This window comes from Filobacillus milosensis, assembly GCF_004402015.1.
GTDB classification, from domain to species: domain Bacteria; phylum Bacillota; class Bacilli; order Bacillales; family Alkalibacillaceae; genus Filobacillus; species Filobacillus milosensis.
Map to the genome: position 1 here is coordinate 1 of NZ_SOPW01000012.1, position 91,291 is coordinate 91,291.

The following is a 91,291-nucleotide window of genomic DNA, read 5'->3' on the forward strand; positions in this document are numbered from 1 at the left end:
TTACATGTATTATTACAATTATATACGACCTTTTTCAAAATTAAATTGCCACAGCCCTGTTGAATACAGGACCGTGGCAGCATAGGTGTTTTTTCTTGTCTCATTTCCCTGGGTCAGTTCAGGAACTCACCTTGGATTTATATTGGGGGAATTATTTAAAGGAAGCAGCTTGATAACGTGTGCTGGCTACAGCATATTCACCACGAGAGACATTCTGTTTGGGGGAGAACGTCGCAGTGATTTCAGGTTCCAAATCATAAGGTCCTTGGTTGACTTCAAAGTTGGCATTCAAAATATTTAAGTCAAGTGCAAGTTGAACATAACCTTTTAAATGTTCAGGAATTTCATCTTGGTCATCTAAAACAATTCGCTCACCTTTATACTGAACGGTTACGTCACCTGTAAAGTCATTAGCATCTTCCCCTAATCCTAACGCTTGAACAAATGAGTAGGCTAATTCAGCTCGACTAACTGAGCCGTTTTCATTAAATGCACCGTTATCTAATAACATAACGCCATCTTGATGTTGCTTGTCGTCACGTAAAGCAGCTCCTTGAGCAATTACTGCGGATGCGTAAGGCTGTAAATCAGATGACAAATCTGAAACCTTATCTAATTGATTTAAATTCTGCCTTATATTCGCACCCATTAACAAGTATTTGGCTAATTCACCACGATTTAATTGTTTTTGTGGTTTATACTTACCACTTGAATAACCATCAACTAATCTTTCACTAACAGCTAGCTTGATTGCATCTTCCGCTGGGTCTCCTTCAATATCATTCAATCCTGAATATCCACTAATACTAGTTTGTTTGATTGTACCGTGTATTTCTTCAGGTAAAGCAGTACCTTGAGGGTTTTCTTCAGCACCTCTTAGTCCAACGAGTTTAGCTTCCCATTCACCAGGCATTGGGTTATTAACTATGACAGTTCTGTCAAAGTATAATGTAAATAATACTGAAATACCTGAGCTATATTCATTACCTTTAGGATCAACTAATACAAGATTAACAGGATTACCTGTTGCCCCTATTACACCTTCAGCATCAACTTTAGCGTTGATTGAATTCATACCTTCTTCAACTGTAAACGTATGTGTGTTATCTGATACATAAGTGACCGGGTTATAATCGACTGTGAAAGCTTCAGTTTCTGCGTTAACATTTACTGAACTATTAAATTCCCGATTAGCATTTATTGTCTGGCCATATGCCTTATTAAACACGACTTGATCAAGAGCAGCATAAGCGTTTACGTAGCCTGAACCGACTTCCCATGATTCATGGCCAGACATGTTCGTTGCAGTTTGCTTAAGAATTTCTTTTATTTCATCTGGTGTTAAAGTAGGATCAGCTTCTAGCATTAATGCTGTAATACCTGCTACATGTGGCGTCGCCATAGATGTTCCACTCATAACCGTGTAATAAGGCAAATATGCTGTTTCGATCATTTCAGCATCTGTTTCAGCACTTAATACCGCTAATGGAGAAGTGGTTTTTGCAGAGATGATATCCACACCTGGTGCGACTACTGTTGGTTCATCTTTCCAAGTCCAAGTTTGACCATCCATTTCAAAAGTGCCACCAACACCTTTTGTTCCACGAGAAGAGAAATCAGCTAACGTACCATCCTTTTCACCTGCTCCAACAGAGATGACCCATGGCGCTTTAGCATATGGGTTATGTGTATTTTCGCCTGGTCCATCATTTCCTGCAGCAAAAAGTACTGTGATACCACGCTCATATGCTTTTTTACTTGCTACATTGACTGGGTTTAATGGATCGAAATCACCTGAAGACCCCCAAGAGTTCGTTATAACGCGAATATTAAATTCAGATTGATGAGTGACTGCGTAATCAAATCCACCAATTGCATCTAGGATAAATAGTGCAGCACCTGAACCGTATCCGACTAAATCAGCTCCAGGGGCGACCCCTGCATATTTCCCTCCTGAGTGAGCACCTGTTCCACCAACTGTACCTGCAACGTGCGTTCCGTGTCCGGAGTTGGTATCCGTATTAACGATACCTTCTTGATAAGTTATTGGTAATAACTCTGGTTCCAGTGCATTTAAGTTTGTAGTGGCTAGGACGTTTTCAACAAGGTGTGATCCGTATTCAAGATCTTTATGAAGCCCATCGACACCACTATCATTGACGACGACTCCGATTCCTTTTCCTGTAAACGGTAAACCATTGTTTTCTTTATGGAATTTAGTATCAGTTTGTAATCGGCTAACGCCTGTTATGTCATTGGATTCAGCATTGTAATATTCTAATTCTTTATTTAAGAAAATGGATAGTACTTCTTCGTTTTGTTGTAGCTTCTCTATATGACTTTTAGTAGCTAGAACCCCCGCAATCGGTAAGGATTCCATGTATAATCCAGTATCAATGCCTAACCCTTCTAAGAAAGACTTCTGACTGGTTGTAACTGGTCCGTCCTGTTTGTAAGTAATTACAACTTCAACTAACTCTCCATCATCAACGGTTGAAAGTTTCGCCTCTAAGCTGTCTCCTAAATGAGCTAACGAGCCTGCCTGTGATGTTTGAGGAGATAAAGGTAAAAATAAAGCCATGACCATTACAAAAATCGTCAATAAACTAATAAGTTTTTTATGTTTCATAAGTTACCCCTTTCTAAATGTATATAAATTTATTTAGACGCTTTTTTTACAGCTTCATAAGCATTGACATAGCCTGCTCCAACCTCGAATGTCTCGTAGTCATCCATAGGTGTAGCTGTATTCATCAGTATTTCTTTTACTTCTAATGGTGTAAGTGTTGGGTCTGTTTCAAATAATAATGCAGCAATTCCTGCGACATGTGGTGCAGCCATTGATGTCCCACTCATTGTTGTGTAATAAGGGACATAAGCAGGATCAATGAGCTCAAGGTCATCAGCAGTTGCTAGTAAAGGTAACGGTGAAATAACTCTTGTTGAAATAATCTTATACCCAGGAGCCGTGACCGTCGGTTGATCTTGCCAATTCCAAGTTTCACCATCCACAATGACAGTTCCGCCTTGATTTTCTATTCCCCTAGATGAGAAATCGGTTAATTCGCCAGTTTTAGTACCAGCTGCAACGGTGACAACCCATGGAGCTTTTTTGTAATTACCGGAAATTGTTCCTTCCTCTGGGCCTGAATTCCCTGCTGAAAAGACCGTTAGAATACCACGATCATATAATGCTTTTGTTGCAACATTAACTGGGTGGTCTGGATCAAATGGTGTTCCAGCATCACTTGTATCACCCCAAGAGTTAGTAATCACCCGGATGTTATAATCGTGTTGATTAACTAGGGCATACTCAAAAGCACCTAAGATGTCCAAAATGGCAACCCCAGCTCCTGAACCATAACCGATTAAATCGGCTCCAGGTGCAACACCTTCATGTTTACCGCCTGATTTCTCTCCAGTCGCCCCGACAATTCCAGCAACATGTGTACCATGTCCCGAGTTATTATCGGTTGCAGGAACATCTTCTATATAGGTAACAGGCAGAAGTTCTGATACAGCGTTAAGGTTCGTAGCTCCCAGAACATTCTGAACTAGGTGAGAGTCATATTCAAGATCAGCGTGCGTTCCATCTACACCACTATCGTTGATGACAACACCGACCCCTTTTCCTGTAATAGGAAGGCCATTGTTATATTCTTGTAAGTTCGAATCTGTTCTTACATCGTTCACGCCTGTAAATTCAGTAGCTTCTGTATTTTCATATTCCAAAGTCTTGTTATATACAATTGATCGAACTTGATCATCTTCATTTAATGACTCAATTTGTTCTGGTGTAGCTATGAGCCCTGCTAAAGGAAATTCGTGGAATATAATGCCATTGCTAAATAGATATTCTTCTAGCAAACTTTCGCGTTCTTTGTAGGTAGTTTCATGAAAACTAACTATGACCTGTAAGCTTGCCTCGGTTTCTTGAAGAATCTCTTGCAAATGAGGGCCTAACTTACTTTCTTGTGAGGCAGATATTTGGCTGACATTTTGAAAACCTAAAGAAAGTAGTAAAACTAATATTGTTGCTGTTGAAAGTATTTTTTTCATCAACAATCCTCCTCTTTATAGAAAAGTATATATTTTCTGAAAAATTAAAGATATTATGCATCGGTCTAAAGATTCTAATACTTTTATCTATAAAAAATAATACTTTAGTATTATTAAAGAGCATAAAAAAACAACCATCTAATGCAGATGATTGTTAATCTAACGAATCTAATGTTGGCGGAATGCTAACTAATCTATTTTTCACAGCATGTATGATGAGTTGAGAACGACTTTTAACTTTCATTTTTTTGAAAATATGACTGACATGAATTTTTACAGTAGTTTCAGAGATAAATAAACTTTCAGCAATTTCTTTATTAGATAACCCTTCAACAACTAGTTGAAGCACTTCTTTTTCTCTACTAGTTAATTCATTTGCGTGCGGTTTTTCGTTCTTTCTTTGATGTAAATCTAAGAGTTTTTTAGTCATCATAGGGTGGATGTAGGATTCACCACGATCAATAGCATAAATAGCCTCGATAACTTGGTTCGTTGGTGCATCTTTAAGCAAATAGCCTTCTGCACCTAATTCGATGGCTTGATAAAAATAATCTTCTTGACTGAACATCGTAAGAATCAAAACTTTGGTTTCAGGTGATACGACCTTAATCTCATCTAATAGTTGTAAACCATTTTTATTCGGCATATTGATATCAAGCAAGATAATGTCAGGTTGATATTTTTGTGTGCCAGTTTTAGCATCAAATTCTGATGAAGAACCACCAATGACATTTATGTCTTTCTCCATATTAAGGATATTCTTTAACCCATCTCTAAGAACAGTGTGGTCATCAATTAAATAAACATTAATCATCTTCATCACCCTTCGCTTCAAGTTGTGGGATGGATAAATGAATAGTAGTACCCTCCCCGGGTTTACTGTTAATATCAAGTGAGGCATTAATCTTTTCAGCGATTTCATTCATTTGTAAGATACCAAAATGTGGCTCCTTTTCTACTTTAATCATTTCATGAAATAGCGAGAATCCTTTTCCATCGTCAAAAATATTCAAATGAATCTGTTTCTGATCATAAGTTAATTTTATGATAATTTGTGAGGCTTCACTATGTTTAATGCTATTTCTAACACTTTCCTGAAAAATATCAAAAACTGTTCGCTCTACCATAGAACTAACAGGGTAAGGTTTACCTTTTAACTGAAAATCGATAGGTAAATTAGTGTGTTGATTAAATTCACTAAGTCGCTTATGAATGGCAGGGATGAGTCCTGTTTGATTATGTTTTGGAGGTCGTAAAGTATAGATTGAGTTACGAACTTCCCATAAACTGGAGCGCAAATTCTCAATACACTGATTTATATAATGCTCACTGTCTTTAGGCTTCTGACCTAAGTATCGTTTGGCAGATTCAAGTTGTAAGACTGCTGCAGCTAGATTCTGTGCAATTCCATCGTGAATGTTTCTGGCAATTCGGTTTCTTTCTTCTAATAAATGGTTTTCTTGTTGTTCGTGTACTAAAATCCGAGTTTTTAAAGTGGCGGCTAGTTGGTTAGCTAAAGTAGCTATTATATTTTTTTCTTCTTCTATAAAACTATTATGTCTAGATTTAGCTAGAACTATGAAGCCTAGAGTTTCTTCATCAAGACGAAGTGGTGCATAGATGTAAGACCTCATATCTTTGGAAAAGATTTGGGACAAAGGTCCGCTACCTTCATTTTTTCGGTTTTCAAAACTAGTAATGGACGATATTTCATGTAGAAGTTGCAAAGCATTATTATCTAAATCATTTTTCAAATCTGGGAATACGATTTCCCAAACACCATCCTCTAGGGTTATTAAGCAAATTTCGTCACAATTTATAAATCTCTTTAATTCATTCATGGAATGTGGAAAACCATTTTCTTTTATCATATAGGTGTTTAGGTTCCTGGTTAGCTTAAACATTTTTTTAAGTCGATTTTTTTCCGTGTTTAATCGTACAAAACTCGCTCCAATGATAGACAAAGCAACTAATGGAGAGAAAAAGAAAAAATAAGCGACCGCATCAATGTTTCCCCGATTTTGATTTCCTATTATATAAAATAATAATCCGTACAATATTGAAAATAGAGCGCTACTTGATTCGGACACTAGTTTGTTTTTCCAATGTTTAAAAGTATAAGGTTGGGGTCTTAAAATCAAAACCAAATCTACCATTAAATTATTAATAATGTAAAAGGTGATAAGAAACGTCAAAAATGTTAATGTACCAGTCCAAACACTTGTACTAAATGTAATTTCGTTTAATGATAGTAACTCTGTAATCAACTCATGAGTAAGAAATAGACTTATTGCAAGCTGTGCAGGATTGAAAAAGATGGATCGAGCTGGTCGCTCGTGTAAGAGGTTGACAGAGAAGACAGTCAAACTATAAACAATCATTGCAGTTGGCAATTCATAAATTAGAACCATTACAAAAATTAATGGGAAATTAATGGTTGTGAAACCTTTCCAAACAGGAAATGGATAATACTCAGTAATTCCTATAAACAGAATAAATAGAACTAAAATTAAAGAGGAGCTGGGATTTATGTCAACAAAATAAAATGAACCAAAAATTATACTCCATCCAATGATTGTAGTGAAGTACATATAGAGTTTTGCGAAATGTTCTCTTTGTTGGTGTTGCACATTGTCATCTCCTTAATCCTCTACTAACATATTAGGTTCGATTAGAAAGGTTATAATCCTGCATCCTAAGTGATTATTTTTAAACCAATCGTTGATGAAATAATCATGAGGATGAATAAAATTCTAAGAAGTGATGTACGTTCATTAAACCATAGAATTCCTACAACCGCACTTCCAGCCGCTCCAATACCAGTCCAAATCGCATAAGCTGTGCTCATTGGAAGTTTTTCCATTGCTATGGCTAAAAATATAAAGCTTAAAGAAAACGCAACTATTAAAAGTAGAATTGATTGCCAATTCTTTTTTTGATGAACATAGTTAATAGATAATACGCCAGTCATTTCAAACAACCCGGCTAAGATCAGCGAGAACCAATACATTATTCAACACCTCGCTCGTCAGTTACTAATTTTAGCCCAATCACACCAAATAAAAGTAAGGCAATAAGTAAAATTTTTATTACATTAAAAGGGTCATCAAAAAAGAGAATATCTGATAGCACAGTACCAGCTGTACCGAGTCCTACAAAGACAGCGTAAGCCGTACCGACAGGGATTCTCTCGCCAGCTATAATCAACAAATAAAAGCTAATAAATATGGCTATAACGGTTGTGCTCCATTCAATTAAACTACCTGCGTGCTTTAAGCCAATAACCCAAATGACTTCGAAAAAAGCACCAATAACTACTTGTAACCAAGCTTTTTGCATTAGAACACCTCATATATAGGAAGCCCGAGAGAATCTAATGTCTCCCGGGCTTTACGTTTTGAATTAATTTGTAACTATTTTATCACGACTTAACGTCGAATTCTATTGAAACAGTTGTTTAGAAAAAAGTATAATTTATGTTAGGTGTTTTAAAGAAGGAGAGTTTATTTATGCAATCTTGGAGTCAATTCATTGTTGAGAAAAAAGCATTTCAGAATTTTATCATTCTATTAATTTTGGCCAATGCGGTTTTAATAGGGATGGAAACATACCCAAGCATTTATAATCAATATGGAAGTATATTAAATGTATTAGATATAATCATTCTAGCCATATTTACTATTGAGATCGGACTTAAATTAATTGCTTCAGAACCATCAAGTAAATTTTTTAGAGACGGTTGGAATGTGTTTGACTTTTTAATCGTGGCATTCAGTTACATATTTGTGGGGTCATCATTTGTCACGGTCTTACGTATTTTACGTGTACTGAGGTTATTTCGCACCATTTCAGTTGTTCCATCGTTACGAAAGTTGGTAAATGCATTATTAATGACACTCCCTTCTCTTGGTACAATTATGTTGTTATTAGGAATCGTGTTTTATATATTTAGTGTTATCGGAACGGTTTTATATAGTGAGGTTAGCACTGAATATTTCGGTACAATTCAACATACAGCCCTCACATTATTCCAAATGATCACACTTGAGTCATGGGCGAGTGGAGTTATGCGACCTGTAATGGAAGAAGCGCCGTATTCTTGGATTTATTTTGTAACATTTATATTAGCGGGTTCATTTGTTGTCCTTAATCTATTCGTGGGAGTTATAGTGAACAATTTTGAAAAAGTTGAAAAAATGGAACTGGGCCAAGACAATGGTGAAGAAGAGCTAAAACAGGAAATCTCACATTTAAGGACAGAAATTAAAGAGTTAAAAGAATTAGTTAAAAATTAAATTAAGGACAGAGAAAATAATTCAGAAAAGTGTCGAAATTTATTGCGGAATTTGTGATTTAATGGTACTTTTAAAGTAGTATATTTTACGTTCGTGTTACAAATGTTTCGTTTTATTTAAGAGTTCAATGATTCACATGGAGTGAGTATATGGATATTCGTCAATTTTTCAAAAATGTATGGGATAGTTTTTCGGTGAAAAGGGAAGAGCCAGCTTTTGCAACAGGACATGCTGTTGTAGAAGAGGAGAAGAAAAAGGAGAGTTATCAACAGTTCCAAGCTGCTAAGCTGTTTGATCGTGATAAAAACGATGATGAACCTAAACAGAAGCAGGAACAACAACAGGATGTCTCACCTTCTAATTTTGAGCCAACACCTGAACCGAAAGACTACCGAAAAAAAGATAAAATTGCGTTAGACTTATTAGTAGCGGTTGATCAAATGATGAGCGACCGTGATTTAGTCAAGCAAAATTTAGACGATGTGAGAGATCGTTTAAAGCACAGTGATGATTATGTGAATAAGTTAACGCAAGAAAAGGCACAATTAGAACAAACGGTTTCTGATAAAGATACTGAAATTGGTCGTTTAGAAGATCAAATCGCAAATCGCAATATGAAGTACGACCAATTGATGGAAGATTATCAAGATATGCAAATGCGCTTAACTCGAGAAATTGAAGAGCTTAAAAATAATATCAATATCGAAGAAGAGCGTTATGCTAAGTTGAATGAAACTTATGAACGTTATCAAATTGAATCAATGTCTAACGTTCAAAAACTTGAAGATAAAATTCGTGAACTCGAAGCTAAGAATGAAAACTTACAAAAGAAATATTACAAGATTCGCGAGGAAAATTCATACTTACTTGGTATGTTCAAGGACTTCAATAATCGCATGAGTTCATCATTCCAAGCTTATGATTTAGATGATGATTTAGAAACGAAAGCGAATGAGACAGAGCACGAAGACAAAGAAAAGCAGTCTGTCAAAACCTTCGAGCCGGAAAACAAATAATTTTGGATGATGAAGTCGCTTTGCCGGCTTCATTATTTATATATAGAGCTTCTTGTTGAGAAATGAGGCTAAGATATGTCATATACTTTTAAGTTAATAGAACTAATCGAATTGAATAATGGACATGCTAAAATTCGTATTTCAATTAATCAAGAGGAGAAGTTATTCTGGTTGAAGCTTGATACATTGACTTATAAGTCTTTAAATCAAGTGTATAACCAACTAAATGGATCGTTGACGCGCCTATCATTTATGTCGAAACGGAATCCGTTTACGGATAGTTTTTCTAGCACTTTGACAGCTGTAAAAGGGTATGAACAGCGCAAGTTAGATTTTAATTGTTCGGAGTTATACACTCATAAACTTAATCAAATTAAGGAAGCTAGTACTTTTAAGCAAATAGAAGAGCTTTCTTTTATTGAGTTGCCAGAAAATATGGCTCAAGCTAAAAAAGCTAAGGAAACCAACAAGAAAGAAAAACAGGGCGAGACGAACAAAGCTAAAGGGTTTGCTTCTTTTAAAGTTGATGATGTTGTAAAGCAAACTGAAACGACTTCGAATAAAAAAGAAGATGTCGTAGAACAGAATAACTCTACTTCTTTAAAAGAGGATCAAGCTGAAGAACAAGTCGACGAGGACATTATTTTTGATAAAGAGCAATCTGAATCGGATTCGTACAAGGAAAGTCCTAGCCTAAATCAATCACCTTCAATTAACGAACTTGACCTTATAGATCAAGATGAATCAGCACGCTGGTTGGGGTCCGTTTCTTTTGTGAAAGTTTTTCAAAAAGGTTTAATGGCCGCAGCAGCTTTAGCGTTAGTATTAGCTTTTTCTAATGAGCATTTCTTTGCTACAGAGTCAGAGACATCGGAATTTAATGAAGATAAATATTTAGTCAGTTCTAGTGTAAATTTGTCTGAAAAAGATGTGAGTATTGGTAAGAAGGCTCAGGAAGAAGCAAGTGTTCAAGGTGTTCAGGTTATTCAAAGTGAAAAAGAATTTCCTATGTATGAAGTCAAACAGGATTTATTCTATGGCTTACCTGAAGGGTATGTGGCTTTAACCTTTGATGATGGTCCATCATATTTCACAAAAGAAATTGTCGATGTATTATCACAGCATGGAGTAGCTGGTACGTTTTTCTTTGTCGGAACGCAAATAGAAAAGTATCCTGAATATGTTTCTTATACGGAAGATGAAGGACAAGTGGTTGGAAGCCATTCTCATCAACACGCTAATTTAAATAATTTAACGCCGAGCTTATTAAAAAATGATATTTTGGAATCTATAACTGGCCTTGAAGGGCTTGTAGGAAAACAAGTAGAATTATTCCGCCCGCCATATGGTGCAGCAGATTCTGAAGTGGTAGAAGTATTGAAACACCAAAACTTAAAAACAGTCATGTGGAACCGCGACCCAAGAGATTGGGAAGCCAATAGTAAAAATGATATTGTAGAATATTTTAAAAATGTTAACCCTTCTGGAGGAATTTATATTCTTCATGAAAATCAATATACTTTAGAAGCCTTGCCCGAGATATTGGACTATCTAGAGTCTAAAGGGTTAAAAGTAGTAGGCTTACAATAAATATTTTAAAAGGTACTTGAGCGCGATGCTCAAGTACCTTTTTATTAGTGCGCTTGTTGCTGCGTGTGAGTAAAAGAGTTTAATAATTGGTTTTGTGTCTGTTGATCAAATTGTGCCACTTGATAATAACCATTATCATTTTGATAAAGGAAAATTTCATATGCCATTTCACAAATATTTGGCACACTATCTTGAAGCACACGACGAACAACTGGGTTAGTCGCTTCTAATGCAGCCATTGTACAACCTGATGCAGCGGCTTTTAAATGCCCAAGCATGAAGCTAGAATAACATTCATCATTTAATTCTTCAGGGTTCATTTTTGGTTGCTTAGGCTGTCCTGGAGTAAGACCGTATGTGACATCGTTACTTAACTCCATGTTATAAGTTGTCGTAGGCTGGGGAGGGCGCTGTCCTGTTTGGAAAGCATCTACAACTGTGTTATATAGTTGCGTCATATATTGATGTTGTTTGTTTAAAATATCTTTTAGTTGTTGGTCTTGGATTCCTTGTTCATACAACTTATAGTGTTCCATTGCTCCAATTATGCCACCAACGACTTCTTTTACGTCATATAATTCATGTGCTGAGTGGCTTTGCTGAGCTGGCATTTGGTTAGAATTTTTCATCTGACTATTTGGATTTTGTTGTTGATCCATGGTTGTTATCCTCCTTTAAAACAGTGGTACAACTATTAAGATGTTTCAAATGACCTAATTTATACATGAGTCATTTTTATATCTATAAATAAATATAATTTACTACCTTGCATTATTCAGTACTACGTGGTAAATTATAGTTATCACTATTGAATTATATTCAGTACCGAGAAAAGAGGTATAGTTATGAACACCCAATTTAAAAAAGGCATCTTAGAACTTTGTGTTTTGGTTCTAATTTATAAAAAAGATCAATATGGTTATGAGTTGGCACAGAACATTTCAAAAAACATTGATTTGGCAGAAGGTTCACTTTACCCTTTGTTAAGGCGTTTAACAAAAGAGGAGTACTGTACGACTTATTTAGCTGAATCAAAAGAAGGACCGCCACGCAAATATTACCAATTAACAGACAAAGGAAAGTCATATATGGACTTTTTGATTAAGGAATGGGAAATGTTTTCGGTAAATGTGAATGAATTAATCAAGGAGGCTTTGAAGGATGAATAAGGAACAGTATTTAAAAGAATTAAAACAATTACTTTCTCCTTTAACAAAAGAGGAAAGAGATGAAATTTTATACGATTATCGTGAGCACTTTGATAATGGGATGCGAGATGGAAAAACAGAGCTTGAAATTATTAATGAATTGGGTTTGCCTAATGAAGTAGCAGAAAATATGCTGGAAGAACTTCCAGATGCCGAACAACAACCTAAAAAATCCAATACAGATTATGCGCGTATGATTGTTTTAGCCATAGTATTAATTTTCGTTAATTGTATTTTTGTATTAGCTCCAGTTGTTGCAATTATAGGTGCTTATATAAGCCTTTATAGCGTTGTATTTACTTTTATTTTTAGTCCATTTGTATTTTTGTATCATTCACTAGTTAATGATGTAGGAAGTGTAATCGCTAGTCTCTTTACACTTGGTATGGGTATTTCTGCTGGTGTATTGGTTTTTTTAGCTCTTTTATGGATTGGAAAATGGATTTATCGAATTATTCGTATGTACATTAATTTCAACATTAAATTGGTGAGGGGGTATTAGCGTGAAAAAAATTGCGATTATTGCAGCGATTGTATTGGTAGTTAGTTTTATTGGGTTGGCTATTACAGTTTCGGTCAGTGGGGAATCCTTAAAAGAAACATTCATGGGTCAAACAGAGACGGTTGAAGATAGTAAAACTTTTAATGGTGATGAGATTAAACATATTGAAGTGGATATAAGCAGTGCAGAGGTTAATGTTATGCGTACTGAAGAATCAAATATTACAGTCGAATATTATGGGAAGTTTAACAAAATTTATCAAAATCAATTTAAAGTCGAGAAAAATGGTGATGAACTTCAGGTTGAAAAAAAATTTAGCCCTTCCTTTTTTATATTTAACTTTGGTACAGAAGCGAAAATTGACATTTTTTTACCTGATCAAGAATTTCAATCTTTTGAGGTAGATGTTTCAGCTGGGAAATTAGATTTACAGGATCTAAAAGTTAAGGATTTAGAAATAGATACGAGTGCTGGAAAAGTGGAATTAGCTTCTGCTGAAACTGAACAAACATCGATTGATACGTCAGCAGGAGAAGTCATTGTTGATGGTATTACTGGTGATTTAGATATTGATACAAGTGCAGGGAGAGTTGAAGTTAATCTTGAGCAACTTGCACAGCATATCAACGTCGATACGTCAGCAGGAGAAGTAATAATTAATACGTCTGAAAAGCCAACAGACTTGACATTAGACTATTCAGCAAGTGCTGGTAGTGGTAAAATTGATTTTCCGTTAGACAGTTATCAAGAGAATTCACATAATCGAATACGAGGAATTGTCGGGGATGGGACTTACCGTGTTGATGTAAGTACTAGTGCAGGTTCGTTTGAGTTTAATGTGGATTAGAACCTTTTTATAACCAGTTGTGATTATTAAATCATGGCTGGTTTGTTTTTTATTAATGCGGCAGTTCTTTTCACTCTTGAAACCCACTTGTTAAACCTCTAAGCAGCTAAAATTCTAATAAAATGTAATGTAACTTCATTAATAGATATGGCAACTACATTAATATACAAACAAACTCCATTAATCGAAGGCATAACTCCATTATTACGCCATGTAACTCCATTAATAACTCAGTTAACTTCATTTATACAAAAAAGTCAGACTCTCACTTATGTGAAAGTCTGACTTAATATCAATTTAATGCCTGACTTAGGTCTTCTAATAAGTCGTCAACATCTTCAATGCCTACTGAAATACGGATTAATCCATCAGTAATACCTAATTCTAATCGTCGTTCTCTTGGAATTGAAGCATGTGTCATTTTAGCTGGTACTGAGATGAGGCTTTCAACTGCTCCTAAACTCTCAGCTAGTGTAAAATAACGTAATTTAGCTAAAACTTCATCGGTTTTTGCCTCAGATCCAACATCAAAAGAAACCATTGCGCCAAATCCAGTTGCTTGTTTTTTAGCTGTATGATGCCCAGGGTGGGTGGGCAGACCTGGATAGAACACACTGTCAACGTTTGGATGTGGTTCTAAGAAGTCCACAATTTTTCTCGTGTTTTGTTCATGTTCTTCCATACGAATGCCTAACGTTTTTATCCCGCGCATGAGTAACCAGGAATCTTGAGGTCCTAAAACGGCACCAGTTGAGTTTTGGATAAAGTGTAAGTCTTCACCTAATTGTTCATCGTTCACAACAACTAAGCCAGCCACTACATCACTATGTCCACCTAAATATTTTGTGGCACTATGAAGAACAATATCAGCGCCAAGGTTTAATGGATTTTGAAAATAAGGTGTGATAAACGTGTTATCAACAATTGTTAAAAGATTATGTTTTCTAGCAACATTTGAAGCTTTTTCAATATCGGTAATCTTTAGCAGTGGATTGGTTGGCGTTTCAATGAAAATGGCTTTAGTATTTTCTTGGATAGCCGATTGAATATTTTCGGTTTCACTCGTATCTACAAATGTCGAATCAATACCTAAGCGATTTAAGACACTTGTCATCACACGATAGGTACCTCCATATACATCATCCGTAAATACCACATGATCGCCACTATTAAAAAGTATCATGACTGATGTGATGGCTGCCATTCCTGAGCCAAAAGCAAAGCCTCTTTTACCACCTTCAACATCTTTTATTAATTCCTCAAGTGCATGTCTTGTTGGGTTACCAGTTCTAGAATACTCAAAGCCTTTGTGATTACCAACTGAATCCTGCTTGTAAGTACTAACTTGATAAATTGGAGTAGACACAGCACCTGTTGTTTCATCGCCGAATATTCCACCGTGTATAAGCTGTGTTTTCTTACGCATTTAATCCCATCCTTCATAAATTTGTTTGCTTAAATAACGTTCGCTACTATCCGGAAAAACAGTAACGATGTGACTACCTTCTTGTGCAGTTTCTGCTTCTTTAAGTGCTGCAACAAAAGCAGCTCCAGAAGATGAAGCGACTAAAAGGCCTTCTTTTTGAGAAAGTTGTTTAACCTGCCTAAAAGCATCTTGATCTGAAATGGTATGAATGGCGTCAAAATACCTGTTATCCATGTATTTAGGTAAAAACTCCATGCCGATTCCTTCTGTCTCATGGGGACCTGGTGCACCACCATTCAATATGGAGCCTTCAGGTTCAACGATGACAGTTTTGATGGAGTCATTTTGTTCTTTTAAATAACGTGAGACTCCCATGAATGTACCGCCTGTTCCAGCTCCAGCAACAAAAACATTAATATTTCCATCAAGGTCATGATAAATCTCAGGGCCTAATGTATTGTAATAAGCCTTTGGATTGGCCGGATTGGAAAATTGAGAAGGGGAGAAAGAGTGATCTATTTGAGCTTCTAATTCTTTCGCTCGATCAATAGCTCCTTTCATTCCTAACTCAGTTTTGGTATGAACAATTTCCGCTCCTAACGCTTTCATCAAAGCTTGTTTTTCGATGCTGAATTTTTCTGGAACCACGTAAATAATCCTAAAACCCTGATTGATGGCTGCTAATGCTAGACCAATACCAGTGTTACCAGCTGTCGGTTCAATGATAGTACCTCCTGGTTTTAGGAGGTTTCTTTCTAATGCATCATTTATTAATTCAACACCCAGACGGTCTTTCACGCTGCCGCCTGGGTTAAAATATTCTAGCTTTGAGAAAATTCGGCAGTTATTTGGAATATCAATTTGAGTAATTTCAAATAAAGGCGTTCTGCCAATCAAATCTTGAATATTTGAAACATAATTCATGACGTTATTCCTCTCCGAAAACATCTTTCCATTCAGCTTGGTGATCGAGCATTTCTTGTGCGAGTTCCTTTGCACCATCTAGGCTATGATTGGCTGCCCAACCACATTGAACTTCGTTACATGCTGGAACTTCATCTGCTTTTAATACATCATGGAATGTTTTTTCTAATGCTTCAATGATTTCGTCGTAGTCGTCATGGTTCAAAACGGCAAGGTAGAAACCGGTTTGGCATCCCATAGGTCCGATATCAATTACATTTTCTAAGTGGTTACGAATGTTCTCTGCCATTAAATGTTCGATTGAGTGTAGTGCGTCCATTTTCATGTGAGCTTTATTGGGTTGCTTGAATCGAATATCGTATTTGTGAATCGAATCCCCATTTTGTCCTTTCGTCACCCCTACTAAGCGTACATAAGGTGCCTTAACTTTTGTGTGGTCTAGGTTGAAACTTTCTACGTTCATTTTCTTAGTCATTTGAATTCTCCTCTCAAATATTAGTAACAAATTTATAGTTTTCTTGCATGGATGAGCCAGACGAAGTTGTTCAGCTGTTTAAACCTGACTGTGAAACCTGCTTGTTTAATGATATGTTCTAACTTCGGAATGGTTGTATAATATTCTCTTAACAAATCTTTAGCTAAGTTACTATACCCTTTCTCTTCGGCATCTCTAATTACCTTCTGGTGACTTTCTTCATCTTGAAAAATTGTATCTGCAAAAATGACCTGCCCCTGATGAGACAAAACATCGTAATACAATTCAAATGCTTCTTGTTTTTCATTATCAGTTAAATGGTGAAAAGTATAGCTGCTTACGATGCTGTCAATCTGATCGGACTTTGGAAAATTGATCAGATCACCATCTAAAATTTGTTCATCGGGAAATCTATGTTTAGCAATTTGAAGCATCTTTTCATTAGGTTCAACACCTATGACATCTAGGTTATAGTTAATTAATTTATCAAATAGATTACCTGTACCTACGCCGAATTCAATGGTTTTACCTTTAGCTTTGGAAGCTACCTCGTCAAGAATTTCCTCGTAATGCTCAAAAACTTCTTTATACTCTATATTTTGACCTGAAACTGCATCATTGTAAGAATCAGCCCATTCGTCAAATATATTCATGAACTCTCTGCCCATGTATGTTCACCTCAATAAATAGTATTCCTACCTGTTTAATAGGAATTATATTCATAAGTAGTATAACATGTGATTAAGTGAATAAGCAAAAGTGAAAGATAGGCAATGAATAGAAGGGGAAAAGTCCGGGATTCCCTTTCAAAAGTCCGGAAACAGGAGTTTTTTAAGCGTTTTCGACAAGATTCGACCAGTTAAGTTACCAAAAAGGCTCCGGAAATTAGAAAAATAGATCCGGAAACAGAAGAGTAGGATCCGGAATCTGATTTAATTTAAAAAAACTGAGGCAAGGGCCTCAGTTTTAGACATAATAGTGTATTTTGCGGTTCGCATATTGATTCACTGAACCAACGTAATCATTTAAGCGCGGTGCATCTTGAATGGCATTTGTAATAAATGATTTAGCAGATCTAATTGCTTCTAAAGGTTCTTGACCTTTTGCAATAAAAGCAGTGATTGCTGAAGCAAAGGTACAACCTGCACCATGAGTGTAAGTTGTGTCAATGATATCTGTTTCAATTAAAATAAATTCTTCGCCGGCATAATAGACATCAATTGCTTTCTCACTATCGACATCAGATCCACCTTTGACAATAACGTGCTTAGCGCCTAACTCATAAATGCGTTTGGCAGCTTCTTTCATTTCATCTACAGTGGTAATGTTGTCCATCTGTGCCAACTGTCCAGCTTCAAAAAGGTTAGGCGTTGTTACTAGAGCTTTTGGAACTAAAACATTGCGAAGTGCTTCAGCATTCTCCGGGTGTAGTGCTTCATCCTGACCTTTACATACAAGAACAGGATCAATAACAGCATCTAAGCTCTGCTTTTCAATGACCTCAGCAGCTAATTCAATAACTTCAGCTGTAGGCAGCATTCCAGTCTTCATGATGTCAACACCAACACCGTCAAGAATGGTGTGAAGCTGTGCCTTAACTGTATTTAACTCTATAGGATAAACATCGTGAGCCCAGTTTGATGATGGGTTTTGGGCTACAATGGTTGTTAAAGCTGTCATCGGATAAATACCGATTTCTTGAGACGTTTTAATGTCCGCTTGAATTCCAGCTCCACCACTAGTGTCGGAACCAGCTAATACAAGAGCTTTTTTCATAAAAGTATTCCTCACTTTCAGTACTGTTTTTTGGGCTACCTAAATGGTTAACTGCGCCTCCAACTTACCTTAAGGGTCGCCCCTCGGCAAGTTTTCTCACAATATTTATTGTAAGGCAATTTGTGAGGTGATACAAATAAGTTATTTTAATAAAACATTATGAAGTTGTTTTTGAAGCTGCACCTGCACCAGCTTGCTCTTCACGCCATTTCATAAAGAGTAAGATTAACCCGCAAGAAAATAGCATAAAACTTGTCATTAAAAACACAGCTGAAATACTATACCACCCAGCAACAATACCACCTACAACAGGTCCAATCATATTTCCTAAAAAGCGAAGACTGGTGTTATAGCCCATGACTTCACCTTGAATCTGTATTGGTGCCACTTGCCTAATGTAAGCCATTCTAACTGGAATAATACCACCTAATGTGACGCCCAATAGGAAACGTACGATTACGAGCTGCCATACTTCATTAACGAATGCACCAGGTAAGTAGACGATCCCGGCAGCAATGAGTAAACCAATCAAGATTTTTTCATACCCTACCTTATCTGCAATTCGTCCCCAGCGTCTAGTCATCAATAAGTTACCTAAACCGGTGATTGAGAAGGCGATACCTGATATAAAGGCTAGGTTGGCCGGCCCATTTAGCTCACTGACATAAAGGGCTAATATAGGCTGAACCGCAAAGTGTGCGATTTGCACAAACATAGACAAAATAATCACTGAAATTAACATAGGCTGCCTTAGAATGAACTGTACAACTTCTTTTCTAGAATAATTTTCTTTCGCGTTTTCTTCATCTTTGACTCGGAACTCTTTTACACCAATTAGGACTAAAACTCCAGCTAGAAAAATAGTTCCTGAAGTGAATTGAAACGCTTGAGCATAACCAATCGTATCGGCTAGAAATCCGCCAAGCATTGGACCCATTAATGTACCTGTAACTGTGCCTGTTTGAAGCGTTCCTAACACACGTCCTGAGATTCCTTTTTCAGTTTGTGTTGAAATTAATGCCTGTGCCATAGGGATGAACCCTGTGAAAACACCCATGACAAAACGAAGGAGGAACAATTGGAATACAGATTGCACTTCTCCCATTAAAAAGACACTGGTTCCTAAACCAAATGCCGCAATAATAAGGATGGGTTTTCTGCCAAATTTATCTCCAAATCTACCCCATATAGGTGAAACTAAAAATGCAGTTAAAAAAGTTACTCCAAATGTATATCCCGCCCAAGTCTGAACGTAATCATCTGAGAAATTGCCGAACGTCTCGATATATAAAGATAGAAATGGCATAACCATTGTCATACTACCTGCAATAAAAAAACTGGCGAACCACATGATCGCCAAATTACGTTTACCTCTTGCTTGTTGATCCAAGATTGACCCTTCTTTCTAATACTTCGGTAACCGATTATTTCGTTAGGCTAAATATTATCACAATTTACCGAAGTTGTCGAATGGACTGTTTGTTTAGTAATGTACCTCAAATCAAGGGTTATAAAGCATTTTTAGTTAAAAAGGATTATTTTTTTTAACCACCAAAAAACTCCTGCCACATGAGCAGGAGTTCGATATCAAGTTCTGGATAACACCCTTGGTTTTACGGCGATACGATCTGAAATATCACAATCCGTACCAAAAATTTCTTCTGGTGTGCCATTTTGAGATACTTCACCACCTCTTAAAATAACGATACGATCAGCTAATGCTTGAGCATCTTCTTGATCATGTGTCACGAATATTGAGGTAACGCCAGTTGTTTTTAATATTTTACGAAGCTCTTCACGAATTTTAATTTGTAAATCTGCATCCAAGTTACTAAACGGTTCATCGAAAAGGAGCAATTTAGGTTTGGGTGCTAAGGCTCGCGCTAATGCTACACGTTGTTGCTGTCCGCCACTTAGTTCATATGGGTAGCGTTTTTCGTAACCTTCTAAATTCACTAACTCTAAAACCTCTTGAAGGCGAGCTTTTTTATCTTTACGAGACCATTTCACTAAACCAAATTTAATATTTTCAGAAACTGTCATATGAGGGAATAAAGCATAATCTTGAAAAACCATTCCAATACCACGGCGTTCTGGTTGAACGAATTTAGATTGACTGCACATGCAATCATCTCCAACCATAATATTACCTTTTGAAGGCATCTCTAACCCCGCAATTAAACGCAATAAGGTACTTTTCCCACTACCGGATTCTCCTAGAATTGTAGTGATTTCTCCCTTGTTTATTGTTAAATTAAATTTATTTATCGTTAAATGATCAGAGTTTGAGTAGCGGTATTGTAAGTCTCGGATATGCACAAACATATGATTACTCCCTTTCTAAAACATGATGGAAAAAGTAAATTGCAATTGCACTAATGATAATGATTAATATTGAAGGCACAGCAGCTTCATGAATCATTTCATTAGAGGCGTATTGAAATGCATTAGTTGCTAATGTTTCAAAGTTAAATGGTCGTAAAATCAGAGTCAATGGAAGTTCTTTTAATATATCGATGAAAGCTAAAATAAACCCTCCAAAAATTGCGCCACGGATTAATTTTAAATCTACTTTAAAGAACGATTTTGTAATGTTTTGGCCTAATATTCTTGATGCCTCTGTAAAAGAAGTTCCAATTCGTTCAAAGCCAGATTCTATTGAGTTATATGCTACTGCTAAATAGCGAACGACATAAGCAAAGACAAGCATGAAAATACTCGTACTTAATACGTAAGAAGAAACTAAAGTATTTTGGTACATGAATTTATCTATGCCAATAAATAACGTTACTATTCCTACAGCAATAACTGCACCAGGAATAGAATAACCTAATATCGTTACTTTAGGGAAGAGTTTTGCTGTTAAACCACGGTGTAACCTGGAAAAATTACTAATCACAATAGCCATAATAGTTATTAATGTAGCTGCGATTAAAGCAACCATTATTGTATTACCAATCACACTTAGTAAATCCTCTGAGAAAAATTGTTCATATGTTAGGGTTGCCCAGTAAATCAGTTGTATGAATGGAATAATAAATGCGACCGCAAATACTGTCGTTGCATAGCTAAATGCCACCCACTTACTGACTCCTTTTAGTTGCACTGGTTTTAGTAATTTAACTTTTGTTGTTGTGAAACTGAATCGTTTTCTTCCTCTAAGGACTCTCTCAGCAATTAATAACCCTAAAATAATAAGCATTAAGGTACCTGATAGTTTAATGGCTGAAGCTAAATCGCCAAGCCCAAACCATGTTTGGAATATAGCGGTTGTAAATGTTTGAATCCCGTAGTATTTTACAACGCCATAATCATTTAACACTTCAAGAATAACTAAGCTTACTCCAGCAACAATAGATGTCCGCGCTAATGGTAGAACGATCTTGAAATAAATTTTCCAAGGATTACTTCCCAGTAGTCGCGCATTTTCTATTAGAGATGTTGATTGTCTTGCTAAAAATGCTTTAGTAATTGTAAAAACATATGGGAACAGGAAAATCACAAATATAAAAATAGTACCTGGCATATTCATAATATCGAAATATTGTTGGTCCACTGTCACGCCAAACTGATTACGTAAAGTGGTTTGAATGACACCTGTATAATTAATAATTCCGTGATATGTGTAAGCGCCAATGTAAGGTGGAATAGCTAATGGTAAAATTAGCCCCCATTGAAAAAAGTTCCGCAGCGGGAATTGATAGGCGGAAATAATCCAGGCCAGACTAGAACCCACTATGGCACTTAGAACTCCAACAGCAACCACTAATATAAGTGAATTTTTAATATATGTGTTCAACATGTATTCTCGAATGTGTGCCCAATTCTCATTTGGTTCACTGAAAAATTGAAAAATGATGGATAAGTTGGGGAGTAGAATGAGTATGATAAATACAATGCTCAAGATTGCCCAACTATTCATATTGCTTTTAATATTTCTAATCCAATTCAAAGAGTTCACGCCCTTAATTCTAATACACCTTATCCATCATACAAAATAATTAATCGTTTAGTAAGTCTCTCAGCTGAAGTATTTAAAAACGGACATAATAAAGACTTAAAAACCAAAACAGGCTGCTGAAAATTCAACAACCTGACTTAATTTTGCTATTACTTCCAATTTACTTCATTGAAAATTTTAACTGCTTCTGCATTGTTTTCACCTAAGATTGACAGGTTAATATCCTGTTCTTTGAAGTCTCCCCACTGTTTTAATGTTTCAGCTGGTTCAACATTCGGGTTAACTGGATATTCGTAGTTCGCGCTTGCGAATTGTTTCTGAACATCTTTAGATGATAAAAATTCGATTAACTTAACTGCGTTTTCTTTATTTTTTGCGTGTTTTGTAACTGCGATTCCACTAACGTTGACATGTGTACCTGTTGTTTCCTGATTAGGGAAGATGACTCCCAGCTGTTCAGCTACTTTAACTTCCTCTTCATCAGCAGAATTTAGCATACCACCAAGGTAATAAGTGTTCATAACGGCTAGATCACCTTCGCCAGCAACAACACCTTTAGCTTGATCACGGTCTCCACCTTGTGGATCACGAGCCATGTTATTTACAACACCTTCAGCCCAAGCTTTAGCTTCTTCGCGTCCTTTTAACTCAATAAACGATGCTAATAATGACTGGTTATAAATGTTCTCTGATGAACGAATTAATACTTTGTCTTCCCATTTTGATTCAGTTAGATCTTCGTAAGTTTTGACTTCACTCGGGTCAACACGGTCTTTATGATAAACAATTACACGCGCACGTTTAGTAAGGCCAAACCATTTATTGTCTTTATCACGTAAATTTTCAGGGATGTTTTCATTAATCGTGTCATTGTCAATGCTTTGTAGTAATCCAGCGTCTTTTGCACGGAATAAACGACCAGCATCTGATGTGTAGAATAAGTCAGCAGTTTGTTCACCTTCACGCTTCATACGTTCAATTAATTCATCTTCGTCACCTTTAATGACATTAACTTTAATTCCAGTTTCATCTGTAAATTCTTTATAAAGCTCATCATCAATGTCGTAATGACGGCTAGTGTATAAATTAATTTCCTCTTCACTTGATTCATTGCTGTCACCATCTGAAGTACTATCGTCTCCACATGCTGCAAGGAAGATAACCGAGAGGATGATTGATGTTAATAAGAAATACTTGATTTTCATAACTATTTAACTCCTTTTCTTAGTTTGGTATTGAGAATAATTATCATTTTCATTTACTATTGTTATTGAAAATCATTCTCAAGTCAATAGATTTTTAAAAAAAATATAAAAAACCTGCTCCCTTATTATGGAAGCAGGTTCATTGTCTTATGAATTAAAGATCAAATAGGTCACCTGATAGATAACGTTCACCAGTGTCAGGTGCGACAGCGATGACCACTTCACCAGGTTGTTTACGCTTAGCAACTTCAATAGCTGCATAAGTTGTTGCACCGCCTGAAGGACCAACTAAAATACCTTCTTCGCGTGCTAATCGACGCGTAATATCATAAGCTTGATCGTCTTCAATTTTTAAAATCTCATCGCAAACATCCAAATTTAACGTGTCCGGTACAAAGCCAGGACTTGTTCCGACAAGTTTGTGCTTACCTGGCTGACCTCCAGATAAAACAGGCGATCCTGCAGGTTCCACAACGTGTACGGTTAGATCTTTATATACCTTTTTCAATTCCTCACCAGTTCCTGTCACCGTACCGCCCGTACCTGAACTCGCAACAAACGCTGACAACGGCTTGCCAAGTTGTTTCATCGCTTCTTGAATTTCTAGTGCAGTCGATTTACGGTGTGCATCCGGGTTGGCCTGGTTTTCAAACTGCATCGGCATAAAACTATTTGGAATTTCATTAAGTAATTCTTTAGCTTTTTCAATCGCTCCAGGCATTTTTTTATCCCCAGGAGTCAAGACCACTTCGGCACCATAAGCTTTTAGCATATTAATGCGCTCTTTAGTCATCGTGTCAGGCATCACAAGGATTGCCTTATAACCACGAGCGGCCGCATTCATCGCAAGACCGATTCCTGTGTTACCGCTTGTCGGTTCAATAATCGTCGAGCCCTCTTTAAGATGACCTTGTTTTTCAGCCTCTAAAATCATGTTATAAGCTGCACGGTCTTTCACACTTCCACTAGGGTTGAACATTTCAAGTTTTAGATAAATATCAGCACCGTTTGCTGGATTAAGTCGATTTAATTTTACTAGTGGCGTATCACCAATTAATTCTGCAATATTATTTACAACACGCATGCTCTTCACATCCTTTAATATCAATCTCAATAACCTCAGTTTACCAATAGGGATTAAACGAATTCAACTATCTCGATTTACTTTTATCATACCACAGCCTCTTATATTCTATGGCTAAATATGTGTTAAGATAAAAGAAAAAAGGTGAGTGACAAAACCAAATGACTTATAAAGATGAAAAAGGGATACATACAGATTTTAAAGAGCGTATGACTTATGGTGATTATCTCGATTTAGACTCCATATTGAACGCCCAACATCGTTTATCTGATCACCATGATGAAATGTTATTTATTATCATTCACCAAGTCAGTGAACTGTGGATGAAACTAACCTTACACGAAATTCGCGCTGCCATTACATCCATCAAAGACGAAAACTTCGACAGCGCATTTAAACAGCTAGCACGCGTATCAAAAATTCAAAACCAGATTATCCAAGCATGGGACGTGCTCGCAACCATGACGCCAGCAGAGTACTTAGAGTTCCGCGACCATCTAGGCCAAGCATCAGGATTCCAATCGTATCAATATCGAATGGTCGAATTTGCCCTAGGTTATAAAACGCCACATGTGTTAAAGATTTATGAAAAAGACGAAGCGCTCCATCAACAATTACAAGAAGCCTATGAAGCACCTGGCCTATATGATGTAGCGATTGAAACACTAGCGAAATCAGATTTTGACATCGACTCCAGTGTTCTGCAGCGAGACCTGACGAAGACTTACGAGGCCAACGAAAGCGTTGAGAAGGCTTGGATAGAAGTGTACCGCAATGTCGACAAGTATTGGGATCTATATGAACTGGCAGAGAAGTTAGTGGACATTGAAGACTGGATGCAGCAATGGCGTTTCAGGCATATGAAAACCGTTGAACGAATTATCGGCCATAAGAAGGGGACAGGCGGCTCCTCAGGTGTCGGTTATTTAAAGAGTGTGCTCGATCACTATTTCTTCCCTGAGCTGTGGAATGTCAGAAGTAAATTATAAGTAGGACAGGCTCGCTTAGTTGCGAGCCTTTTTTTACTTTTTAGGGAAAAGCCTGTGGTGATAGGACCAAGTTTTCTCATAAATAGTTGCAAGGTTCGCATATGAAAGTTGCTATGTTCTTATAGAAGGGAGGATCTTTCTTGTAGACGGTGACCAATTCCTGCTATAGCCACAAAAAACACCCAAGCCTTAAGCTTGAGTGTCATCTTCTAAAATTGCCCGAACTGGACTGCCGTCAGCACCTTCAATATTAAGGGGGAGCGCAGTTAGTCGATATTCGCCAGGCGCAACATTAGATAAGCGCAGCCCTTCCAAAATATGAACGCCACTTTTTAATAAAGAATGGTGCGTATCTAAGGTCTTGCTGTCTAATGGGTCAACTGAAGGTAAATCAACGCCCAACAGTTCAATGCCATTTTCTAATAAGAACGGACCGAGTTCAGGGTCGATGATCGGAATCTGAGTTGGGAATTCATCACCAGTCCATGTTTCGGTTTTTAATAACACGCGACGAACGTTTGTAAAGTCGATGTCTTCAAAATCATTGACGGTGATCTCGCCTTTTGTTGAAACGTCTACAACGAGTGCCGGCCCCACAAAAATATCAAGTGGGAGTTGTTCAATGGTCATCCCGTTTGACTTAAAATGAAAAGGTGCATCAACATGCGTTGCCGTGTGACAGCTAGTCGTGATTTGACCTACATTAACAGATCCTGTTTCTTCCTGCGACCAGGTCAGGTCATAAGAAAAAGGTGTGTCTCCAGGCCAAGTCGGTGTATTCGCGTTAAGTAATCTGGAAATATCATAAATCATATGATCAACTCCTTATGCAATAATGCCACGCTCGTTTTTGTATGTTTTATAGGATTCATCATCCATAATCTTTTTAATCGTTAAAACGGTTTGATAAACATCCTGGAATGAAACATAGAATGCAACAGGTGCCAGCCTTATAACATTCGGTGAACGGAAGTCAGGAATAATTCCATGATCCTTTAAAGCTTTACAAATACTTGCTGCTTCTTTATGTTCAAGACATACGTGCCCACCACGATGAGCATCCTCTCGTGGGTTCCCAATCGTGAAGTTATAGTCTGATAACAGCTCCTCTACTAAATACATTAAGTAAGCTGTTGCCTTTAATGATTTTTCGCGTAAACGATCCATGCCTGCTTCTTCAAATAATTCAAGCGAACCAATTAATGGTGCAACGCTCAATACATGAGGAGTTCCAATTTGGAATGCACCGGCAGTATCAGCTGGTGTAAAATCATGCTCCATATCGAACTGTTTTTGTTTATCTGAACCGAACCATCCTGAGAGACCAGGTTCAACACCGAAGTGCTTTTCGTGCACAAACAAACCAGCGACTCCCCCAGGTCCGTTATTCATGTATTTATAGTGGCACCAATAGGCGAAGTCAGCCCCAATTTTATGAAAATCATGTGGGATTGCACCGACTGAGTGACAACCGTCCCACCCAATAGGGATGCCTTTTTCATTGGCAGCTTGGGTCACACGCTTTAAGTCCAATAACTGACCACTACGGTACAACACAGTAGGTAAAACAATTAGGGCTACTTCGTCGGTCATTGCCTCAATAATGTCATCCTCATGGATCGTTCTTCCGTCTCGACTTTTTACACGGATTAAATGTTCATCCGGGTCTAAGCCGTGTAATTTTAACTGACTTTTCAAAGCATAAATATCTGATGGAAAATTAAGTTCATCAGCTAAAATTTTTGTGCGTTTTCCTTCTGGTTTAAAAAAGGTAGCAACTAGCTGGTGTAAGTTTGTAGTAGTGGAGCCCGTAACAACGACTTCCTCAGGTTTTGCTCCAACTAATTTGGCGACTTTTTCACCTAAGTTCTCAGATAGATAGAACCAAGGGTGATCGCCACTCGTCCAGCCATCAATCCCAAACTCTTTCCAAGCGTTCATGACGTTGAGAAGTTTTTCCTCAGCTCGCTTAGACATCAATCCGAGTGAGTTTCCGTCCATATAAATCTGATTATCTTTTATGTAAAATTCATTTTTAAATTTTGATAGTGAATCTTGCTCATCCAGTTTTTTAGCGAAAGTTTCTGTTGCTTCAAACATACAATCCCTCCTAACCTCAATATATCATAAAAATAAAGAAGGGTGAGAAGATTAATCCCCTCACCCGAGCATAAATTCTTTAAATGTCTCTAAATCACAAGGCTTTGAAAAATAATAGCCTTGGAAATAAGCACAATTTAGTTTTTGTAAAAATTCAAGTTCTTCAGCTGTCTCAATGCCTTCAGCAATCATTGGGATATTAAGTTCACTTGTAAAGTTAGTAATCCCTTTTAATATCGCTTGATTTCGTTTGTTTAAATGGATGTCCTGGATGAATTGACGGTCAATTTTAAGGAAATCAATATTAAACATACTGACATGAGAAATGGATGAATACCCTGTACCAAAATCATCAAGCGCAAACCGAATCCCTAATTTTCTAAAGTCATTAATGGTTTTGTGAACAATTTCCGGGTCATGAATTAACGTTGTTTCTGTAATTTCAAAAATGATATTCCTGGCATCAACTTGGAAATGATTTAATGTATTTTTGACGTTCGTAATAAATGAATGCCTTAAAAAACGTTTAGGAGATACGTTATTAGAAACTGTTAAATCGATCTGATAATCCATTTTCCAACGTTGAATGATTTCACATGTTCTTTTAAATACAAATTCATCAATTTGGTGGATGAACCCTGACTGTTCCGCAATTGGAATAAAGGCGCTTGGCGGAATAAGCCCATGAACCGGATGCTTCCAACGCACTAGAGCTTCTGCGTAACTCGTTTGAGGACTGTCTTTCTTCATAATTGGCTGCAAGTAAACATCAAGTTCATTATTCTCAACAGCAAAATACAAATCTTGTTCTAATTCATAATCATTAAATGTTCTTTTTTCAACGTTCTCTTCGAAGATTTGCCAAGAGTTTTTACCTGTTCCCTTTATATATCGCACAGCACGGTCTGCGTTGTTTATAAGCTCGTTAAGGTTTGAGCCGTGTTCAGGGTAGTGGGTGACACCTATACTTGAAGTGACTTGCAGTGGATATTCTTCAATAACCATTTTACGTTCTAGTGATGCTTTTAAACGGATGGCAATATCGTCAATCGTTTCACCATCCCGGAGTTTATTAATCATAATAATAAACTCATCACCGTTTAATCGAGAAGCAATGCCTCGTTCTTCTACAATACTCTCAATTTTTGATCCAGTCATGACCAGTACTTTATCTCCAATGTCATGGCCTAGAGAGTCATTAATGGATTTAAAATTATCTAGATCCAAGTAAATCAGCCAAAACGGGTGCAATTTCTTTTGTGATAATAAGTTGTTAATATGTGATTCAAAGTTTCTGCGGTTTTTAAGTCCAGTCAGGTGATCGTGGTTTGTAATGAATTCCATTTGCTGTTCATAAAGTTTTCGTTCTGTGAAATCAATTAGGATTCCGTCAATTTGTGAAATGCGACCTTCTTGATCAAAGATAGGGATCGCTTGTTCCTCAACCCATTTAATTTCTGAATCACGAGAGATAATTCTATATTCATGCTTCACTTTATCACCGCGAAGCATCTTTCGCCTATTTCTAGAAAAACGTTTGAGGTCAGCTGGATGAATATAAGATGTCCAATTAAAGTCACTGTGATAAACATGTTCGACATTCACATTAATCATGCGCTCAATACCTTTAGAAACATAATCGAGACGCTTGTTATCTAAATTAAAGGAACATACAATCATATCTAGTGAGTCATAGATTTTCTGAAGCCTCTCATGGTTTGCTTCAAGGCTGTACTCCATATTCCGCAATTTAGTGACATCTTGAACAATCCCAATTAATCGTGTGACCCCTCCATTTTTATTGATGATACTATCCCCACGAACATGAAGAATTCGAACGTCATCATCTTCTGTCATGACGCGATAATCCATTTGGAAACTAGTGCCGTATTCAATAGCTTCTTCAAGAGCGGTTTTAAAACGATGATAATCTTTTTGATGAGTGACTGAGAGAATCTTCTCTAAATCTAACGGCTGTTTTTTCCATTCTTCACGATCGTAAATTTTGTAAACTGGGTCAGACCAGTGAATTTGATTATTTGGTATATCAACTTCCCATGTGCCAATATTGGCTACTGCTTGTGCAGATACCAATTTGTCTTTAATGCTGGATAGATCGATTAAATTTCTTTCAGTTTCAATTAAGTCATGAACAATAGTAAATAAACCAATCACTTCGTTGTTTTCATAGATTGGTGTACTCGTAATTTTTACAGGGACTTCGTAACCCGTTTTATGTAAAACTTTAGAATAGTGTTTAACCGAGCGTCCATTTAACACTTTATAAAAATAATCTTTAGTAGTGTCTCGAAAGTTATCAACTAAGAACTGGTCAAAAGGCTGTAGTGACAAATCCGATGCATCGTAACCAAACATATGAGTGATTTGGTTATTGAAATCTATGATTTTGCCAGTGTGGTCTATGGTGATTATACCGTCTGGAAAGTTCTTAAAAACGTTGTGGTACATGCGTAGTTGTGAATGGTCAAGGTGGTTTAGTTTTAGTGTTGTTTGATGCGTGAGATCCATCCCGGCCATAATAATTATTCCCCATCTCTATAAAACAATGATATAGTTATAAATACTTATGAAGTAGTATAGCATATCGGTGAGTTTTTTCCTATAAAATGTAGATAGCTAATAGGTTTTATTCTGAAGAAATAAAGGTATAATATATTAATAATGATTATAATAAAAATAGATCAGAATCAGAAAAAAGGAGTAGAGTAATGAGAGCCATTATTATTTTGTTGATTTTCACGTTATTAGCAGGCTGTGGACTTATAGAAGAAGTGAATAATACGCTTGATTATGGTAAAGAAGCAAAAGACTATGTCAGTACGATGGCGAGCTATCAAGATGATGTATCAACTTTCTTAAATAAAAAAGAATTAACACAAGAAGACTTTGAAGAATTAAAATCTATGATGGATGAAATTGAAGCGGAAGTGAAGGGCTTCAACGAACTTGAGCCACCGAGTGTAGCTGAAGGCGTTCATAACAAGATTGAGGAACAAAACAATCAAATTTTAGAAGCCATTGATGAAGCGAACCGCCAGATTGAGCAAGGCGAGTTTGATCAAAGTGCGTTTGAAAATCTGGAAATTGTTAAGTCTCTAGAAGAGTTAAAATCATATAGAGAACAGATTGAAAACTTCATGAATAATTAAGTGAAAAAGGTACTTGAGACGGGTCTCAAGTACCTTTTATTATTTTTACATTTTAGCTTCAGTTGCATTAACAGCGTTTAAGCTTTGTTCTAAGTCATTCCAAATATCTTCCCATGCTTCTAAACCGCATGACATACGAATAAGTGTGTTAGAAATACCCATTTTTTCACGTGTTTCTTCAGGTACAACAGCGTGAGTCATTGAAGCGGGGTGTTGGATGATTGTTTCTGCATCCCCAAGACTAACAGCAATCTTTAAGAATGATAAACGGTTAAGGAATTGCTGTGCCTCTTTTTTATCACCTTTTACTTCAAACGCAATGACACCTGCACCCAGTTTCATTTGTTTTTGAGCAATTTCATAATCTGGATTGTCTCGGTCAAATGGATAATAAACATTTTTAACATTTGGATGAGCTTTTAACTGATCAACAATCGTTTCAGCTGTTTGTGAATGACGTTCCATACGGATTGGTAACGTTTTTAAACCTCGAAGGAGTAGCCAAGCATCAAATGGTGACATCGCTCCACCAATGTCTTTTTGTGTCGTCATAGCTACTTCTGAGATAAATTCTTCTTTACCTACTAATAAACCGGCAACCACATCCCCATGACCACCAATGTACTTAGTCGCACTGTGAATAACGATATCACAACCAAGATCTAGTGGACGTTGTAGATAAGGGCTTGAGAATGTGTTGTCTACAACAACTGGAATATCGTATTCTTTCGCCACACGCGCCACCATTTCAAGATCGATAACTTTCATCGTTGGGTTGATTGGTGTTTCGACATAAATACAACTTGTCTCAGGTAAAATATGTTCTCGAATTTGTTCTTCGCTATCCATTGAAATGAAATCGGACTTAATATTATATTTGTCTTCCATTAAAGTCAAAAGACCAAATGTACAACCATATAAGCCTTGTGAACATAGAATATGGTCATTCGCTTTTGTTAAAGCAATTAATGTTGCAGAAACGGCAGCCATTCCTGTAGCAAACCCAAGGCCGGCTTCACCATTTTCTAAAGCAGCAATACGTTCTTGTAGTGCTGAGACTGTCGGATTACCTAAACGGCCATAAATGTAACCGTCTTCTTCACCAGCGAAACGGCGTTCACCTTGTTCTGCCGATTCAAATGTAAAAGTTGAAGTTTGGTAGATTGGTGTGGATAAGCTTCCTAAATGATCCTTAGAATCGTATCCAACGTGTACAACTTCTGTTTCAAAATTTCTTTTCTTCATGTATTTATCCCCCTTACCCATGTTAAACAAAATCTCACTATCTAATATTGTAACATAAAAACTGTAAGCGCTTTCTTAATTTTAAGATAAAAACGGGGACTAATCCCCGCTTAAGCTGCTTTGCTATGTTTTCGTTTTAATGTTCTAATTCGTTCATAGGAATAAAGGATTAGTCCGATCCAAATTAGGGTAAAGGTAATAGCGTGAACTTGTGTAAATGTTTCATTAAATAGAAATACACCTAGTAATAACATTATCGTCGGTGCGAAATACTGTAAAAATCCAACTAAGGATAGTGGAATGCGTTTAGCACCTTGCCCGAACAATAGAAGGGGAAGAGCGGTTGCAAGCCCGGTTCCTAATAGGACAAATCCTTCCCAACTAAAGCCAAGAGCTCCGAACTGATTAACTTGTAGATAAGTAATATAAACGATTGCAACTGGAGCTACAATTAAGGTCTCAATGGCCAACCCAAATATAGGATTTAAATCTACTGTTTTCTTTAATAGACCATAGAATGCAAAAGTGATGGCCATGCCTAGAGCAGCCCATGGGACAGACCCGAAGTTGTAAGTCATATAGAATACACCTAAAAAGGCAAATCCAATCGCTACCCATTGAAGTTTTGAGAATCGCTCTCTTAGAAAAATAATACCGAAAAAGATACTGATTAATGGGTTGATATAATAACCGAGACTTGCATCAAGCACACGGTCAGAGTTAACCGCCCAAATAAATATCACCCAGTTCAAACTGATTACTAAACCAGCGGCTGAGATACCGAGGAATTTTTTCTTATCCGAAATGATTTGGCGCCACTCGCCAATAAAGAGGTTCCATCTGCGAATAACTATAATAAATAAGATCATAAATACAAATGACCATAAAATGCGGTGGGCTAAAATTTCCCATGCTGGTACATGTTCAACAAGTTTCCAATAGAGGGGAAGGAATCCCCAAATGATATACGCGCTAGAAGCGTAAATGGTACCTAAACGCTCTTCTGTCATGAGTAACATCTTCTTTCTATGTATATATGATTTCTGAATTCTAATACAGTCAACCAACTTTTTCAATAAACATGCTTACGTTTGTTGTTTGTAAATGATTTCGTTAAACTATCTATATAAGGAGGCCGTACATTTGAATATTCATATTAGTGATGAAGCAGTTAATTGGTTTAAAGATGAAATGGATTTAGTAGAAGGTGATGTTGTTCGTTTCTTTCCGAAATACGGTGGAACAAGTGATTTCCAAGACGGTTTTTCCATTGGGTTAGAACCCGGTCGCGCTGACGTTGCAGGAGTAGAAGAAGAAAAACAGAACATTATATTTCAAATTGATGAAAAAGATGAATGGTTTTTTAAGGAACAAGATTTATATATTGATATTAAAGAGGGCGAGCTCGTGTTTTCGAACGAGTCGATCGAGTAATTTAGGAGGATTTCCATGGCTTGGACAAGAGAGGAAGCCTTTGATTTCTTAAAAACAGTTTATAACGATGAAGTTATGCAAGATGAAAAACGGCGAATTTTTAAAATGTTGAACCGTCAATTGTATGAACGTTTGGATGACTTGGCGATTAATAATGCCATATCTGAACGTGCCGAAAAACAATTATACTTTTTTAAAGAATTTACGTTCATGCCTGGCGATAATATTTTTCAATCGATACGTTATTTGTTTTTAATGGCGCGAGGTGAGAAAGAACGTGAAAGGCAAATCACAGAACGACACTTAGACCGCATTTATAAATCGTTATTCCAAGCAGCGGGTATGAAAAATCCGGTCATTCCTGAATCATTTTGGGAGACACCATTAGGGATTGCATGCACGATTGCCGAGAATGGGGTTGAAGAGGTTTACCCTATATTAGATGAAATGAAATAATCCTTCTCCACGATGGTGGGGAGGGATTTTTTGTTTGATGTCATGAAAAAGACCAATAGAAAGTATTTTTGTGACTGGAGAAGTATCATTTCCTCCGTCCATCGACCGATTTTGATTATAAGCTTCGATTTACATTGACTTAGAAGGTCATCCTCGCATATATTTATATTAACATCGAAACAGTTATTTAATCATTATCGTAAAGGGTGTTTGAATATGTCGCAAAAGGAAACGATTACTATACAAAATTCACTTGCACTAGATTGTTTATCTCTAATGTACAGAGTGACTAATGTTGACGTTGTGATTGATGAAGATATGGATAAAAGAGTTGCTCGCAACGATGAAGTTGAGCAATGGGTTAAACATGTCGCTGAGCAATTGGATGATGAGTGGAAAAAAGAATTTGAAGTGTTTTTTAATAGTGAGAGTTATATTGCCATATCAACGATTACTCATATAATTAGACACCAAGTTCATGAAACTGTGCCTCAATATATTAACATGCTAAAAAACATTGATGTTCAAACGCTATCAAATGGTTTTTTAAATGTTGGAATGAATCCGGATTATAAAGAAGTAGATTTTGAATCAACAGATCAAACATTACAAACTATACAAAAATTAAACCTGGTCGAAGAGGAAAAGTGGAAGTTACTATACTTAATTCACGATGGAGAACACACTAAACAGCGTCTAATCAAGTTAATTGAGTATTTCTACGAACATTTTTATAAAAATCGAGAAGATGAGTTTTATAGAAAACAGGAACGATATTTACAACAGTTGCACTCCGATGATTCAAAGTTAATTAAATTACTTAATAACTACGGGGGTCTTCAAGGTGGAAAAGATGTCCTGCTATTTCCATCTTATTGTCTCAATACAGGTGTCATCATTGCTCAAATTGCGTCTGAAGAGCCATTGATTTGTGTACTTGGATTGGAGCGCTTAAATGCTTTTGTTAAAGAAACTGATGACAAGGAAACCTTGGAGTTACTAAGAGTATTAACAGATGAACGACGCTTTAAGTTGTTGCAATTATTAAGTAAAAGACCATGCTATGGTTATGAATTGGCCCAAGAATTAAAAATTTCGAACTCGACTATATCTCACCATTTATCTACCTTATTAACCCATCAATTTGTTGAATCAAAACGCGTAGAAAATAAAGTTTATTATCAAACAAATAAAGAGGAAATAAAACAGGTCCTTGATCAATTTCAGTCATTGTTTAATTAAGAAAGGGTGGGCTTTCTTATGACCGAACATTCGATGTATATAGAATGTTTAATTTAATATAAATAAAAAGGGGTGTTGTTTATGAGTACACAAGTTGCTACAACGCATGAAATACATGAAAAAGAAGTCTCGTCGATTTTTAAAAACAAGAAATTCTTGTTATTCGTCTTAACATTTTTAGCATCAAGTTTTAGTGTTTCGTTTTTTATGTTCACTGTGAACTGGTATGTTGTTGATTTCTTAAGGCTTGAAGCGATGTTAGGGCTAGTTTTCTTTGCATCTTCAGTTCCTCGATTAATGTTTATGTTAATAGGTGGGGTAATAGCAGATCGTATTAATCGTGGGTGGATTATGTTTTTGTCTGACTTCACTAAAGGGGTTTTACTCATTGGTGTGATCGGTTTGCTAATGTTCGATATGCTGTCGATTTGGTTGTTAATCGGTTTGGCACTAGTATTCGGCTTGTTGGATGCCTTTTTCTGGCCTGCCAGTTCATCAATGCTACCAACTATTTTGAAGAAAGAAGAGTTAACAAGAGGCAATTCGATTGTTGAAACGGTGAGAAATATTTCTATTGTTACTGGACCAATTTTAGCGGGGGTTATCATTGGATTTGGTAGTTATACGATTATGTTTGCCATAGTCAGTGGAATGCTTCTTATTTCAGCTTTGGTTGACTGGATTTTAAAAAATAAAATAAATGATGAAGAATTACAAGACAAATCAGCCAACAAAGAAAAGCCGTCTTCGATTTTTTCTTCTATTAAAGAAGGGTTAGCTTATTTAAAGCAGTCACCGTTTTTATTAACGCTAATGTTGACGGTCGTATTTTTAAATTTAGCTTTTGCTGGTCCTTTACAAGTAGGGATGCCGATTTTTGCTAAAAATGTTTTGGGTGGGGATGAATTAACTTTTAGCACATTAAGCGCGGGTCTTGCGATTGGAATGTTATTAGGAACAATACTGGTAGGCGTATTAAACATTAGGAAGAAACGTGGTTTGGTTGCGGTGGTCTCTATTGGTGGGATGGCGATCTTTTATACAGCATTCAGTTTAATTGGTGTCTTTTGGGTAAATGTAGCTTTAGTTGTTTGCATTGGAATATCTGTATCATTTACAAATGTTCCTTTGACAGCGGCTATTCAACATCACACTGAAGAAAAATATATCGGTCGTGTTTCGAGTTTAGTACAGTTTTCGGCGATGGGACTTATTCCTATTTCGTATTTAATTACAACTATGTTTATTAGTCTTGGTGTCAAGATTGATCAAATCATGATGTATGCTGCGCTCACACTATGTGTGTTATCAGCGATTGTATTAATTAAAGCAAAATCTTTAAGAGAATTAGATTAAAATTAGGTATTATGGGCAATTTTTGTTATAATATAAAGGTTGAGTAATTTTTTAGAACGTCAACAAGTAATAGAGGGAAACGCGGTGCGTGTTTCTCTTAGGATACAGAATAGGAGAGTATTTATGCAAGAGAACAAAGACATTCGCAATATAGCGATTATTGCCCACGTTGACCACGGAAAAACGACATTAGTGGATCAGTTGTTACACTACTCAGGAACATTTCGTGATAACGAACATGTAGATGAGCGTGCAATGGATTCGAACGATTTAGAAAAAGAGCGCGGTATTACAATTTTAGCGAAAAATACGGCGATTAACTATAACGACACAAGAATTAATATCTTAGATACACCAGGCCACGCAGACTTCGGTGGTGAAGTTGAACGTATCATGAAAATGGTAGATGGTGTGCTACTAGTTGTTGATGCATATGAAGGTTGTATGCCTCAGACGCGATTTGTATTAAAGAAAGCATTAGAAGAAAAATTAAAGCCAGTTGTGGTTTTAAATAAAATTGACAGACCAAATGCACGACCTGAAGAGGTTGTTGATGAAGTATTAGATTTATTTATTGAATTAGGTGCAGATGATGATCAATTGGAATTCCCGGTTGTTTATGCATCAGCATTAAATGGTACTTCAGGTGAAGAACCGGATGAGTTGGATGAAACGATGGAGCCTGTGTTTAAGACAATCTTAGACTATATCCCGACACCAGAGCGTGACGTGGATGCGCCACTTCAATACCAAATTACGATGTTAGATTATAACGATTATGTGGGACGTATTGGTGTAGGGCGTGTGTATCGCGGACGAATGAAGGTTGGCGAGCAAGTTGCTTTAATGAAAAAAGACGGCAGTATGAAGAAATACCGTGTGACGAAGCTATTCGGTTTTATTGGTTTAAAGCGAATTGAAATCGAAGAAGCTGAAGCGGGAGATATCGTTGCAGTAGCTGGTATGGAAGACATTAACGTTGGGGAAACAGTTTGTGATGCTGAAAACCCAGATGCGCTTCCAATCCCTCGTATTGATGAGCCGACTTTACAGATGAAGTTCGTGACGAATAACAGTCCATTTGCCGGTCGTGAAGGTAAATTCGTAACAGCCCGTCAGATTGAAGAGCGTTTATTAACTCAGCTTGAAACGGATGTAAGTTTACGTGTTGAGAAAACGGACTCGCCTGATGCATGGGTTGTATCAGGTCGTGGTGAGCTTCACTTATCGATTTTAATTGAAAACATGCGTCGTGAAGGTTTTGAATTACAAATTTCTAAACCGCAAGTTATCATTAAAGAAATTGATGGTGTGAAATGCGAACCTATGGAACGTGTTCAAGTTGATGTTCCAGAAGAGCACCAAGGTGCAGTAATGGAATCTCTTGGCCAGCGTAAAGGTGAAATGCTTGATATGGCGAACCAAGGAAATGGTCAAGTTCGTTTAGAATTCAAAGTACCTTCTCGTGGATTAATTGGTTATGCAACGGAATTCATGACACAAACACGTGGTTTCGGTATTATCAACCACACATTTGATTCTTATGAGCCAGTTGTTGGTGGCCGTGTTGGTGGTCGTCGCCAGGGTGTATTAGTATCTCAAGAAAAAGGTAAAGCAACGAACTACAGTATTTTAGCTCTTGAAGATCGTGGTGTCATTTTTGTTGAACCAAATACAGAAGTGTATGAAGGTATGATTGTTGGAGAGCACAACCGTGAAAACGACTTAACGGTTAACATCACGAAAGAAAAAGCTCTAACAAACGTTCGTTCAGCAACAAAAGATAACACACAAACGATTAAATCGACTCGTAAATTAACGCTTGAAGAAGCGATTGAATATCTGGATGATGACGAGTATTGCGAAGTTACACCAGAATCGATTCGTTTACGTAAGAAAATCCTGAATAAAGGTGAGCGTGAGCGTGCGCAGAAAAAATCAAAATTAAATAGCTAATTCATGTAAAATCCGCTGATGAGTCAGCGGATTTTTTTATGTAAAAGGGAAAATTCTTTTAATCAAAGTTTAAACTCCATTAATTGGACCATGAACTTCATTAAAACGAAACCAAACTCCATTAATCAGCTTCTAGACTCTATTAAAATGAACTCAAACTCCATTAATCGCAATGAACACTCAAAATAAAAACCCTCTTGCTTAGATCTAAGCAAGAGGGTATACATATTTTTTATTGAAAATGTGGGTCCATTAATAGTCGATCAAGCTCTTCCATATGACCTGTTTCATCTGCAATCATATCATCTAACTTAACGGCAAGTTCTGTTAAGTTTAATTCTTCTGCTAATTGCTTACGCTCTTCATAACGGTCAATCGTTGCTTTTTCGGCATCTCGAGCAGCTTCGAGCATCTTTTTAACATCTGTTTCCTGAGGAACAGGTGCAGGCTGGACAGTAGGCGTGCCACCTAGAGACTTGATTTTTTCAGCTAGGTACAGCGCGTGACCTTGTTCGTCAGCAATTTCCCCCTCGAAAAAAGGTTTAAGTGTTGCGCGGTATAAACCAGTCACAACTGCAGCGTTGTTTGTATACATAATGGCTGCTGTGTATTCGTTGCTTAAATCTTCATTTAATCCATCAATCAATTTTTGCATTTTTTGATCCATCATATCATCCACCTTTCTTAAGGATTCTACAATTAATGTTCCCTAAGAGGAGGGATAAAAAACATAAAAAAGGAACTCGTATGACTACGAGTTCCGATAAACTTTATGATGCTTTATGTTGTAAAAGTTTATTTAATTCATGTTCAATTTTCTTCAAATACACGTCTTTGCCACTATTTCGGTACTTCAATAATGCTTTTTCGATATGATGTAATGCAGAATCAATATGTTGTGAAGTATTACCTTTAGTATTGATTTCAGCCTCTAATTCATTTTTAATTTGTTTAATTAAAAATTCGTTGCCGAACTGATTAGCTAATTCTACTAGCTGTTTAGCTGAAGTGGATAGTATATTAATTTCGTTTACATCATCTTCTGAACGAGGCATGATTTTATATTCATCATAGTTATAAGTTAAAACGCCAGTAATGGATTCATAAAAATGGTTCACCCCAACTAAGTGAGTATCTGAATCGATCACAAAGTTACCGGCAGAATCAACTGCTTGATAATTATTAAAGCCATCTTCGCATTCAACATAGAAATTTTTAATCGTAACGAGTTGACCTTCTAGTGATTCGCCAATCGAGTCAGATGTAATCACTTTTGGTTCTGGAACTCCAGTACCTTTTTCTACGATTGATATATTATCTTCTGCTGGCAGGATTTGAAGTAATCCAAAATACTCTTCAGTTCGAGCCTTAGCACTAATTTTATCTCCTACTTCTGCTCCAAAATGATTAGCGCGAACAACGATGCCTGCGGAGTCATCTTGTACGTAATAGTTGTACATCCCTCCTGCGTAAAAAGCTGCAGTAATGACTCCTTCAATATGAACTCGAGTATCTAACTCAGCTTCTCGAGCAAATTTAATCGATTGAAGAGGGATTTCTTTAATAACATCATCTTCACTTCGCGGCATGATTTTATACTCACCATAGTTGTAATCAACGACACCCGTAATTTCATCATAAGTTTCACCAACTGTGAGAAAACCAGCATCATTATCAATTACGAACTCTCCATTAGCATCTTTGGCTGTATAATCATTGTGTTCATCAACAGATAAAATTTCAACGTCCTCAATCGAGACTAACTGAGCTTCAACAGTTTCTCCAAGAACAGTCGAAGAAATAAGAGTAGAATCGATGGGTGTAGTATCTTTTTCAATGACTTCTGCATTCGCATTAATAATTTGCAGCATGTCATAGTACTCATCTGTCACACCTGAGGCTCTAATTCTATCGCCAACGTCAGCTTCTAAATCCCCTGTACGTACCACGATCCCTGCTGTACGGTCTTGGACATAGTAATTGGTTTTACCACTGCTTACAACTTTATGTGTAATTGTTCCTTCTATCGTTACATTTGTTCCAATTGGCGCTGTTCTTGCATCGGCAATGATAGGTTCGCGCTCGAAAGCAGGTTCATAACCCTCATTTAATGCAGTTAATTCATCTGCAAAAAAGATTCGAGCATCAACAGGCACTTCATTCCAATCATTTGGAAGGTAATACATACCTGTATCAGAATTAGCTACATAACGATAAAGCGCTCGATCATCATATCTTGATCGGAAAACAAAAGGCAGTTCCATTAGAGGTGTTTCTTCTGACCAAATACCTTTTTGTTGTTCTTTGGCTTCTCGGACAGCATTTTGATATGTCTCGTATGTTTCCATTGATCCGACTGGCCAAATGAAATACGTGGCAGCATAACCTTCTTTAACAAGCTCTAAATTTGTATTTAGTCCATCTTCAGTCCGAACGACTTCTCCTAAAACACGTCCGTAAGTATCTAACGGTTCTTCACCCACTTTGATGACAACTTCATCACCTGGTTCTAAAAGTGAACTTAAATAATCTTTAGCTAGTTCACCGTGATATTTTTGAGAATGATTAGGGTCTTCTAAAATTAATTCCTCAGCATAATTACTTTGATGATATGTCTCTGGGGTGTCCATATTAAGAAAGCGTATAGTTGTTTCACCTAAAATAGGTTCATTAACGTGAATTGTATCTCCATCGACAATTCGGTCAACTGTTCTAATGTATTCATCTTTTACTTCATTACTAGGCGGTTCAACCTCTTCGTGAGTTCCAATGTAGTCAAATGTATCTGTAGGAAAGGCGATCCATTCTTCGGAGGGGGAATAATTGTTTGTTAAATCTTGATCACCGCTAGTAACAGAAAAATCTCTCACTAACGTCATGTCTTGTGTTTTTGTCTGATTATCTCCCCAAAAATCTCCTGGGTCCACGCCGACTTTACCGATAGAGTCGATAACTTCACCTTGACGAGTGTCACTGTCGTAGTTCTTAAATAACACGATTGCATCGTCACCATTAAAGTTATAAGCATAAGAATTACCTGTTACGTCAGCTTGGTTTAAAATAACTTGATTAGCATTACTATGTGCTGTGACAAAAGTTTCCCCAGGAGCAAGATTACCTGCTAGAGTAAGTTCATTGGCATAACCATCACCAGCTTCTAACGATGCGCCATTAGTAAAACTCACAATTGAATAGTTCGTTAAATCAATCGACTGACTTGTCCCATTATATAGTTCAACGGCTTTATTATAGCTACTTCCTTCGATATATTCTGAGATGATTAAATCTTGATGACTGTCAGCTTTACTATTAATAGATAGAGTAACTATAAAAAGGGTTACAAAAATAAAATAGAAAAACTTCTTCACCCGAATTCCTCCTTTTTCCTCCATAAATATTTTTTAACAACTTAATTATAAATTTATATAGAATAAAAGTCTTGAAAATGGAAGAAATTAAGGAATAATGTCTAATGAAATTAAGGTGAGGTAGGAAAATAGTATGAAAAAATCAAAAAATATCAAAAAACATCTACAAGTTGTGACAATTTAATGTATAATAGCTAGTACAGGATTTAATTGAGTAGCCAAAGTTGCATAAATTTTCAAAATAATAGGGGGTAAAAAGTTACATGAAAAAATTCAACAAATTTCTGTTATTTTCTTTAATCGCTTCTCTAGTACTAGTACTAGCTGCATGTACTGGTGGCGATGATGAAGACACAGGAGATAACGGTGAAGAAACAGGCGAAGAAACAGGTGAAAACACTGGCGAAGATACAGGTGAAGAAGCTGGTGGAGATTCAGAGCAAGTACTAAATGTAAACATTAAAGAGGAGCCACCTTCTCTTAACCCTGGACTAGCATCTGATACAACTTCTAGTTCAGTATTAGATCAGGTATTTGAAGGTTTAACTCGTATTGGTCCTGATGGCCAACCAGTTAATGCAATGGCTGAGAAGATTGAAACATCTGATGACTTAACAACATACACTTTCACAATTCGTGAAGGCGCAACTTGGTCAAATGGCGATCCTGTAACTGCACAAAACTTTGAGTATGCTTGGAAATGGGTATTAAACCCAGAAAACGCTGAAACTGACTATGCGTATCAACTTTATTCAATTAAAAATGCTCAAAAGGCAAAAGCTGGAGAAGTTTCTCTAGATGAAGTTGGAATTACTGCTAAAGATGATAAAACATTAGTTGTTGAGCTAGAGCAGCCAACACCTTATTTCTTACATTTAACTGCATTCCACACATATTACCCGGTTAACCAAAACGTGGTTGAAGGAAATGATGAGTGGTTCACTGATGCAGGCGATACTTTCGTAACTAATGGTCCTTACAAATTAGAATCTTGGTCACACAAAGACAAGATTGTACTTAAGAAGAACGAAGACTATTGGGATGCAGAAAACGTATCAATTAAAACAATCAACATGTTCATGGTTGAAAACGAAGATACAGCTCTAAACATGTTTAACCAAGGTGAATTAGACTGGGTAGGTTCTCCATTTGACTCAGTACCATTAGCTTCTATTCCTACACTTAAGGAAGAGGGTAAGCTAAACATTTCACCACTAGCTGGTGTATACTACTATGCATTTAACGTAGATGAAGCACCATTTAACAATAAGAAAATTCGTAAAGCATTTGCTATGTCAATCAACCGTAAAGCAATTGTTGAAAATATCACTCAAGGTGGACAACTTCCAGCAATGGCACTTGTACCACCAACAATTTGGGAAGAAAATGAAGAAGGTTACTTCCAAGATAACAACGTAGAAGAAGCTAAAAAGTTATTACAAGAAGGTCTTGAAGAAGAAGGAATGGATGAGTTACCTCCAGTAACAATTCATTACAACACAAGTGAAGCTCACGCTGCTATCGCTCAGGCGATCCAAGATATGTGGAGACAAAACCTAGGAGTAGAAGTTGACCTTGCAAACGAAGAGTGGCAAGTATACCTAGATACAATGGGTAACGGTAACTTCCAAGTTGGTCGTATGGGTTGGTTAGCTGACTTTAACGATGCGATTAACTTCTTAGAGATTTTCCAAACAATTGGTGGTAACAACTACACTAATTGGGAAAATGAAGAGTATGCTTCTTTACTTGAAGAATCAAGAACAATTACTGATAAAGAAGAACGTACTTCTGTTCTAAAAGAAGCTGAACAAATCTTCATGGATGAACTACCAATTTCACCAATTTACTACTACACTAACGTTTACATTAAGAAAGACTACGTTAAAGATGTAAAACCTAGTGCAATGGGTAGTATCAACCTTAAATACGGTTCAATTGAAAAATAATTGAATAACGTTTTAACTTAAAAAGTGAATATTATATAGACACACATAATTATATGGGGGGCAGGTATATAGGAGCGATTCTATATACCTTCTCTCGTTATAAAGCAAAATTAACTAACTTTTCACACATCAAGAAATTGGCTCCTAAAGATTAAATAACAGTTGTTTAACTTATTTTTATATTGTCTTTATTGGGGTGAATGCTTCACCCTTTTTTAATGGCAAAATAGAGTTAATTTTTTGAATTTTGCTTGAAAAAAGTACAAAACGGAGGTGGAAGATTTGGGTAGATATCTCATACAGAGATTCGGATCAATGGTGGTGTCGTTATTCTTCATTGTCACAATCACTTTTATCTTGATGCAGTTAGCACCAGGTGGGCCATTCGCTTCTGAGAAAAAAATACCGCCAGAGATTGAACAACAAATGAACGAGAAATACGGTTTAAATGACCCACTTCATATCCAATATTTTAATTATCTTAAAGACGTTGCACAATGGGATTTTGGCCCGTCTTTTAAATACACAGGTCAAAGTGTAAACGATATCATTAACCGTAGTTTTGAATATTCTCTACTATTAGGTCTAGAATCTATATTCTTGGCTTTATCAATCGGTGTGTTTTTAGGGGTTATAGCTGCACTTAGACATAATACTTCTGTAGACTATACGGCTATGGTCATAGCAGTATTAGGGATTTCCGTTCCCAACTTTATATTGGCGGCTGCATTGCAGTACTTCTTTGCAATGAAGTTAGGAGTATTACCAGTTGCGCGATTTGACTCATTTCTGCACACGATCTTACCTGCTGTTGCATTAGCAACAACGCCAATGGCATTTATCGCAAGACTCATGCGTTCAAGCATGTTAGATGTTCTGAATTCTGATTATATTAAAACAGCAAAGGCAAAAGGTTTAAATGAAAGGGTTGTCACGTATCGTCATGCCCTAAGAAACGCTATTATGCCAGTTGTTTCTTACTTAGGGCCTTTAGTTGTAGCAATTTTAACAGGGAGTTTCGTTATTGAGGAAATTTTCGATATCCCTGGTCTAGGTGCAGAATTCGTTAACAGTGTAACAAACCGTGACTATACAGTAATCATGGGTACTACGGTATTCTTTAGTGCATTGTTACTTGTATCTATTTTATTAGTGGACTTACTATACACACTAATCGACCCTCGTATTAAGTTTGGTAAAGAAGGAGGGAAAAGCTAATGTCACAACCTGAACTAAATAGAGCAGAATTAGAACAAAGCGATTTTGAACCTTTAGTGAGGGATGAAGCCGAAGCTGAAAAAATTTCTGGTGAAAGCACTTCATATTGGCAGGATGCTTGGCGTCGCTTTAAAAAGAATAAGTTAGCTTTATTCGGAATGGGAGTCATTGTATTCTTAGGAATCATGTCATTTCTAGGTGGACCTATTTCCGGATATGATTATTATACAAATGACTATATGGTTACAAACAAAGCACCTAGTCTTGAGCATTGGTTTGGGACTGACCCTCTAGGTCGTGACATCTTTGCACGAACGTGGTATGGTGCGAAAATTTCATTATTTATCGGTATCATGGCTGCATTAATCGATGTAATTATCGGTGTAATCTGGGGTGCAATCGCAGGTTACTTTGGTGGTCGTACTGATGAAATTATGATGAGAATTGCAGATATTCTTTACAGTGTTCCTTATTTATTAGTGGTAATCCTTCTAATGGTTATTTTGCCACAAGGATTATGGACACTGATCTTGGCCATGACATTCACCGGTTGGATTAATATGGCGAGGATTGTTCGTGGACAAGTTATGCAATTAAGATCAGAGGAATATGTCTTAGCGGCTCGTACACTAGGTGCTAATAGTAATCGAATTATGTTTAGACACTTAGTTCCAAATACTTTAGGTCCAATTTTAGTTACCTTAACATTAACTATTCCGAACGCGATCTTCACAGAAGCATTCTTAAGCTATCTAGGATTAGGAGTACAAGCTCCACTAGCAAGTTGGGGTACGATGACCTCAGAAGCCATTAGTGCACTACAATATTATCCATTCCAATTATTCTTCCCAGCATTCTTTATCTGTTTAACTATGTTGGCATTTAACGTAATTGGTGATGGTATGCGAGACGCGTTAGACCCTAAAGCTCGTAAATAAAGGAGGGGAAAACCGTGAAAAAAGTTTTAGAAGTAAAAGATTTAAATGTCTTTTTTGATACGTATAAAGCTGAAGTACAAGCGGTTCGTGGCGTTTCTTTCGATTTGCATGAAAAAGAAACTTTAGCCATTGTCGGTGAATCCGGTTCTGGTAAAAGTGTAACGTCACAATCGATTATGAAATTAATACCAATGCCTCCTGGTAAATTTGCTGGAGGTTCAATAAAGTTTAATGGTGAGGAATTAATTGATAAATCCGAAAGACAAATGGAAGATATTCGTGGTAAAGAAATCAGTATGATCTTCCAGGATCCAATGACATCATTAAACCCAACGATGACAGTTGGTAAACAAATTGCAGAAAGTCTTATCAAACACCAAAACATGTCTAAAGCACAAGCACGTAAGCGTGGTTTAGAATTATTGGAATTGGTTGGTATACCTAATCCTGAGGCTCGTATAGATCAGTATCCTCACGAGTATTCTGGTGGTATGCGTCAAAGAGGAATGATTGCCATTGCATTAGCATGTAACCCGAAAGTGTTAATTGCCGATGAGCCAACAACAGCACTTGACGTAACCATCCAAGCACAGATTTTAGACTTAATGCGCGATCTACAGGATAAGGTAAATACGTCAATCATTTTAATTACACACGACTTAGGTGTAGTTGCGAATGCGGCACACCGTGTTGCTGTTATGTATGGTGGTAAAATTATTGAAACGGGTACAGTTGATGAAATTTTCTATAACCCGACGCACCCATATACTTGGGGTCTATTAGGTTCAATGCCAGACCTTGAAGGTGATAGTGATGAGGAATTACAAGCTATTCCTGGTACACCACCGGATCTAGCTGATCCTCCAAAAGGCTGTCCTTTTGCTGCGCGTTGTCCTTACGCTATGAAAGTATGTGAAAACCATATGCCAGACTACTTTGAGCTATCAGATACTCAGAAAAGTGCCTGCTGGTTATTGGATGAACGTTCACCTAAGGTAGAACCACCTGAATCTGCAAAAGTAGGAGGTTCGAAACGAGATGAGCAATAATAAAGAAAAACTTTTAGAAATAAAAAATCTAAAGAAACATTTCAATGTTGGCCGTAAAGCGACATTAAAAGCTGTTGATGGGATTAACTTTGATATCTATAAAGGTGAAACTTTTGGTTTAGTAGGTGAATCTGGTTGTGGTAAATCAACAGCTGGACGAACTGTTTTACGCCTTTATGAAGCTACTGATGGCGAAGTAGTTTTTAACGGTCAAAATGTTCACAGCAAAAAATCTGGTAAAGATACTAAAGAGTTAAGCAGAAAAATGCAGATGATCTTCCAGGACCCTTATGCATCTTTAAACCCACGTATGACGGTTAAAGATATAATTGCAGAAGGTATCGATATTCATGGCTTAGCTAAGAATAAAAAAGAGCGTGAAGAAACGGTTATTGAACTGCTAGAAACTGTTGGACTAAATAAAGAGCACGCTAACCGCTACCCTCACGAATTCAGTGGTGGTCAGCGTCAGCGTATTGGTATTGCCCGTGCTCTAGCGTTAGATCCAGACTTTATCGTAGCAGATGAGCCAATTTCGGCTCTAGACGTTTCAATCCAGGCACAGGTAGTAAACTTAATGAAACGTCTACAGAAAGAAAGAGATTTAACTTATTTATTCATCGCACACGATTTAGCTATGGTTAAGCACATCAGTGACCGTGTAGGTGTTATGTATCTAGGGCGCATGATGGAATTAGCTTCTAGTGACGACCTATATAAGAACCCATTACACCCTTATACACGTGCGTTACTAAGTGCGATTCCTGTAAGTGATCCGGATGTAGAAAAAAACCGTGAACGTGTAATCCTTGAAGGCGATGTGCCAAGCCCGACAGATCCTCCAAGCGGTTGTCCATTTAGAACAAGATGTCCACTTGCACAGGATGTTTGTGCAGAAGTCGTTCCTGAATGGATTGAACATGAGAAAGGTCACCACGTAGCGTGTCACGCTTATGATGAACGCTTTAGTGAACGGTTTGACGCTGCAAGAGAAGCAATGTCTTAATAATAACCAAGAGCCTAATAGGGTTCTTGGTTTTTTACATAATAAGTTTTATTGAGACAAAATAGAAAAAAACAGGCTAAATTTCTTTCTTTGTGTAAAAAATGTTATCATAGAGTGGGTTTCAATATTTAACGTATTTTTAGGAGGTAAAGAAATGCCAAGTGAAACGTTAAATCAATTTTTAAATGACAATTTACAAGAATTAAAAGACCAAGGTCTATACAACGAAATTAATGTAGTTGAAGGTCCGAATGGTCCAAGAATTACGATTGATGGGAAAGAATTAATTAACCTATCATCAAACAACTATTTAGGGTTAGCAACAGATGATCGATTAAAAGAAGTAGCAAAAGACGCTGTTGATTCACATGGCGTTGGCGCTGGTGCAGTTCGTACAATTAACGGTACACTCGACTTACACGTAAAATTAGAAGAAAAGATTGCAGAATTCAAAGGGACTGAATCAGCCATTGCTTATCAGTCTGGTTTTAACTGTAATATGGCAGCGATTTCAGCCGTAATGGACAAGAACGATGCGATACTATCAGACGAGCTTAACCACGCTTCAATCATTGATGGTTGCCGCCTGTCTAAAGCAAAAATTCTAAGGTTTAATCACTCCGATATGGATGACCTTCGTCAAAAGGCAAAAGAAGCTAAAGAATCAGGTCAATATAATAAAATTATGATTATTACTGATGGTGTCTTCTCAATGGATGGAGATATAGCAAAACTTCCTGAAATTGTTGAGATTGCTAAAGAATTTGATTTAATTACGTATGTTGACGATGCACACGGCTCTGGCGTTTTAGGTAAAGGTGCTGGTACAGTTAAACATTTTGGGTTACAAAATGATATCGATTTCCAAATGGGGACATTATCAAAAGCTATTGGTGTAGTTGGTGGCTATGTAGCTGGTAAACAAAATTTGATTGACTGGTTAAAAGTCCGCTCTCGCCCGTTCCTATTCTCTACATCTTTATCACCTGCTGATGTAACAGCTTGTACTAAAGCAATTGATTTATTGATGGAATCAACTGAACTTCACGATCGTATGTGGGAAAACGGTGACTACTTGAAGAAGGGTTTAAAAGAGCTTGGATTTGATATTGGTGACAGTGAAACACCAATCACACCTTGTGTCATAGGTGAGGAAAAAGCAACACAAGAGTTTAGTAAACGACTATTTGATGAAGGTGTTTATGCTAAATCGATCGTATTCCCAACAGTTCCTAAAGGCTCTGGTCGTGTTCGTAATATGCCAACAGCTGCTCATACTAAAGAAATGTTAGATGAGGCGCTGGCTATTTACGAAAAAGTCGGTAAAGACATGGGTCTTATATAGAATTGAATGAAGGGGAATGGAGGAAAACACCGATGAACAAGATTCTCATAACAGGAGCACTTGGTCAAATTGGATCTGAATTAACAATGGCTTTACGTGAAAAATACGGCAAAAACAATGTCATCGCTACAGATATTCGCGAGGCAGATAGTCCAGTTGTGACACAAGGCCCATTTGAAATATTAGATGTACAAGATTATGACAAAATGCTTGATTTGGCTAAAAACTATGAAGTCGATACGATTATGCATTTAGCAGCATTATTATCAGCTAAGGCTGAAAATAATCCGAAGTTTGCTTGGGACCTAAACATGGGTGGTTTAGTAAATGCGCTTGAGGTTGCCAGAGAATTAGAATTACAATTCTTTACCCCAAGTTCAATTGGTGCATTTGGTCCATCAACGCCTAAAAAGGATACACCTCAAGATACCATTCAACGCCCTACTACAATGTATGGTGTGAACAAAGTATCTGGAGAACTTTTATGTGATTACTACTATTCTCGTTTTGGCGTCGATACACGTGGCGTGCGTTTCCCAGGCTTAATTTCGTATGTAACTGAACCAGGTGGCGGAACAACGGATTATGCTGTTGAAATATATTACGAAGCTTTAAAAAATAAATCTTATACCTCTTACATTGCAGAAGGTACGTATATGGACATGATGTACATGCCTGATGCCATCAATGCGATTATTCAATTGATGGAAGCTGATGGGGATAAGTTAGAACATCGTAACGCATTTAATGTAACAGCGATGAGCGCAGCTCCAGAAGATTTTGAAAAAGCCATCCAAAAGCAAATTCCAGATTTTGAATTAAGCTATGACGTCGATTCAGTTCGTCAAAAGATTGCTGACAGCTGGCCGGATTCTATTGATGCTGATTGCGCATCAAAGGAATGGGGCTTTAAGCCAGAATTTGATATCGATAAAATGACAGAAGATATGTTAGATAAACTAAAGACAAAGTTGGGCCAATAACGCCCAACTTTTTTTCATTGTGTATAAGTAAAATCAGAAAAATTAAGTCAATGGTTAAACGAAAGGCGGCGACTCCTGCGGGAACAGCGCGAGCCGAAAATCACGCAAAACGAACGGCAGTGAGTTTTGGGAAGTTGAGGCCGTGCCCGCGGAAAGCGTCCGCCTGTATCTTCTAAAAATTAACATCTCAAATTAATTAAAGACCTCATCCAGTCGACTCGAATAAAACTCTAATGCTCGACTATAAGCTTTAATCGATTCATCATCCGTTGTTTCTAATAACTTTGTCATCAAAAATTCCATGGCTAAATCTGTATCATCTAAATTATATAACGTCATAGCAAAAAAGATGTAAAATGCATTGTAGTCAGGATACTCGCTCATGCCGATTTCTAACGTTTCACGAGCCAGTTCATATAATCCAACTGCACGATAGCTGCTTCCCAGACATAAAAGTGCTTCTCTTCGGTCTTCTAGATTTAGATCATGTTCCAGTGCTTGTTTGTAAAACGAAATGGCTTGTGGTGCCATATCCTGTTGGTCATGAATATATGCTGTTTGTAATAATATATCAGGGTCATGAGGGTGATCTTCCAATAAGGATAATGCTAACTTCCTTGCTTCATCTAATTGATTAGCTTGCCTTAAGCTTTTTAGTTTATCTACATCCATTGTTTTGCTCCTTTTTTTACATTCATTCTCAATCATATTGTATAGGTCAATTTCATACGAGGCAAACTAAAATCGATTACGCATGTTCAAAACAATTTACTTAGAGTTCCTAAATTTTCTGTATGTATTCATTTACGTTAAAATTTTATTAAATTTATTAGAAATAATAGACTAAACTATCTAATACTTACGCATTGGTATCAAATCCTCTTACATGTTACGAATTTCTGTTTTGACTATTTTCCGACAATTAACTACAATTTTCTTTGTGATAAAAAATTCCAAGGAGGAGTTTCATATATAAGTGTAAGTTGAATTTTCAAGATAGTGTCTAGATTTGTTTAAAATTATTAGGAGGAAAACAATGAAAATTAAAGAAAAGTATCATTCCGATGATTACCTGGGCAAGGGTGTCCAGAAGACCTCTTTATTTATAAGTGGTGGATTTTTGATCTTATTTTTTCTATTAGCATTTTTAACACCAGAATTTACTTCAAAAGTTGTAAATGACTCATTTAACTGGTCAGCTAAGTGGTTTGGTTTGTTCTGGCAGTTATTAATGTTAGCGACCTTAATTGTAGGTCTAATCTTAATGTTTACTCGATACGGTCGAGTGAAGTTAGGTAAGCAGGAAAAACCTCATTTTTCTAACTTCCGTTGGATTGCCATGATCCTTACTACATTATTGGCAAGTGGTGGTGTGTTCTGGGCTGCAAGTGAGCCGATGTCACACTATATGACAACCCCGCCTTTATTTAGTGCAGAAAACTTAAGTGCATGGGACCGCGCAGTTCCAGGAATGGCGCAAGCCTTTTTCCACTGGGGATTCTCTGCATGGGCTGTTTTAGGTACGGTTGCAACGATTGTATTAATGTATGCGCATTACCATAAAGGCATGCCGCTTAAACCAAGAACTATTCTTTATCCACTTGTTGGAGATAAAATCTTTAAGCGTTATAACCCATTAGGTTTAACAGCTGATGTGACATCAATTATTGCAGTTGCAGCAGGTACGATTGGTGCGATTGGATTTTTAGGTTTACAGGCAGCTTACGCATTTGAACAAATCTTTGGTGTTCCAAGTACACTGTTTATGCAGATTATGTTCATCGTTATTCTAATTGGAATCGCAACGATTTCTGCAGTAACAGGTGTAGATAAAGGGATTCAGATTTTAAGTCGTGTTAACGTGAGTTTCGCTGTTATTTTAATGATTATTATTATGATTGTTGGACCAACACTATTTATTCTAGATATATTTGTAGCAGCGGAAGCATTTCAACTTCAAAACTACCTTATGATGAGTTTAACTCGTGGTGACCAGGCTTGGTTAGCATGGTGGACAGTCTTTTTCTGGGGTTGGTTTATCGGTTTCGGTCCGATGATGTCGATCTTTATTGCTCGTATTTCGAGAGGACGTACGATTCGTGAATTAATTGTAGCTGTTGCGATTATCTCTCCAATTGTCAGTAACTTATGGTTCGCTACTCTTGGTGGATCAGGTGTGAAGTTCGAAATGGAGAATGAAGGGTTAATTTCCGGTCCGCTGGGTGATGTAGGACAGGAAGCCGCAGTTATGGCCATTTTAAATCAATTGCCAATGAGTGATTTATTTGCCTTCGCATTCTTGATTATAACGGTTATTTTCGTTGCAACAACAGCCGACTCAATGTCATATGCATCAGCTGTTGCGGTGACGGGTAATGATGATCCGAGTAAATATATTCGAGTATTCTGGGCATTAATTTTCGGTGCCGTAGCCGTTGCATTATTAACATTAGGTGAAGGTAGTATCAGCTTATTACAAAGCTTTATTGTTGTATCTGCTGTACCTGTATCCCTATTACTGCTTCCACCGATTTGGGATTCTGTTAAAATCGCTAACAAACTGGCGATTGAGCAAGGTGTTAAACGTAAAGAAGATCGTGACGAAATATAAAATGAAAAACAATGACGTCTATATGGCGTCATTGTTTTTATATAGGATTAAGGAATTATATGAGTGGTATAATATAATTAGAAACTATGTAAAGAGGTGAAGCCATGAAAGCAAAACCTTGTATCAATTCATTAACTGTAAAAAATTCACACGTCTTACCCCCAGATACCAACAGTCACGGAACTTTATTCGGGGGTAAATTAATGGCTTATGTTGATGATGTAGCTGCGATTGCAGCCACTCGACATGCTCGTATGCCAGTTGTTACTGCATCAACTGATTCGGTTGACTTTTTGAATCCAGTTAAAGAAGGTAATACGATCTGCTTAGAAGCCTATGTCACGTATACACACAGAACGTCAATGGAGATTTTCGTTAAAGCAATTACGGAAAACTTAATTACAGGTGAAAGGCAAGTATGTACAACGGCGTTTTTAACAATGGTTGCTTTAGATGAAGAAGGTAAACCAACAGAGGTCCCGCCTGTGCTTCCTGAATCGGAAGAGGAAAAATGGCTACATGCTGGTGCCGCTAAACGTGCAGAGTATCGTCGTAATCGCAGGAAAGAGTCAAAAGAATTGGCTGAACGTTTTGGAGCAAGTTTTCCTTGGGATCCAACAACAAATCAAAAAGCGTAATTGACAATTGGTCAAGTAAGATTTACAATTTAATTATGAAGGAAATTGTTGGTGTTACTACATGAATAAAACAATACAATCGGGGATTGGTAAGTCCGCACTACAGTTAGTGCTAGCCAATAGTCATGAGATAGAAGATACCAAAACTCGAGTCATTGAGTCTGATTATTCTTTTTGTACAGGTAAAACAGGTTCAATGGATATGCAAAAAGTTGTCTCGGCGATTGAGACAGCAGCGAAACGAAATGAAATTATTGATGAAACCCTTTATCGGGAAATGCATGCACTCTATCATGCAATTCTCGAAGCTTTAGAAGGCGTGACTCGCGGGCAGGTTCTGCTTGGAGATGTCATGCGTACGGTTGGCTTACGTTTCAGCGTTGTACGAGGTCGTCCGTATGAAAATGAAGCAGAAGGTGAATGGATTGCCGTCGCATTGTACGGAACAATCGGCGCTCCGATACGTGGATTGGAGCATGAAACTACGGGATTAGGCATTAATCACATATAATAAAATCGCCCAGAGTTATTAGTGGTGAGGGGGCTGATTCTCAGACGTAGACTGAGGATTGGCCCCTTTTTTTGTCTTCAAAGAAAAAACAGTAATTTCTCATAGCAAGGTAAATTCTTCTTATAGAAAGATAAAAAGTTCTCATAGAAAATCAATAATTTCTCATAGGGGCAAGTAAAGTTCTCGTAGCATAAATGAAAGTTCTCATAGCAATTCGAATTTTTCTTATAGAGAGATAAAATATTCTTATAAAGGGAGTGGCATGATGGAATTGAATGGCTTAGACCTTAATTTAGAAAAAATCAAACGTGTTGTATATAATTTTGAAAACGTTTCCATATCAGAAGAAAGTCTAAATGACGTTAAAAAAAGCCGAGCAACTGTAGAAGAATATTTAGATGACCACCAAATCATATATGGTATTAATACTGGCTTTGGAAAGTTTAGTGATGTAGAAATTGAAGCAGAAGATCTTGATGAACTTCAATATAACTTAATTTTATCGCACGCTTGTGGGGTTGGTGAGCCATTCTCAGAATCTGTTAGTCGTGCAATGATTTTATTAAGAGCAAATGCTTTATTAAAAGGTTTCTCCGGCGTGCGTCCAGTTATTGTAGAGAGGCTGATTGATTTATTAAACCACCGTATACATCCAGTAATCCCACAACAAGGTTCTCTAGGAGCAAGTGGGGATTTAGCGCCATTAGCTCACCTCGCCTTAGTTTTATTAGGTGAAGGAGAAGTGTTCTATAAAGGTGAAAAAATGCCTTCTGCTGAGGCTTTAAATCAGGCAAAAATAGAACCTATTCAGTTAAAAGCTAAGGAAGGGCTTGCTCTGATTAACGGTACACAGGCGATGACTGCAGTGGGTGTCCTGGCATACATAGAAGCAGAACAAGTTTTAACTTATTCAGAAAAAATTGCAGCGATGACCATGGAAGGGCTGCAAGGAATCATATGTGCTTTTGACGATTTGATCCATAATGCAAGAGGACATATAGAACAACGAGAAGTTGCAGAACGTATAAGAGGCTACTTACAAGATAGTAAGCTTGTCACTAAGCAAGGAGAAAAAAGAGTCCAGGATGCTTATTCCCTGCGTTGTATCCCACAAGTCCTTGGGGCGTCATGGCAGACATTAAAATACGTAAAAGAAAAATTAGAAACAGAAATTAATGCAGCTACAGATAACCCACTGATTTTTTCAGATGAAGGAAAAGTGTTATCGGGTGGGAATTTTCATGGTCAGCCTATAGCCATTGCGATGGACTTACTCAAGATTGGTATGGCTGAAGTGGCAAACATGTCAGAGCGCCGCATCGAGCGACTCGTAAATCCACAGCTTAATGATTTACCACCATTTTTAAGTCCCGAACCTGGTTTGCAATCGGGTGCCATGATCATGCAATATACTGCTGCCTCACTTGTTTCAGAAAATAAAACCTTAGCTCACCCAGCGAGTGTTGATTCTATACCTTCATCAGCAAACCAGGAGGATCACGTAAGCATGGGGACCATTGGGGCTCGCCATGCTTCGCAAATTATAGAAAATGTGAGACGTGTGATCTCTATCGAGCTTATTTGTGCGATGCAAGCGGCCGAACTGCGTGGAACAGATTTAATGGCTGATGCAACATCTAAACTGTATCACGAAGTAAGGTCAGTTTGTCCAAGTATTAAGAAGGACAGAGCATTTTCGAAGGACATTGAGAACGTGCAGGAATGGATTAAAGTTTAATATTTTCACATATATTTTTAACTAAAAAGGGAGGAACCATGTATGTCTAAAGAAGTAAAAACAATCCGTGCACCAAGAGGTACAGAACTAAATACAAAAGGGTGGGTTCAAGAAGCAGCTTTACGAATGCTGATGAATAACCTGGATCCCGAGGTTGCTGAAAATCCGGATGAACTAGTGGTTTATGGAGGTATTGGGAAAGCAGCCCGTAACTGGGAGAGCTACGAAGCGATTGTAAATACATTGAAATTATTAGAAGAAGATGAAACGATGCTTGTGCAATCAGGTAAACCTGTTGCAGTGTTTAAGTCACACAAAGATGCGCCAAGAGTTCTTTTAGCGAATTCAAATCTGGTTCCGGCTTGGGCGAACTGGGATCATTTCCGTGAGCTTGAGAAAAAAGGCCTTATGATGTATGGGCAGATGACGGCGGGTAGCTGGATTTATATTGGAACTCAAGGGATATTACAAGGAACATATGAAACATTTGCTGAAGCGGCTCGTCAACATTTTGGTGGTTCGCTTCAAGGTACGCTAACTGTGACAGCGGGTCTTGGTGGAATGGGTGGTGCCCAACCATTGGCAGTTACGATGAATGATGGTGTCGTGATTGCGATTGAGGTTGATGAAACACGAATTAAACGTCGTATTGAACATCGCTATTTAGATAAAATGGCTACGTCATTAGACGAGGCTTTAGAGATGGCTAATGAGGCTAAAGCTTCAGGAAAGCCATTATCCATCGGTCTGCTTGGAAACGCTGCAGAAATTTTACCTGAATTAGTTGAGCGTGGTGAAACGCCTGATTTAGTTACTGATCAAACATCGGCTCACGACCCATTAAACGGTTACTTGCCAGTGGGTTACTCAATGGAAAAAGGGGCAGAGATGCGCCAGTCAAATCCAGATGAGTACCTTAAAGACTCACGTTCTAGTATTAAAGCTCACGTACAGGCGATGCTCGATTTACAGAAAGCAGGAGCTGTAACGTTTGATTATGGAAACAACATCCGCCAAGAAGCTTATAATGAAGGATTGGAAAATGCTTTTGATTTTCCTGGATTCGTTCCAGCATTTATTCGCCCGCAGTTCTGTGAAGGTAAAGGACCTTTCCGCTGGGCAGCACTATCTGGAGACCCTGAAGACATTTACAAAATCGACGAAGTGTTGCTAAAAGAATTTGCTTACAACGAACACTTGTGTAAATGGATTCGCATGGCACGTGAAAAAGTGGCCTTTCAAGGACTGCCATCTCGTATTTGCTGGTTAGGATATGGAGAGCGAGCACGCTTTGGAAAAATCATTAATGAGATGGTGGCTAACGGAGAAATTTCAGCACCGGTTGTTATTGGCCGTGATCACTTAGATGCTGGATCTGTTGCTTCACCAAACCGTGAAACAGAATCGATGAAGGACGGAAGTGATGCAGTGGCAGACTGGCCAATTTTAAATGCGTTGATTAATTCAGTGAACGGTGCCAGCTGGGTATCTGTTCACCACGGTGGTGGTGTAGGTATGGGCTACTCACTACACGCCGGTATGGTTATCGTAGCAGATGGAACTGAGGATGCAGCTGAGCGTTTAGAACGCGTTCTGACATCTGACCCAGGCATGGGTGTGGCGCGTCATGTTGATGCAGGCTATGAATTAGCTGAAACAACGGCTCGTGAAAAAGGCGTACAAATCCCGATGTTGAATCAAGATTAATCAATACTAAATTAATTTTGCGAGTTATTGAGAAAAAGTGGCGAGTCGAAGTAGCTGTCCTGGCGAGTGACTGACCCCAAAACGGCGAGTGAGAACACTTCCCAAGTGGCGAGTCAACCACCCGTGTTGGCGCAGTGCCACTCTCAATTCGTCATTATCATTAAAAAAATCAACTTAGGAGGATACCGATGACACAATCAACTTTACTTTATAACATAGGGCAATTACTCACGATGGATCAATATGAAGGACCTGTTCGCGGAAAAGATATGGGGAACCTTGATGTGAAAGAAAATTACGCAGTGTTGATGAAAGACGGGAAGGTAGAGAAAATTGGACCAAGTGATGAATTAGCAGATACTCAAGCTGACGAAAAAATTGACTGTCAGGGGAAACTTGTGACACCAGGCCTTGTTGAGCCCCATACACATCTCGTGTTTGGTGGTTCTCGCGAGCACGAAATGGCCTTAAAACAACAAGGTGTTCCTTACTTAGAGATATTAAAACAGGGCGGAGGAATTTTATCAACTGTCCGTTCGACTCGTAAAGCTTCAGAAGAAGAACTTTATGAAAAAGCGATGTTTCATTTAAATCGCATGGCTTCATATGGTATTACAACGATGGAAGCAAAAAGTGGTTATGGCATGGACAAAGAAACAGAATTAAAACAGCTACGAGTGGCTAAAAAAGCCGGAGAAAACCATCCACTTGATTTAGTGTCTACGTTCTTAGGAGCACATGCGATTACAGAAGAATATAAAGAAAACCCTGAAGCATTATTAGATGAGATGGCATCTTTATTTGATCAAATAAAAGAAGAAGATTTAGCAGAGTTCGTAGATATTTTTACTGAAACAGGCGTATTTACCATTGAGCAATCCCGTCGTTATTTACAAAAAGCCAAAGATAAAGGCTTTGATTTAAAAATGCATGCCGATGAAATTGATCCATTAGGAGGCACGCAGCTTGCGGTTGAGCTTGGTGCGACTACAGGTGATCACTTAGCTGTTTCCACTGATGAAGGTATTAAACAGTTAGCTGAGTCAGATACCATTGGTGTACTTCTTCCAGGAACAATCTTTTACTTAGGCAAAGGGGAATTTGCTCGTGCTAGAAAAATGATTGAAGAAGGCGCAGCAATCGCAATTTCAACTGACTTTAACCCAGGTAGTAGTGTGACAGAAAACATTCAGCTGATTATGTCACTTGCAGCACTCAAAATGAAAATGACACCTGAGGAGATTTGGCATGCGGTTACGGTCAATGCTGCACATGCTATTAATCGTGGGGATGAAGCGGGTCAAATTAAAGTTGGACGTAAAGCTGATGTTGTGGTTTGGGACGCTACAAACTACCTATACATTCCTTATCACTATGGCGTTAATCATGTGAATACAGTCTTTAAAGCAGGTCAAAAGCTTTTCGAACGAGGTGATTTACTTGTCTAAGTTTTTAAGACCAGCTGGACAAGCAAAGTTCGTCGATCGTCATACGAAAAAAATGAATGAATTATTAGTCGCTAAAGAAGGTCATAATGGCCCAATCAAATATGGTTTAGTTGGGTCACCACTTTCTAAGCCATCGATTAGTCATTCTGGAGCATCATTCGCTCCGGGTACTATTCGTCAGGCAATGGCGAGTTATTCATCGTACTCGAATCATTCTAACCATGACTTTCGCGACCTTAGTATTGTAGATTTCGGTGATGTTTTAATGCAACCGACGGATGTGGTTGAATCTCAGGATCGCATCTATCAATCGGTATCAGATATTTTATCAAATCACGAGGTAGAAAACTTTATCATGTTTGGTGGGGATCATTCAGTTAGTTTTCCTGCTATAAAAGCTCACCATGAACAAGGGAAAACAGTAGGGGTTATTCAATTCGATGCCCACCATGACCTTAGAAACTTGGAAGATGGTGGTCCCACTAATGGCACACCTTTTCGCAGGTCTATCGAGAATGATGTTCTTAAAGGTGAGCATATCGTTCAGATCGGTATTCGAGACTTTACCAATGCTAAAGCCTATGCAGATTATGCTGAAGAACAAGGTGTGAAAGTTTACACGATGCAAGATGTCATGCGTGGCGACATTCATCAAATTATTCAAGAATCTATTGCTTACTTAACAAATAAAGTCGATCTTATATACCTGTCCGTAGATATGGATGTGCTCGATCAGGCCCACGCTCCTGGGTGCCCAGCCATTGGACCAGGCGGTATGGGTAGCTGGACACTTTTAGAAGCAGTGGAACAAGCAGCACAACATGAGAAGGTAAGGGCAATGGATATCGTGGAAATTGATCCGACTGTTGATATAAGAAACATGACGAGTCGTACAGCTAGTTTTGTATTGTTTTCTTATTTAAAAGGTAAGGAATTATAACTATGACGAAAATATAAATTTTTTAAAGGAATCTAGCTCGCCATGTCGAAATAGAATTATAGGAGTAATATACCATATCATAAGTTCTATAGGAGTGAGCCTTTAGATGAAAAAGCTAAATCGATGGATTCTCGGTTTATTCATAGTCATCATTGGCTTGGCGAGCTATCTAGTTGTCGAAGCGAATGGAAGCAGTGGTCAATTTATCAGCATGAGCCATTCTGGAGTTCAACATGATTTATTCGAAGAACATGAGGAAATTTACTTGGGTAAATGGTTGAAATGGACTGGTGAAGATTCTCCAGTAATTAAAAATGTAAATATTTATACTGATGATGGACAACTTTTAACAGAAAATCATCCAGAAATACGTATTAATACATATGTAGATGAAAGCCTTACAACTGGAGTAATCTATAACAAAGCGGATCATATGCAGTTGATTAGTAAATATAAAAAAGCTGAAAACTATCAACTAAAATCTAATGATATCATGCTGGTATTTGAAATTGACCTGCTTAACCCAACCTATCAATTCAATCTCGATCAATTTGAAATTGAATTCGAACTAAATGGGCGATTAAAGAAACAACAATTGATTATGAAAAACTTTATATTTCATCAGTAAGGTTGGGTAGAATATACCTGGCCTTTATTTTTTGACTAAAGTTTTACTTATTGTAAATCGTTCTAATTTTTCTTAAAATGTGAAGAAGAAAGGAGTTTTAATTTTGAAAAAAGCAGATGTACAAGCTCGAATAGATGAAGTGAAAATGGATTATATTCGTATCCAAGGAGATTTAGATAAATTAGAAGCAAATGGCGGTAACGTCACAATGCTCGAAAAAACATTATCACGATATGAAGAAGAATTAGCAGAACTGAGAAAACAGTTAGATCAGGCTGCTGAATAATAGTCGAAAGACCTGCCTCTTTTTAAGAGGTAAGGTCTTTTTTTATTTAACTTTCCTGCAACTCATCTAGTAAATTCCTTCAAAACTATCACTTCGATAAAAACATAAAATGATAAAGACCCTCCGTCCTGTAAAAATGACCAATTACATATTTTTATAGTCATAATCTTCAACCCTATTAATAAACTATGAATAACAATAATAAAAAGATAGATAGGCATAAAGCAAAAGCAGTGCATAAAAGATTAGGGGAGAGAATTTATGAGGTGTTTAATAGTTTCCAATACTGATCGAATGGTTCTGATGTTTTTTGTTCCACATATTAAGTTGCTTACGAAACTGGGGTATGAAGTGTCGCTTGCTGTACCAAAAACGGATACCTATATCCATCAATTGAAAGAACAGCTGCCCGATATTCCCATCCATCACATACCTTTTACTCGAAACCTTAATCCAGTAAAAAATATGAAAGCTTATAAATCCTTAAGAAATCTAATAAAAAAGCAAGACTTTGATTTGATTCATGTCCATACACCGATTGCTTCTTTTTTAACTCGAATGATTACACCAAAAGGACAAGCTTTAATTTATACCGCACATGGGTTTCATTTTCACGAAAATGGCTCAAAAATTAACAACCGTATTTATTATTTAGCTGAAAAATTTGCAGCTAAAAAAACATCTCAACTCATCGTCATTAATGAAGATGACCGAACACAAGCTACATCAATATTTCCGGATGAAAAAATTAACCACATTAAAGGTGTAGGAGTAGATGCATCTTATTTTAATCCTGAACATTTTTCAGAGGATGATAAGACAAAAATAAAACAATCGATGGGTATCCCAGAACAGTATCAAGTCATAACGCATGTTGCAGAATTCACCGATAATAAGCGGCAGAAGGATATTATTCTAGCTGCAGAAAAAATGAAAAGTTTAACTAAGGAATTTGTCATTTTGCTGGTGGGTGAAGGTCCAGGTAGAGATGAAATAAAAGCTGAAATAAGTAAAAGAAATTTGGACGAGCATGTGCGATGTACGGGGTTTCTGCATAATATTCATGAAGTGTTAAGTATTACGGATATTGGATTGCTTGTTTCGTTACGTGAGGGTCTTCCGAAATCCTTAATGGAAATGATGTCGATGGAAATACCAGTCGTAGCAACAGATATAAGGGGAAATCGGGATTTAGTTACCGATTGTGAACAAGGGTATTTAATCCCGCTTGAATCTCCAGATGATATTGAACTTTCTTGTCTTCAATTAATGCAAGATGAAAATCTAAGAAAATATTTAGGTAAACAAGGACGAGAGAAAATCTTAAAAGAATATGATTTGAATTTAATTTTAGGAGAATTACAAAACATCTACCAGTCGTTTAAGCCTCCTGTCGAAAATGAGTTAAATGTTCTTAAAAACAATAAAAAAATTAAAAGTGTACTATGAATGGTTTGAGGTGACTTATGAATAATGGAAAGTTCGTCATATCGCTTGATTTTGAATTGAATTGGGGTGTCCATGATTGTCTACCAGTTGAACAATATATAAACAATTTATTAGGGGTTAGAGCCGTTATTCCAATGGTTCTGGAACTTTTCTCAAAACATAATATTCACGCAACATGGGCGACGGTAGGTTTTCTATTTTTCTCGAATAAAAAAGATCTCTTAAAAGCTCTTCCTGTCGAGCAGCCAGCGTATGAGAATGAAAAATTATCATCCTATGCTCATTTAGAAAACGTAGGTTTTAACGAAGATGATGACCGGCTTCACTATGGTTCTGAGCTGATTGAATTAATTAAACGTCACGACAATCAAGAAATCGCCACACATACGTTTAGTCATTACTATTGTCTCGCTGAAGGTGCAACGTCACGTGCTTTTGAAGTAGATCTCCAGAAAGCTTTATATGTAGGTGAGCAAAACGGTGTATTGTTTAAATCTATTGTTTTTCCAAGAAACCAGATAGATCCTTCACATCTATCAATATGTGAAGCGAATGGGATACAAGCTTACCGTGGAAACCAGGACTGTTGGTTATATGATGTAACTACAAAAAAGGATCATATTTTTAAGAGACTTCTCAGGTTGGTGGATACCTATATCAACCTAACAGGCTCACACATCTATTCATGGGAAAGCTTAATCGATGGGTTTTCAATGGTTAATGTACCTGCTAGTCAATTTTTAAGGCCATTTTCAAGGAAACTAAAATGGCTGGAACCATTAAAAATAAGGCGCATCAAAAAAGGAATGACCAAAGCAGCTAAAACGGGTCAAATCTATCATCTATGGTGGCATCCTCATAACTTTGGGACCCAAATTAATCAAAACATGAAATTATTGAGCAAAATAATCTCACATTATAACGAATTAAATGCGAAGTATGGGTTTGAAAGCTGTTCAATGTCAGATATTAGTAACTATGCACTAACTGAATCTAATTATAAACGTGGTGTAAGTCATGATGTTAACAAGGAAAGCTATTGATTTTGGAGTTATTAGATTATTAGTATTTTTTATTCCATTTATGTTTTATATCAATTTGATTGTTCAATTGAATGTTTCTTTAGCTGATTTGTTTATGATGATCGTGCTCCTATGGTTTCTAATAGATCATGATAATCGAAAGATTCTGGCCGTTGTTATAAATAAGTATCACCTAATCTTGGTGTATATGCTATTACTTATCTATTTTTGTATTTTGAGTATGCTTAACTACATTACGAATACAACTATTGATTTCCCATATGGTGTCTCAGCCATTTTAAAACTATCAGTCAATTTTGTTTATATTACAATCTTCTTAGTTTACCTAGAGAAATATAAGGGTGAGATATTGAACACTATTTTGAAGTGGTGGAAGTATGTTGCGGTCATCATTTCACTTATATGTATAGGAAGTGTTTTTCTTTATAGTAATGGAAATGATTACGGACTGACATTAGACGGCCGAGCACAAGGTACGTTTAAAGATCCGAATTTAGCCGCTTTATATTTAATCGTCTCCTTTACGATCATTGCTCTATTAAATCTTTTTTCTAATAAAAAGACGAGTATTAGTTTGAGTATGGTAATTGTTTTAATCGCAATTTTAGTAACAGCATCTAGAGGTGGTATTTTAGGTATCTCTTTAGGTCTAATGTTAGTGATATTTCTCAGTTTTATAGCTGGGAGAGTAAAAGAATTGTTTTTGTTTTTAATCATGACTGTTCTCTGTTCAACGATCATTCTTTGGATCGACTCATCTTCGGATGTATTAAGCTTTGCTTTTGAAAGAGTGTCAGGAATAAGTGTTCAAGAGGAAGGTACGTCTTATCGGTTATTTTTGTGGCAATCTGCAATCAAAGTATGGGAAGCTAATCCAATCATTGGAGCAGGCATTGGCCAATTCTCGACTTACTCACATGAGATGTTTGGTTATACCATCTCACATATACCGCATAATACGTATTTATCATTTTTGTCCGAAACAGGATTGCTAGGCTTTATAGCTTTCATGTGGTTTCCGTTATTTTTAATTAGTGTTCTGGCCATTGGTTTAGTCAGTACGGGGGAGAAATTATATTTTTACGCTTTGCTCGGTTTTGTTGCAATAGCAATTCAAGCACTAACTATTAATATAGAAAACTTAAGATTTATTTGGATTTTTATAACGATTATCTTTTTCATCATAAAAAATGACCAAAAGCCACTAGTCGCAAAGGGACCTTGATAGGAGGGTGAGAAATGAAAGAAACAATTTCAATTCAAGAAATTTTCCAAACAATAAAAAAGCGTTTCATTTTAATCTTTCTCTTAACGCTGATTGCTGTTTCTGCAGCCGCTGTACTAAGTTATTATGTTTTAGTACCTCAATATCAGTCATCGTCACAATTTATTGTAGTACAAAAGCAGGTAGAAGAGATTCCATATACATTAAACGACCTTAATTCAAATGAGCAACTCATGAATACGTATAAAGAGATTATTAAAAGTCCTTTAATTTTAGAAAAGGTGATCGCTAATTTAAATTTGGATACTACGCCAGACCAACTAACGAAACAAGTAGAAGTGAGAAGTTCGGAAAACTCCAGAGTAGTGACCGTGTCAGCATTAAGTGAGCAACCTGAAGCTGCTGTGACTTTAGCCAACACCGTCGTTAATGAGTTTAAAACAGCCATACCTACTATTCTAAGTGTAGATAACGTACACATCTTATCTAAAGCCAATATCTCTAGGGAACCTGTTAAACCTAGGCCGCTCATAAACATGATTGTAGCTGGCATGATCGGATTAGCAACAGGAGTCGGCTTAGCCATCATGATGGAATTTCTAAATACAAAAGTGAAGACAGAGCGGGATATTGAACAATGCGGGGTCCCAGTATTAGGCACTGTATCAAAGTTTGAGAATGATCCTAACCGTAAGAAAAAGAAGAAGAAAAAAGCAAAACAGAAAAATATAGAACATCTACAGAGAGGAGATGGAGCTTTTGACACGTAAGAAGAAGGACTCGGGTAGCCAGCTTATTGCCATTGATCGAAAGAACAAACAAGGTTCAGAACAGTTCCGTGCTATTCGATCAAACTTAAATTTCTTTTCTGTAAATAAAAATCTAAAAACTTTAGCTGTATCATCACCTAGTTCGGGAGATGGAAAAACCATGACGGCATCAAACTTAGCTATTGTATTTCGTCAAGAAGGGAAGGAAGTGCTTTTAGTTGATACCGACTTACGAAAACCTTCTATTCATCAAACATTCGATGTACCAAATAATTATGGATTAAGTCACCATCTATTAGGAGAAATGAAAGTAGAAGATATCATCACAACTTCTTATCTCACAAGTGTAGATATAATCACCAGCGGCCTGATTCCTCCTAACCCATCTGAGATGTTAAGTTCCCCTCAAATGACGGAATTTATAGAAACAGTTAAAGAGATGTACGATATTGTTATTTTTGATACGCCACCAATCCTGGTTGTTACAGATGCTACAATCGTTGCCAATAAATGTGATGGCGCACTACTTGTTGTTCGTCATAAGAAAAATGAATTAAGTCAAGTAGAACGTGCGCGTGATCAATTAAAAAACGCGGATGCTCATTTAATTGGAGCAGTATTTAATGGGCCGAAAGTTCCGAAAGAGGCTTATTACTATTAAGGAAGATTGAAGGTGATATCACAATGTTAAAAACAAAATATAAGCGTGGCTTGGTAAAGATGGCTGATTATTATGGAACGACAAGTAAAGAAAAGCTAGAAGACGTTGATGTGCAGATTTCTATGAAGAATCTGTTTCCAGGCACTCAACTACATTCTAGCACCGATGAATCACTACACAGTTATGGAAGAACATTGGTTATTGACTTGAATAAATCTGAAGAAGACATTTTTTCAGAAATTCGGAAAAATGCTCGCTACAAAATTAACCGAGCAGCAAAAAGAGATAATGTTCAATTTTGTGCAATTTTTTCACCAACCAATCAACAAATAGATGAATTTGTTGAGTTTTTTAATCAATTTGCCAAAAACAAAAACATTCCTAAATGTATTAAAGGAAAACTACAAGGTCTTAGAGACAAAGACGCTTTAACCATCACTTATGTTAAAGATGAGGATGAAAAGACGTTATGTTATCACGCTTATTTAAGAACTAAAGAATATTGCTCAATGATTCACTCGGCATCTGCACGTTTTGATAATTCACAAATCAGGTCATTGATCGGTCGAGCTAATCGTTACCTTCATTGGGAAGACATCAAAATGTTTAAAGAAAAAGGTCATAAGTGGTATGACTTTTGTGGCTTATTTGTTGATCCGAGCACAGACGATGAGCTAAATCTAAATCGATTTAAAAAAGAATTTGGGGGAATTGAGATAGATGTTGATAAAAAAATATACGCCCATTCCCTCATAGGTAAGGCGGTTGTTTTCTTGTTTAAATGGAAAATGAGAAACAGGCCGGAATATAATCGAGCAAAGCTTATTAAACACCATAATTACTCTCTTGGAAAATGAGGAATAACCTGTGGAAATAAAAAGATTGACGCTTAAAAAGAATGTAACTTGGACCTTGAGCGGGAGCATTGTTTACTCATTGGCGCAATGGTTAATTTTAGTCGTTATTGCCAAAGTAGGCACAGCAGAAATGGTCGGGCAGTATGCCTTAGGCCTCGCTATATCAGCACCCATTATAATGTTTTCTGAAATGAAGCTAAGGATCGCGCTTGTGACAGATGCTAAATCGAGTGTTGATTTTAGTTATTATTTAGGAACGAGAATTGTATGTATGTTGTTTGCGATCGTTGCCATTATCTTATCCATCGTGATATTTGGATATTCCTTTCAGACAATGATGATTGTGTTGCTGATTGGTATAGCGAAAGTGTTTGAATCGCTTAGTGACATTTTCCACGGCCAGTTACAAAAGCAGGAACGAATGGACTTAATAGCTATTTCGGATATGTTAAAAGGAATAATTACAGTTCTCACTTTTGCGTCACTGTTAATATTGACTGAAAGTTTAATTGTGGCTGTGATGGGACAGGTGTTAATTTGGGCGCTCCTACTTATTTTGTATGATTGTTTCATTACTAGAAAATATGTTTCTATTTCACCTAAATTTCATTTTAAAACTGTAAGAGGACTGATACAACTCACCCTTTCTTTAGGGACAATGGCGTTACTTAGTTCAATTAACACAAATATACCAAACTATATGGTTGAACATTTTCTAGGGAAAGAAGAATTAGGTTACTTTGCAGCCATTGCCTATATTTTGTATGCAGGAAATCGTTTAGTAGATTCAATCAGGCAACCTGCTACACCTAGATTAGCCAACCTGTTTGAACGGAAAGATATGAAAGCATTTCGGAAACTACTTTTTGGTTTATTACTTGTTGGGTTATTCATAGGAATAGTAGGGGCATTGGTTGCCTATATGTTAGGCAGTTTCCTGTTAACAGTGATTTATACAGCTTCATACGCAGACTATTCAGGTTTATTTTTGATCATTATGCTTGCTGGTCTGTTTAGTTATCCAACGAAATTTTTAGATGCCGCACTAAATTCAACCAGGAGTTTTAAAATACAACCTTATTTAGCTTTAGGTTGGTTGGTAGTAAGTTTAAGTAGCTGCTTATTATTAATCCCATCATTTGGTTTATATGGAGCAGCTTTTGCTGTTGTCATTGGTTCGTGTGCCAAATGTATAAGTTACAGTATCGTTTTATTTTTGGTTATGAGAAAAGCTAGGAAGTTACACAATCAGATTTTGGAAACAGCTGCAATAACGGTATAAGGGAGCTAATAGGTTTGAAAATTAGTGAAGTGAAAAAGAGTCTAAAAAAAGATCCACCATATTCGTATTATTCAGCTCTTCAGAGGCGAATGGGCTTAATCGTTACTTGGGTATTACTCAATGCTTTTCCTTCTGTATCAGCTAATACGATCACTGTTTTAATGCTGCCTTTAAGTCTTATGGCTTCTGGGGTGTTATATTATGCAATCCTTAACGCTAATTTGACCTTACTTATATTGGTTTTCTTTTTATCTGTTTTTATTTACGTATTGGATGGCGTGGATGGCAATATTGCAAGATTTAAACGAACCACCTCCATTCAAGGCGTTTACCTGGATCGGCTGGTTCACAATATTACAGGACCTATCTTTTTCTTAGTGGTTGGTTTTGCAACGTACGAGATAAGTGATGACATTTTTTACCTACCTTTATTTATAGGTATAGCCATCTTTAGTGAGCTGTCACCGTTAGATGTATCTCAAAAAGACGTTGAAGCTTTATTTATTAGACAAGCAGTTCATAAACAGACGCTAAATTACGAGTTTTCTATTCACAAAAAATCTGATAAGGCATGTGGGGCAAAGCTCATCAATCATAAAGGCCGATTAAATAAATTCATTAAATCCATTTTAACAATTGATGGGTTTTACATTTCTCTAATTATAGATGTGTGGGTGTTTCAAAACCAATTTTATTTTACGGCCTTGCTCGGGGTGATTTATATACTCGGTAAAATTTATGTGAGATCTAACACCACAAAATGGGAAAAAGAACTTATTGAAGTTCTTGAAAAATTAAATGTAAAAGAAAGTTGACTTCGTGGTTGATGCAGGTAGGTTAAATAATACGATGAAGCGGAGGTTTAACATGTCTCCTTATCCACCACGTCATGCAAAGCATAAAAAGAAGAAGGTTTGGTTATGGGTGATTCTATTAGTGCTAATCGTTTCACTCTTAATCTTTCTCTCATATTCTTTCTATTTATATAAGCAAGTCGAAACGGTAGTCGCTACGATGTACAAGCCATTAGAAGATTCTGAGCTAAACAAAAGTAATGTCAATCGTTTATTAGCAGATCAAGAGGTCATTAATGTCCTATTACTCGGTGGCGATGAGCGGGATGGAGAGTCTGTCAGCCGTACAGATTCAATGATCTTTGCATCTGTTAATCCAAAGTCTAACCAAATCTTAATGTTTAGTATTCCGCGTGATACCTATGTAGAAATTCCGGGTTACGGAATGGATAAAATTAATCATTCTTATGCATTCGGTCAAGAAGAGTTGACCATAAAAACTGTTGAGAACTTTCTGGATGTTCCTATACACTTTTATTTTAAAATCAATATGGAAGGTTTTGAAGATGGAGTCGATGCGGTAGGAGGAGTGACAGTAACTAATACGTTTGAATTCAGTTATGGTGGCTTTGAATTTCCTAAAGGAACATTACATTTAAATGGGGAAGAGGCGCTAGAGTTTACTCGAATGCGTGATGTTGATCCGAATGGTGACTTTGGAAGAACAAGCCGGCAAAGAGAAGTCATCAAAGCGATGATTGGGAAGGTTGTATCATTTGAATCATTTACAAGAATTAATGAGGTTTTGTCCGTGATCGAGGATAATGTCAAAACCAATATGCAGCTAAGTCAAATGAAGGAACTTTATTTAAGTTATAGAGGGGCCAGGAAAGAAATCGCAACTGAACACATCGAAGGTTCTGGCGAAATCATTGACCAGGTATGGTATTACGTTTTGACTGATGAAGAAGTTGAGAGAATACGTGGAGTAGTGAAAGAACATATTCAAGAGGAATAGACAAACAAGTCGATCCTAGGCTTGTTTGTTTTTTAGTGCCTCTAAGCTAGAGTTTTTCTTAAAAATTAGAAATAAGCTGTTGAAAGTTCGTAATAAAAAAGTACTCCCACATAGAGCGGAAGTACTTTTAAACTTATAGATGAGGCTTCCTCATGATATTTTATTTGAACGTCCTATGAGTTCTAACGAGTCTCCATATTGATGAAACCATTGAAATGTCAATTTAAGTCCAAAGCGAAGGTCGCGCTCAGGTTTCCAATGGAGAGCTTGTCTTAACTGAGTGTTATCTAATTGTGAATGATTAATATCACCTGGCCTGGACTCATAATGGTCGACACCTTTGATTAGACTTATGCGGTCTAGCTCATAAATCAGATCATTAATGCTGTGTCTCGTATTATTAGACAAGTTATACACACCAGATAAGTCATATTGGACGCCGAGGTATAAGGCATCTGCTACATCTTGCACGAAGATAAAATCTCTTGTTTGTTCACCATCACCGAATACTGGTAACCTCTCGCGCTGTAAAATTTTTCTGATGAAGACTGAAATCACACCACCTTCACCTATATTGCTTTGTTTAGGTCCATAAACATTAGAAAACCTTAAACATAAAGTGTCCAGATTAAATAATTCAGTCCACTTCTGACAATAAATTTCGCCGATGTATTTGTTAATGCCATAAGGAGAAAGCGGGTTGCAAATTTCCAGTTCATTAATTGGCAGGTTTTGATTGTCCCCATAAACAGCTGCTGTTGAAGCAAAGACCACTTTTTTTACATGATATTTTTTGGCTAAACCTAAAATGTTAGCTAAACCGAATACGTTAGTTTTAGCATCCATTTGTGGGTGATCAATGGACTCGCTAACATTGACCTGGGCCGCTAAGTGAATAACCACATCAAATTGTTCCTCTCTAAATACATGATCACATGAAGGGCTTTCGATACTCATATTATGAAATTGATGTTTGAATTTCACATTATTTTTATCACCGGTCGAAAGGTTGTCCATAATATGAACATCATGACCATGATTATAGAAAGTTTCAGCGACATAGGAACCAATAAACCCATAACCACCTGTAACTAATACTTTCAAAAAATCACCTCGTCAATTAATTAATTACTTTATATCTATGCGCAAACATTCATTAATAGAATTGGTATAGAAAAAATATTTTTAATAGAGTAAAAAATATATGTATCAGTGTATTTTTTGCTTATGACTTGTTAAGATGATATTGTTAGAAAAAATTTCTGTGAAATAAAAAGTGAGTGTATCAACATGACAAAAGAAACTTGGTATTTTATAAACACGGGTACACATGATGCGGCTTATAATATGGCATTTGATGAATGCTTGTTAAATTGGCACAGCAAAGGGGAAATCCCACCAGTATTACGCTTTTATACTTGGGAACCTGCGGCAATGTCAGTAGGATATTTTCAAAAAGTCGATGGAAAGATACATATAGAGAACGTTAATCAGCATGGTTTTGATTTTGTTCGTCGACTAACGGGTGGTCGTGCGGTTTTACATGACCATGAATTGACTTACAGTGTCGTCGTTTCAGAGGATCACTCCAAAATGCCTAAAACGGTAACAGAAGCTTATCGAGTGATTACGAAAGGATTATTAGAAGGTTATCGTAATCTAGGAATCGATGCAGATTTAGCCGTACCTGAAGGGAAATTACAACAAACAGGCTCTGCAGTTTGTTTTGATGAACCATCTTGGTATGAGTTAGTTATTGGTGAGAAAAAAGCTGCTGGCAGTGCACAGACTCGTAAACAAGGGGTCATTTTACAACATGGTTCAGTGCCTATAAGCATGAATAATGATGTGTTATTTGATTTATTCGCTTACCCTAATGAAAAAGTGCGAGAGCGGGCAAAGGCAAAGTTTCAAGAGAGAGCAACTACAATGGAAGCTTACTTAGGGAGAAAATTATCGCTGGAAGAAGTTGAAGATGCCTTTTACAAAGGGTTTGAAAAGGGCTTGGATATAGAGCTGAAGCCGTATGAATTAACGGCTGAACAAGAGCAGGAAGTGCAAGAACTTGCGAGGGAAAAATACGTAACAGATGAGTGGAATTTGTCTTCAAGTAAGAAGCGGGCTAATTAAACTTTTAAGGGGTGGAACGGATGACGAAAAAAAATGAATACGTCAGAAAACCTGAATGGTTAAAAATTAAGTTAAATACGAACAAAAACTACACGGGCCTTAAGAAGATGATGCGTGAGAAAAATTTACATACAGTATGTGAGGAAGCACGTTGCCCGAATATCCATGAATGCTGGGCAGTAAGAAAAACGGCTACTTTCATGATACTTGGTAAAGTGTGTACACGTGGTTGTCGTTTCTGTGCGGTTAACACAGGACTGCCTACAGAAATAGATTGGCAAGAGCCACAGCGTGTAGCTGAATCAGTAGAAATCATGGGTCTTCGTCACGCTGTAATTACAGCTGTTGCTCGTGATGATTTGAAAGACGGTGGAGCAGGTGTGTTTGCTGAAACTGTAAAAGCGGTTCGCGAGCGTAACCCTGGAACAACGGTTGAAGTTTTACCTTCAGATATGAAAGGTGACTATGAAAGCTTAAGAATGTTAATGGATGCGAAACCTGATATCTTTAACCACAATATCGAAACGGTTCGTCGCTTAACACCGACTGTGCGTTCGAAGGCAACTTACGATCGCTCATTAACTTTATTGAAGCGCGTAAAAGAAGTTGCTCCTGACGTTCCGACAAAATCAAGTATCATGGTTGGTTTAGGCGAAACAAAAGAAGAAATCCTTGAAGCAATGGATGATTTACTAGCTCATAATGTTGATATTTTAACAATTGGCCAGTATTTACAGCCAACACGTAACCACTTAAACGTGGTACGTTACTACGAGCCAAGTGAATTTGCGGAGTTACGTAAGATTGCTTTCCAAAAAGGGTTTAAACACTGCCAATCAGCACCATTAGTTCGTTCTTCTTACCATGCGGATGAGCAGGTAAGTGAAGCGGCTAAACGTCGTCGTGAACAGTTTGAAGAAAATTATATGAAAAACCCATCATAATATGAGAAAAACCGTTAGCTGCTAAGTCAGCTAACGGTTTTTTTTAGCTAAATTTCAGTAAAAAATAACATGACTCCATTAATCGGGAAAACAACTCAATTAATAAAAGGTCGCACTCCATTAATAGCCAGGCTAACTCCATTAATCACGATTACAACTTCATTAATCTCCTTTCAAACTCTATTTAACCCAAACAAAAAAACCTCAATCAAATTGAGGTCCAGGTTAAAAAGGATAAGCAATAACAAGTATAATAGTGATGATGGTGGCTGAGGAGGTAGCAAGTGCTTTCCCCCAGTAAGATGGCTTATTGATTTTTCTAAGTAATAAGTAGTTAAACCCTAAGAACACTAGACTGCTTATTGTTAAGGTTAGGATAGCTTCTAAAGAAAGTAAGTTCATCGGTTCACCCCAGCTAAAAGCAACCCATAGAAACAAAAATAAATAGTAAGAAAATACGCCAATAAGGACATTTACTAAATAGAAAATGAAAGCCTTAGCTTTATTCAAATGATCACTCCCAAGAAAAAAGTTCAGTTGTTATTTTAATATTAACAACTGAACTTATTTTCATCTACATTGTTATGAATTTGTTTGTTGGGCGAATTTAACTAAGATGTGGGAAAGGTGTTCTTTTTCGGTGTCATTAGAAACCTTCCACAATTCTTTGAGTAAATATTCTTCTCGGTTTCTAGGGCTTTCATGAGAAGCTAGGAAATCACCAACACCTTTGGCTGCTTTTGTTAACGCTTCATCACTTAGGCCGAGTTTCTCTCCTGTTTCAATTTTGTTTCCTAGATAATCTTTAAAATACTGAAAGTTTTCTAGAATTTCATCCTTTTTCTCATCGCTCATTTTTGACATGTGATTATTAAGGTTGGACATTACTGAATCTCTCCTTTATTTAGGATTCATTATTCAAATTCCCTTAATAACCTAAGTTTAAAACATGTCTCTATTTTTCGTTTGTCATCAAATGGTTTTCGTAGATGACGTCATATAAGTCTTTGTAAGAAACATGCTCATCTTTAAACTCTGTTGGAGATTCTAAACCGGCTGCAGCTGCAATGTTAAATAAACCTTCACGTACCGATACAACATAATTGGTAACTCTGTACGATTTCTCTTCAATATCTAAAGCCTTTTGTAACTTATCATCTGTTGTCGCGACACCAACTGGGCAATGGTTAGTATGGCATACCTGCGCCATAATGCACCCAACAGTTATCATGAATGCTCGTGCGACTTGAACTAAATCTGCTCCTAAAGCAAGAGCGATCGCTATTCGATCTGGAGTAAACAATTTGCCTGAAGCAATGATTTTGACTTGGTCACGTACACCTTGATCAATTAATGCTTGGTTTAAAATGGGTATCGCTGATTTGATAGGGAGTCCGACACTATCGGCAAGCTCTTGATAAGTAGCACCAGTACCTCCTTCGCCGCCGTCAACTGAGATGAAGTCAGGAATCTTACCAGTTTCTTTCATCGCGATAGCGAAGTCTTCAACATCTCGCTGTTGGCCGATTACAATTTTTACGCCTACAGGCTTTCCTGAAACTTCTCTAATCTGATCAATAAAATCAAGCATCGTATACGGATCGCTAAATTCTTTAAAACGGTTTGGACTGTCCACAGTCTGGTAGGGCTCTATATTACGAATTTTTGCTATTTCAGGCGTTACTTTTTCGGCTTCGACGTGTCCGCCACGGGTTTTTGCCCCTTGAGCTAATTTGATTTCAAACGCTTTTACCTGTTCGATTTCAGATTTTCTTTTAAGTTCTTCCCAGGAAAATTCACCATCTTTGGTACGAACACCAAATAACCCTGGACCAATCTGCATAATCAGGTCGACATTCCCACTCAAGTGATAGTCGGAAACGCCACCTTCACCTGTATTCATCCAAGTACCACCAGCACGCCCAAGACCTTTTGATAGAGCGGTAATGGCATGACTCCCGAGTGCGCCGTAACTCATGCCTGACATTCCTATTAAACCTTTAACATGAAAAGGATTTTTACATCTTTCTCCAATAACGACTGTATACTCGTCGTTAAGGTAATAAGGATCAATTTCTTTTTTCTTTCGATACTCTTTACGTGAAAAGAGGTATTCTTTTTCGATATTATAAGCATAGGACTCAATATGAGGTTGCTGTTCAATAGCTAGCTCTTCTTCTAATTTAGGGAACATAGCATTCTTTATGTAGTACCCTGGTGCATCATAATCTCGTTGTGATCCAAAACCCACTAAACGATGTTTATATTTAGCTGGTAAAACGATATTTTGATAGTCTTTTCTTGAAAAAGGCTTTCCGTCATTATCTTCTGTAAAAAGGTATTGTCTAAGTTCCGGACCAATACTTTCAAAGAAGTAGCGTATCCTACCTACTAGTGGATAGTTCTTTAAGACCGAATGACGTTTTTGGTTCCGGTCGACAAAATAGCTATAGAGCATGAAAAACCCCGGTAGAATAAGTAAGAAGAAAATAATTATTAATAAAAGTAATGAAACAATTTCAGACATTGACTCCCCTCCCAAAGCAATATATAATTTCAATCATGAAATTCAAAAATGACTGAATAAATTTAAGTGATATTGTAAATATACCACATCTTTATATGAGTCAATCAGACCATCACGAAAGAGAGGTTTATTATATGGAAAGTTTATTGTTTATTTTAATGTTGATTGGGGCTCTTGGTGTCATCTCTCAATGGTTAGCATGGCGTTTTCGTATGCCCGCGATCGTCGTCATGTCCGTGATGGGTTTATTAGCTGGTCCGATCCTTGGCCTGATTAATCCTCAAGAAGACCTAGGCGGTATGTATGGGCCTTTGATTTCCATAGCAGTAGGTATCATCCTATTTGAAGGTAGTTTGAATTTAGACTTTCGTGAGATTAAAGGGTTAGGTAAACCTATATTCCGTATCACGACAATAGGTGCGTTTTTAGCGTGGATATTTGGCTCATTAGCCGCACACTATATTGCTGGTTTATCATGGGCGGTAGCATTTGTAATTGGTGGTATTTTTATTGTGACCGGTCCTACAGTAATTTTACCTTTATTACGGCAAGCAAAACTTAAACCAAGACCAGCTGCCATATTAAAGTGGGAAGGAATTATAGTTGATCCATTTGGAGCATTAGTTGCCGTTTTTGCATTTGAATTCATTAAATTTTTAACTATGGATACAGTAACTTTTGCGACAGTTTTAGCTTTCTTAGCCGGTTCACTACTTGCTGTGGCTATCGGTGCGTTTTTTGGATATGGAATTGGCTGGATGTTTGAAAATGGCTATGTACCAGAGTTTTTAAAGTCCTCTGTCGTCCTTGCCAGTGTCATTATGGCGTTTGCTCTAAGTGACACAGTTATGCATGAAACAGGGTTACTTGCTGTGACAGTCATGGGGATGACGATTGCTAATATGCACATATCATCGATTGGTGATATGCGTCACTTTAAAGAAAATATCTCAATCTTACTGATATCAGTCATATTCATCATGTTGACTGCATCATTAAACACAGAAACACTTTTGTCTATTTTTGATTGGCATATCATTGTATTCATTTTGATAATGCTATTTGTTACGCGACCTTTAAGTATTTTCTTATCTACGGTTAATACTGATTTAACATTTAAAGAAAAATTATTGGTCGGCTGGATTGCGCCTCGCGGGATAGTCGCTTTAACCGTTTCGGGGTATTTTGCTAGTGTGTTATTAGAAGCTGGCTTTGAAGATGCAGAAATTCTAACATCATTAACCTTTGGGTTAGTGTTTGGAACCGTTGTAGCACACGGTTTTTCAATAGGTTTTATCGCAAAAAAACTTGGCTTATCAATTGAGAGTAAACCAGGTGTGTTAATAGTAGGTTCAAGTAAATTTTCAGCGAACTTTGCAAAAGTCTTAGAAGACTTGAATATCCCTGTATTAATCAGTGATTCATCTTGGAGTCGTTTGTCGCACGCCAGGCGATTAGGCGTTCCTTATGAGCATGGAGAAATCCTGTCTGAGCAAACAGATTATCAAATCGATTTAACACCATATGAATATATGATTAGTTTAACGGAATATGACTCGTACAATACACTGATCAGTTCAACGTTTATGCCATCATTCGGCAGAGAGCATTTGTATCAATTGCCACTGCAAGTGAATCAAGGAGATCACCTTGAAGATGTAAGTAAGCACATCAGTGGCCAAATTCTATTCGAAATGAACATGAACTGGAGTGTATTAAATGAAAAAATAAATAATGGTTATTTATTTAAAAAGACGACCATTACAAATCAATACACTTTTGACCAATATCTACAAGAGTTAGATAAAGACAGTGTATTATTAATGATTCACCGCAAATCAGGCCATATTAACTTCTTTTCTCCAAGCGGAGAAATTCGTCCGGAGAACGGAGACATCGTTATTAGTTTACAAAAACCTGTACAAAATTAATCTCAGGCACCAATCAATATTTATGTTGGTTGGTGTTTTTTTATTTAAAACAGGTGCAAAAATTTAATTAACAAGCGATAAATATTACTAAGTATGTGGAGTAGATATCAAGCGTAGTTAAAATACGTAGACTCCTTTGAGAAAAACACGAGCTGAAGATCCCGCAATTAAGCGCTTTTTGCTTGCCGAGGAAGCTGAAGGCATACTCACGGAAAGCAAAGAGTTTTTGACGAAGCGTGATATTATTTATGATTAGATGTTTCAGGAAACAGATAAGAATATTCCAAAAGAAGTTTAGAAGGTATTTTATGTGGGTATATAGAAGTAGGTGCAGAGCATCAAATATTTTGATGATATAATAATTATCATTATATTAAACATAAACTTACATACGTATCCTTGAATTGTGAGTATTTTTATCTAATCGCGAGTATTTTAAAATATAAGAGAGAATAATAATTTTGTGACCAAAACAAACATGTAATAGAAAAGATTTTACATTTATATCCGTTAATACGAAGTTTGTATATACAGGTTTGTATTCGATATTATTAAATAGAGGACTCATGGGATTTTTACATATTTACGATAGATGATCCGGTTCGGAGGGAGGAAAAAAGTGAATAAAGTTAAAAGTGTATTCAACAAAGTTGATCGAGCTTTTATGAAATTGGAAGAATTCCTTTTAAGCTTTTCAATCATTTTAATTTCAATCATGATTGTTGGAAATGTATTCGCTCGTGAACTTTTTGATTCAGGTGCCTTCTACTTTGCTTATGAAGTAAGTAAGTTTGCAATCATCATTACCACATTCTTAGGAATTAGTTATGTTGCTCGAAAAGGCCGTCATATCAGCATGTCTGCTTTTTATGACTTTGCACCTATGAAAGTAAGAAAAGTTATGATGATTATCATTAATCTTGTAACAGCAGCAGTGATGTTTGTGTTAGCTTACTATACTTATGGGTTTGTGATGGCTGAGTATGAAAGTAATGCGATTACTACATCATTACAACTACCACGTTATTTAATGTATATTTTCTTACCAATAGGCTTCTTTGTAACTGGTGTTCAATTCCTTCGTAACACATTTGTGAATTTCACTAAAAAGGCAAAAGATAAAGTTTACTTAGGAACTGATGCAGTAGATTACAACGATGAAAAAGATAAGGAAGTTAAATTAGAAGATATTTCGTCTGTTTAAAATATGAGAGTTGTTAAAGATCGTTGATAAGTTAAGTGGAATATTTTTATACGAAATGCGAAAGGCGGCGACTCCTGGTCGACTAAAACCGGCCACGTCCTGCGCCTGCGATTACTCGGCGCAAATTAAAACAAAGAAGTAATGCAAGTAGCATTTGTGGACAACGTTGACACTTGACCGTCCAGGTCTTCGGAAAGCGTCCGCCTGTAGCGATTCGCAGAATCAACATTAACATAGCTAAAATTTAGAAAAATAAAATGAGTTGGAAAGGACCTTAATATGTTAGCTACATTATTGTCTATAATGATCGTCTTCCTATTTTTAAATTTTCCAATGATGATCCCGTTAATATTAGGGCCATTACTCGTCATGTTTATTTATAACGGAGACAAATTAGATCTATTAATGAATACATTTATGAAACAGCTCTTAACGGGTATTGAGTCACCAGTTTTATTATGTGTACCTTTATTTATATTTGCAGCTGATATTATGACAGCAGGGAAAACGTCCCAAAGGTTACTGGACTTTGTAGGGTCGTTTATTGGACATATCCGCGGTGGATACGCTGTTACAACAGCAGCATCATGTACTATGTTTGGTGCAATTTCTGGTTCCACTCAAGCGACCGTTGTTGCAATTGGTCGTCCGATGAGGGAGCGTTTACTTAAAAATGGTTATAAAGATTCTAGTGCTATGGCACTCATTATTAATTCAAGTGACGTAGCATTATTAATCCCACCAAGTATCGGGATGATTATATATGCTTTAGCTGCAGGTCAAGGAGTTTCTGTTGGTGATTTATTTATCGCAGGTATTATTCCAGGTCTGATTGTATTTTTAGCATTTGCTATATACAGTATTATTTATGCAAAAGTTAAAAATTTGCCTTTGGCTCCAAAAGCTAGTTGGAAAGAAAGGTTTCATTTCTTTAAGAAAGCTTTATTACCTTTGGGTTTCCCAGTCTTAATTGTTGGAGGAATCTACCAAGGGTGGTTTACACCTGTAGAAGCATCAGGTATTTCTGTTCTGTACGCATTAATTTTAGAGGTTCTAATTTTTAGAACGATACCTTTTACACGAATACCCAAAATTGCTTTATCTACAGGTTTAGTAACATCTGCGGTATTTATACTTGTTGCCGGTGGACAGATGTTTACTTGGGTTTTAGGTTACGCTAGAATTCCACAGCAAATTACTGAAGCTGTGTTGGGTACTGATCCAAGCCAATTATATGTCTTAGCAATTGTAAGTATCTTCTTCTTTATTGGTTGTATGTTTGTGGATCCGATTGTAGTTATTTTAATACTAACTCCAATCTTTGTTCCGGCAGCTCAATCTGCTGGGATCGATTTGATACACCTTGGAATTATCATTACATTCCAAGCAGCCTTAGGTTCTGCAACACCACCGTTTGGAGTCGATATCTTTACAGCCAGTGCGGTGTTTAAGAAACCGTATCTCGAAGTTATTAAGAGTACACCGCCATACATTGCAATGTTATTGGTGATTGGGGTATTACTAATATTGTTCCCACAATTATCATTAGCGTTAATTAATTAGTTATAAAGTGAGTTTTTTAACCACTTTAAATAAAATATTTCAAAATTACTTAGGGGGTAATTATTATTTTTAACAAGAAGTTTCTCTTAATGTTAGTTGCCATTTTATCGCTAAGCTTAGTACTAGCGGCATGTGGCGGAGATGACAATGAAGACACTGGAAACAACGAAGAAGGTCAAGAGGAAAGCGAAAATGATTCTGGAGACAGTGGATCAGAAAGTGCAAGTGATGTTGAATACGAAGAGCAAGAATGGGAATTCGTAACGGAAGAATTAAAAGGCCAAGTTCAGTATGAATATGCTGCAGAATTTGCTGATCGTATTAAGGAAAAAACAAATGGTAAAATTACTGTAACACCTTATGAATATGGTGCTTTAGGTAGTGAGGTTGACCAGGCACAGCTATTACAAGATGGCGGTGTACAAATGGCAGTAATGTCACCTGGTTTCACAGGTGGTCAGGTACCAGATGGTCAGATTTTCTCATTACACTATTTCTTCCCGGCAGATCCGAAGTTAACACAAGAAGTACTTAACACAAGTGAAGCTCTAAACAAAGACCTAAGAGCTAAATATGAAGAACATAGTATTTCACCATTAGCTTTCTGGAGTGAAGGTTCAATGGCGTGGACGAGTAACGTAGGTATTGAGAAACCTTCTGATTGGGAAGGCCTAAACATGCGTGTACAGGAATCACCACTAATGAAGAAAACTTATGATGCTTATGGTGCATCAGTTCAGTCATTAAGCTGGGGTGAGCTTTACACAGCACTAGACCGTGAAACTGTTGACGCACAGGAAAACCCTGTTTTCTTCATCGAATCAGCTAGTTTCCACGAAGTACAAGATACACTTACTATTTCTCGTCATAACAACTATATCGCTATGACAACAGTGAATACTGAGTGGTATAACGGTTTAGGCGATGCTGAGAAACAATTAATTGATGAAACAGTTGAAGAAATGCAAAGCTGGGTATTTGAAGAGCAGAAGAAGCAAAACGATGCAGGACTTGAAGCAATTAAAAATGATTCTGAGTATGACACTAAAATTATTGAGCTAACAGATGAGCAAATTGCAGAATTCAAGAAGGTTGCAGAACCTGTACATGAGTACTACAAGAATGAAGTTGAAGGTATCGATCCTGCAATTTATGACAAGTTAAAGAAAGAAATTGAAGAAGTTTCAGGAGAGTAATCTATTAAGTGAGACCTGGTAAAGTTAAAGCTTTACCAGGTTTTTTATTTTGTGACTGTGTTGCGAATTATTTGACAATACATAGTTATATACATATAATAAAATTAACATCTAAATATTCCCTAAAGGGGAGTAGCTTATTACGATATAGTCGTCATGACGAGATACAAATATCTCCGGCTATTTCGGCAACGTACGTTTAAGTTGTAAGCGAGACCTTTACGTAAACGCATCTGTTTTCGTAAAGGTTTTTTTATATTTAATTGTAATGAAGCCATTACCGTATGCGTTTGCGGTAATGGCTTTTTTTAATACTGAGTACCTTAAATCAATTGACAGAGTAAAGGGTCCTCAAAAAGGGAATATGAATTGTATCATGATAAGCTACAAAAAATGATTTATTTTTATGATATATTTCGGTATAAAAAAGCCTGATTTGTTATTAAACTATAGGGGTAAGGAGCGATCGGAAACATGGATACAGCACTATTATTAGAATATGGTTGGGTATTACTTGTACTTATTGGATTAGAAGGTATTTTAGCGGCAGACAACGCATTAGTTCTAGCAATCATGGTTAAACACTTGCCGGAGAAACAACGTAAGAAAGCATTATTTTACGGTCTTTTCGGAGCTTTCGTTCTAAGGATAGGTTCTTTATTTATTATTTCGTTCTTAGTTGATGTATGGCAGGTTCAAGCTTTAGGTTCTCTATACTTACTGTATATCGCAATCAATCATTTAGTTAAAAAATACGTAAAGAAAAGAGAAAAGAAAACACCTGAAGAAGCCGATGCTGAAAGAGATTCAAAAGGATCAGGCTTCTGGATGACAGTCGTTAAAGTAGAGTTTGCTGACATTGCTTTCGCTGTCGATTCTATTTTAGCAGCAGTTGCTTTAGCAATGGCATTACCTAATACACCATTACCTCAAATTGGCGGTATGGATGGTGGTAAATTTAGTGTCGTTCTTTTAGGTGGACTAATCGGTGTAATCATCATGCGTTTTGCAGCAACTTATTTTGTGAAACTGCTAAAGAAACGACCTGGCTTGGAGACAGCAGCTTTTATTATTGTAGGTTGGGTTGGTGTTAAGTTAGCTGTCATTACGCTTTCTCACGAAGATATAGGTTGGATCCCTTATGATTTTGCTCATTCAACGCTTTGGAAAGCGACATTCTACATTATCCTTGTCATCATTGCTGTAATTGGCTGGTTCTCATCGAGCAAAGAGGATGATGAAGACGAAGTTAATCCGTTAGATAAAGACTAATAATAATTTAGTTAGGAAGAACTAATCTCTTTTTAGGGGTTAGTTCTTTTTATTTTGGAAAAAACATATACTAATATAACGACTAATACTGAGGGAGGCCAAACATGAGAAGAACTTACTTCTTGGGTGGGACAACAGCAAAAGGCTATTATCGTTTTTATGATGAACTTATATCTAATTTAGACAGAGTGTTGTATATAGAAGGCGGATTTACTTCAATTGTGCACCCAATGCTTAATGAAATAGTAAAAACTTATGAGAAGGACTATGAAGTTGGCTGTGTTTATAATCATATAGAACCCAATCAATTAGAAGCGGTAGTCATACCAGAAAAACGACTGGCAATTATAGATCGAACAAAGGTGGGAAATAAGAAATTAGCTTTTCCTAAACTGCTGGAAAATCTGATTTACATTGGTGAAGGCTATGATTATGAATACTTAGCTAAACACAAAGACTATTTAATCCAAGTACGTGAAGAAGTCAAAAACTATTATCAAAGAGCAATCAATCATTTTGAAAATGGATTAAAGTATCATGAAGAAGTTGAAAAAATATATATTCAGTTTTTGAATGTCGATAAAGCCAATAAAGAGACTGATGTTCTGATTAGGCGCATTTTTAGAGCAAGTTGGTTAAATAAAAAATCAACAGTTGTAAACAGATATTTAGGTGCTGCTACACCTGATGGACCAATAGATTTTGTGCTGGATTTAACTCAAGATGTTGAAGAACGGATTTTTATTAAGGGGCGCTCAGGAACTGGTAAATCTACGATGCTTAAGAAGATTGTGAAAGAAGCAGAACAAAGAGGTTATGACGTTGAAATTTATCATTGTGGATTTGACCCTGAAAGTTTAGATATGATTATCCTTCGTGAACTAGGATTAGCGATTTTCGACGCAACAGCACCGCATGAACACGAACCTCAACGCTCAAATGATGAAATTTATGATGTCTATGAATTATTTATTGATGGTAATCCCGATCAAGATTATCAAGAACAAATATTAGAGTTAAAAGGAAAATATAAAAAGGAGACCAAGAAAGCCACGAACTGTTTGAAGTCTATACAAGATCGACAAAGAGCATTCGAAACGGTTTACAAAAACGCTTTAGATGAAGGATTTTTGAAAGGTGTTATTGCAAGGATAAATAATTGGATAGAGTCTTAAAGAAAGCAACTAAACCAGTCGAAATGAATAACGTTTTGGCTGGTTTTTTAAATTCAAAATGACTGAATAATTGTACTATTAAATTTGAAAACCTTCTCATTGACTTCGCTAATAAATCATAATATAGTAATAAAGTCGAGTAACCTTATAGGTATTATCAAATATAAATATAACATATGAAAGGGGAATACAAATGTTATTAATTTTAAACATAATCATCATGTTGTTATTGCTTACTGTTTTATTTCAAATGCAAAAGAAACATATCACTTTTAGTAAGAGAGTTTTTACTGGATTAGGCTTAGGGGTGCTGTTAGGAATTTTTCTTCAAATTGCCTATGGTTCAGACAGTAATGTAGTATCAAGTACAACCGATTGGTATTCATTAGTAGGGTCAGGCTATATTCGCCTGCTAATGATGATCGTCATTCCACTAGTTATGGTATCCATCATAAAAGCCATTACTAATTTAGAAAAAACTTCACAGTTAGGTAAAATGTCTGGATGGATTATCGGAATACTTATTGGTACTTCTATGATCGCCGCCGTTATTGGGGTGGGTACGTCAGTTGCCTTTGATTTAAATGCTGATCAAATTGAAGCTGGCCAATCTGAAGAAGATCGTGGGATGTATTTAGAAGATCGATTAGGCGATGTACAGAATATGTCAACACCTGAGCGTATTCTAGCGTTTATTCCTACAAATCCATTTCAAGATATGACAGGTGATCGTGCAACATCTACGATTGCAGTTGTTATTTTTTCAGCATTTATCGGCATTGCCGTACTAGGACTAAGACGTAAAAGGCCGGAACAAGCCGAAATGTTCACTAAAATGATAGACGCAGTTTATGGTGTAGTTATGCGCATTGTAACACTTATCTTACGTTTAACACCGTATGGTATTTTAGGTCTGATGGCTAACACAGTAGCACGAACAGATGTAGGTGGAATCATAGAACTGTCTAAATTTGTTGCGGCGTCTTATGTAGCACTACTCATTATGTTTGTAATCCATTTATTATTAATTAGCTTCTCGGGATTAAACCCTCTAACATATTTGAAAAAAGTATTGCCAGTACTAGGATTTGCTTTTACATCACGATCAAGTGCGGGTACGATACCGCTTAATATTCAAACGCAGAAAAACAACCTGGGTGTACCTGATGGGGTAGCGGATATGTCGGCTTCATTCGGGGCAACTATTGGTCAAAATGGCTGTGCAGGTGTCTATCCTGCTATGTTAGCAGTCATGATTGCACCAACTGTTGGAATTAACCCATTGGAACCAAGCTTCTTACTCATGCTGGTATTAATCATTGGTATTAGTTCATTCGGTGTAGCTGGAGTTGGTGGTGGCGCAACATTCGCAGCACTTATCGTACTATCAGCAATGGATCTGCCAGTTTATTTAGCGGGACTATTAATCTCAATTGAACCACTAATTGATATGGGTCGTACAGCGCTAAACGTAAACGGCGCCATGACTTCAGGTACCATTACTTCAAGGGTATTAGGTACTCATAACAAAGATCGATTCAACGATCCAAGTGCCAACCAAATTGATATGTCAGAGGTATCTTAAAGTACAACAGCTCCTCATTAGAGGGGCTGTTTTTTTTAATAAGCTATGAAATTGCTGAAATTCAAATAAAAAATAAAGTAACTGCATTAATCAAACAAGTAACTCCATTAATCAAAAACTCAACTCTTTTAATCACGATACAAACTCCATTAATTAGTGCGCTTATTTCAGGATTTCTATGCAAGAAGAGGGGGCCCACTATTATTTAATAAGTAAATTCTATTAAAAAGTAAAGCTACTTCGTTATTAATGAATGTAACTCCATTAATCGTAAGTCCAACTCAATTAATCGAAAGCTGCACTCTGTTAATCAGGTACATAACTCCATTAAACGGACCAGTCACTACATTAATCCAAAAAATAGAGATACTTCTAATTTTAATTAGCTCGAATATTCTCATTAAATAATCAAAAAGTCTTAGGTTTACCAAGTAATAACTTTTTTTACTTACCAAAATATGAAATAATAGAAGAAAAGTGATCGAGGGAGTGTCAAATATGATTCCAACAAAAGAAGAATTAGAGAAGTATGCAAAATTGACAGTAGAAAAAGGTGTTAACATCCAAAAAGGACAAGCACTAGCAATTAATGCACCCATTGAAGCAAGAGAGTTCGTACACTATGTAGTTGAGGCTGCATATGATGCAGGTGCTGAAGGTGTACGTGTTGATTGGTCCGATGAAGTATTAACTCGCAAAAAATATGACCGTGAGCCACTACATATTCTGGAGAATGTACCTGAGTGGGTTGTTGAAAAGCAAGTAAGTCACGTAAAAGATGGTGGAGCAGTGTTATCCATCTATGCGCCAAACCCAGATTTATTAGAAGGTGTTGACCCTGAACGCGTGGCAAAAGCATCAAAAGCATCAGGTCAGGCTTTAAGTGAGTACAGAAGTTACATGATGAACGATCGCGTCCAATGGTCAATCGTATCTGTACCAACTGAAAAATGGGCAAACAAAATTTACGATGGAAAAGAAACTGAAGAAGCTGTCACAGCTCTTTGGGAACAAATTTTCTCAATCGTTCGTGTCGATCAGAATGATCCAATTGAAGCTTGGAACAAACATAATGCAACGTTATATAAAATTCGCGATTATTTAAATGATAAAAAATATCATGCACTAGAGTATCAGTCAGAAGGTACGAAACTTACAGTTGAACTACCAGATGGCCACGTATGGTCTGGCGGTGGCGCTGTTGCTGAAAACGGTGCAGAATTCAACCCGAATATGCCTACTGAAGAGGTGTACACAGCACCACACCGTGAAGGAATTAATGGAACGGTAACGAACACTAAACCATTAAACTATAATGGGAACTTAATAGACGGTTTTAAACTAACTTTTAAAAATGGTAAAGTGACTGACTATAAAGCTGACAAAGGCGAAGATACCTTAAAGCATTTATTAGATACGGATGAAGGTGCAGTTCGTATTGGTGAAGTGGCATTAGTGCCTCATTCCTCACCAATCTCTCAGTCAGACTTAATTTTTTATAATACGCTATACGATGAAAATGCATCTTGTCACCTGGCATTAGGTGAAGCTTATCCGACGACGCTTAAAGGCGGAGATAAAATGTCTCAGGATGAGTTAAGAGAGAATGGATTAAATACAAGCTTAATTCATGAAGATTTCATGATTGGCTCAGCAGATTTAACGGTCTATGGTGTGACTAAAGATGGTAAAAAAGAAGCAATCATCGAAAACGGTGATTGGGCTATTGTATAGTAATTAAATAGAAAAAGATAAGTACGGCGAGTCTCCCTGTGGAGGCTTGCTGTAACTTAATAAAAAAAGAAGCGTCTCATTTTAAACGGCCAGAGTCCAATGGTGCCTTTTAAAAAGAGCTAGAAAAGAAGGTAGAATTATGAGTTTAGTTGGGAAGATGATTAAGTGGCATAGAAATGATCAAGGCATGACCCAAGAACAATTAGCTGAGGGGATTTGCTCTGTCACTCAATTAAGTAAAATTGAAAATAATCAAATACCAGCTAATGATGATCTGTTATTAGCTATCGCAAATCGCTTAAACATACCGAAAGAAAAAGTGTTAAATACAGTAGATCCTTCATACATGTCTCTGATCAATAAGTGGTTGAATGAAATACATGAGTATAACTTGCCAGGTGCTCAGGAAACTTTTGAGCAACTAAAGAAATGCTCACTGGAAGATGAACCTTATGATGTGGAATTTCTATATTATTTGGCTTTATTTGGTTATCTTTTAATAACTAACCAACCCAAAAAAGCAGACAAAATTCATCGCCATATAAAAACGTATGAGGATATTTTTGAAGATGTCGCTCCTTATAGTTTTCATAAGTTTTATGGTGAGTTCCTTAAGAATAAAGGGCTTTATATTGATGCATTGAGACATTTAAAAGAAGCTGAATGTATTCTTCAGGATATTGAAGACCCTGAACTTTTAATGCTATTGGCAATAGTAAATAGTCACTTAGAAAATGTATTAAGCTCGAATCGGTATGCGCGTCTAGCTTTGAAAAAGTTTCAAGAAAAATTATTCTATTCAAGAATAATAGAGTGCGAAATCATTTTAAGCGCTAATTATACGTTTATTCATGAATTCTCGATGGCAAAAGAACAACTTAATCGTTTAGTTAAACTAATAGATGAAAAGTTAGATCCTCGTTCAGTCGTTAAAATTTACTTCCACATCGCTTTAATTCATTGTTTAAAACGAGAGCTTGATGAAGCAGAGAGATTGCTTAAATATTCTTTAAGCGTTGATACTGATGAGACAGAGTTGATTCATTCTCGCTATTTAATTTCTCATATGTATTATTTAAAAGGCGACTTGAAACAAGCGAAGCAATATATTGAAGCAGGTCAAAAGTTTGCTGAGGAATACGCACTTGATTACTACTTAATGAAATTTAAAGTTTTAAATTATTTAGTAGAAGATGAAAAAGAAGTTCTAATAGATTATTTAAACAAACGCGCGATTCCATTCCTGCGTGTGACAGGACAAGCTTTTGATATGAAATATTATCAACAGTTGCTTGGTATTTTATATTATAAATTGAAAAAGTATAAAAAAGCAGCTGAGATTTTAATTGTCGCTGATTCCCGCCGAGAACAACTGATGGACTTCAAATAATGCAAAAAAATGTATAATTCAAGATAAAATTTTTAAAATTTTCAAAAAATACTCCACAAATTACCTTTTTTTGTGTATAATGAAGTTGGTTGTGGTTCTTCAAAGTTTACTTACATATGTCATATTTTGTTGACAACAAGAATATATTAGTGGTGGGTATCTATTTTTGTAGGTGTGGGGAGGAACTAATTAATGCATAAGTATGATAGGTTTGTCAACAAGTTTGAGACAAGACTAGGAAGAGACCTCTGTCCTAAAGAAAAGGACTTTGTATGTTGGGTGTGGGAGAAACATAAAGGTGAAATCAAAGTAAAAAAATAGAGAAAGAATAATTTTAGCACTGCTTTTAACAGGCGGTGCTATTTATTTTGTTTAATGGGCAAAATAAATTTTAACTGCTCAAACCCCGTTATCGCAGTGGAGTTATGTGTTAATACTGCAATTCGTTAAAATTTACCCTTTATTGATAGCGTTACCATATGCTATAGTTATAAAAATTAACAAAAATGAGGTGTTTCAGCATGAATCAAAATCAAGACCAATGGAAAACCAGAATTGGATTTATGTTAGCTGCCATGGGTTCTGCTGTGGGGTTAGGTAACATTTGGCGTTTTCCATATGTGACAGGAGAGTTAGGTGGCGCTACATTTCTAATGGTTTACCTAGCCTTTGTCTTCCTAATTGGTATTCCGTTACTACTTAATGAGTTTAGCATAGGTAAAGCAGGTCAAAAGGATGCGGTTGGTTCCTTTAAAAACTTAGCACCTAATACTAAGTGGCACTGGACAGGCTTTATGGGAGTTGTTGGTGGAATCTTAATTTTAAGTTTCTACAGTGTCGTTGCAGGTTGGTCTTTATTTTATTTATATAAATATATTACAGGTGCTTACTGGACCGAACCAGATGCCGGTTTCGGCGCTGTGTTTGGAGAGTGGATTGCGAATCCACTTTATCCATTACTGTGGCAAGCTTTATTCCTAGGTTTAACCTTATTTATAGTTATCCGTGGAATTAAAGGTGGAATTGAAAAAGCGAATGTCATATTAATGCCTGGATTAGCATTACTAATGATTTTTATGGCTGGTTATGTATTGACGTTAGACGGTGCAGTCGAAGGATTAAAATTTTTATTTCAGCCAGACTGGTCACAATTAAGTAATCCAAAACTTTATTTAACAGCTTTAGGTCAGGCTTTCTTCTCGTTGAGTATCGGTGTTTCTGGTATGTTAACGTATGCAAGTTATTTAAAATCAAAAGATCGATTGCCTGCAGCTGCGATTGGCGTCGGTGTGATGGATACAATCTTTGCCGTGATTGCAGGTATTATGATTTTCCCGGCTGTGTTTAGTTTTGGTCTTGAAGTAGGTTCTGGTCCACCGCTAGTTTTCATTACGTTACCTACTATTTTTGCTAGTATGCCTATGGGTAATATTGTTGGTGTCGTGTTCTTCGTTTTACTAGCAATGGCTGCTTTGTCATCAGCTGTATCATTACTCGAATTACCAGTATCGTTCTTTAAGCGAACGGTTGGTATGTCGAGAAAAGCGGCGACATATCTATGTACAATAATCATCTTTGTACTTGGTATTGCTTCATCATTAGGCTTCGGCATCTGGAGCGGTGTCACTTTTGGCGACCAAAATATCTTAGGCATGATTGATTATGTAACTGCTAATTTCGTTATACCGTTTGGTGCGCTACTTATGGCATTTTTTGTAGGTTGGTATTTGGACAAGAGTCAAGCGCGAAAGAATAGTGAAATCCAAAGTAGTGCCATGTTTAATATCTGGTACGTCATTATCAAATATATCGTACCTATTATTTTAATTTTGATTGTTGTTGCTAATTTATTTAATATGACTGTGTAAACCTTAGGTGCTATACTAGAGTTAGTTCGATAATATAGGAGGATCAAGATGGGTGTTTCATATAATGCGATTATCCGTCAGATGAAGAATGAATTAAAAAACTTAGATGATTCGACATCAGATCAACATGTTATGGCTAAAATGCATGTGATTAAATCACTAGCTGATGTGGTTATTAATTCATATGAAGAGGTTGGCTATGAAACGTCTGACCTGGAAAACTTAGAACCAAAAGTTGTGGAACCCACACAATCAACTCCATCGATGAGTGATGCAGAAGCTCGCATGATGGGATTTAAACCTAAACAGAAGAATAATTCTGAACATCGATTGGATGAAGATGACGCAAATGGTGAATCCATCTTTGATTTTTAACTCGTATTAAAGGGGAATGAATATGAAAGCTTTATTATTAATTGGAGTTATTAACGGATTCCTCGCTGTAGCTCTAGGAGCCTTCGGTGCACATGGATTGGAAAGTAAATTAAGTGAAAAAATGCTTGCTACTTGGGAGAAAGCCGTTCAGTATCAAATGTTTCACACAACTGCAATCTTCATTACAGGTATTTTGATGCTGCGTTTTGACAGTTCAATGCTCACATCGGCAGGTTGGACATTTTTAGTAGGAATCATTTTATTCTCAGGTAGTTTGTATATTTACTCAGTTACAAGTATTAAAACCTTCGCCATGATTACACCAATTGGAGGGCTAGCCTTTTTAATCGGTTGGGTGCTTCTTGGAATAGGCATCATGAAGATGGTTGGATAGTAATTTGAAGAGACAGTCTAAAAAGGCTGTCTCTTTTTTGGTGGCGGATAGGACGTCATTACTGGCGGATAGAAGTGCTAATCTAGCGGATAGCAGTATGTTACTAGCGGATAGTGAACTTCTGTCAATAAAATGGACATTTTTCACCCTTAGTTTGGCGAACCTATTTTTCTTCCGCACGACGTTGAAAACGTCGCTTGGAGGCCCTGCCATGAAACAATCGTT

General features: G+C 36.9%; 82 protein-coding genes. 53 read left to right on the forward strand and 29 right to left on the reverse strand.

Annotation, left to right across the window (positions count from 1 at the left end; all coding sequences use genetic code 11):
• The first annotated feature begins 4 nt into the window (after positions 1–4).
• Entirely contained in the window at positions 5–85 is an 81-nt protein-coding gene (locus E3U55_RS17985) for a hypothetical protein (protein WP_407644108.1), read from the forward strand.
• A gap of 66 nt (positions 86–151) precedes the next feature.
• Here E3U55_RS17985 and E3U55_RS11275 read toward each other — a convergent pair whose 3' ends face one another.
• The 6 genes from E3U55_RS11275 to E3U55_RS11300 all read right to left on the reverse strand — a co-directional run bounded on the left by E3U55_RS11275 (position 152) and on the right by E3U55_RS11300 (position 7,398).
• The gene (locus E3U55_RS11275) at positions 152–2,629 is read right to left on the reverse strand and encodes a S8 family serine peptidase (protein ID WP_228547545.1); all 2,478 of its coding nucleotides are present in this window, start codon (positions 2,627–2,629) and stop codon (positions 152–154) included.
• A 29-nt stretch (positions 2,630–2,658) separates the two neighbouring features.
• A complete protein-coding gene (locus tag E3U55_RS11280) occupies positions 2,659–4,059 on the reverse strand; it encodes a S8 family serine peptidase (protein ID WP_134340548.1) in 1,401 nt (466 codons plus the stop codon).
• A 154-nt stretch (positions 4,060–4,213) separates the two neighbouring features.
• Positions 4,214–4,873: a response regulator gene (locus E3U55_RS11285; RefSeq protein ID WP_134340549.1), complete on the reverse strand. Its 660-nt coding sequence runs from the start codon at positions 4,871–4,873 to the stop codon at positions 4,214–4,216.
• Positions 4,866–6,689 carry a GAF domain-containing sensor histidine kinase gene (locus E3U55_RS11290; protein WP_134340551.1) on the reverse strand — a complete coding sequence of 608 codons (1,824 nt, stop codon included), beginning with the start codon at positions 6,687–6,689 and terminating at the stop codon, positions 4,866–4,868. The genes E3U55_RS11285 and E3U55_RS11290 overlap by 8 nt, the downstream gene beginning before the upstream one ends.
• 65 nt (positions 6,690–6,754) lie before the next feature.
• A complete protein-coding gene (locus E3U55_RS11295) occupies positions 6,755–7,069 on the reverse strand; it encodes a DMT family transporter (protein WP_134340553.1) in 315 nt (104 codons plus the stop codon).
• On the reverse strand, positions 7,069–7,398 hold the full coding sequence (locus tag E3U55_RS11300; protein ID WP_134340555.1) for a DMT family transporter: 330 nt from the start codon (positions 7,396–7,398) through the stop codon (positions 7,069–7,071). The genes E3U55_RS11295 and E3U55_RS11300 overlap by 1 nt, the downstream gene beginning before the upstream one ends.
• Positions 7,399–7,568: 170 nt before the next feature.
• Here E3U55_RS11300 and E3U55_RS11305 point away from each other — a divergent pair, with 170 nt between their 5' ends.
• From E3U55_RS11305 to E3U55_RS11315, 3 genes are all read left to right on the forward strand, one after another.
• Positions 7,569–8,354 (forward strand): ion transporter, encoded by a 786-nt coding sequence (locus E3U55_RS11305; RefSeq protein WP_134340557.1) that lies wholly within the window; start codon positions 7,569–7,571, stop codon positions 8,352–8,354.
• A 149-nt stretch (positions 8,355–8,503) separates the two neighbouring features.
• Positions 8,504–9,370 carry a hypothetical protein gene (locus tag E3U55_RS11310; RefSeq protein ID WP_134340558.1) on the forward strand — a complete coding sequence of 289 codons (867 nt, stop codon included), beginning with the start codon at positions 8,504–8,506 and terminating at the stop codon, positions 9,368–9,370.
• A 75-nt stretch (positions 9,371–9,445) separates the two neighbouring features.
• A complete protein-coding gene (locus E3U55_RS11315; RefSeq protein WP_134340560.1) occupies positions 9,446–10,960 on the forward strand; it encodes a polysaccharide deacetylase family protein in 1,515 nt (504 codons plus the stop codon).
• Between the two features lie 44 nt (positions 10,961–11,004).
• Here the strand turns inward: E3U55_RS11315 and E3U55_RS11320 are convergent, their stop codons facing one another.
• Positions 11,005–11,619, reverse strand: a complete 615-nt coding sequence (locus E3U55_RS11320) for a spore coat protein (RefSeq protein ID WP_134340562.1) — start codon at positions 11,617–11,619, stop codon at positions 11,005–11,007.
• Between the two features lie 186 nt (positions 11,620–11,805).
• On the opposite strand from E3U55_RS11320, the gene E3U55_RS11325 reads away from it, so the two are divergent.
• The 3 genes from E3U55_RS11325 to E3U55_RS11335 are packed head-to-tail and all read left to right on the forward strand — an operon-like array spanning position 11,806 to position 13,517.
• A complete protein-coding gene (locus E3U55_RS11325) occupies positions 11,806–12,129 on the forward strand; it encodes a PadR family transcriptional regulator (protein ID WP_134340564.1) in 324 nt (107 codons plus the stop codon).
• Positions 12,122–12,670, forward strand: a complete 549-nt coding sequence (locus E3U55_RS11330; protein WP_134340566.1) for a DUF1700 domain-containing protein — start codon at positions 12,122–12,124, stop codon at positions 12,668–12,670. Before E3U55_RS11325 ends, E3U55_RS11330 begins: the two co-directional genes overlap by 8 nt.
• A gap of 1 nt (position 12,671) precedes the next feature.
• The gene (locus E3U55_RS11335) at positions 12,672–13,517 is read left to right on the forward strand and encodes a DUF4097 family beta strand repeat-containing protein (RefSeq protein ID WP_134340567.1); all 846 of its coding nucleotides are present in this window, start codon (positions 12,672–12,674) and stop codon (positions 13,515–13,517) included.
• 292 nt (positions 13,518–13,809) lie between these two features.
• Here the strand turns inward: E3U55_RS11335 and E3U55_RS11340 are convergent, their stop codons facing one another.
• The 10 genes from E3U55_RS11340 to cysK all read right to left on the reverse strand — a co-directional run bounded on the left by E3U55_RS11340 (position 13,810) and on the right by cysK (position 24,368).
• Positions 13,810–14,943 (reverse strand): bifunctional cystathionine gamma-lyase/homocysteine desulfhydrase, encoded by a 1,134-nt coding sequence (locus E3U55_RS11340; RefSeq protein WP_134340568.1) that lies wholly within the window; start codon positions 14,941–14,943, stop codon positions 13,810–13,812.
• Positions 14,944–15,867 carry a PLP-dependent cysteine synthase family protein gene (locus E3U55_RS11345; RefSeq protein ID WP_134340570.1) on the reverse strand — a complete coding sequence of 308 codons (924 nt, stop codon included), beginning with the start codon at positions 15,865–15,867 and terminating at the stop codon, positions 14,944–14,946.
• 4 nt (positions 15,868–15,871) lie between these two features.
• Positions 15,872–16,342: an S-ribosylhomocysteine lyase gene (locus E3U55_RS11350; RefSeq protein WP_134340571.1), complete on the reverse strand. Its 471-nt coding sequence runs from the start codon at positions 16,340–16,342 to the stop codon at positions 15,872–15,874.
• Between the two features lie 32 nt (positions 16,343–16,374).
• Positions 16,375–17,010 carry a class I SAM-dependent DNA methyltransferase gene (locus tag E3U55_RS11355; protein WP_134340573.1) on the reverse strand — a complete coding sequence of 212 codons (636 nt, stop codon included), beginning with the start codon at positions 17,008–17,010 and terminating at the stop codon, positions 16,375–16,377.
• Between the two features lie 298 nt (positions 17,011–17,308).
• Positions 17,309–18,118, reverse strand: coding sequence for a pyridoxine/pyridoxal/pyridoxamine kinase (gene pdxK / locus E3U55_RS11360; protein ID WP_134340574.1), 810 nt, complete (start codon positions 18,116–18,118; stop codon positions 17,309–17,311).
• 157 nt (positions 18,119–18,275) lie between these two features.
• Positions 18,276–19,508 carry an MFS transporter gene (locus E3U55_RS11365; RefSeq protein ID WP_228547546.1) on the reverse strand — a complete coding sequence of 411 codons (1,233 nt, stop codon included), beginning with the start codon at positions 19,506–19,508 and terminating at the stop codon, positions 18,276–18,278.
• 197 nt (positions 19,509–19,705) lie between these two features.
• The gene (locus E3U55_RS11370; RefSeq protein ID WP_134340576.1) at positions 19,706–20,443 is read right to left on the reverse strand and encodes an ABC transporter ATP-binding protein; all 738 of its coding nucleotides are present in this window, start codon (positions 20,441–20,443) and stop codon (positions 19,706–19,708) included.
• A gap of 4 nt (positions 20,444–20,447) precedes the next feature.
• A complete protein-coding gene (locus tag E3U55_RS11375) occupies positions 20,448–22,040 on the reverse strand; it encodes an ABC transporter permease (RefSeq protein ID WP_194840902.1) in 1,593 nt (530 codons plus the stop codon).
• A gap of 188 nt (positions 22,041–22,228) precedes the next feature.
• On the reverse strand, positions 22,229–23,284 hold the full coding sequence (locus E3U55_RS11380) for a Fe(3+) ABC transporter substrate-binding protein (protein ID WP_134340579.1): 1,056 nt from the start codon (positions 23,282–23,284) through the stop codon (positions 22,229–22,231).
• Between the two features lie 154 nt (positions 23,285–23,438).
• Positions 23,439–24,368 carry a cysteine synthase A gene (gene cysK / locus E3U55_RS11385; protein WP_134340580.1) on the reverse strand — a complete coding sequence of 310 codons (930 nt, stop codon included), beginning with the start codon at positions 24,366–24,368 and terminating at the stop codon, positions 23,439–23,441.
• 161 nt (positions 24,369–24,529) lie between these two features.
• Between cysK and kynA the strand changes: the two genes are divergently transcribed.
• On the forward strand, positions 24,530–25,357 hold the full coding sequence (gene kynA / locus E3U55_RS11390; RefSeq protein ID WP_134340582.1) for a tryptophan 2,3-dioxygenase: 828 nt from the start codon (positions 24,530–24,532) through the stop codon (positions 25,355–25,357).
• A gap of 189 nt (positions 25,358–25,546) precedes the next feature.
• On the opposite strand, the gene kynB is transcribed toward kynA, so the two are convergent.
• Genes kynB through E3U55_RS11405 form a run of 3 tightly spaced genes read right to left on the reverse strand, consistent with a single transcriptional unit; the run spans position 25,547 to position 29,995 of the window.
• Entirely contained in the window at positions 25,547–26,170 is a 624-nt protein-coding gene (kynB, locus tag E3U55_RS11395) for an arylformamidase (protein WP_134340584.1), read from the reverse strand.
• Positions 26,171–26,182: 12 nt separating this feature from the next.
• Entirely contained in the window at positions 26,183–27,457 is a 1,275-nt protein-coding gene (kynU, locus tag E3U55_RS11400) for a kynureninase (RefSeq protein WP_134340586.1), read from the reverse strand.
• A gap of 60 nt (positions 27,458–27,517) precedes the next feature.
• The gene (locus E3U55_RS11405) at positions 27,518–29,995 is read right to left on the reverse strand and encodes a GGDEF domain-containing phosphodiesterase (RefSeq protein WP_134340587.1); all 2,478 of its coding nucleotides are present in this window, start codon (positions 29,993–29,995) and stop codon (positions 27,518–27,520) included.
• Between the two features lie 191 nt (positions 29,996–30,186).
• Between E3U55_RS11405 and E3U55_RS11410 the strand changes: the two genes are divergently transcribed.
• Positions 30,187–30,627, forward strand: a complete 441-nt coding sequence (locus E3U55_RS11410) for a DUF6376 family protein (protein ID WP_134340589.1) — start codon at positions 30,187–30,189, stop codon at positions 30,625–30,627.
• Between the two features lie 45 nt (positions 30,628–30,672).
• Here E3U55_RS11410 and megL read toward each other — a convergent pair whose 3' ends face one another.
• Together megL and rarD are read right to left on the reverse strand one after the other, a co-directional pair.
• On the reverse strand, positions 30,673–31,872 hold the full coding sequence (megL, locus tag E3U55_RS11415; protein WP_134340591.1) for a methionine gamma-lyase: 1,200 nt from the start codon (positions 31,870–31,872) through the stop codon (positions 30,673–30,675).
• Between the two features lie 110 nt (positions 31,873–31,982).
• A complete protein-coding gene (gene rarD / locus E3U55_RS11420) occupies positions 31,983–32,882 on the reverse strand; it encodes an EamA family transporter RarD (protein WP_134340593.1) in 900 nt (299 codons plus the stop codon).
• Between the two features lie 133 nt (positions 32,883–33,015).
• On the opposite strand from rarD, the gene E3U55_RS11425 reads away from it, so the two are divergent.
• The 5 genes from E3U55_RS11425 to typA all read left to right on the forward strand — a co-directional run bounded on the left by E3U55_RS11425 (position 33,016) and on the right by typA (position 38,316).
• Positions 33,016–33,306 (forward strand): HesB/YadR/YfhF family protein, encoded by a 291-nt coding sequence (locus E3U55_RS11425; protein ID WP_134340595.1) that lies wholly within the window; start codon positions 33,016–33,018, stop codon positions 33,304–33,306.
• Positions 33,307–33,321: 15 nt separating this feature from the next.
• Positions 33,322–33,762 (forward strand): hypothetical protein, encoded by a 441-nt coding sequence (locus E3U55_RS11430; RefSeq protein ID WP_134340597.1) that lies wholly within the window; start codon positions 33,322–33,324, stop codon positions 33,760–33,762.
• 216 nt (positions 33,763–33,978) lie between these two features.
• Positions 33,979–35,004, forward strand: coding sequence for an ArsR/SmtB family transcription factor (locus E3U55_RS11435; RefSeq protein ID WP_134340599.1), 1,026 nt, complete (start codon positions 33,979–33,981; stop codon positions 35,002–35,004).
• 81 nt (positions 35,005–35,085) lie between these two features.
• Positions 35,086–36,360 carry an MFS transporter gene (locus E3U55_RS11440; RefSeq protein WP_134340601.1) on the forward strand — a complete coding sequence of 425 codons (1,275 nt, stop codon included), beginning with the start codon at positions 35,086–35,088 and terminating at the stop codon, positions 36,358–36,360.
• Positions 36,361–36,483: 123 nt separating this feature from the next.
• Complete coding sequence (gene typA, locus E3U55_RS11445; RefSeq protein WP_134340602.1) at positions 36,484–38,316, forward strand: translational GTPase TypA; 1,833 nt, start codon at positions 36,484–36,486, stop codon at positions 38,314–38,316.
• 232 nt (positions 38,317–38,548) lie between these two features.
• Here typA and E3U55_RS11450 read toward each other — a convergent pair whose 3' ends face one another.
• Both E3U55_RS11450 and E3U55_RS11455 read right to left on the reverse strand, forming a co-directional pair.
• Positions 38,549–38,983: a ferritin-like domain-containing protein gene (locus E3U55_RS11450; RefSeq protein ID WP_134340604.1), complete on the reverse strand. Its 435-nt coding sequence runs from the start codon at positions 38,981–38,983 to the stop codon at positions 38,549–38,551.
• Positions 38,984–39,086: 103 nt separating this feature from the next.
• A complete protein-coding gene (locus tag E3U55_RS11455; protein ID WP_194840899.1) occupies positions 39,087–41,684 on the reverse strand; it encodes a thermonuclease family protein in 2,598 nt (865 codons plus the stop codon).
• 263 nt (positions 41,685–41,947) lie between these two features.
• Here E3U55_RS11455 and E3U55_RS11460 point away from each other — a divergent pair, with 263 nt between their 5' ends.
• The 7 genes from E3U55_RS11460 to E3U55_RS11490 all read left to right on the forward strand — a co-directional run bounded on the left by E3U55_RS11460 (position 41,948) and on the right by E3U55_RS11490 (position 50,172).
• The gene (locus E3U55_RS11460; RefSeq protein ID WP_134340607.1) at positions 41,948–43,633 is read left to right on the forward strand and encodes a peptide ABC transporter substrate-binding protein; all 1,686 of its coding nucleotides are present in this window, start codon (positions 41,948–41,950) and stop codon (positions 43,631–43,633) included.
• A gap of 282 nt (positions 43,634–43,915) precedes the next feature.
• A complete protein-coding gene (locus tag E3U55_RS11465) occupies positions 43,916–44,851 on the forward strand; it encodes an ABC transporter permease (RefSeq protein WP_134340609.1) in 936 nt (311 codons plus the stop codon).
• Entirely contained in the window at positions 44,851–45,789 is a 939-nt protein-coding gene (locus tag E3U55_RS11470; RefSeq protein ID WP_134340611.1) for an ABC transporter permease, read from the forward strand. Before E3U55_RS11465 ends, E3U55_RS11470 begins: the two co-directional genes overlap by 1 nt.
• Before the next feature lie 14 nt (positions 45,790–45,803).
• Positions 45,804–46,838 (forward strand): ABC transporter ATP-binding protein, encoded by a 1,035-nt coding sequence (locus E3U55_RS11475; RefSeq protein ID WP_134340612.1) that lies wholly within the window; start codon positions 45,804–45,806, stop codon positions 46,836–46,838.
• Positions 46,828–47,844 carry an ABC transporter ATP-binding protein gene (locus tag E3U55_RS11480; protein ID WP_134340614.1) on the forward strand — a complete coding sequence of 339 codons (1,017 nt, stop codon included), beginning with the start codon at positions 46,828–46,830 and terminating at the stop codon, positions 47,842–47,844. Before E3U55_RS11475 ends, E3U55_RS11480 begins: the two co-directional genes overlap by 11 nt.
• Positions 47,845–47,998: 154 nt before the next feature.
• Entirely contained in the window at positions 47,999–49,189 is a 1,191-nt protein-coding gene (locus E3U55_RS11485; RefSeq protein ID WP_134340616.1) for a glycine C-acetyltransferase, read from the forward strand.
• A gap of 32 nt (positions 49,190–49,221) precedes the next feature.
• Complete coding sequence (locus E3U55_RS11490; protein ID WP_134340618.1) at positions 49,222–50,172, forward strand: L-threonine 3-dehydrogenase; 951 nt, start codon at positions 49,222–49,224, stop codon at positions 50,170–50,172.
• Between the two features lie 192 nt (positions 50,173–50,364).
• Here the strand turns inward: E3U55_RS11490 and E3U55_RS11495 are convergent, their stop codons facing one another.
• Positions 50,365–50,844, reverse strand: coding sequence for a tetratricopeptide repeat protein (locus E3U55_RS11495; protein WP_194840900.1), 480 nt, complete (start codon positions 50,842–50,844; stop codon positions 50,365–50,367).
• A 364-nt stretch (positions 50,845–51,208) separates the two neighbouring features.
• Here E3U55_RS11495 and E3U55_RS11500 point away from each other — a divergent pair, with 364 nt between their 5' ends.
• From E3U55_RS11500 to E3U55_RS11585, 18 genes are all read left to right on the forward strand, one after another.
• Positions 51,209–52,783 (forward strand): BCCT family transporter, encoded by a 1,575-nt coding sequence (locus E3U55_RS11500; protein ID WP_134340622.1) that lies wholly within the window; start codon positions 51,209–51,211, stop codon positions 52,781–52,783.
• Positions 52,784–52,887: 104 nt separating this feature from the next.
• Positions 52,888–53,421, forward strand: coding sequence for an acyl-CoA thioesterase (locus tag E3U55_RS11505; protein ID WP_134340624.1), 534 nt, complete (start codon positions 52,888–52,890; stop codon positions 53,419–53,421).
• A gap of 61 nt (positions 53,422–53,482) precedes the next feature.
• Positions 53,483–53,932, forward strand: a complete 450-nt coding sequence (hutP, locus tag E3U55_RS11510; protein ID WP_134340626.1) for a hut operon transcriptional regulator HutP — start codon at positions 53,483–53,485, stop codon at positions 53,930–53,932.
• A 262-nt stretch (positions 53,933–54,194) separates the two neighbouring features.
• Positions 54,195–55,670 (forward strand): histidine ammonia-lyase, encoded by a 1,476-nt coding sequence (gene hutH / locus E3U55_RS11515; protein ID WP_134340628.1) that lies wholly within the window; start codon positions 54,195–54,197, stop codon positions 55,668–55,670.
• A gap of 42 nt (positions 55,671–55,712) precedes the next feature.
• The gene (gene hutU / locus E3U55_RS11520; RefSeq protein ID WP_134340630.1) at positions 55,713–57,377 is read left to right on the forward strand and encodes a urocanate hydratase; all 1,665 of its coding nucleotides are present in this window, start codon (positions 55,713–55,715) and stop codon (positions 57,375–57,377) included.
• Between the two features lie 188 nt (positions 57,378–57,565).
• Positions 57,566–58,825: an imidazolonepropionase gene (hutI, locus tag E3U55_RS11525; RefSeq protein ID WP_134340632.1), complete on the forward strand. Its 1,260-nt coding sequence runs from the start codon at positions 57,566–57,568 to the stop codon at positions 58,823–58,825.
• Entirely contained in the window at positions 58,818–59,765 is a 948-nt protein-coding gene (gene hutG / locus E3U55_RS11530; protein WP_134340634.1) for a formimidoylglutamase, read from the forward strand. Before hutI ends, hutG begins: the two co-directional genes overlap by 8 nt.
• Positions 59,766–59,871: 106 nt before the next feature.
• Positions 59,872–60,393: a hypothetical protein gene (locus tag E3U55_RS11535; protein ID WP_134340636.1), complete on the forward strand. Its 522-nt coding sequence runs from the start codon at positions 59,872–59,874 to the stop codon at positions 60,391–60,393.
• 103 nt (positions 60,394–60,496) lie between these two features.
• Positions 60,497–60,679, forward strand: a complete 183-nt coding sequence (locus E3U55_RS11540; RefSeq protein ID WP_134340637.1) for an SE1832 family protein — start codon at positions 60,497–60,499, stop codon at positions 60,677–60,679.
• A 261-nt stretch (positions 60,680–60,940) separates the two neighbouring features.
• Positions 60,941–62,128 (forward strand): glycosyltransferase family 4 protein, encoded by a 1,188-nt coding sequence (locus E3U55_RS11545; RefSeq protein WP_134340639.1) that lies wholly within the window; start codon positions 60,941–60,943, stop codon positions 62,126–62,128.
• A gap of 17 nt (positions 62,129–62,145) precedes the next feature.
• The gene (locus tag E3U55_RS11550) at positions 62,146–63,171 is read left to right on the forward strand and encodes a polysaccharide deacetylase family protein (RefSeq protein WP_194840901.1); all 1,026 of its coding nucleotides are present in this window, start codon (positions 62,146–62,148) and stop codon (positions 63,169–63,171) included.
• Positions 63,146–64,396: an O-antigen ligase family protein gene (locus E3U55_RS11555; protein WP_134340640.1), complete on the forward strand. Its 1,251-nt coding sequence runs from the start codon at positions 63,146–63,148 to the stop codon at positions 64,394–64,396. The genes E3U55_RS11550 and E3U55_RS11555 overlap by 26 nt, the downstream gene beginning before the upstream one ends.
• Before the next feature lie 14 nt (positions 64,397–64,410).
• On the forward strand, positions 64,411–65,166 hold the full coding sequence (locus E3U55_RS11560) for a YveK family protein (protein ID WP_134340642.1): 756 nt from the start codon (positions 64,411–64,413) through the stop codon (positions 65,164–65,166).
• Positions 65,156–65,827, forward strand: a complete 672-nt coding sequence (locus E3U55_RS11565; protein ID WP_228547547.1) for a CpsD/CapB family tyrosine-protein kinase — start codon at positions 65,156–65,158, stop codon at positions 65,825–65,827. Before E3U55_RS11560 ends, E3U55_RS11565 begins: the two co-directional genes overlap by 11 nt.
• A 23-nt stretch (positions 65,828–65,850) precedes the next feature.
• Positions 65,851–66,684: a hypothetical protein gene (locus E3U55_RS11570; RefSeq protein ID WP_134340646.1), complete on the forward strand. Its 834-nt coding sequence runs from the start codon at positions 65,851–65,853 to the stop codon at positions 66,682–66,684.
• A 10-nt stretch (positions 66,685–66,694) separates the two neighbouring features.
• Entirely contained in the window at positions 66,695–67,966 is a 1,272-nt protein-coding gene (locus E3U55_RS11575; RefSeq protein ID WP_134340648.1) for an oligosaccharide flippase family protein, read from the forward strand.
• Between the two features lie 14 nt (positions 67,967–67,980).
• A complete protein-coding gene (locus E3U55_RS11580) occupies positions 67,981–68,781 on the forward strand; it encodes a CDP-alcohol phosphatidyltransferase family protein (RefSeq protein ID WP_134340650.1) in 801 nt (266 codons plus the stop codon).
• Positions 68,782–68,833: 52 nt separating this feature from the next.
• Positions 68,834–69,778 (forward strand): LCP family glycopolymer transferase, encoded by a 945-nt coding sequence (locus tag E3U55_RS11585; protein WP_228547548.1) that lies wholly within the window; start codon positions 68,834–68,836, stop codon positions 69,776–69,778.
• A gap of 150 nt (positions 69,779–69,928) precedes the next feature.
• Here E3U55_RS11585 and E3U55_RS11590 read toward each other — a convergent pair whose 3' ends face one another.
• Positions 69,929–70,882 carry an NAD-dependent epimerase/dehydratase family protein gene (locus E3U55_RS11590; protein ID WP_134340652.1) on the reverse strand — a complete coding sequence of 318 codons (954 nt, stop codon included), beginning with the start codon at positions 70,880–70,882 and terminating at the stop codon, positions 69,929–69,931.
• 186 nt (positions 70,883–71,068) lie between these two features.
• On the opposite strand from E3U55_RS11590, the gene E3U55_RS11595 reads away from it, so the two are divergent.
• Positions 71,069–71,908 (forward strand): lipoate--protein ligase family protein, encoded by an 840-nt coding sequence (locus E3U55_RS11595; RefSeq protein WP_134340653.1) that lies wholly within the window; start codon positions 71,069–71,071, stop codon positions 71,906–71,908.
• Between the two features lie 20 nt (positions 71,909–71,928).
• Positions 71,929–72,852 (forward strand): lipoyl synthase, encoded by a 924-nt coding sequence (gene lipA, locus E3U55_RS11600; RefSeq protein WP_134340655.1) that lies wholly within the window; start codon positions 71,929–71,931, stop codon positions 72,850–72,852.
• Positions 72,853–73,077: 225 nt separating this feature from the next.
• Here the strand turns inward: lipA and E3U55_RS11605 are convergent, their stop codons facing one another.
• The 3 genes from E3U55_RS11605 to E3U55_RS11615 form a co-directional block, all read right to left on the reverse strand.
• Entirely contained in the window at positions 73,078–73,362 is a 285-nt protein-coding gene (locus tag E3U55_RS11605) for a hypothetical protein (RefSeq protein ID WP_134340657.1), read from the reverse strand.
• Positions 73,363–73,434: 72 nt separating this feature from the next.
• Positions 73,435–73,737: a DUF3243 domain-containing protein gene (locus tag E3U55_RS11610; RefSeq protein WP_134340658.1), complete on the reverse strand. Its 303-nt coding sequence runs from the start codon at positions 73,735–73,737 to the stop codon at positions 73,435–73,437.
• A 70-nt stretch (positions 73,738–73,807) separates the two neighbouring features.
• Positions 73,808–75,379 (reverse strand): FMN-binding glutamate synthase family protein, encoded by a 1,572-nt coding sequence (locus E3U55_RS11615; RefSeq protein WP_134340660.1) that lies wholly within the window; start codon positions 75,377–75,379, stop codon positions 73,808–73,810.
• Between the two features lie 134 nt (positions 75,380–75,513).
• On the opposite strand from E3U55_RS11615, the gene E3U55_RS11620 reads away from it, so the two are divergent.
• The 12 genes from E3U55_RS11620 (at position 75,514) to E3U55_RS11675 (ending at position 91,066) form a co-directional block, all read left to right on the forward strand.
• A complete protein-coding gene (locus E3U55_RS11620; RefSeq protein WP_134340662.1) occupies positions 75,514–77,310 on the forward strand; it encodes a cation:proton antiporter in 1,797 nt (598 codons plus the stop codon).
• Between the two features lie 619 nt (positions 77,311–77,929).
• Complete coding sequence (locus tag E3U55_RS11625; RefSeq protein WP_228547549.1) at positions 77,930–78,514, forward strand: TRAP transporter small permease; 585 nt, start codon at positions 77,930–77,932, stop codon at positions 78,512–78,514.
• Positions 78,515–78,793: 279 nt separating this feature from the next.
• Entirely contained in the window at positions 78,794–80,077 is a 1,284-nt protein-coding gene (locus E3U55_RS11630) for a TRAP transporter large permease (RefSeq protein WP_134340664.1), read from the forward strand.
• A gap of 89 nt (positions 80,078–80,166) precedes the next feature.
• A complete protein-coding gene (gene dctP, locus E3U55_RS11635) occupies positions 80,167–81,273 on the forward strand; it encodes a TRAP transporter substrate-binding protein DctP (protein WP_228547550.1) in 1,107 nt (368 codons plus the stop codon).
• A gap of 474 nt (positions 81,274–81,747) precedes the next feature.
• The gene (locus E3U55_RS11640; RefSeq protein WP_134340666.1) at positions 81,748–82,545 is read left to right on the forward strand and encodes a TerC family protein; all 798 of its coding nucleotides are present in this window, start codon (positions 81,748–81,750) and stop codon (positions 82,543–82,545) included.
• Positions 82,546–82,649: 104 nt separating this feature from the next.
• Positions 82,650–83,720, forward strand: a complete 1,071-nt coding sequence (locus tag E3U55_RS11645) for a hypothetical protein (protein ID WP_134340667.1) — start codon at positions 82,650–82,652, stop codon at positions 83,718–83,720.
• 193 nt (positions 83,721–83,913) lie between these two features.
• Positions 83,914–85,305, forward strand: a complete 1,392-nt coding sequence (locus E3U55_RS11650; protein WP_134340668.1) for an L-cystine transporter — start codon at positions 83,914–83,916, stop codon at positions 85,303–85,305.
• 498 nt (positions 85,306–85,803) lie between these two features.
• Positions 85,804–87,039 (forward strand): aminopeptidase, encoded by a 1,236-nt coding sequence (locus E3U55_RS11655; protein WP_134340669.1) that lies wholly within the window; start codon positions 85,804–85,806, stop codon positions 87,037–87,039.
• 139 nt (positions 87,040–87,178) lie between these two features.
• Positions 87,179–88,429: a helix-turn-helix domain-containing protein gene (locus tag E3U55_RS11660; protein WP_134340670.1), complete on the forward strand. Its 1,251-nt coding sequence runs from the start codon at positions 87,179–87,181 to the stop codon at positions 88,427–88,429.
• 521 nt (positions 88,430–88,950) lie between these two features.
• On the forward strand, positions 88,951–90,297 hold the full coding sequence (locus E3U55_RS11665; RefSeq protein WP_134340671.1) for a sodium-dependent transporter: 1,347 nt from the start codon (positions 88,951–88,953) through the stop codon (positions 90,295–90,297).
• Positions 90,298–90,345: 48 nt separating this feature from the next.
• The gene (locus tag E3U55_RS11670) at positions 90,346–90,672 is read left to right on the forward strand and encodes a DUF5327 family protein (protein ID WP_134340672.1); all 327 of its coding nucleotides are present in this window, start codon (positions 90,346–90,348) and stop codon (positions 90,670–90,672) included.
• 22 nt (positions 90,673–90,694) lie between these two features.
• Entirely contained in the window at positions 90,695–91,066 is a 372-nt protein-coding gene (locus tag E3U55_RS11675; RefSeq protein WP_134340673.1) for a DUF423 domain-containing protein, read from the forward strand.
• The last annotated feature ends 225 nt before the right edge of the window (positions 91,067–91,291 follow it).

What these genes read in the sequence shown, in the direction of transcription:
- E3U55_RS17985 (WP_407644108.1), top strand. Translation starts at nt 5, where the DNA reads ATGTATTATTACAATTATATACGACCTTTTTCAAAATTAAATTGCCAC.
- E3U55_RS11275 (WP_228547545.1), bottom strand. Translation starts at nt 2,629, where the DNA reads ATGAAACATAAAAAACTTATTAGTTTATTGACGATTTTTGTAATGGTC.
- E3U55_RS11280 (WP_134340548.1), bottom strand. Translation starts at nt 4,059, where the DNA reads ATGAAAAAAATACTTTCAACAGCAACAATATTAGTTTTACTACTTTCT.
- E3U55_RS11285 (WP_134340549.1), bottom strand. Translation starts at nt 4,873, where the DNA reads ATGATTAATGTTTATTTAATTGATGACCACACTGTTCTTAGAGATGGG.
- E3U55_RS11295 (WP_134340553.1), bottom strand. Translation starts at nt 7,069, where the DNA reads ATGTATTGGTTCTCGCTGATCTTAGCCGGGTTGTTTGAAATGACTGGC.
- E3U55_RS11300 (WP_134340555.1), bottom strand. Translation starts at nt 7,398, where the DNA reads ATGCAAAAAGCTTGGTTACAAGTAGTTATTGGTGCTTTTTTCGAAGTC.
- E3U55_RS11305 (WP_134340557.1), top strand. Translation starts at nt 7,569, where the DNA reads ATGCAATCTTGGAGTCAATTCATTGTTGAGAAAAAAGCATTTCAGAAT.
- E3U55_RS11310 (WP_134340558.1), top strand. Translation starts at nt 8,504, where the DNA reads ATGGATATTCGTCAATTTTTCAAAAATGTATGGGATAGTTTTTCGGTG.
- E3U55_RS11315 (WP_134340560.1), top strand. Translation starts at nt 9,446, where the DNA reads ATGTCATATACTTTTAAGTTAATAGAACTAATCGAATTGAATAATGGA.
- E3U55_RS11320 (WP_134340562.1), bottom strand. Translation starts at nt 11,619, where the DNA reads ATGGATCAACAACAAAATCCAAATAGTCAGATGAAAAATTCTAACCAA.
- E3U55_RS11325 (WP_134340564.1), top strand. Translation starts at nt 11,806, where the DNA reads ATGAACACCCAATTTAAAAAAGGCATCTTAGAACTTTGTGTTTTGGTT.
- E3U55_RS11330 (WP_134340566.1), top strand. Translation starts at nt 12,122, where the DNA reads ATGAATAAGGAACAGTATTTAAAAGAATTAAAACAATTACTTTCTCCT.
- E3U55_RS11340 (WP_134340568.1), bottom strand. Translation starts at nt 14,943, where the DNA reads ATGCGTAAGAAAACACAGCTTATACACGGTGGAATATTCGGCGATGAA.
- E3U55_RS11345 (WP_134340570.1), bottom strand. Translation starts at nt 15,867, where the DNA reads ATGAATTATGTTTCAAATATTCAAGATTTGATTGGCAGAACGCCTTTA.
- E3U55_RS11350 (WP_134340571.1), bottom strand. Translation starts at nt 16,342, where the DNA reads ATGACTAAGAAAATGAACGTAGAAAGTTTCAACCTAGACCACACAAAA.
- E3U55_RS11355 (WP_134340573.1), bottom strand. Translation starts at nt 17,010, where the DNA reads ATGGGCAGAGAGTTCATGAATATATTTGACGAATGGGCTGATTCTTAC.
- pdxK (WP_134340574.1), bottom strand. Translation starts at nt 18,118, where the DNA reads ATGAAAAAAGCTCTTGTATTAGCTGGTTCCGACACTAGTGGTGGAGCT.
- E3U55_RS11370 (WP_134340576.1), bottom strand. Translation starts at nt 20,443, where the DNA reads ATGTTTGTGCATATCCGAGACTTACAATACCGCTACTCAAACTCTGAT.
- E3U55_RS11375 (WP_194840902.1), bottom strand. Translation starts at nt 22,040, where the DNA reads ATGAATAGTTGGGCAATCTTGAGCATTGTATTTATCATACTCATTCTA.
- E3U55_RS11380 (WP_134340579.1), bottom strand. Translation starts at nt 23,284, where the DNA reads ATGAAAATCAAGTATTTCTTATTAACATCAATCATCCTCTCGGTTATC.
- cysK (WP_134340580.1), bottom strand. Translation starts at nt 24,368, where the DNA reads ATGCGTGTTGTAAATAATATTGCAGAATTAATTGGTGATACGCCACTA.
- kynA (WP_134340582.1), top strand. Translation starts at nt 24,530, where the DNA reads ATGACTTATAAAGATGAAAAAGGGATACATACAGATTTTAAAGAGCGT.
- kynB (WP_134340584.1), bottom strand. Translation starts at nt 26,170, where the DNA reads ATGATTTATGATATTTCCAGATTACTTAACGCGAATACACCGACTTGG.
- kynU (WP_134340586.1), bottom strand. Translation starts at nt 27,457, where the DNA reads ATGTTTGAAGCAACAGAAACTTTCGCTAAAAAACTGGATGAGCAAGAT.
- E3U55_RS11405 (WP_134340587.1), bottom strand. Translation starts at nt 29,995, where the DNA reads ATGGCCGGGATGGATCTCACGCATCAAACAACACTAAAACTAAACCAC.
- E3U55_RS11410 (WP_134340589.1), top strand. Translation starts at nt 30,187, where the DNA reads ATGAGAGCCATTATTATTTTGTTGATTTTCACGTTATTAGCAGGCTGT.
- megL (WP_134340591.1), bottom strand. Translation starts at nt 31,872, where the DNA reads ATGAAGAAAAGAAATTTTGAAACAGAAGTTGTACACGTTGGATACGAT.
- rarD (WP_134340593.1), bottom strand. Translation starts at nt 32,882, where the DNA reads ATGACAGAAGAGCGTTTAGGTACCATTTACGCTTCTAGCGCGTATATC.
- E3U55_RS11430 (WP_134340597.1), top strand. Translation starts at nt 33,322, where the DNA reads ATGGCTTGGACAAGAGAGGAAGCCTTTGATTTCTTAAAAACAGTTTAT.
- E3U55_RS11435 (WP_134340599.1), top strand. Translation starts at nt 33,979, where the DNA reads ATGTCGCAAAAGGAAACGATTACTATACAAAATTCACTTGCACTAGAT.
- E3U55_RS11440 (WP_134340601.1), top strand. Translation starts at nt 35,086, where the DNA reads ATGAGTACACAAGTTGCTACAACGCATGAAATACATGAAAAAGAAGTC.
- typA (WP_134340602.1), top strand. Translation starts at nt 36,484, where the DNA reads ATGCAAGAGAACAAAGACATTCGCAATATAGCGATTATTGCCCACGTT.
- E3U55_RS11450 (WP_134340604.1), bottom strand. Translation starts at nt 38,983, where the DNA reads ATGGATCAAAAAATGCAAAAATTGATTGATGGATTAAATGAAGATTTA.
- E3U55_RS11460 (WP_134340607.1), top strand. Translation starts at nt 41,948, where the DNA reads ATGAAAAAATTCAACAAATTTCTGTTATTTTCTTTAATCGCTTCTCTA.
- E3U55_RS11470 (WP_134340611.1), top strand. Translation starts at nt 44,851, where the DNA reads ATGTCACAACCTGAACTAAATAGAGCAGAATTAGAACAAAGCGATTTT.
- E3U55_RS11480 (WP_134340614.1), top strand. Translation starts at nt 46,828, where the DNA reads ATGAGCAATAATAAAGAAAAACTTTTAGAAATAAAAAATCTAAAGAAA.
- E3U55_RS11485 (WP_134340616.1), top strand. Translation starts at nt 47,999, where the DNA reads ATGCCAAGTGAAACGTTAAATCAATTTTTAAATGACAATTTACAAGAA.
- E3U55_RS11490 (WP_134340618.1), top strand. Translation starts at nt 49,222, where the DNA reads ATGAACAAGATTCTCATAACAGGAGCACTTGGTCAAATTGGATCTGAA.
- E3U55_RS11495 (WP_194840900.1), bottom strand. Translation starts at nt 50,844, where the DNA reads ATGGATGTAGATAAACTAAAAAGCTTAAGGCAAGCTAATCAATTAGAT.
- E3U55_RS11500 (WP_134340622.1), top strand. Translation starts at nt 51,209, where the DNA reads ATGAAAATTAAAGAAAAGTATCATTCCGATGATTACCTGGGCAAGGGT.
- E3U55_RS11505 (WP_134340624.1), top strand. Translation starts at nt 52,888, where the DNA reads ATGAAAGCAAAACCTTGTATCAATTCATTAACTGTAAAAAATTCACAC.
- hutP (WP_134340626.1), top strand. Translation starts at nt 53,483, where the DNA reads ATGAATAAAACAATACAATCGGGGATTGGTAAGTCCGCACTACAGTTA.
- hutH (WP_134340628.1), top strand. Translation starts at nt 54,195, where the DNA reads ATGATGGAATTGAATGGCTTAGACCTTAATTTAGAAAAAATCAAACGT.
- hutU (WP_134340630.1), top strand. Translation starts at nt 55,713, where the DNA reads ATGTCTAAAGAAGTAAAAACAATCCGTGCACCAAGAGGTACAGAACTA.
- hutI (WP_134340632.1), top strand. Translation starts at nt 57,566, where the DNA reads ATGACACAATCAACTTTACTTTATAACATAGGGCAATTACTCACGATG.
- E3U55_RS11535 (WP_134340636.1), top strand. Translation starts at nt 59,872, where the DNA reads ATGAAAAAGCTAAATCGATGGATTCTCGGTTTATTCATAGTCATCATT.
- E3U55_RS11545 (WP_134340639.1), top strand. Translation starts at nt 60,941, where the DNA reads ATGAGGTGTTTAATAGTTTCCAATACTGATCGAATGGTTCTGATGTTT.
- E3U55_RS11550 (WP_194840901.1), top strand. Translation starts at nt 62,146, where the DNA reads ATGAATAATGGAAAGTTCGTCATATCGCTTGATTTTGAATTGAATTGG.
- E3U55_RS11555 (WP_134340640.1), top strand. Translation starts at nt 63,146, where the DNA reads ATGATGTTAACAAGGAAAGCTATTGATTTTGGAGTTATTAGATTATTA.
- E3U55_RS11560 (WP_134340642.1), top strand. Translation starts at nt 64,411, where the DNA reads ATGAAAGAAACAATTTCAATTCAAGAAATTTTCCAAACAATAAAAAAG.
- E3U55_RS11570 (WP_134340646.1), top strand. Translation starts at nt 65,851, where the DNA reads ATGTTAAAAACAAAATATAAGCGTGGCTTGGTAAAGATGGCTGATTAT.
- E3U55_RS11585 (WP_228547548.1), top strand. Translation starts at nt 68,834, where the DNA reads ATGTCTCCTTATCCACCACGTCATGCAAAGCATAAAAAGAAGAAGGTT.
- E3U55_RS11595 (WP_134340653.1), top strand. Translation starts at nt 71,069, where the DNA reads ATGACAAAAGAAACTTGGTATTTTATAAACACGGGTACACATGATGCG.
- lipA (WP_134340655.1), top strand. Translation starts at nt 71,929, where the DNA reads ATGACGAAAAAAAATGAATACGTCAGAAAACCTGAATGGTTAAAAATT.
- E3U55_RS11610 (WP_134340658.1), bottom strand. Translation starts at nt 73,737, where the DNA reads ATGTCCAACCTTAATAATCACATGTCAAAAATGAGCGATGAGAAAAAG.
- E3U55_RS11615 (WP_134340660.1), bottom strand. Translation starts at nt 75,379, where the DNA reads ATGTCTGAAATTGTTTCATTACTTTTATTAATAATTATTTTCTTCTTA.
- E3U55_RS11620 (WP_134340662.1), top strand. Translation starts at nt 75,514, where the DNA reads ATGGAAAGTTTATTGTTTATTTTAATGTTGATTGGGGCTCTTGGTGTC.
- E3U55_RS11630 (WP_134340664.1), top strand. Translation starts at nt 78,794, where the DNA reads ATGTTAGCTACATTATTGTCTATAATGATCGTCTTCCTATTTTTAAAT.
- dctP (WP_228547550.1), top strand. Translation starts at nt 80,167, where the DNA reads ATGTTAGTTGCCATTTTATCGCTAAGCTTAGTACTAGCGGCATGTGGC.
- E3U55_RS11640 (WP_134340666.1), top strand. Translation starts at nt 81,748, where the DNA reads ATGGATACAGCACTATTATTAGAATATGGTTGGGTATTACTTGTACTT.
- E3U55_RS11645 (WP_134340667.1), top strand. Translation starts at nt 82,650, where the DNA reads ATGAGAAGAACTTACTTCTTGGGTGGGACAACAGCAAAAGGCTATTAT.
- E3U55_RS11650 (WP_134340668.1), top strand. Translation starts at nt 83,914, where the DNA reads ATGTTATTAATTTTAAACATAATCATCATGTTGTTATTGCTTACTGTT.
- E3U55_RS11655 (WP_134340669.1), top strand. Translation starts at nt 85,804, where the DNA reads ATGATTCCAACAAAAGAAGAATTAGAGAAGTATGCAAAATTGACAGTA.
- E3U55_RS11660 (WP_134340670.1), top strand. Translation starts at nt 87,179, where the DNA reads ATGAGTTTAGTTGGGAAGATGATTAAGTGGCATAGAAATGATCAAGGC.
- E3U55_RS11665 (WP_134340671.1), top strand. Translation starts at nt 88,951, where the DNA reads ATGAATCAAAATCAAGACCAATGGAAAACCAGAATTGGATTTATGTTA.
- E3U55_RS11670 (WP_134340672.1), top strand. Translation starts at nt 90,346, where the DNA reads ATGGGTGTTTCATATAATGCGATTATCCGTCAGATGAAGAATGAATTA.
- E3U55_RS11675 (WP_134340673.1), top strand. Translation starts at nt 90,695, where the DNA reads ATGAAAGCTTTATTATTAATTGGAGTTATTAACGGATTCCTCGCTGTA.